Here is a 115,343-nt window from a genome sequence, read left to right as displayed (position 1 = left end):
GCCAATTTCCGGCTTTGTACTCGCCTTTCCTAAATGGCATCCACCAGTTCCATTTGCCGAACAATTTCATTAAACTCGGGACAAGAAGCAAGCGGATGATTGTCGCGTCGATGGCGACTGCAATCGCGATACCGACGCCGATCTGCTTCACCGGCATGACGTCTGTGAACGCAAAAGCACCGGTCAATACGATCATAATCAAAGCAGCAGATGTAATGATTTTGCTCGTCGTCGCAAGCCCTTCGACTGTCGAATGGTCATTATCGAATGTGTTCGCATATTCCTCCTGCATGCGCGAAATGAGGAACACTTCATAGTCCATGCTCAAGCCGAAGACGAGACTGAAGACGAGAATCGGAATGATAAGAGCAATCGTTCCAGGATGCATCCCGAAGTGGCCGTATTGGAAAATGTAGACGAGAATCCCGAACGTTGCGGACAATCCGACGATGTTCATGAGTATCGCCTTCAACGGTATGAGCACCGATCGGAATGCAATCATGAGAATGATGAACGTCGACACGAGAATGATCGTCAGCACAGCGGCGATATTGCCGAAAATTTCATCGAAGATCTCTTGGTTGAACTTCGGTTGACCACCGACTAACAGATTCCATTCTGTTTGCTCAGACCAATCCCGCGCCCACTGCTGCGCTTCGTCAGACGTTCCTCTAGCTTGAAGCGTCACAGGAATCAATAACTGCTCATCTTTCACGAATGAGTCAAGAAGCGGTTCAAGCTGTGCTTTCATTTCCGGGACTTGCGTTGCCTGCTCCCATTCTTCAGGTGACGTGATTCCGCTAGTAGTGAAAATCGTCGTTAGCTTATCAACTAGAGGATCATCAGACAAATCCTCTTCCAAAGCCTTCAAAGCTTTTAATCCTTCCACATCAGACCATCCGCCGTTTCGTTCCGCAATTAAATATACATTCGACTGATCGCCGAGCCCGAAAGTGTCATCCATCAATTCATACGAAGCGCGTGTATCATACGACGCAGGCAGCGAGTCGATCTGCGGAATCGTCAAATCCATATTTTTCACTGGAATTAAAGCGATGCCCAATAGCACGAGTGCTGTAATTGTAATAAGGATCGGTCTTTTGATCACCGCATTGGCGAACTGTCTCCATCTATCGGAGCCGTTTTCCTTCACCTTCAGTATGCGGCCTTTATTCAAACGGTCGCCGAGCATAATCAAAATCGATGGGAGCAATGTAACTGAACTAAGGACCGCCATGCCGACGACAATCATGCCGCCGAGTGCAATGTTTTGGAAAATCTCAACTTTGATGATGAACATCGCGCCAAGCCCAATGAATACACAAAATGCAGAAAAAATGACGGATCGGCCTGCCGTTCGGATCGTCGTTGCAACAGCTTCAAGAACGTCACTTTTCAATCGCTCTTCCCGATAGCGGCTAATGAAAAGCAAGGAGAAATCAATGCTCAAAGCAAGCCCGAGCATCGGGACAATATTCAAGACGAAAATCGCCAAGTCTGTCTGCCCGCCAACCAAAGCCAATATGCCGAATGTGGATATAACTGTTGCGACCCCGACGATCAAAGGAACCATCGACGCCATGAGCGATCCGAATGCAAATAGAAGTACGATGATCGCAATCGGTAAGCCGATCGCTTCCGCCTTCATCAAATCCCGTTGGCTCGCGGTGTTGATATCTTTTGTAATGGCGGATTGGCCTGTTAAGACAATGCCTTCCTTATCCCCAATCGCATCCCGGATATCGGTAACGACAGTAGACATGTCCTTGCCATTCTTTTCAAAGTGTAGCAGCGCGTAGGAGACATCCTTCGTATACTGTTCTTCGTTTTCCAGTGGGGAAACGATTTCAGAAGCAAGATTCAGTTTTTCAATATTCGTCAAGGTGGAAGCGATCGTTTCATCGTTCACGTTATCAAAGACGACGAACATCGTTTCCGCCGGCAAATCGAATTTCTCCGAAGCGATCTTCATCACCTGTTCATGCTCCGCATCCATCCTGAACCCGTCGCCCGCAAGCAACCCAGGCAAACGGATCGCCAACATGGCCATTGCAATGAAAAGCACAACCCAGGCAATCATGATTGTCTTATAAAATTTTGTAACTAAACGCGCTAACGTGCGCATACCATCGTCCTCCCAGCATGAATCATTTCTATCTATTCCCTAATCATAGCGAAGATGTATGGAATTGTCTTTTCTGAAGGAGTAGATTGTAAGAATCATGCTCAAAGCAAGAAACTGCGCGCTCGAAAAGTATGGTGTCACGCGTCCAAAGCCGCTGCTGGTGCGTCCAAAGTAAGCTGTCACACGTCCAAAGCTCATGCAGGCGCATCCAAAGCACGTCAGCCTACGTCCCAAAGGAGTTCGTGCTGTTTTTGGAATACGAAAAAAACCACTCCCTGAAGGAAGTGGTTTTGAAATGGTTAATTCAAATTAGTTTTTTTCAACGTTTGTAGCTTGAAGTCCACGTTGACCTTGTTCGATTTCGAAAGTCACGTCTTGGCCTTCTTCAAGAGTCTTGAAGCCTTCGCCTTGGATAGCGGAGAAGTGTACGAATACATCGTCGCCATCTTCACGTTCGATGAAGCCATAACCTTTTTCTGCGTTGAACCATTTTACTTTACCTTGTTCCATGTTTGTTTCCTCCTCGTGTGCTGAGCACACATTGTGTTACTATCCTTGCTCAAGTCTTGAAGCGGTCAAGCATTACACCGTGACCATCACGATGAACAAAAATAATTCTCTTTTATCATAGCAGAGCTTTTTTGGCAATGCAAGTGAAAAAGTTTTTTTATTAGAAAAATAAGTTCAAAATTTGGTACACAATTGCGGCAAGTGCAGCTGAAATCGGCATGGTGATTACCCACGTGATGACGATCTTCTTCGCGACTCCCCATTTAACGCCTCTCACACGTTGCGCAGAGCCGACACCCATGATAGCGGATGAGATGACATGCGTTGTGCTGACAGGCAAATGAATAAGCGTTGCCCCAAAAATAATCATGGCGGAGCTCAAATCGGCTGCGGCACCGTTGACCGGCCTGATTTTCATAATCTTACCGCCAACCGTCTTGATAATCTTATAACCACCGATTGATGTCCCGAGTCCCATCGCAGTGGCAGCAGCAATCCGGACCCAAAGTTGGATGTCATCGCCTGTCTGCAATTGCGCGGCGATCAATGCCATCGTAATGATACCCATCGCTTTTTGGGCATCATTCGTCCCGTGCGTGAATGATTGCAGGGCCGCTGTTCCTATTTGCAAATAACGGATACGCTTATTCGCCTTGAATAAATTACGATTCTTCAATAATACCTTGAACAGCGACATCATGAGGAATCCGCCCACGATTGCGATGAAAGGGGATAGTAGAAGAGCCTCCATGATTTTGATAAAACCGCCATAATTCAAAATGCCGAACCCTGCCGCAGAAATGGCAGCGCCGGCAATCGAACCGATCAACGCATGCGATGAACTTGACGGAATTCCGTAATACCAGGTGATCAAGTTCCAGGCAATCGCTGCAGTGAGGGCTGCCAAAATGACGAGCGATCCATTATCTAATGCAAACGGATCAACAATGTCTTTGGAAATGGTCTTTGCAACCCCGGTAAATGTCAAAGCACCGATAAAATTCATAATTGCGGCCATATAGATGGCTGTCCGCGGCTTCAATGCACGTGTCGATACCGATGTCGCGATGGCATTCGCAGTGTCATGAAAGCCGTTGATGAAATCGAATGCAAGCGCAAAAACAACGATTGCTATCGTGAGAAACAATATCATATCCATAACTACTTACTCCTTACGCGTTTCGCATGATGATTGTTTCAAGTGTGTTTGCCACGTCCTGGCAATGGTCCGCAATCTCTTCGAGAAGTTCATAAATATCCTTGAACTGGATAATGCGAATCGGATCCTTTTCGCGGATGAACAGCTGCTTGATTGACGTACGGAGAACTTCATCACAAATGCGCTCATATTCTTTAATTAAAACAGCATGATCCCGCATTTGGACTAACTTCTTCTTCGCCAGCAACTCCATTGCCTTGACGATTTCATCGGAACTTTTCACGATGTTATCCATGAATTTCTGCACATACTCATCAATTTCCGTAAGTGAGAACATTTCCAGATTTGCCGCGAAATGCTCGATACCGTCTAGGATATCGTCCATTTTAATGGCCAATTGCAAAATATCTTCCCGCTCAATCGGCGTCATGAAGGAAATGTTAAGCTTAGAGATAAGATCATGAATCAAATCATCGCCTGCAGTCTCATACTCCTTTAATTTGATGCTTACTTCCTTCAAGTCTGCTACTGATGTCACTTTATAGTCATTCGCATAGTGCATCGCTTCCTTAACATGCTCTGCAATCTCCAAAAGAGCTGCGAAAAAAGGGTCGGTTTTACGTGGACTGAACATTTTAAAGCCTCCATCCGTTTCCGGAATCAATTTTTAGTAGTCCTATCATAGCAAAAAAAAATAAAAATAAGTACTGAAACAGATTAAAATTTCTTTGTGAAAGTTACAATTTAGTTGAATTTTTATGTCGGAAATATTTTAAAAATATTTCCAAGAATATTGAAACTTTATTACTCATTGACCGTATGTATAATAGAATTCAAATAGGAGAAGGCGAGGTGAGAAGATGGAAGTGTTCGGAATGCCGGTTATCAATGTCTATTTGACCGTTCTTATCATCGCGGGATTAGCAACCGTGCTGTACATTTTCTTCAGTGATATTGCAGAAGGAGTAGGCGATGCGAGCCCGCTTTTGGACCCAGCGGTCATTCTTGCATTCATTTCATTTACATCTGCAGTCGGTTATATTTTGGAGTTAACGACAGAATGGAATCATTTGCTGATCTTCATCATTGCACTTGGAGCGGCAACCGCATTGGACTTCCTTCTATATTTCTTCGTACTCCTTCCATTGAAATCTGCGGAAGTATCGCTTGCCTACACGGATGACTCACTCACGGGCCAAGTCGGAAAAGTTATCGTTCCGGTACCGGTCGACGGTTTCGGTGAAATCATAATCGAAACGGTGAATGGCGTCATTTCGAAAAGGGCCGCAGGGTATGAAAACAAAGCGATCGACTACGGAAAAGAAGTACTGATCATCGAAGTAAGGGAAGGGACGTTCATTGTGAAGGAATATGAGCCTTTCCGTTTCAAGTGATCAAAGGAAAATCATTTATTTAAGGGGGAATCAGAATGGCAGGATTATCAGGTATGCTAATTGTCATCGGGATTGTCGTGTTTATTTTGCTCGCTGTCATACTCGTCTACATTTCGAAGTATAAGACAGTCGGACCAGATGAAGCGTTAATCGTTACAGGAAGTTATTTAGGGTCGAAAAATGTACATACGGATGACTCGGGCAACCGGATTAAAATCATCCGTGGCGGAGGAACATTCGTCTTCCCGGTGTTCCAACAATCGGAACCGCTCAGCTTACTTTCAAGCAAATTAGAAGTAACGACGCCAGAAGTGTACACGGAACAAGGTGTTCCAGTTATGGCCGACGGAACTGCCATCATTAAGATCGGTGGATCGATTTCTGAAATCGCGACGGCAGCGGAGCAGTTTTTAGGAAAATCGAAAGCCGACCGCGAAAATGAAGCGAAAGAAGTGCTGGAAGGACATTTGCGTTCTATTCTAGGATCTATGACGGTCGAAGAGATTTATAAAAACCGTGATAAGTTCTCTCAGGAAGTGCAACGTGTCGCATCGCAAGACTTGGCTAAAATGGGGCTTGTCATCGTTTCATTCACAATTAAAGATGTTCGCGATAAAAATGGCTACCTGGATTCACTCGGTAAACCGCGTATCGCTCAAGTGAAACGCGACGCCGACATTGCAACAGTTGAAGCTGAAAAAGAGACGCGCATTAAAAATGCGGAAGCGTCGAAGGAAGCGCAGAAAGCTGAAATCGAACGTGCTACAGAAATCGCGGAAGCGGAGAAGGAAAATCAGTTGAAAGTCGCTGACTACCGCCGTGAGCAAGATATCGCAAAAGCGCGTGCCGACCAAGCGTATGAACTTGAATCCGCTCGTGCGAAGCAGGAAGTTACAGAGCAAGAGATGCAAGTTCGCATCATCGAGCGTCAAAAGCAAATCGAGTTGGAAGAAAAAGAGATTTTGCGTCGTGAGAAGCAATACGATTCCGAAGTTAAGAAGAAAGCGGACGCGGACCGTTACGCAATCGAGCAAAACGCAGCTGCGGATAAGTCCCGTCAAATGGCAGAAGCAGAAGCAGAGAAGTACCGTATCGAAGCGCGTGCAGCTGCTGAAGCTGAAAAAATCCGCCTTGACGGTTTAGCAAAAGCCGACGCACAACGCGCACAAGGTGAATCGGAAGCAGACGTCATTCGCCTGAAAGGTCTTGCAGAAGCTGAAGCGAAACGCAAGATTGCAGAAGCATTCGAGCAATACGGCCAGGCAGCTGTGCTTGATATGATCGTCAAAATGATCCCTGAATACGCGAAACAGATCGCTAGCCCACTTTCGAACATCGATAAAATTACTGTTGTCGATACGGGTGGCGGCGAAGGCAGCGGTGGTGCCAATAAAGTGACATCGTATGCTACGAATTTAATGTCAACACTACAAGAATCATTGAAAGCCTCCTCAGGCATCGACGTAAAAGAAATGATGGAAAGCTACGTCGGTAAAAACAATCTTCGCCCAAGTATCGACAACTTAACAGATGAGCTTCGTTCAACGAAGCCAACCGCTGTAAAGCCGAAATCGGTAGAAGAGGAATAAGAAGTCGGCACCCCAACCCCGCTCAGGAGGTTGGGGTGTATTTATTTGTCAAAGGCGTTTAGCAGAACAAGGAAATTGTTCCGGAAGTATGGCCCCACGTCCAAAGAGAATCCTCCCGCGTCCAAAGAGAATCCTCCCGCGTCCAAAGCAAGCCGTCCCGCGTCCAAAGAGAATCCTCCCGCGTCCAAAGCAAGCCGTCACGCGTCCAAAGTCTACCACTATCTTAAGAATATCTTCATTTTTCTCCTCACTCCCCCTTAAGAATCTCTCCGTACAATGGGAAACAGTTATTACGTTGGAGGAGGAAATCATGATACAAGTTCAGGAATTGACGCATTCATTCAAAATTGGCAAGAAAGGCAAGGAGAGGCAGGTGCCGGTATTAAAGGGGCTGTCCTTTGCAATCAATGAAGGAGAAATCGTTTCGATTGTTGGCCGAAGTGGGTCCGGGAAATCGACGTTGCTTCATATTTTAGCAGGATTCCTTAAACCGGATGCTGGCATCATTCAAATCGGCGATGCCCGGACATCCGCGTTTAATGAGGCGGAAAGTGCGAAGTTCCGTCTCGGCCATTTCGGCTTCATCTTTCAAAACTTCCAGCTTATGCCGGGCCTCACGGCATTTGAAAATGTGGAGCTGCCATTGAAACTAGCTGGTGCAACTAAAAAGGAACGCAAGCAAAAAGTCCGCCAGCTTCTTCAGCTTGTCGGCCTTACAGACGTTCAAGATCATTATCCGAATGAATTATCAGGTGGGCAGCAACAGCGGGTGAGCATTGCGCGTGCTCTCATCACGGATCCACCAATCATCTTTGCAGACGAGCCGACGGGGAGCCTCGACTCGGAGACGGAGCAGGACATCTTGCTGCTCATCCAATCGCTGAATAAATCACGTGGCATTACGTTCATCATCATTACGCATGATGACACGGTGGCGGAAACAGCGGACCGTATTTACCGCATGCATGACGGTGAATTGACAGAAGGGGGTGTCGGACATGCAATTTAACGATCAAATCGATTTCGTAAGGCAGCATATCAAAAAAAATAAACTGCGCGTCTTCATGACAATTCTTGCCGCAACGATGGGAACAGCATTTCTGATCGTCCTTGCATCCGTCGGGTTCGGCATCCATGACACGATGCGAAAAGAAATACTCGATAACCGATTGGTGAACCAAGTTGAAGTGTACTCAAGCGAGATGGATCAATCGAAAGTGGAAGAACTGAAACAACGTGACCATGTGAAAGCGGTCGTTTTCCGCCAGTCTGTAAGCATCAATCAGCAAACTGAGCTAGATGGGTTCATCGGCAGTCATAGCATGACGGTTACGGAATTTCAGGAGGAAGCAAAAGTGGGCTTCGCTTTACAAGAAGGGCGCTTGCCGGAGAATAAAAATGAAGTTGTTGTCGGCAGTCATTTCGCAGAAAACCTGATCGAACCAGAAGCAGGTGACGGTGATCAAGAAGCGGAACCGACAACTTATAAAGAGTCGCTTATTGGTAAGCAACTCACATACAAAATGGGATTGTATGAAGAAAAAGAGCTGTTCCCAGAAGAAACAACATTGACGATCGTCGGCATCGCGAAAGAACCGGCGAAAGATTGGGTCATGGATACAAACATTTATGCGGACGCGGCAATCATGCCGGAGTTGAATCAAATTTACATTAGCCACGTTGAAGATACGGACAGCCAGTTATTCTATGGAAATGTCAATGTCTATGCTGAAAATCTAGAGAACGTGACAGCTGTCAGTAAAGCGCTTAAAGACGAAGGATATTCTGTCTACTCCATAGCCGATCAGCTCGAACAACTCGATGTCTTCTTTCTTGCATTCAAAGCAGGCCTCGTCTTTGTCGGCACGATCGCAATCTTAATTGCATCGATCGGAATCTTCAACACGATGACGATGGCTGTAACGGAGCGGACGCGTGAAATCGGTGTTATGAAAGCGATCGGAGCAAGTCCGAAACTGATTCAAAGACTGTTCCTCATGGAGAGTGCCTGGATTGGCATAGTAGGAACAATCATTGCAGTCGCAATTTCTTACGGTGTCAGTTTCATCGCCAATTTAGTTTTGCCGATCATCGTTTCTGCCGCACTCGGAGAAGAGGAATTTACTAACCTGGATATTACTTTTTCCATTATTCCATGGCAACTTGTCATTATCGCATCTGCCATCAGCATTACTGTCGCTATGGTTTCCGGTTGGCGTCCAGCTCGCAAAGCGACAAAAATTGATGTCATTCAGGCGCTTAGACAGGAATTGTAAAAGAAAGTATATTCTATTTATTAAAAAAAGGATTGTAGAAGTTCCCTGCATTCTCCGTTATAATGAGAAAAACACGCGAAAAAAGTCGAAACCTGTAAAACGGAGGATGCTATGGGAACAACTCGAAACCCTTCACAGCGACAAGCAGATGGCCAATACCCCGTTCTTCGGATGACATCAGGACAGATTATGCTTATCGGACGATGGGATAACGTTGCGGAAGCCCTCTTTTCATTGAATGAAGGGGGATCTTTCTGTGCCCAATACAACCCTGATAACACGATTGTCGAAACGTATACATTATTGGATGGAGAAGTGGATATCGAATACCGCGATACTCGTATAAAAATGAAAGTCGGGGAGACGCTTGACGCTTCCTGCTACGACAAGATCGTCACATTTTACGGAACATCTGACGCAGAAATACTTATGAAGATGGATGCTGACTTCTATGAACAATTATTCTTTGAAACGTTGACATTGCAAAACGAAATGGATGCCGTTTCGAGTGTTGACGGCTATACGTATCATCATTGCGACCGTATCAGACAATATGCCATCGAAGTGTGGAAACGAATGGAACTCCCGAAAAGCAGACTCAAATTGCTGCGGTGGGGTTCTTACTTCCATGACATTGGCAAGCTCGCGATTCCACTTGAGATTTTAAATAAACCCGGAAAGCTTACGCCGGAGGAATGGGAAACGATGAAATCCCACTCCTTGATAGGTGCGGACATGATGCGTGCCCATCCAGTAGAGTGGCTGAAAGAAGCCGCATTCATCGTTGAGCAGCATCACGAACGTTATGACGGCAAAGGCTATCCTTATGGATTAAAAGGAGACGAAATCTCCATCGAGGCCGCCATCGTCTCAGTCGTAGACGCCTTTGATGCGATGACAACAGAACGCGTCTACAAACAAGCGTTAACAGCGGAGGAAGCACTTGCTGAACTGAAAAAGGGCAAAGGGACACAGTTTCATCCGGTAGTTGTGGATAGATTTATAGAAATAATTCAAGAAATGAAATTACCTGGTGCTTAAAGACTTGGATTCAACTCCGAAAAGGTGCATGATAGTAGAGGAAGTATTTAATTATTCATATGTGAAAGGCGGAGGGAACATGGAATACCGTATCGAGCATGACACATTTGGAGAAATCAAAGTACCAGCGGATAAGTTATGGGGTGCGCAGACACAGCGGAGCAAGCAGAACTTTAAAATCGGTGGAGAACGCATTCCCCTTGGCGTCATTCGTGCATTCGCCCATTTAAAAAAATCGGCAGCGATTGCGAGCAACTCATTTGGCAATCTATCTGATGCGAAAATGAAAGCAATCGTCGCAGCTGCAGAAGAAGTAATTGAAGGCAAATGGGATGACCATTTCCCGCTCGTCGTCTGGCAAACTGGCAGCGGCACACAATCGAACATGAATATGAACGAAGTGCTTGCGAACCGAGGCAATCAGCTGTTAGAGGAATGGGGCGAGGAAGAGCGCCTTCATCCGAATGACGATGTGAATAAATCACAAAGCTCTAACGACACATTCCCGACAGCATTGCATGTCGCGGGTGTCATTGCGGTAGAGCGTGAATTGCTGCCATCCTTGCAAGTGTTGAAAGAAACACTCGGCAAAAAATCCGATGAGTTCATGGACATCATCAAAATCGGTCGTACGCATTTGCAAGACGCGACGCCGCTCACATTAGGCCAAGAAATTAGCGGCTGGCATCGCATGCTTGAGAAAACGGAAAAGATGTTGAATGAAAGCGTCCAATCGATGAAAGAACTTGCTATCGGCGGAACTGCAGTCGGAACAGGGTTGAATGCACCGAAAGGATTTGGAGAGAAAGTCGCTGAAGAAATTTCGAAATCAGTAGGCATCCAATTCACATCGGCGGCAAATAAATTCCATGCCCTTACTAGCTATGACGAAGTCGTCTATACGCATGGTGCAATGAAGGCACTTGCGGCAGATTTGATGAAAATCGCGAACGATGTAAGATGGTTAGCGAGCGGCCCACGTTCAGGGATCGGCGAAATTACGATTCCTGAAAATGAACCAGGCAGCTCCATTATGCCAGGCAAGGTGAATCCGACACAAAGTGAGGCACTCACAATGGTCGTTGCACAAGTGATGGGGAATGATGCGGCAATCGGATTTTCCGCTAGCCAAGGAAACTTCGAATTGAATGTATTCAAGCCGGTCATCATTTACAACTTCTTGCAATCTGCAAAGCTGCTTGCAGACGGTATGCGCAGCTTCAATGATAATTGCGCGGTCGGAATCGAACCGAACCGGGAAGAGATTGATAGCAAAGTGAAAAACTCGCTTATGCTCGTAACGGCTCTAAATCCGTATATCGGCTATGAAAATGCGGCGAAAATCGCAAAGACGGCACATAAAGAAGGCACTACGTTGAAGGAAGCAGCATTGAAAACTGGATTATTAACGGAGGAACAATTTGACGAGTATGTCGATCCTTCGAAAATGATCGGACGGTAATATGTACGAAGAAAATTGTCCATACTGCCATTTGACCGCGGATCCTGAGCAGCAAATCATTTTTGAGACAGAAACATGCGCTTATATTCAGAAGCCTTCCGAGCAAAAAGTGTTGGAAGGCAGCGGCTTAATTGTGCCGAAACGGCATGCGGTCGACGTATTTTCATTGACGCCAGAAGAATGGCGTGATACGCAGAAGTTGCTACTGAAGGCTAAAGCTTATTTGGAAGAGCGTTATGACCATGAGGGCTATACAGTCGGCTGGAATACAGGCGAAGTGGGCGGGCAATCGATTCCGCACGCCCATCTGCATGTCATTCCACGGTTTTCGGATGAGCCGTTAGCCGGCAAAGGCATCCGTTATTGGATCAAACAGAAAGAAAATAAACGCGATGTAATGTCCACAAAGTTGTAACCTACTCCGCGCCATTTTTCGCTATGATGGAAGGACAAGTAATCCTAAAAGGAGCCGACATGAATGAAGAAACTTATGCCACTCATGCTAATCTTGATTCTTATTCTTTCCGCTTGCGGAGATAAGGCGCAGCAACATTCTGAAGAGGAACATATGGAAGTGGGCCATGAAAAACATTTGCCGAATGGGGATTTGCAGGAAGTGACCGAATCAGCAGCAGTGCTGCCGAAGTTTTTGGATGACAAGTCTGAGGATATGCGCCTCGTCTACCAAGTGGCGGCTTCAGCATCGGATGTTCTTTCCTATATGCCTTGCTACTGTGGATGTGGCGAAAGTGCGGGGCATGGCAACAACTTGAATTGCTTCGTCGATGAAATCCGCGAAGACGGATCCGTTGTCTGGGACGACCACGGAACGCGCTGTCTCGTCTGCCTAGAAATTGCCGTAAAATCAGTGCAAATGAAACAAGACGGTAAAACGATGAAGGAAATCCGTGAATTCATCGATGAAACATACAAAGAAGGCTACGCAGAACCGACAGATACGCCAATGCCTGCATGAAGAAAAATGTTCCATCCTTTCCGGATGGAGCATTTTTTCATTTTCACGCATAAACTCAAGAAAAGACGCATAAATCATTATAGATGATCATAAATCTTAAAAATAGCTCATAAATGCTCTTATGAACGCATAAATCTTTTTATTACAAATATAACCAACAACTTATTTTTCTGAATATGTTTTTACCACTTTAATTTTTCTTCAAAACATCGTATGCTGTGGGAGAGAATTGAATGCTCCTATTTCGTTCTACATGAGGAGAGATATAATGGTCTTTGAAGGGAATAATAAAATCAGAAGAAAGATCTATCAGACCATCGATGGGATGACTGATGACGAATTCAATAGAACTCCATCAACTGGAGGTTGGTCTCCGAAGCAAATCCTAGAGCATCTTGCATTGATGGAAACATATATAGCTTCAAAAATATCAGGAGAATTAAAGAATCCGAATAGCCAAAAAGCCTCCAAGAAAATCATCGTCCTATCTGGAAGCTTGCTCGTTAAAGAAAATCTCCCTTTGCAAACGCAACCGACCGATACGTACAAATCGATTGCAGAAATCAAAGAAGAGCTTCATAATTCAAGAATTTATTTGCTCGATGTCTATGATGGCAGCTGCAAGGAGCATTTACGCGAAAAGTCCTTTAAGCATCCGAATCTAGGTTTGATTCCTTTAGAACAATGGTTTCCGGTCGTTGGATTGTACGAAAAATGCCATTTGAAGCAATTGAAAAGAACGATTGATGAATTGCGAATAAACGGCTACTCAATAGAGGCGGCTGAATAAGGAAAGTCCCCAAAACGCTATTACGCTTGGGGACTTTTTTTATCGAATATACACATCACTCACCAACAAATCCTTTACAACATCAGTCGGGATTTCAAATGTAACAACACCCATATACCCAGGGGCAACTTCATATTTATCGAACGAAATGACAAGCTTTTGATCATCCGTAATATAGAAGTTCTGATCAGGCTTAATCGTTGTAAATCCTTCTGTGTACTCATCGTCAATGAAATAAGATATCATCTCATCTTCAGCCATTTGCCTTTCCATCTCGTCTGCGATATAAGCATTAATCGCTTCGATATACGTATCATCTTTGAACAGACTCGGCAACGTAATCAAAACTTGATCGACTTTATCGATTGTGTCGTATCTCATCGTTGTTGATGACGATGCAACTGTGTTCACTTGATAGCGCATGATCGAAAGGATCCGGTCATTATCCGTCAATACTTCATAACCAGCATCAACGCCAAGATGACCGCCGCCAAGTTCGTCCATCTCAGCCATCTCCTTCTCGAATTGCTCGAAAAGCTCCTTGTTCTCTTTCGCATACTTTTCATTCAACGCTGCTTGCAATTCTTCGTCCTCTAATCCGGTAATGATAGGAGTCGCTACGTCTGCTTGATAACTACCTTCATCGACAGTATATTGTTGTACAGTGAACACTTCTACGATTGATCCTAGAATAGGTATGTCTGCCATTGACTTAGCGAATGCTGGACTGACATTGACGCTGCCTATGAAAAGAGCCGCCGCTGCAGCAACTCCGATCAAGCTATTCCTAAAAACCGGACGTTTCTTTTTGCGTTTCATTTTCGCTTCATGTATAGAAGCCCTCACAACTCGATCCAACTCTTCGGGAATCTCAATATTCTCATAATTGTTCTTCAATTTATCCATCTTACTCATACGCTTGCTCCTCTCCCATTTCAACACGCAATTTCCGCAAAGCTGCATACAGCCTCGTCTTCACCGTATTAAGATTATCTCCAGTAATCTCGGCAATTTCCTCGAGTTTCAAATCCTCAAAAAAACGCAGAATAATAATTGTTTTATACAGTGGTGGAAGTTGTTCGACCGCTTCTTGCAAATCTAAATCGCTCAATTCATTTTTCGAAGCAGGTAAATGGCTTTCCAAAATTTCGTCTTCCATAATGGACACCCGCTCATGTTTCCGGATGAAATCAATGGCGGTGTTGACGATGATCCGGTACAGCCATGTCTTCAAATAATTCACTTCATCCAGTTTATCGATGGAACGAAGAGCTTTGAAAACCGCTTCCTGCACAATATCAAGCGCATTCTCTTTGTTTTTTACATAACTATAGGCTAATCGATAATAGGCTTGTTGATTTTCGATAATATATCTTTCTACCAGTTCGAACTTTTCATCTTTTGTCATGACAATCGGTCACCTTCTCTATAAATAACGTATCGCGATCACGTCTCAATAGTATGGACGGATATGGAGGTAAAAAAGTTTGGTATGATCTATTTTGGATGCAAAAGCAAGCAGCAAAAGGCGACATTTCATTCAAAATCGAACGAAATGTCGCCTTTAATTATTAATTATGGCCCTTTTCAAGAACTAGTTTTAGACCAAAGCCAATTAGTAGGGTTCCTGTAATTCCTTCAATACTATTTTGTATTTTAGGCTTTTTCATAAACGTACTAATATGATTAATTAAATAGACGTAAAGTATAGACCAGACCGCAGTCAATACAGTATAAATGATACCCATTATGAGAAAAGGAAACAAAGTATTGCTATCTGAGTTAACGAATTGAGGGAAGAGGGTTAGGAAAAGAATAGCGATCTTGGGATTTAGGATATTTGTAAGGAACCCTTGCTTCAAACAAGATGAGCTTACAATTTTGCTATTTGTATTCATCTCGACGCTTGTGGCTTCTTTCTTTTTCTTTAGAGACCATAATGTTTTAACGCCCATATAAAGTAAGTACACAGCACCGATATATTTGAAGACAGAAAAGAATAAGGCTGATTTCATAATGATGGCTGAAAGTCCAAGTACTGCAGCAGAAGTATGAATAAGAAGGGCGCTACAAATACCTAAAACTGTTGTAAGTCCACCGACTTTCCCAGCAGTAATTGTGTTTTTTGTAGTAATTGCAATATCAGGGCCAGGTAAGATGATAAAAAATATGCACATAAGGATAAACAGATATAAGTTTTCCATTCTATTATCTCCTTCCTGCTTATAAGATCTATGAATCTTACACTGCATTATATATGAATAGGGATATTAATTACATACATTTTAATCTTGTTGAACAAACAAGTTTTATCTTGAAGAGCAAAAGCTAAGATCCGCTGGTATCTTTTTGAATCCAAAATTTACACAGTAGTCAGTATGGTATAATTTTTGCAGTGAAATTAATGGAACAGTGGGGAGAGGGCTAATGGGGCTAGTTATTAATTGAACAAGATGGCCATAAAAAAGAGTGAGTAATGTTTATGAAGTGAAAGGTTAAGGCTTAGCAGCATAGTAAAAACCAAAATGAAAAATAGGGAGAGTAAGAAATGAGGGGACGAAATTGAAAAACCATCCATTTGTAGCCTCGTGGAGTGGTGGGAAAGATTCGGCGATGGCGTATTATAGGGCACTTCAAGCTGGCGGAGTCGCAAAACGGGTTTGGACAATGTTCGAAATAGATAAAGAACGATCAAAATCGCATGCGTTGCCTTTGGAAATTATCCAGGCGCAGGCGGACAGTCTCGGTGTTCCTTTGATGATCCGCGGTGCGGACTGGAATGGGTACGAGGAGCAATTTTTAGATGCAATGAAGGAATGTGTAGATGCAGGCATTCCGAACGGCGTTTTCGGAGATATCGACCTAGAGGACCATTTGACCTGGGTAAAAACGGCATGCGCCAAAGTCGGTATGAAAGCAATCCACCCACTTTGGATGGAACCGCGCCGGAAGCTGTTGGAGGAATTCGTAAACGCAGGCTTTGAAGCGTATATTGTTGTCGTGAATACGAAAATGATGCCTTCGAATTTCATCGGGCGTAAATTCACGATCGAATTGATGAATGAGTTGGAGTCGCTTGGCATCGATTCATGCGGGGAATCGGGGGAATTTCATACCGTTGTCGTCGATGGGCCGATTTTTAAGAACCGTGTTCCAATCGTGTTTAAGGAGCAGCATGCACGTGACGGATATGTATTTTTGTCCGTCGGGTTGGAATGAAATAATCAATAAACTGAACCTGCCAACTTAGACAGTTAGCAGGTTTTTGACAATTTGGTGTAAGTTGGTATTTTTCTATTGAAAAACTGCTGTTATGTATTTATAATGAAAAAGTCGCTTATTTGTAAAACTGTATGTGACGAGGATCAACTGAGTTGTATCGCGAAAAGCGCATAAATCGATATTGCCACGCAAAAATCTCTCCAAAAACGCATAAAGCACTTCACTTACGCATAAATCCACTTGTTCACTCATAAACACGTTGAAAAACGAATAAATATCACGATGGCTATGCCTACAAAATAGAAATAGTAAAGGATGTTAGGGGAAGAGAATGAAAGAACGAATGACGGAAACGGAAATCGTCGCTATGATCGAGTCGACCATCCATGCAGTAAACATGGATGTGGAGCTGAAGCAGGAAAGCACAGGCGTCAATATGATGTATGATTTCATAAAAGACAAAGTCATTGTCGATATTGCCCGTGTACAAAAGGCCTGCCGAGAACTCCCCGAACCGATGCCACTGGAAACATATCTTCGCGTGCTGACCATCCATGAGTTGGGGCATGCAATGGACCGCAAAGCCTTGCTCTGCTCGCTTGACCGAACAAAAGAAATCATCTTTATGAAAAAACAAGCCGCTGCAGAAAGACGGCCGACGGATCTACCGTTTATGACGATGGTAATTGAAGAGCATGAAACGGACATCGCCTTCGAAGAAACTGCGTGGGCCAATGCCGAAATATTGAATAGCTTTTTCGAAATCGTCGATGGGGACAGTTTTGAAAAAGTGAAAGAGCACAGCCTATCAACATATCGTGCGGTGTATGAAGCTGATTTAGAAATTTATTATGGATTTATTCGCAAACAAGAGGAATTATTATCTATATAACATCAAAAAAACGCCTGCCTGGTGAATTCAGGGGCGGTTTTTTGGAATGAAAAAGGAGACAGTTCGAATCCATTTCCTTCTACTCATTCATCTTCTACATCAATTAAGAAGATTCTCTCATCAAATCCTCCACGCTTTTCCGCTTTTTGTAGACGGACTTTCTCCAACTCATCAAAGCTAGATCCATGGGCAACAGCAGCTGCGTGGAACAACTCTAATAAATCGGCCAATTCCTCTAACGCATCCTCCGCTGTTTCTGCTGCTTCATACTCAGCGAGTTCCTCATGCATTTTCCTGTTAATTTCAATTGTGAACTCATCATCGTTCATAATGCGAGTCGTGCAAGTTTTCCCTGAAGTTTCTATGATTTGAGGAATCAAGTCACGGACGAGTTTGTTATAGATTGGCATTTACTATACGCCCCCCTGGTGTCAAATTCCATAATGTATCATGTATTTCTTCTTTTCGTTTGCCTGTGAAATTATGAATGCCAGTTCAGCAAGCTCATCGGATTCCTTGAAGAATTTAGAAGTCGTAACTATATCATAAAATAAAGATAATGATTCTGGTGGAATAATTGTTATTCCGCAATAGGCTAAACCGTTTTCTGGACGGTTCAATGAATGATGGAAGGTTTTCATTACCGATAAATGTACATATATACTATTGATCGTATCATCATCCACTGAAATGCAATTAAACTTCTGTGGATTATATTGTTCATAGTTGTAAGTAGCATCCAGATTATCAATTATACCGAATTCATGCACACAAGGCATAGACATTTCCCTTTCTATAAGCGCACTTTGACTATTTCAGCCTAAGAGGCCAGCCAGCTCCTTTTCCAAAAATGGCTTGACGTTCAGCAAATCCCGAAATGCTTCGTACTTGGCGAATCCTTCAGCAGTCGGTTTTTTTCCTGTTTTATAAGCACGGATCAAAATATTCTTCGGCGTATGCTCCATATCGATGAATTCGAGCAGTTGTGCATCATATCCGACGAGCGTCAAGAGTTCAGCGCGGATGGAGTCTGTTGCAAGAGCCGAGAAGCGTTCTTTAATAAGCCCGTGCTGCAACATGACTTCGAGAGCAGGGGATTGAATTTGTGAGAACAGTTCGTGCTGGCAACAAGGGACGCTTAAAATTACTTCGGCTCCCCATTTGACAGCACGGGCAAGTGCCATATCTGTTGCAACGTCGCATGCATGCAATGTGACGACCATATCGACAGACGTTTCTTCGTTATAGTCATTAATATCACCGACGAGGAATTCAAGTTGTTCGTATCCCAGATCTTTTGCAATTAGGTTGCATTCTTCTATAACTTCCTTTTTCAGATCAAGCCCGGTTACACGAATGTCTAATCCTTTTTCGATATGTAAATAATGATAGAGGGCAAACGTCAAATACGATTTGCCGGAGCCGAAGTCCAAAATACGGACGGGACGGTCTTTCGGCAAGTGAACGAGCGCGTCATCAATAAATTCAACGAAGCGATTGATTTGACGGAACTTATCGTATTTCTGCTTCTTCACCTTTCCTTCAGGAGATTGCACGCCGAGACGCATAAGGAAAGGATAGGGAGTTTCGTCGTCCAATAAATAATTCTTTTTCCGATTATGCGACAAATCAACTGTTTTCGTCGTAGCCGTTTTCTCACCTTTCCAGGAAACTTTGAACTTTTTCGTTAACTGGATATGGACTTTTTCATCCGCAAATTCCGCATGCATTTGTTTAAATTGCTCCAATAATTGTTTGAGAACTGGCTGAATATCTGGAATTTTTATATTTTCATGTTTCAAAATGCGTTCGTAGTGATATTCAAATTGAATATGGACTTCTTTTTTAATTTCCACAGGCTTCAGTTTCACTTTTTGCAAGCCAGTCGATTTATAACGGGGCTGACTAATTGTCCCTTGGATGAACGTCCCTTCCTGGATACGGCGGACGATTTCTTCTACTAGTTCTTCAAATTGCATAATGATGGACCTCTTTTCGTACAAATATGTACATATAACAATACAACAAGGGATTAGCATTTGGCTAATCCCTTGCAGTAAGACACGTTTATGCGTGATTTATCCGATTTATGATCTTTTCTACGGACTTATGCGCCGTTAATCTCGTTTTTGCGCATATAGAACGGTTTATGCGTGAATAAATGGGTTTATGTGCTTTTGGAACAGTTTATGCGTGATTTGCCCGTTTAGTTCTTTATTTAAGCGTAAATCCTTTCTTCGCCAAGAAGTCTTTCATAAATGCTCGTCTTGGTGCGGAAAGGAAGTCGGCCATCTGCACGGACCAAGCTGTATCTTTCTGGTTCGAGCCGCGGTTTAAGTAATAGTCGTGCATTGTTTGATTATAGGCTGGCAGGAGCTCATCGTATTTGGCAGCATTGTAGCTGTTCTCATGGATAATCGCTTCGATCGGCAATCGCGGTTTCACTTCGTTCGCTTCGTCAGGAACGCCGATCGACATGGCGAACATCGGCGCGACGCCGTTCGGGAGTTCTAATAGGTCGCTAATTTCTGCCGGGGCGTTGCGGATGCCTCCGATATAACAGATGCCGTATCCTTTCGATTCTGCTGCGATGGCGACGTTTTGGGCGAAAAGCGCTACATCGATGGCGCCGACAAGCATGTTTTCTGCATGTGTATAATCGATTCCCTTGCCGTGAAGTGCAGCCGCTTTTTCCAAACGGCAATAATCTGCACAAAATATTAGAACGGCTCCCGCGGTTAGAAATTGCCTTTTATTACTGGCCAGTTCCGCAAGTTGTTCACGTTTCCCCTGATCCGTTACATGAATGACGGAATAGGCTTGGACGAAATGGGAGCTTGCCGCGTGCTGGCCTGCATGGACCAGTTCTTGGACGTCTTCCTTTGAAAGGGGAATGTCCTTGTATTTTCTAACGGATGCGTGTGATGTCAATAATTCGATGACCATATGTATCCCTCCAAAAACATGTTATTCAAATTATGCGAATATATTCATGTTACACTACTCGAAACGCATAGAAAAGGGGTGTGCTCATGGGGTGGTTTGAAGGTATATCATTAACGACGACATTGCTCGTTCTGATTTTAGTCGTCATTCCAATATCCTTTGCCATTTATCTTTATTTTTACGACAAACGGCAGAAGCAACATGCTATTCTGCGGAATTACCCGGTCCTCGGACGGATGCGGTATATGCTTGAGAAGACGGGACCTGAGCTGCGTCAATATTTATTCAATGCTGACCATGAAGGAAAGCCATTCAATCGGGAAGAATATTTGCATATGGTGTTGCCTGGGAAGTATTTGAATAGCATTATCGGTTTTGGATCAAAACGTAATTTCGAAGAAGCTGGCTACTACATCCGCAATGCACTGTTCACGAAGCAGAATGAGGAAATGCGTGTCGATAATGATGGGCTGATTAATACGATACGCTACCGTATCGATGAAGACAATTTGTTCTCTCGAAAAGAGCATCGGGAGGAAATACCAGCACTGCCCTGGCTGTTGCCCGAAGAGGATGCGATTGTCATCGGGCCGAACTGTGAGCATCCTTTCCACGTCCGGAGCTTGCTCGGTCAATCTGGCATGAGCTATGGGGCGCTCGGTGAAAATGCCATCTCTGCTTTGTCGAAAGGGATCGGGATGGCGAAAGAAGCTTGGATGAATACTGGAGAAGGTGGACTTTCCCCTTATCATTTGGCCGGTGATGCTCATATCATTGCGCAAATCGGATCGGGACTATTCGGATTCCGCACGGAGGAAGGGGAATTCAGCTGGGAGCGCCTCCGTGAAAAGGCGGAAATCCCTCAAGTGAAAGCATTTGAAATTAAAATGGCACAAGGCGCGAAAATGCGGGGAGGTCATGTTGAAGGGGAAAAAGTGACGGAAGAGATTGCAAAGATCCGAAATGTCGTCCCTTATACAACAATCAACAGTCCGAACCGCTTCAAGCAGTTCTCTGATTACCCGACCTTATTTGATTTTATCGAACAAATTAGAGACCGTGGCGGCAAGCCTGTCGGGATCAAGATAGTCATCGGCGGGAAAGAGGACGCGGAGGAGCTTGCATCGTTCATGCACGAGACGGGCAAAGGTCCGGACTTCATTTCCTTGGATGGAGCGGAAGGAGGATCCGGTGCGACGTATCAGGATTTGGCGGACAGTGTCGGATTGCCGCTCAAATCGGCACTCGTCATATTGGATGATGCACTGCGAAAATATGAAGTGCGGGACCAAGTGAAAATCATCGCTTCCGGGAAAATAACGACGCCGGATAAAGCTGCAATCGCTTTGGCGATGGGAGCCGATCTTGTCCAAATTGCTCGGGGTTTCATGATTTCAGTCGGGTGTATTATGGCTGAGCGATGCCATACGAATGAATGTCCAGCGGGAGTGGCGACGACAGATAAAAATTTGCAAAGAGGACTTGTCGTAGAGGAGAAGAAATTCCGCGTCACAAATTATATTTTGACGATGCGTGAAGGGTTATTTAGAATCGCGGCTGCAGCCGGACTCGATTCTCCGACAAAATTCGATCGCCATCATGTCGTTTACAAAGATGAAAGGGGACGTGTTTTCCCCGTTGAATAAACTGTTTGAGTCGTTTCGCCTAATTGGTGGAACGGCTTATTTTGATGTAAAATACCTAAGACACCTTCTGAATTTTGTGATAATATGTAAATAACTATAGATTTATAGAAAGGGGTTAGATGGATGTCTTTGTTGAGTAAAACGGTTGGCGAGGTCGTAAGGGATTGGGCAAAAGCATTGCCAAAACAAGAGGCCTATGTGTATCCGGAGCATGGAATTAGAAGTACTTATGAAGAGTTTGATCGAGAGACAGATGAGCTGGCGAAGGCATTCATCGGGATGGGGATCAAGCGCGGGGAGCATATCGCCATTTGGTCCGATAACAAACCGCAATGGTTGTTGAGTCAGTTTGCAACAGGGAAAATGGGGGCTGTCCTCGTTACGGTGAATACGAATTACCAAGCGAAAGAACTCGAATATTTGTTGAAGCAATCAGATGCGACGACGTTAATACTAGACGAAGGATTTAAAGGGACGAGTTATATCGACATTATCCGTTCGATCTGTCCAGAATTGCTAGATAGTAAAGATGGTGTCGTTTCCAGTGAAAAGCTGCCTAAATTGAAAAGAATCATTCTTATGTCGGATCGTGAAGAATCCGGGATTTATAAATGGTCGGAATTTCTTGCCCATGCAGAAGGCATTTCAGACGAAGAATTGGCTGAGCGGGAAAAAAGCATGTCGCCTGATGATGTCATTAACATCCAATACACGTCAGGGACAACAGGATTTCCGAAAGGTGTCATGTTGACGCACCATAATATTGTGAATAACGGTAAGATCATCGGAGATTTTATGAAATTGACGGAGAAGGACCGTCTATGCATACCTGTACCGTTCTTTCATTGTTTCGGAGCCGTTTTGAGCAATTTGGCTGCAGTAACACATGGTTCGACAATGGTCATCCTTGAGCAGTTCCATCCCCTTCGTGTATTGGAAGCGGTCCAAGAGGAGAAATGTACAGCTCTTAATGGCGTGCCGACAATGTTTATTGCCGAATTGAATCATCCGGATTTCAAGAAATTCGATACATCGACATTACGGACTGGGATTATGGCGGGCTCCACTTGCCCGATTGAAGTAATGAAACAAGTGATTCACGATATGGGTGCAGAGGAAATTACGATTTGCTATGGACAGACGGAAGCGTCACCGGTCATTACACAGACGCAAACTGATGATCCGATTGAAAAGCGCGTATCCACTGTCGGAAAGCCGCATCCATTTGTCGAAGTGAAAATTATCGATCCAGTGACGGGAGACGAGATGCCTGTCGGTAGTCCTGGCGAGCTATGTACACGCGGATATCATGTGATGAAAGGGTATTATAACAATGAGGAAGCGACGCGTGAGGCGGTCGATGAGGATGGTTGGCTCCGCACCGGAGATATCGCCATCATGGACGAGGATGGCTATATCGATATTACAGGCCGAATAAAAGACGTGATTATCCGCGGGGGTGAAAACATCTATCCACGTGAAGTGGAAGAATTTCTTTACACCCATCCAGGAGTATCAGACGTTCAAGTTGTCGGAGTGCCGGATCCGAAATACGGAGAGGAATTGATGGCATGGATTATCCCGAAAAAGGGGTCTTCCATTGACGAGGAAGCTGTACGTTCATTTTGCCAAGGAAGTATTTCATACCATAAAATTCCGAAATATATTAAGTTCATTGACGAATATCCGATGACTGCGTCAGGGAAAATCCAGAAGTTCAAACTTCGTGATATGTCGATTGACGAATCATTGAGTCATCAATTGTAAGATTCTCCACAGAGCAACAGGTGAAGGAATGCGAACTTCCTCCACCTGTTTTTTTAATAGGGGATTGGAGTTCTTTGTATGAAATCGGTAAGTAAGCACATTCTAAAGGGAGTTACGGAATCAGTCATAAAGAGTTGATTCGAGTGATCCGTCTGCGTGGTAGATAGCCAAGATTCCATTATGTTCATTGACGTACGGCTTCGCTTTTTCAAGCAGGTCATCTTTTGTGTCCTCTTTGAAGATTGCGCGTTCGCCATTTTCTTTTATAAGAATCCAATCTTCGTCACGTGCTTTCGCTTCATATTTTGCGCGACCGGAGTTATCGCCATGTACGTACTCCCTTGCTTTAGCTGTCGCAATGGAAATCGCTCGGCCCTCTTCATTCCCTTCTCGCAATAATGCATTCGCTATTTCGATTGCCTTATTACGTACTTCAGGCTCAAAGTTTTTAAAGGAATCGGGATAATCGTTTTTATTCCAAGGCATCAGGAATCGCCTCCTTACGCAGATATTCCCGTTTTTTAGCAAGAGTAAACTTCTTACATTCGAAATTATTTCAACTATGTTGTCGAAATATGTGCATTTCCCGGGAAATGTGTAGGAAATGAGATGAACTTTGCTGAAATTCAATATTATAGGAAAAATGAATGGATTTTTAAAAAGGTGATTTTTAATTGACGAAAAGGTGTTATTATATAAAAAAATGAAGCGGGAGGGGAAAGTATGTCTAATGATTTTTATCAATTGATTGCCATTATTGTATATATGGTGGCGATGCTCTTCATCGGATGGTACGCATATAAGAAAACAACGAACTTGAACGATTACATGCTAGGCGGTCGTTCACTCGGACCTGCTGTCACTGCACTGAGCGCCGGCGCCGCAGATATGTCCGGCTGGTTGCTTATGGGACTCCCAGGAGCCATTTACGCTGTTGGACTAACAGAAGCTTGGATTGCAATCGGTTTAACATTAGGCGCATATTTAAACTGGCTTCTCGTAGCGCCAAGACTTCGCGTGTATACGCAAGTGTCGAGCGACTCTATTACGATTCCAAGTTATTTGGAAAGTCGGTTGAAAGATAAGTCAAGACTGCTGCGGATTGCTTCAGGTATTATTATTCTTGTATTCTTTACGTTTTATGTCTCTTCGGGTATGGTTGCTGGCGGTAAGTTTTTCATGAGTTCGTTCGGACTGAATTATCATTCCGGAATGCTGATCGTTTCGGCTGTCGTTATTGCGTATACGCTTTTCGGAGGTTTTTTGGCCGTGAGCTATACCGATTTTGTACAAGGTCTTACAATGTTCTTTGCACTATTATTAGTTCCGATTATCGGTTTGACTTTGACAGGAGGATTTGCGGAAACGGCTGCAAGCATCAGAGAAGTGAATCCGGACATGCTCAGTCTTGTGAAGGGGGCCACAGTAGCTGGTGTTATTTCATCCATTGCATGGGGGCTCGGCTATTTTGGACAACCACATATTATCGTCCGTTTCATGGCGATCAAGTCGGTAAAGGAAACAAAAAGTGCACGCCGAATCGGAATTGGCTGGATGGCTCTGAGCTTATTCGGTGCTATCGCAACCGCGCTCGTTGGGATTGCTTATTACCAACAAAATGCAGGTGCTGAATTGGTCGATGAGGAAACTGTATTTATTGCATTAGGACAAATCATTTTCCACCCATTCATTGCAGGAATCATGCTTGCGGCAGTACTTGCGGCTGTTATGAGTACGATTTCTTCGCAGTTGATCGTCACATCATCGGCCCTTATTGAGGATTTGTATAAGGCAATCATCAAGTCGGATGCGACAGATAAGCGATATGTGTTCTTGGGCAGGATGGCAGTGCTTGTCGTTTCCTTAATCGCTATGGCGCTTGCATGGCCAAACAATGAATCAATCCTGAAGCTCGTTTCATTTGCATGGGCTGGCTTTGGAGGAGCGTTTGGACCGATCATCTTACTGTCTTTATATTGGCGTAAGCTGACAGCGACGGGCGCATTATGGGGAATGGTGGCAGGTGCAATCACTGTCGGTATTTGGGGCACCGTCGACGCGCTGTCAGATAGTCTATATGAAATCGTCCCTGGATTCCTAATCTGTCTAGTCGTAACATATTTCGTCAGCTTGATGACGTATCGTCCGAACGCGGAAATCGACAAGGAATTCTATGACGCAATGGTTTTATTGAAAAAAGAAAGATAATGGAAACGGCCTCCTGCGTATGTAGCGGAGGTCGTATTTTTTTGGATATGGTAATCTATTCTTAAAAGGGGGAACTCGTAGATGAAACTTGATCATGTTGTTTATTTCACATCGAAAAGTCCTAATGAAATTGTTGAAGAGCAAAAGAAGGAAGGGAAACATGCTGTCATCGGCGGCAGGCATGAAAAGTGGGGGACCCATAATGCATTACTATATGTGAAAAATGCTTATGTGGAATGGCTATCCGTAGAGCGCGCCGAATTTGCGGCGCAAGTGGACCATCCGTTGACCCGCTTGCTGCTTCATGATTTGAAGGACAAGGATGGATGGGGCACAATATGTTTATCCGTAACAGATATTGAGCAATTTAATGAGGACATTACAAACAAAGGTTTTGCGACTTCCGGCGTGTTGAATGCAGAGCGCCGGACAGCCGTTGGAGAGTTGAAAAAATGGAAAATGCTATTTGTCGACCAACCGATTTCCGGTGAACTGCCATATCCTTTTTTCATCGAGTGGGAAACGCCTGAAGAGATTCGTTTCGAGCAGTTGCGCGCTGAAGGTGTATTGACTGCTGAAAATGAGGAGATGGAGATTCGGGAGTGCATTTTTGGTGTTGAAGATCCATTGCGGGACACTGGAGAATGGGCAGTGTTACTTTCGCAGAAGGTCGGAGATTCAAATGACATTTCGATTGGGAATGTCCGGTTGCGGTTCGTCGAACAAGAAGGCGGGAAAGACCGGTTGCAGGAAGTCGTCATTCGTTAATTGAAGAAAGGGGTTTTTTAGTGGATATATTGGTAGAATATGCGGTTCTTGTCGGAGTGCAGGAACAGAATGATGAGCATTTTGAATACGAAATGGAAGAGCTTCGAAATTTGGCGGAGGCAATCGATGTGAAAGTAGTTGGTAGCGTAACGCAAAACTTGGAGCGCAGACATTCGACAACTTATGTCGGAAAAGGGAAGATCGCAGAAATTAAGCGTTTTTATGAAGAGACAGATGCAAATCTGATCATTTTCAATGATGAGCTTTCACCGTCCCAAATTCGAAATTTAGAACAAGAGCTTGAAGTGAAGGTTATTGACCGGACAATGCTCATCCTCGATATATTTGCGAGACGGGCTCGTACGCATGAAGCAAGGATGCAAGTTGAATTGGCGCAGCTACAGTATACATTGCCGCGTCTCGTCGGATTGCGCGCTTCCTTGGGAAGGCAAGGCGGAGGAACCGGTGGAGGTTTCCAAAACAAGGGGGCTGGGGAGACGAAGCTCGAGCTCGATCGTCGGAAAATCGAAGACCAAATTTCGAAGCTGCGCAAGGATCTCGACCATGTACGCGATCGGCGTGATACACAGCGGAAACAACGGAAGAAAAGCGGCATACCGGTCGTATCAATTGTCGGTTATACGAATGCGGGCAAATCAACGTTAATGAACGCGTTGCTGCGAAAAATGGATGATGAAAATACGAAGCAAGTGTATGAAGAGAATATGCTTTTCGCAACGCTTGACACTTCTGTGCGGCGTTTAGTGTTTGCCGACAATAAGGAATTCCTCTTGACAGATACGGTAGGCTTCGTTTCAAAGCTGCCCCATCACTTGGTCAAAGCATTCCGCTCCACTTTAGAAGAAGCGCGCGGAGCAGATCTTCTTCTGCATGTCGTCGACGTTTCGAATCCTGAATACCGTTATATGATGGAAGTGACGAATGAGACGTTGCATGACGTCGGCGTTGAGAATATTACAACTATCAATGTATACAATAAAGCAGACTTAGCAGGAGTTCCGTATCCACGCGAAACCTCGGATAGCGTTTGGATTTCGGCTAAAGAGGCAGCAGGCTTGGATGAACTGCTTGATTTAATCAAGAAAAAAGTCTTTGAACAATACATCACTTGCAAGCTGCTCGTTCCGTTTGATCGTGGAGATGTCGTTTCGTATTTGAATGACAAAGCGAATGTAAAGAAGACGGAGTACGAAGAAGAGGGCACATTGATGACCGTCGAGATGGATGGATCTGAAAGAGTGAAATTCGAGGAGTTTATTGTTAGTCATTAACGAAAAGCGGAAGGCGCCTGCATAGCAAAGGTTCGCAGTCTAAGAACGCCGCGTCCTGATAGTGCCTTAATTTCTGCAAAGCACACAGAAATACGGCAAATCGAACCCTTCGTAGTTCGATTGGCAACGACTGCATTACCGGCATCCTGCCGGCCTCAAGCATAAGGTGAAGATACGGCGTGGCGTTCTTTGCCACAGAGTATCGTCGACTTATGACCTCGAGCCCCTGGCGCCTGTAGCTGGACAAACGAAAAAACTGCACCGTGTGACTTAAAAGTCGACGGTGCAGTTTTTATCTATAAAGAGAAAGGGGGTGGGATGGTAGTAGTATCCCCTGGTTCTCGAAATGTTAAACCTCTTGGAATTGAATATTGTGCAGACGGGCAAAAATGCCGCCTTTTCTTACTAACTCATCGTATTTTCCGTCTTCCGCAATTCCTTCTTCCGTCACGACGACAACTCGATCTGCATCTCGGATTGTTGCCAATCGGTGGGCGATGACGAGTGTCGTCCGATTTTCGGCAAGCTCGTTCAGCGATTGTTGAATAATGCGCTCCGTTTCCGTATCAAGTGCGGACGTCGCTTCATCCAAAATGAGGATCGGAGGATTTTTCAAGAACATTCTCGCGATCGCAAGCCGCTGCTTCTGCCCGCCGGATAATTTCAATCCGCGTTCACCGATTTGCGTTTCATAGCCGTCAGGAAGCGACGCGATGAAATCCTCCAAATGCGCTTTTTTCGCAGCCGCTATCACTTCTTCATCTGTTGCATCCAAATTTCCGTACGCAATGTTTTCTTTAATCGTCCCTGTGAATAAAAAGACGTCCTGTTGCACGATTCCGATTTGTGAACGCAATGAATGCTGCGTCATGTTGCGGATGTCGATGCCGTCAATTGAAATCGCTCCGGAATCGACGTCGTAAAATCGCGGAATCAGGGAGCAGATTGTTGTCTTTCCAGCTCCTGATGGACCGACGAAGGCAATCGTTTCACCAGATTTGATTGATAAATCGATGCCGTTCAATACGTTTTTATTGTCATCGTATTGGAAATGGACATCATCGAAATAAATATCCCCATGCAAATGGCTGACAGTTTTCGCGCTTGGTCGATCTTTAATTTCCGGCTCCTGTTCAATCAAATCGAGAAATCTTCTGAAACCTGCCATCCCTTTCGGATACAGTTCAAGCAATGCACTGATTTTATCGACAGGCTTGATGAGAATATTGACGAAAAGGATGAATGCAACTAGATCCCCTATTAACAATCTTTCGTTGACTGTGAAATACGCTCCGACAACGAGGACGACCAATGTCACGAGCCTTGTCATCATATACATGCTCGAATGCGTCCACGCCATGACGTTATAGGCGACAAGCTTAGCGAGTCTGAAGTTGCCATTGTCTTTTTTGAATCGCGCAATTTCGAAGTCTTCATTCGTGAACGATTTGACAACCCGCGCACCAGACACCGAATCCTCGACTCGCGCATTGACATCTGCGATTTTCCCGTACATATTCTGCCACGCTTTATTCATTTTCATATTACAGAATGTCACAAGAACTACGAGGAGAGGCACCATGCAGATTGCGATGAGAGCCAGTTCAGGATTAATCCCGTACATAAGAATGAAAGCGCCGATAATTGTCATGACTGCAATGAAAGCATCCTCAGGCCCGTGGTGGGCGAGCTCACCGATATCGAATAGGTCATTCGTGATCCGGCTCATCACATGTCCGGTCTTCGTATTGTCAAAGAAACGGAATGATTGGCGGTGAACATGATTGAACAGCTGCTGTCTCATATCCGTCTCGATATTAATGCCAAGCTTATGCCCCAAGTAACTGACGATATATTGAAGGAATGTGCTTAACAAGTAAATTAGCAGCAATAAAACGCTCGTCGTGACGATTTTCCCCCAATCCCCGGTTGGCAATAGAGTGTTAATGAACCATTGGACTGCCATCGGAAACGCGAGTTCGAGCAAAGCGACAAACACGGCGCTTGAAAAGTCGATGATGAAAAGCCGTTTATGCGGCTTATAATAAGAAAAGAATTTTTTAAGCATAATTTTGACCCCCTTTCTGTAGTCCAAGCTATTATAGCGAAATTTTTTCAAAAGTGGTATGAAAAATTTCAGAAGTCGAAATAGTTGAATGGGTGAGAAAAGACATATGGTTATTAACTGGTAAAAAAGATTCAAATTATAGGAATTCCGAAAAATGGTGGAACCCTTTTCCTTTTATACCGTATCATTAGATGTGACATAAAGAGAAATACAGAAGGGAAGCGAATCAGATGAAAAAGTGGTTAAAGGGTCTTGGTGTTGGTGTTCTGGCGCTTGGGTTAGCGGCTTGTGGATCTGCAGCGGAACCGAAAAAGGATGCAGAAACTGGTAAAGAGGTAGAGTTGGAAAACAAAAGTGAGATGACGGCGCAGGAAGTATATAGTAAAGCGATGGAAGTGTCAGCAGAGCAAAAGAGCATGCATGCAGTCATGGATATCGACCAAAAAATTTCCATGCCAAGTCAAGAACTTGAATTGGATTCAAAAATCAAAATGGACATGGATGCCATTGTCGAGCCGATGGCAATGCACCAGAACATGAAAATGGACATGGGCGATCTAGGCAAGATGGATATGGAACTGTACATGACTGAAGCAGGTTTCTTCATGAACGACCCTGAGTCTGGTCAATGGATTAAGATGCCTAAGGACATGTACGACGAAATGATGGCGGAAATGGGCGGCGAAACAGATCCGACATTGGATATGAAAATGTTCAATGAGTTCAAAGATGATTTCAAGTTCGAACAGACGGACGACGAATACATCTTGACGCTTTCTGCTTCTGGGGATAAATTCAGCGGACTAATGAAAGAATTGATGGGATCTGCACTTCCTACGGATATGGAAATGACTGAGGAAGATGCGGATCTGTTGAACAACATGGATGTGAAAAGCCTTGAAGTGGTTATGTACATCGACAAAGAGACGTTTTACACGAATGCATTTGATTTAGACATGGATATGACGATGAAAATTGAAGACGAAGAAATGCACATCGTTCAAAAAATGAAATCTGTCATTTCGAAAATCAACGAAATCGATGAAATCGTCGTTCCTCAAGAGATTCTCGACGAAGCAGTTGACCTTGAAGAATTGATGAACCAAAGCCAAGAGTGAGAATGAGAAAGTGGTCATGGATAGCCAAAACCGGCTGTCTATGGCTGCTTTTTTTTTCGTCTAGACTCCGGATACCAAAAGCTCGGGTCATAAGTCAAAGCTAAAGCCGTGTCGAAGAACGGCTTTTGCGAGTAAAAGCGTAGCGTTAGGAACAGCGCAAAGAACGCCACGCCGCATCTTCGCCTTATGCCTAAGGCGGGCAGGATGCCGGTCATGCAGTCGTTGCCAATCGAACTACGAAGGGTTCGATTTGCCTTAATTTCTGTGTGCTTTGCAGAAATTTGGACGCGGCGTTCTTAGACTGCGATCCTTTGCTAGGCAGGCACCCTGCGCTTTTGTTATATGGACGAAAAGCGTTACATTCCCGTCACAATTGCTGAAACTGCATGAAGTGGGCATTTTATCAATCAATTCTCAACTAACAAACTCGTAACTGATAATCATTTTCAATTATCGGTTGACACTGAATCCATAACTGCTATAATTGGATTTGCAGCTAACTGATAATCGTTTTCACTTAAAAGATTCTCAGTTAGAGCAAATATTCGATATCGGAGTTCTTTCTTCATGAAGAAACGTTATTTGTTTATTGCACTACTAGCACTCTCATTTCTCTCATTATTCGTTGGAGTGAGTTCCATTAAACCGACGGATCTCCTCGATTTCGGATCTGAGGAGACAGAGATTTTTCTGATTAGCCGTGTGCCAAGACTTGTGGCGATTCTACTCGCTGGGGCAGGCATGAGCATCGCGGGCCTGATTATGCAGCAACTAAGCCGAAACAAATTCGTTTCGCCAACAACCGCAGGAACGTTGGATGCTACACGGTTAGGTATTTTAGTATCGATGTTATTGTTTACCAATGCATCGACGATCGAGAAGATGGTTGTGGCATTTGTATTCGCACTTGCAGGGACGTTGCTGTTCATGCAAATCCTCGACCGAATCAAGTTCAAGGATGCGATATTCATTCCGCTCGTCGGACTCATGTTTGGGAATATCTTGTCCTCGATCACGACGTTCTTCGCTTATAAGTCGAATGTCATCCAAAACATGTCCGCATGGCTGCAAGGTGACTTTTCGATGATTATGAAAGGGCGATATGAACTCCTATACATAAGCATCCCGGTGCTGATTATCACTTATTTGTACGCGAATCGCTTCACGGTCGCGGGAATGGGTGAGGATTTTTCAAAAAACCTGGGTCTTGCGTATAAGCGGATTGTCAATATCGGCCTCATCCTAGTGGCACTTGTTACGACGACTGTCATTTTGACGGTCGGGATGATTCCGTTTCTCGGTTTGATCATCCCAAACATCGTCTCGATTTTCCATGGCGATCATTTGAAGAAAACATTGCCGCACACCGCTTTGTTAGGTGCGATCTTCCTCCTGATCTGTGATATTTTAGGAAGGATTCTCATCTATCCCTATGAGATTTCCATCAGTCTGATGGTCGGTGTCATCGGAAGCGGTATATTCCTCTACTTGCTGTTTAGGAGGAAGGCATATGCGTAATTCTACTAAATTGATCATCTTATCTGTGTTGGCTGCCGTATTTTGTGCTTTATATTTATTCCACGATTTGAATGGCAGTTTTGACTATGCGCTTCCTCGCCGGGGCATTAAAGTGATCGCGATGGTGTTGACTGGGGTAGCAATTGCATATTCAACGGTCATATTCCAGACGATTACGCATAACCGGATCTTGACGCCAAGTATAATGGGATTAGATTCTTTGTATTTATTGCTTCAGACGGTCGTTATTTTCTTCCTTGGTTCAAACCATATTACAATCGTCAACAAGCATGTCAATTTCATTTTATCCGTTTCGACAATGATTGTTTTTGCGCTCATTTTATATCGTTTCCTTTTCAAAAGGGGCGGTCAGCCGATTTACTTCTTATTGCTCGTCGGGATAATTGTCGGGACATTTTTCGGAAGCATATCGACATTCCTGCAAGTTCTCATCGACCCGAATGAATTTATGCGGGTGCAGGATAAAATGTTTGCAAGCTTCAATAATGTAAGCGGCGAATTGGTTTGGTGGGCGCTTGGAATTGTCATCATCACATTCATCATCGGTTGGAAATCATTCAATGATCTCGATGTCCTGTCACTCGGAAGGGACACGGCAATCAATCTTGGTGTTTCGTATGATAAAGTCGTCAAGATGATGCTAGTCATATCTGCGGTTTTGATTTCCGTATCGACAGCGCTTGTCGGACCGATTACATTCTTTGGATTGATTGTGGCGAATTTATCTTATCAATTTTTAAAAACATATAAGCATACTGTTCTTATTGCAGGTGCTTCTGTCATGAGCATCATCGCGCTCGTCGGAGGACAGTGGGTCGTTGAAAGGATCTTCACGTTCTCGACGACGCTAAGTGTTATCATCAATTTTGCCGGCGGTATTTATTTCATCTATCTACTATTAAAGGAGAGTCGATCCTCATGATCCAAGTCCGAGAGTTGTCAAAGTTCTATGGAAAAAAAGCGGTCGTTGAAAAGGTGAGTGTCAATATCCATCGAGGAAAGATCACTTCTTTCATCGGGCCTAATGGAGCCGGGAAATCGACGTTGCTTTCAATGGTAAGCCGTCTGATTGATGCTGATACGGGTGAAGTGCTCGTAGATGATGATCGCGTTCAAAAAATGAAATCCAACGAATTTTCCAAGCGGGTTTCAATTTTGAAGCAGTCCAATTTCATGAATGTAAAATTGACGATCCGGGAATTGGTTTCGTTTGGACGTTTCCCTTATTCGCGAGGGAAGTTGAATGCTGAAGACATCCGGATTGTAGAACAGGCAATGGATTATATGGGATTGATGGATATGCAGCATAGCTATATGGATGAATTATCCGGCGGTCAACGTCAACGTGCTTTTATCGCAATGGTTATCGCCCAGGATACCGATTATATCCTATTGGATGAACCGTTGAATAACTTGGATATGAAACATTCCGTCCAAATTATGAAAATCCTGCGCAGATTGGTTGACGATCTTGGGAAGACTGTTGTCATCGTACTACATGACATTAACTTCGCATCTGTCTATTCCGATCGGATCGTCGCATTGAAAGATGGGCGGGTCGTCAGAGATGGTCTGACAGAAGAAATCATCAACTCGGATGCGTTGAAGGAAATTTATGATATGGATATTCCTATTAAAAGAATGAACAACTGTAATATTTGCGTCTATTTTAATTCTTAAAAAAGAAAAGGATGGTATCGATGAAAAAGCTTTCAATAACTCTTTTGCTGGCGGCTCTTATGATTGTACTTGCTGCATGCGGCACGAAGGACAAAGATAGTGAAAAAGCAACAGGTTCCGATGCAGAAAATAATAATGCAGCTGAAACGATTTCAGTTGAACATGAACTTAGCGACAAGCCAGTTGAAGTACCGAAAAACCCTGAAAAAGTAGTTGTTTTCGACTTCGGAACACTTGATACGTTGGATGAACTTGGTGTTGAAGTGGCAGGTTTGCCAAGAGCGAACGTTCCAGGATACCTTTCAAAGTATGACGACGATAAATATGAAAATCTCGGAAGCTTGAAAGAGCCTGATTTTGAAGCAATTCATGCAATGAAGCCAGACCTTATCATCATTTCAGGTCGCCAATCTGATTTATATGATCAACTATCTGAAATTGCTCCAACGATTTACGTTGGCATCGATACTGCGCATTATATCGATTCCTTCAAACATAATGCAGAATTGATGGGACAAATCTTTGGCAAGGAAGACGAAGTGAAAGCTGAGCTTGCGGATATTGATGAAAGAATCGCTGCAATTCAAGAAAAAACTTCTTCTGCTAATGAAAAGGCACTTATCGTTCTTGCAAATGAAGGCAAAGTGAGCGCATATGGACCAAATTCACGTTTCGGTCTCATCCACGACGTAATGGGCTATAAAGCAGCTGACGAAAAAATCGAAGTTTCTACACACGGACAAAGTGTCACATTTGAATACATCGTTGAGAAAAACCCAGACGTTCTATTCGTCATCGATCGTGATGCTGCAATCGGCAACGGTGCAAGCGCAAAAGATTCTATTGAAAATGATCTCGTGAAAAAGACCGATGCTTATAATAACAATAAGATCATCTACTTGAACGGGGAATATTGGTACCTTTCTGGCGGCGGTTTAATGTCCATGAAGGAAATGATTAAAGAAGTAGAAGCAGCACTATAACGCTCTCTCGTTTTGGGGAAACCGCAATTCATTGGGGTTTCCTCAGCCTGATTGAAAACGCTTGTCAGCCTAGGCGCGAAGTCGAGCGAAGACGCGAATAGAACTGAGGTTCATGAGCGGACGAGCGAGACGAGCAACAACGGATGCGAGCGTTTCTCAACAGGCTGAAAGGTTTGTTCACTAATTAGGTGAACAGACCTTTTTTTGTTATTATAAAAAATAAAATGGTGATTCGAGGTGAAAGTATGGGGAAGTCTGAACATGACGAAATTGTCCCAGCACAATTTAGCATCCGGCTCATCGAGCAAAATATCATCGCCATGCTTACCGTAACGCCTGGTAAACGAATCAGGCGACGGCTGCCCAATACTATCTTTCAGGAGGCTTACTCACTTGAATTGGAGGAGAGAATCGAGCCTTATAATGATTTAGATCCAGAAGAAGTCATGAAGAAGCTTGAAGAAATGGGCATTACAGAAAGGATCGACTACGCAGTCATACTAAAAGGATGCCGCACATTATTCCCCTATGAAGCGATCATCGCAAAAGGGCATCTGCCTGTTGAAGGGTTCGATGGAGACCTTTATTTGCCTAGGCGAAGCGAGCGCCGTTTTTATAGCGAAAGTGGAAAAGTAGATTTCAGGGAAATGAACCCGATAGAGTCCATCAAAGAAAACGAACTTGTTGCCACTTATTTGCCCGCTGTCCCTGGTGTGTACGGCATGGATGTATTTGGAAACACTGTTCCAACGAAAGAAGTTTGTGACTTGAACTTGAAGCTTGGCGACCAGTTGGAAATGTGCGGAAATGATCTATACGCCCGCTCACCTGGTCGGCTGCTAATGGAAAGGCACGGCCTATCCGTAAAAATTGACGTGACAAATGAATTCATTGTTGATGGAAATGTCGATTTAAGCAGTGGCAATATTCGTTTCAACGGTGATGTCCGTATTGGAAAAGACGTGGAAAACTCAATGTTCGTCGGCGCTACAGGAAAAGTCTTCATTCACGGGGTAGTCCGGAAAGCAACCGTCGAGGCGGGCGTATCCGCCGTCATAGAAGGTAACGTCTTTTCATCCACTGTAACCGTCGGAATGAAGGAAGTGTTGGAAGAAGTACTTGCTGAACAATTGAATAGCCTCCTTTGTTATTTGGACAGGATTAAGGACACCATCTTTCAAATCATCCATATCCGGGGCGTCCAGCCAGAAGAAGTCGACGCTAGTGAACTGAAAGATCTCGTGCGGGTCATTTTGAAGGAAAAGTATTTGGATTTTCAACAAGACAAACTTGAATTCATTCAAAAGGCGAAGAATCATTCCACCCAACTGTCGCCGGAATGGGAGCCGGTCATAGAGAAATTATATAACGTCTTTACGGACACGTCGTTGACAGTCGTCAGGAACGCGGAAGAATTTTCAAAGCTTTTGAAGGAAGCCTATGCGCTTGTAGAGCAATTCTCGGCAAAGGGAGGCAGTAATTCTTTTCTAAAGCTCCCGTACGCTATTAATAGCGTCTTGTCGTGCAACGGATCTATCGAGGTGACGGATACAGGACTTTATAATTGCTCAGTCACTGCGAAGAAGCGAGTTTCTGTTGAAGGCTGCTGTCGTGGTGGGTGCATCGAAGCAGGTGAAAAGGTGTCCATTAAGGAAACTGGCTCCACGAAGGGTGTGAAAACGGTCATCAAGACGGATAGTGGCGGGACGATTACGATTGGCCTCGCCCGTTGCGGCACGGAAATTTGGATTGGAGATACCGTCCATCATATTGATGTGGATAAACTAGGGGTTCATGCGCGAATGTTAGATGGGCGATTAAGCATCGTTTAAAAAACTGCTTGTGATTACTAGTAGTCTGATAGTATAATGACAAGTGTCAAGACACTAAACTATACAACGAAGGGCAGACTGATTTTGAATACAAAAAATAGCAGCATCTCCCGCAATAAATTACTCGCGATTTCTGGGACAGGTTGGATGTTCGACGCGATGGATGTCGGCATCCTATCGTTCGTCATTGCAGCCATTTCGGTCGAATGGCATCTGACGACAAGTGAAATGGGTTGGATCGGAAGCATGAACTCGATCGGCATGGCAATCGGGGCATTCGGCTTTGGATTGCTTGCCGACCGGATCGGAAGAAAAAATGTTTTTATGATGACGCTCGTACTCTTTTCATTGGCGAGTGGATTATCGGCACTGACGACGACGTTGACCGTCTTCCTCATTTTGCGCTTTTTCGTAGGGGCAGGTCTCGGAGGGGAGCTTCCAGTCGCCTCGACGCTCGTCTCAGAGAGTGTATCCGCGAAAGAGCGCGGACGAGTCGTCGTCTTGTTGGAAAGCTTCTGGGCGGCAGGCTGGCTCATCGCCGCGTTGCTTGCGTACTTCATCATCCCTGAATTCGGATGGCGGATAGCGCTCATTCTGACCGCACTCCCAGCATTTTACGCTATCTATTTACGGCGCAACTTGCCCGACTCCCCGAAATTTGAAAGGGAGGGAGAACCGAAACAGACAATCGGCGACAAGTTGAAGCTAATTTGGTCCAAGCCATACGCGCGGAGGACGACGATGCTTTGGATCGTCTGGTTCACCGTCGTGTTTTCCTATTACGGCATGTTCCTCTGGCTGCCGAGCGTCATGGTCATGAAAGGATTCGATATGATCCATAGCTTCAAGTATGTGCTCATCATGACACTCGCACAATTGCCGGGCTATTTCACAGCTGCCTGGCTTATTGAAAGGGCAGGTCGAAAATTTGTCCTTGCGACATACTTGATCGGAACAGCAGTGAGCGCGCTTCTTTTCGGAAATGCTGAGTCGCTTACGATGCTGCTCATTTCAGGCGCTTTCCTTTCATTCTTCAACTTAGGGGCGTGGGGGGCATTATACGCCTATTCACCGGAACAATATCCAACCGCCGTCCGTGCGACCGGATCGGGAATGGCGGCCGCAGTCGGCAGAATCGGCGGCATCTTCGGCCCATTGCTTGTCGGCTCGATGTTAACTGCTGGCTACAGCTTCGGATTCATTTTCACGATCTTCTGCGGTGCCATCATACTCGGCGTCATCGCGGTTCTGCTGCTAGGGACCGAAACAAAACAATTGGAATTAGAATAAACGACAGGGACTGCTATTTGGCAATCCTTCAGGCTGTAGACAAACACCATGAATTTTGGTGTTTGCCTATGGTCTTTTTTCTTTTAAAATAGTAGAGATAAAGCTAACAGTGTTGATTTCTGCTGCGAGCGGACGCTTTCCGCGGGCACGGCTTCAGCCGCTTCCCTCGCTGCGCTCAGTCCAGGGTCTTCAGCTCGCGCTGTTCCCGCAGGAGTCGCCGCTCTCCGCTCCAATCAACGGAGTTCGCTACTAACCGAATGAGGTGATGGATATGATGACGAAGAATCAAATTAATGAACGTGAACAGTTAGAAATGCTAACCATAGAGCAGTTGGTTCCTCAAGACCATCTGGTGCGCAAACTGGATGCGGCCCTTGATTTTTCCTTCATCTATCCATTAGTTGAAGATCTGTATTCAACCATTGGGCGGCCTAGCATAGATCCTGTCGTACTCATCAAGATGACATTCATTCAGTATACCTTCGGCATCCGCTCTATGCGCCAGACAATCAAGGAAATTGAAGCGAACGTGGCATATCGCTGGTTCCTTGGCTTCGGCTTTCATACAGAGGTTCCTCACTTCTCCACGTTCGGGAAGAACTATGTCCGTCGATTTGCAGATACGGGTCTGTTCGAGCAGATCAGGGAATATCCACGACAGCAACATGCTTGAACCATTAGTCCGGAAGATCATCGACCAAGTAGGACGTCCAGTCGTCGTTGCCGCCGATGCAGCTTACAAAACACCAGCCATTGCCAACTTCCTTTTAGAGAATCAGGTTCTTCCTGCACTTCCGTACAAACGACGAATGACAAAAGAAGGCTTTTTCAGAAAACACGAGTATGTCTATGACGAGCATTACGACTGCTATCTCTGTCCCGAAGGACAGGTGCTAACCTACCGAACAACAACGAAGGAAGGATACCGCCAATATGCATCGACGCCTTCTATTTGTGCCGCATGTCCAGTGATTGGCCAATGCACGCAAAGTAAGAATCAACAAAAGATGATTCAGAGGCATGTCTGGCAGGACTATTTGGATGTAGCTGAGGACTTGCAACATAATCATGAAATCAAGGAAATATCCGGAAAGCGCAAAGAGACGATTGAGCGCGTCTTTGCTGCTATAAATTTGAAGAAGCTGGCAAGTTGGACGTGGTGAGCGCCAGCTGTGAAGGCTGAAATGATGACCCTGTCTTAAGGGATTTCCAGTTGATTGGAGTGTAGGGCGGCGACTCCTGGGCGATCAGCGCAGCGTGAAGACCCCGCAGGAAAAGCCGTAACGAAGAACGGCTTTTGCGACCAAAAGCGAAGCGTTGGGAGCAGCACCTCCGAGGAGGCTGAGGGCAAGCCCCCGGAAAGCGTCCGCCCGAAACGGAAATCAACGTTATTTCAGTCTACTAACAGTTAAAATTCACATGTTTTTTAAGCAAAAGGGTTGGGAATCTACGATTTCCAACCCTTTTGTCTACAGTCTGAAGGACTGCTTATTTGGCAGTCCTTTTTCAATGTTTGGATGCCATTTGTGAAGGCTATAGAAGAAGAGTGTGAAGATACATAGAATATGGATTTGATAGAAGAGGAGAGATGGAAACGTGAAGAACAGACTGCAACTATTCTTCTTTGCACTTGTGCTCGTTTTGGGCCTTGCTGCATGTGGAAATGACAAGGACGACGGCTCAACTGATGCAACGACAGGCAAAGATACGGAGACGACAACAGGTGATACGGAAGGTGCTGACTCGAATGCTGAAGAGGATGAAGCAGAAGACGATGCGGAAGCAGGGAATGAACAGCAAAACGACCAAACAATCGGCTTGACGATGGACGAATTCAAGGAACGATTCAATGAGCATGCTGCTGCGCAAGGTTTGGACTACAAAATTGAAAATTTCGAGTGGCTTGACCAAGCTGACGGCACGCAAACGGTGACCATTGAATTGCATGATGACCTCAGAATCAGCGGTTTATCAACAGGTGAAAAGGACGAGATGAAAGCGATTCTGCTGGAAGTTGAAGGGTTTGAACCCCGTCAAACCGCATTCGATATTGTCGATGTCATTATCAAATCAGTTGGCAACGTTGCTGACGATGATGCAACAAAAATTATGGATGGACTCGGATTGGAAGAACCGAATGAGGAGGGGAATTATATAGAAACGGATGTCGAGCATGATGGCTTGAAATAATTATTGCTTAGTGAAAGGTCGGATTACTTCGAGTTTGGCATCGCAAACCAAAACGACCCCGATCTCATTGCCGAATAAAAATCTCACTGACGACCCTGTTTGAGGATCGTCAGTTTTTTATTAGCTTCGCGAAGTTCATGCCCGTAGTGAGGCGTTCGGCGTCCAAAGCAAGGCATTCCGCGCCCAAAGCGAGACAATTCGCGTCCAAAGAACGTCCCCTCACGTTAATACTCTCTCTCCTCTATCGGAAACTTCAACAAAATGAAACTTCCAATAGGTTCCATACGTAGTTAGCCATATAGAGAGGGGATGTTGATATGTCAATCAAGAACTTCAACGTGTCGATTTCGCCAGGGGAAGCAGTGGACACCATTCAGTCTGAAATCCTCCGTGGAAGCATTAGCGGTACGTTAGTAGATCATTATATGAGGACAGCCGGTTCAACGGAAGTCCATGTATTAATTATGGAAAAATACTATATGCGCTCGAATAACAGGGCATCCGTAACGACGACTATTGATAACTTTGACGGGTCGACACGTGTCCATGTCGTTGCGGCAGGCAGCTCGGAAGGTGTATTTTTCCGCTTCGATTGGGGAGCGGGCAATAGCTTTGCGACAAGTGTAGAGCGTGCATTGGAACAATATATCGTTGGGGGTGAATGAATTGATTCATAAGGTAATGCAGCAATATTTTTCAAAGCCGGTAACACGCCATGAAATTTTGCGAGACAAGGATCGGCTTGTTGCAGAGGTGGAAGTGGATGGGGAAACGTATTTTCTAAAAGGAGAGAAGCTGACGACTCAATTCGTAGAAACGATGATTGCATTTACAGAGCAAATGAGCGACGTTGGACTTCCTTTCATCGTGCCGGAAAGAGCGATGGATGGGGAACGTTACGTCATACACAGCGACTTGTTTTTTATTTTGGAACGAAAAGGGATTGGAGAAGAGATTAACAGTCTCCGGTTGGAACATATTGTAGAGCTGGGCATTATGCTTGGTAAAGAGCACGCCGTTTCTGCTACCACTAACTTGCAATTCGGCAGGGGAACGAGCTGGGGCATGTTTGGCGGGAATGAAACAGATGACCTAGGTGACTATGACGAAAACGAATTATGCTACTTGGACTTGGTTCGTTCTGTTAAGGAGAGTGGGCAGTTTGAAAAGGAGTTGTCCGCGATTCAAGAATTATATTTGACGAGAAGAGCCATTCTACAAGCGGAGTGGCATGAGGTGCCTATAGGTCCTGTACAAGGGGACCTAGCACCGTATAATCTGTTATTCCAAGACGACAAGATTTCCGCCATATTTGACTTTGATGTAGGCGGTGAAGAAGTTCTTGTGAATGAATGCGTCGCTCAAGCAATTTTCTTGGCATGGCATCATGACTTCGAAGGAAAAGAAACTCATAAGGAACGATACGAAGCATACATAGACGCTTATGAAACTGAAAGACCTTTATCTGATCGCGAAAAGGAGATGATCCCTCATCTATTCGCAATTATCCGCGCATTTCGATATGATCGGATAGGAGAAGGAATCGAGAAGATCAAACAAGGTGAAGGGAAAGCATTTATAGATGAAACAATCATGCTGTTGCAAGGCTGAAAGGGAGTGTGTCGATGTTTCGCATACCTGAATCGATTGCTGAACTTGGCAGAGAGCGGATCAAAGGGTTTCCCGTGGAAGGTTTTGTCTATGGGGAAGGACCCCAGAAGCCTGAGCTAATGTTGATCGGCGAAGCGCCGGGGGAATTCGAGGCTGTGGATGGAATTCCTTTCATCGGCAGGGCCGGCAAGGAATTGATGAAGTCGCTTGATTCGATCGGACTTACTCGTGACGATGTGTATATTACGAGTACAGTGCGCAGCCGTCCATACAAATGGGGAGAAAAGCGAGAGAGGGACGGCACGATGACGGAGCGGAAGTACAATCGGCCGCCGACGAAGAAAGAGATATTGGCGCATGCCCCAGTGCTTGATTATGAGTTGGCGAATATCCAGCCGAAGCTCATTGTAGCGCTAGGCAATGTCGGATTGCAAAGGCTGCTCGGGAAAGAGGCGAAAGTGACGGAGCTGCATGGCCAATTGTTGGAGCGGCCAGTTCGGTTTCTCCCTGATCTCGATGCAACTGCATTTGAGTGGACCGACCGATTGTATCGAATAGTCCCGACTTTCCATCCGGCAGCTGTCTTTTATCGACCGTCCCACCGTCCCGACTTAGATGCGGATTGGTTGGCGATTGGCAAGATGCTGGAGGAATTGTAAGATGAATGAAAAGTCATATAACCGGATTCTAATTATAGGCTGTAGCGGGGCGGGAAAGTCAACGCTATCCGTTGAGCTTGCAGAACGTCTCGGATTGCCGGTTCTTCATTTGGATGCCCTTTTCTGGAATGAAGGATGGGTGCCGACGCCGAAGCCCGAATTTCGGAAAAAACTTCAGAACGAATTAGAAAAGCCCGCATGGATCATCGATGGAAATTTCAACTCCACGATTGAGATGCGGGCTCAATATGCTGATTTGATTATCTTCCTCGACTTTCCGAACTGGCTATGCCTGTCGAGGGTTTTCAAAAGAAGATGGATGTATCGCGGGAAAACGCGTCCGGATATGGCGGAAGGTTGTCAAGAAAAGGTCGATTGGGAGTTTGTGAAGTTCATATGGACGTATCCGAAGAAGAAGCGGCCAGGCGTTTTGCAAATGCTTGAGCGTGCCAATGCGGAAGTGTTGATTTTGAAATCGCCGAGGAAAATGGAGAGATGGTTTACAACGTTGAGTGTGGGGGGACGTTAATTGAAAAAGGTAGTTTGGATCGGCGTCATCATTGGTTTTGTGGTGGTATTTGTAACAACAATATTTTTTCCGTATTCGTTTTTCAGCGTCTACAAGTCTGTTTCAGTTAAAACGGAGCTTCCTATTTTACAAGATTACAAAATGAAATTATACGAATTTAAGAAGGCGGATGAAGAGAATGAAGGTTGGAATCTGCTAAAGGACTATAGACTGGATCATGTAAAGAGCGCTACTGAATACGTTCTCAAAACGTACGAATTGGATTTGATGACGACTTCCAGATCGAAAATAAGTAAAAGAGAATTGGATGAGATGTTGGAGAGCGTTAGAAGCTTGCGGAACAACCTATTGCATATCACTTTTGAAGAAGAACACTCATCCGAATCCAGGAAGTATTTATATGCAACTTTGCGGTGGAGCCAAGCAGCTGAGGAAGACATTGTGAGGATTAAGAGTTCCCCTTATACGAGATTCCAATTAATCGATCTAATTGAAGAAATTCAAAATGACATTAGGATGAGCTTTGATATGTATATACAGTTTTATAATGCTTATTATTGGTATGAGGGAGAATAGAGCGTCTGCAAATGTTTATGCGCGATTGTACACAGTTATGAGCGTTTAGAAGGGTTTATGCGTGGACTTTTGCATTTATGCGTACTTTCGTGGTTTTATGCGTTTATGGGACGGGTTATGCGCGTCTGGATGAATTTATGCGTATTTGGGGAATAGAGAGGGTTGATTGGATGGAAAATGAGTTGAAAACGAAGGGATCGATGAAGGAGTTCATTGCTTTATTGCGTCAGCTGAAATGGCCGAAGGGGAAGACGGCGATTGCGCTTGTTCTTGCTCTGTTTTCGACTGCGGCGAGTTTGGCGGTTCCGTTAGTGACAAGGGAGCTTGTTGATTCGTTGACGGCGGCATCGTTTAATTGGAAAACAGCCGTGTTCCTTTTTACGGTTTTTATTCTACAAGCTGTTTTAGGTGGGGTTTCGTATTATTTGCTTGCGTATATCGGCGAAACGATAGTTGCTGATTTGCGGGGCAAGCTATGGGGGAAAGTGCTTCGGCTTCCGGTTCCCTATTATGATGAAAATGAAACCGGTGAAACGATGAGCCGCATTACGCAAGATACGACGATGCTGAAGCAATTAGTGTCGGATCATCTCGTGTCGTTCATAACGGGTATCATTTCAATCATAGGAGCGGTTGCGATTCTGTTGTATTTGGATTGGAAAATGACGTTGATCATGTTGATTAGCATTCCGGTCAGCATGGCGATCATTTTTCCGCTTGGCCGGATCATGCACAAGATTGCGAAGGCGACACAAGGGGAGATGGCGAAGTTTTCGGGGCATCTCAGCCGTGTGCTTGGCGATATTCGTTTAGTGAAGGCGTACCGGGCGGAGCCGAATGAAGGGGTGAAAGGCGAGAAGGCGATTCAGTCCTTGTTTTCATTCGGATTGAAGGAAGCGAGGATCCAAGCGATTATATCACCGGTCATGACGCTTGTGATGATGAGCATTTTAGTCGTCATTTTAGGGTATGGCGGTGCGCAAGTTTCAAAAGGTGTTTTATCCGCGGGAACGCTCGTCGCCATTATTTTTCTCATGTTCCAAATCATTATGCCGTTTGCCCAAATGGCGCAAGTGTTTACAATTTTCCAGAAGGCAGTCGGCGCAACGGAGCGGATTCAGCAGATTTTAGGAATGGACAGCGAGAAGTCGGAAGGTACTACTATGGTGCCGGACGGAAGTATTCGTTTCGAATCGGTTAGCTTTTCGTACGAAAGTGGAAAGGAAGTTTTAGAGGGGATTTCATTCCAAGCAAAACCCGGGACGGTCACCGCATTTGTCGGACCGAGCGGCGGCGGGAAAACGACGATTTTTTCTTTGATTGAACGATTTTATTTGCCAACGGAAGGTGAGATTACCATCGGAGATGTACTGATCTCGGATATCTCATTGTCCGATTGGAGGAAGCGGATCGGCTATGTGTCCCAGGAAAGCCCGTTGTTGAGCGGAACGATTATGGACAATATTGCGTACGGCTTAGAAGTGCGTCCGACACTTGAGGAAGTGCGGAAGGCTGCTGAGGCGGCGAATGCTCTGCAATTTATTGAAGCGATGTCAGACGGCTTTGAAACCCTCGTAGGGGAAAGGGGAATGAAGCTTTCGGGTGGGCAACGGCAGCGGATTGCAATTGCGAGGGCGTTATTGCATGATCCGGAAATTTTGCTGCTGGACGAAGCGACCTCGAACTTGGACAGCGGATCCGAAGCGCATGTCCAAGAGGCGTTGCAGAGATTGATGGAAGGAAGAACGACGCTCATTATAGCGCATCGTTTATCGACTGTCATTGATGCGGACCAGCTCATTTTCCTTGAAGCGGGGCGTATTACGGGGATTGGCACGCATAATGAATTAATTGAATCACATCCTCTTTATAAAGAGTTTGCGGAAGGGCAAGGATTGTCGTAACCTATTTGAATAAAACATTAGAAGAATATTATCGGAGGAAATATGTAATGGCAACAAAGAAATCGCTTGCGGATTATCAAACAGAATATGAGGAAATAATTCATTCAGACCAACCGAAAAGAGATATGCTTCTCGTCGGTTTAATGAATGAGTTGGAGAAGCAATACAAGATTCCCATGCCAAGAAATAAAGAGTGGGAAAGAGAGAACCCGAAAATCGCAGCGATGTACAGAAAATTAATGATAACAAGATCACTGTAAAATAATGAAGAGAAAAATTTGCACGGATGGAGGATATGGATGTACGAGCCGATTGATAAATCATTTTTTGAACCGCATGTGCTGGAGCTTGCTCGCAATCTTATCGGACAATATATTGTGCATGAGCGGCCGGATGGGGTCATTGCCGCAAGGATTGTTGAGACGGAAGCGTATCACGGACCTGAAGATCGTGCGGCACACAGTTTCGGGAACCGGCGTACGAAGCGGACGGAGATCATGTTCGGCGCTCCCGGGCTTGTGTATACGTATCAAATGCATACCCATACGCTGATGAATGTCGTGAGTGGACCGATTGGGACGCCGCATGCTGTTCTGATCCGTGCGGCGGAACCTGTCGATGGACTAGAGCTGATGAGGAATAATCGCGGTTCACATTTAAAAATGAAAGATTGGACGAATGGGCCAGGCAAGCTATCAAAAGCGCTCGGTGTGACGATGCAGTATTATGGGCATCATTGGGCGGACGAGCCGCTGTTCGTTGCCGAAGGTCCAGGTGGAACTGAGATTGAAACGGGCCCTCGTGTAGGGATTGGCAATTCCGGAGAAGCCGTCCATTATCCATGGAGATTTTTTGAAAAAGATAATCCTTTTGTCTCAAAGTATCGCCCTTAAGTTTAGTAGCGCAACAGTGTGGAATAGTAGTAAGGTGAAAATAAACGAAAGGGTGAGTGCTTGAATGGCAAAAATTGCTACAGTAATTACGAATCTATTCGAAGACTCGGAGTATACGGAGCCAGCTAAAGCTTTTGAGGAAGCGGGACATGAAGTCGTCACGATCGAGAAAGAAGCTGGCAAGGAAGTGAAAGGTAAGCAAGGTGAGTCGACGGTCAAGATTGATGTTGGAATTGACGATGCTTCGCCTGAAGACTTCGATGCTCTGTTCATTCCAGGCGGCTTTTCGCCAGATCAGCTACGGGCGGACGATCGATTCGTTCAATTTGCGAAAAAGTTCATGGATGATAAGAAGCCTGTATTCGCCATTTGCCATGGACCTCAATTGCTGCTTACGGCAAAGACATTGGATGGCAGAGATGCAACGGGATATAAGTCCATCAAAGTCGATATGGAATATGCAGGTGCAAAATATGCGGATAAAGAAGTTGTCGTTTGTCAAAACCAATTGGTGACGAGCCGGACGCCAGATGACTTGCCGGCATTCATCGAAGAATCTAAGAAATTACTTGCAAAATAATAAAGTGGAGCCGTCCTCGACAAGGGCGGTTCTTTTTTTGTAAGATTTAGGAATAAAAAAATAAAGAAAAAATATTGTGTTGAAAAGAAGTGAATAGCATGGTAAATTGAAACGGGACAACTCAATCCGCGTTGAAAATTCGGATTATTTGGTACATATTCGTTTTTTTACGGGGACACCAAGGGGGAAAACACCATGATAAAAATAATGAAAATGGGAAGCGCTTTCATCGGAATCATCGTTGGTGCCGGTTTTGCGTCTGGCCAAGAGATTTTGCAGTACTTTACAAGTTTCGGAATGATGGGGATTGCCGCTGCAATTGTTTCTACGGCTTTATTCGCCTATATAGGGATGTCATTGACAAGGCTCGGAAGCCGGTTGCAGACAACATCCCATAAGGAAGTCATCTATAAGATTAGCGGGCGTTTTTTAGGCACGATCATTGACTACATCATTATTTTCACGTTGTTTGGTGTAGGTGTTGTCATGGTAGCGGGTGCTGGATCGAATCTTGAACAGCAATTTGGTATCCCTTCTTTTGTCGGAAGTTTGTTGATGGTTGTGCTTGTCTTTATCACGATTCTATTAAATGTTGACAAAGTTGTTGCGGTTATTGGAAGTATTACTCCATTCCTTATTATTGCGGTCGTCGGTGTTTCGGTCTATTGCTTAATGACGATGGATACATCGTTTGCAGTGCTTGATCCGATTGCCCAAGGTGTAGATACTACATTACCGAACTGGTTTATTTCTGCAGTGAACTACGTGTCGTTCAATATTGCGGTAGGAGCTTCCATGTCGTTAGTTATGGGTGGAGCAGAAAAGGATGAAAAGACTGCTGCGCTTGGAGGTTTAGTAGGCGGTTTAGGTTTAGGTATTCTCATTTTGCTAAGCCATTTGGCGATCTTCTCTAGAGTGGATGTAGTCGGTGATGCACAATTGCCAATGCTAGCAATCATTAACGATATTTCCCCAGTTCTTGCAACATTTATGGCATTTGTTCTATACGGAATGATTTTCAACACGGCTGTCAGCATGTTTTATGCTTTCGGAGCACGTTTTGTGAAAATCGGTACGAAGAATTTTAAGCTATTTGTGTTAATAACTTTAGTAATTGGCTTCGCGCTGAGCTTCTTAGGTTTCAAAAACCTTGTTGCAAATTTCTATCCGTTGATCGGTTATTTAGGATTATTGCTTTCAGGAATTTTGATCGTTGCTTCAGTTAAATTACCTGAGAAGGTAAGAAGATAATAAAGAAAAGAGAAAACGCGGCTCCCTTCGTTAGGGGGCCGCGTTTTTAGTACCTAATTATGCAGTGACCATTTCCAATTCTTCTTTCGGTCCGAAGAATTCGAAGTGGATGTTTTCTTCTTTAACTCCGATGTTGCGCAATGCAGAGACGACTGCTTGCATGAATGGCGTAGGTCCGCAGACGTACACGTCGCTGCCCTCAATTACATGCTTCGCAAGGAATTCCCTGTTGATGAAGCCATCGCCTTCTTCAGAGTAAAGTACTTCACATTTTGAATTTGGAAGTGATTCGTTTATGTTGCTTACTACTTCATCGAATGCTTGGTGCTTGCGTGTACGTGCTGAATGAAGGAATGCAACTGGACGTTCAGGTGTAGCATTCGCAATCGTTTCGTACATCGCCATCATCGGTGTGATGCCGACGCCACCGCTGATTAATGTCACAGGTGATGTGCTTTCTGTATCCAAGAAGAAATCTCCCGCAGGAGCGCTCACTTCGATTTTGTCGCCGATGTTCATATTTCGGTGAAGATGGACAGACGCTTTTCCGTTCGGCATGCATTCATCTTCACGTTTTACTGAGATGCGGAATATGTCTTTTCCTGGTGCTTGGGACAAGCTATATTGACGGTTCAATGTGAATTCATCCCCAGGAACCCGGAAACGGACTGTAATGTATTGACCTGGTTTGTACGTAGGCAGTTGTTTGCCATCTGCAGGTTTCAAATAGAATGATGTAATGACGTCGCTTTCTGGAACTTTGTCGACGATGACGAATTCCTTGAACGTTCTCCAGCCGCCTTCAGCTTCTTCAGTTGCATCATACATGTCTTTCTCAATGCCGATGAATGCATCTGCAATGACTCCGTATGCTTCTCCCCATGCTTCGATGATTTCAGGAGTTGCTGCTTCGCCAAGCACTTCCTTGATAGCGCCGAGAAGATGGTAGCCGACGATTGGATAATGTTCTTTTTCGATGCCTAATGAACGGTGCTTATGCGCGATCTGGACGACCGCTGGAATGATGGCACCTAGATTGTCGATGTTCGCAGCTGCTGCGTACACAGCATTAGCGAGTGCTGTTTGCTGACGTCCTTTCGATTGGTTTGCATGGTTGAAAATATTCAATAGCTCAGGATGAGCGGCGAACATATTTTTATAAAAGACTGTCGTAATTGTTTTGCCGTGTTGTTCAAGAACTGGAACTGTAGATTTTACAATATCAATTGTTTTTTGGGATAACATAAGGTGCACAACCTTTCGTGTTTTGTTAATTCCACTATAAACGATTATTTTTCTAAAAGGTATATTTAAAATGCATCTTTATATTGATGTTAAATTTTAGACACATTTCTTTCACGATACCGACATAATCGCTTATAATAGATTGGTGAATGGCGGTGAAAATATGCGGTTAACTTTATATACAGATTTTTCTTTGCGGGTACTAATGTATTTGGCGACGAAGGAAGCAGAAGAGTTATCGACGATCCAGGAAATTTCGGATCGCTACCAAATATCCAAAAACCATTTGACAAAGGTCGTCCATGAGTTAGGAAGGATGGGACTTATCGAAACGGTGCGCGGCAGAGGTGGAGGAATCCGGTTGAACGTGAAGCCTGAAGATATAAATGTAGGCGCACTCGTGCGGAAAACAGAAGATGATTTCTATTTAGTCGAATGTTTCCGTCCGGATGGCAATCATTGCATCCTATCGTCTGCATGCAGGTTGAAAGGCGCTTTGCATGAAGCACTTTCCGCTTATTTGGCCGTGTTGGACAAGTACACGATTGCCGATTTTCTTGTAAATAAAGAAGAGCTGGCAGCAATTTTGTTCAGCAAACCTTTATGATAGAATAAAAAGGAATATACCAGTAGGAGGATTATGATGGGGAAAGTATTAGTATTTGGACATAAAAACCCTGACACCGATTCCATTACGTCGGCGATCAGCTATGCTTATTTGAAACAACAGCTTGGAATGGATGCAGAAGCGGTGCGTCTCGGTTCCATTTCAGGTGAAACTGCTTACGCGCTAAGTCAATTCGGCTTTGAAGCTCCACGATTGATTGAAAAAGCAGCGCCGGAAGCAAAGCAAGTCATCCTTGTCGATCATAATGAAAAACAGCAAAGTGTCGATGATCTGGATGATGTACAAGTCATCGAAGTTGTCGATCACCATCGAATCGCGAATTTCCAAACAGCGGACCCGCTCTATTACCGTGCTGAACCGGTTGGCTGCACTGCGACGATCTTGAAAAAGCTTTATAAGGAACATGACGTAGAAATTCCAAAGGATATTGCGGGACTTATGCTTTCTGCAATCATTTCCGATTCACTGCTTTTCAAATCACCGACATTTATGGAAGAGGATCGTGCAGCGGCTGATGAATTGGCTGCGATTGCGGATGTGGATGCACAGTCGTATGGCCTTGAAATGTTGAAGGCTGGGGCAGATTTGAGCGGAAAATCACTCGAAGAGCTTGTATCGCTTGATGCGAAGGAGTTCACAATCGGGGATTCGAAAATTGAAATCGCACAAGTGAACGCGATTGAAGTCAATGATGTCATGAGCCGCCAGTCTGAGCTAGAAGTTCTATTGAACAGTATCATCGAAGAAAAAGGATTGGATCTGTTCTTATTCGTCGTAACGGACATCTTGAACAATGATTCGTCCGTCATTGCGCTCGGCAACGCTGCTGAACGCGCTTGTGCTGCATTCAACGTTCCTTTGAAAAACAATACGACTTTGTTCAAAGGCGTCGTTTCAAGGAAAAAACAAATCGTACCTGTTTTGACAGAAGCGCTAAAATAATAAATTGAAATAATAAAAAGAATCGGATGGGAATACCCTCCGCTTCTTTTTCATTCGAATAAATGCCGTAAATATCGGTCAGGCGCATTTAGGAAATCACGCGTCAATTGAACGTGGGACATTTCCTCGAAAGTGGCCCGAATAAGCTCGCCATCTTGAATTTCATATAGATCCGCTCCAGGGTATGCCATGAAGATCGGGGAATGCGTGGAGATGAGAAACTTGGCACCTTCCTTCGTCATGTCATGGATCATCGCAAGGAGCGACAATTGGTTTTGCGGAGATAAAGGCGCCTCGGGTTCATCGAGTATGTAAAAACCGCCGGGGCGGAATCTTGCTTGAAATAAATCGAAAAAACTTTCACCGTGGGACCTTTTCTCAAGCCCCTCCCCGTATAAATTACGCAGTTCATGATACGTCTTGGCATAAGGAAGGACTTCAAGGCTATATGGATCGCGTCGTTTGATTTCCTCCACTTTCGCCTTCGCCTCTTCACGGATCATCGCAAGGCTCCGCGTATACGTAATGAAATCGGATGCCCTGAAGAAGAATCCGTTCTTTGTCTTTACATCCCATACAAGTTTTAAATCATCTGCCAGGTCGAAAGCAGGGGAGAGCGCACGGTCCCGTTCCATATGCTCGCCGCTGATTAGGATGCTGCCTGCAGCCGCTGCGATCCCTTCTAACAGTGTCGTCTTTCCGCTGCCATTGTCGCCTGCGATGATTGTAACGGGCGAATCGAGGGAGAGGGAATCGAAATTCTGTATAAGATCTAGATTGAACGGGTAGCTGTCTTCCATCGTTTCCTGTTTCCGTATGATTTTCCGCAAGGACATGCGCATCACCCCTTTTGGTCAGTATACTGGAAAACAGAGGGAGTGCCTATCCTAAATCTAATGGCTTCGTTGCAGGTCCTTCGAGGACAGAGCCATCCTTTCGGAAACGAGATCCGTGGCACGGGCAGTCCCACGTCTGGTCGGCTTCATTCCAACGAGTCCTGCATCCCATATGAGTGCATATAGGGGAGTCTGTCCTTGAAATGTGACCGCCGGTAAATTCTTTCAGCACAAGCCCCGTGTTCTTCAACGCTTGGACGAGGAATGAACCAAAACCTGTGCGATCAGGAGCATAAAGTGAAGCCGCCTTGTTTTGACGTCCGACAATTTGGTCGCTGATGATTCGTGCACTGACGAGTGAGTTGGTGAGCCCCCATTTTCTGAAACCCGTATTCAAATAAACGTACGGCATGCTAGTTGAAATGCAGCCAGCGTATGGGATAAGGTCTGGTGTCTGCGGATCTTGTGCCGACCAGCCGTATTTCATCTCGTCTAGCTGATAGACATTTCTCAATTCAGAGGACAAAGTTTCATAATGTACTTGGGTCTCTTTCTCCATCCCTGCCTGATGCCCTTCGCCGGATAAAAGAAAATGTGTTTTTCCGTCGATATAAGCTGTTCGAACCGAACGTTTCGGATTATCGACCGAAATATATTGACCGGTCAACGGCATATTCGCCTGTGCGGAGACGATATAAGATCTGCTAACGGACAACTTCAGTATTTGCAATCCTCTCAGCGCTTCTATTGGATAATGTGTGCAAAGAATAAGTTCATTGAATTGGATTTCATGTTCAGCATTCGTATAGAGCAAGCGTTTTTTCAAGTCCATCAATCGCACATCCGATTTCTCGAAAATGCGTGCGCCCGCTTGTACGGCTAGCTTCGCCAAATGCTGGCCGAAGCGGACAGGATGGATTTGTGTTTCATCTCTCAATGTCAACGTAGCTTCCGTTTTCAATGGAAGTTCGCTATTCTTGCCAAACTCTCCTACTATACCTATATCATCGTACGCCTTTTTTTCATCTTGAAGCAGCTCAGTCCCATACTTGGATTGAGAAAAAAGGATGGAATCTGCATTCCGCAGTTCATCCCCTTTAGAAAAAGACCTTCCAAACAGGACGGCTTGTCGGTTTACATCATAATAAATCCTTGCGTTTTCTCGTCCAAACTGTTTAATCAAATTTGCGTAGACGATATCATGCTGTGCCGTCAATTTTCCTGTTGAATTGCCTGTTGCACCACACAGGATTTCATCTTTCTCAAGCAGGATGACGTCTTTTCCTTCTTTTGCGAGAAAATAAGCGTTGGCAATTCCGCTTAAGCCTCCTCCGATAATGCAAACATCGCACTTGATGTCTTTGTCTAAAGCGGGATAGGAATCCCGCGGATAAGCGGTTTGCAGCCATAGTGAATTGTACATGTTCAGCCCTCCAATTAATCTTCGATTACGATAGCAGCAGGCATATTCATTGTTGCCATTTTGAATGAAATCTAAAATGGAAGATGAAAGGTGGTTACGTATGATGAAAATTGAAGTGTGGTCAGACTATGTTTGCCCTTTTTGTTACATTGGGAAAAGAAGATTGGAAGAAGCGTTAAAAGAAACGGGCTTAGAAGGCAAGACGGAAGTCGTGTTCAAGGCGTACCAATTGGATCCGAATACACCAGTAGGAGCAGGAGGCTCGGTGCCTGAAGATTTGGCGAAGAAATATGGCATCAGCTTGGATGAAGCGAATGGGATGCTCCAGAACGTCGCAATGCAGGCGAAAACAGTCAATCTCGACTATGATGTCGACGGCATGAAAGGCGCAAACACTTTCAGCGCACATCGCCTTGCAAAGCTTGCCGAAACGGAAGGGAAGGGCGCAGCTGCTTCTGAACGTCTATTGAAAGGTCATTTCGTGGATGGAGAAGTAATCGATAACGAGGAAACATTGCTCGCAATAGCTGAAGAAGTTGGACTATCGAAGGAACGTGCTCAGCAAACGCTTCAATCTGACGAATTTGCCGATGACGTGAAAAAAGATATAGCAGAAGCAGGACAACTCGGAGTACGAGGTGTGCCATTCTTCGTCATCAACCGCAAATACGCCATTTCAGGAGCACAGCCCGTCGAAGCATTCTCAGAAGCATTGAAAAAAGTGGCTGCTGAAGAAAGAATCTAAAAGTAATAAAAAATGACGGTCTAGCTTTTTTCGCTAGAACCGTCATCTTTGTTTTCATTCCCATATAACACATCGTACAACTCATCTTCCGTCGAAATATCCGCCAATTTCACTTTGGACCGGTACGCAGCCCGGACAATCAAATGCCCGGCAACCGGTGCTGTGAGAAAGACGAAAACGATACCGAGAAGTACCCGCACACTAACAAACTGCTCCCGGAACAAGAAATATAGAAAAGTACCTGAAAGCGTCAGCAGCACTGCCAATGTCGAGCTTTTCGTTGCAGCATGTGATCTTGTATAGATATCCGGCAATCGGATAAGCCCGAAGGCACTAATGACGCTCGCAATTCCACCTGTCAAAATAAGCAATGCCCCTATAAATTCACCTGTCTCGTTTACGCTCAACGATGATCCCCCTCTCAATGGACTTCGAAAAGGCGATCGTTCCGATGAAAGATAAAATTCCTAATATCAAAATGACCTCCAAAAAGGCTTTTGTCTTCAAGATGATCGACACAACAGCAATCATTGCAATCAAATTGACTCCAATCATATCAAGTGCAATCACACGGTCCGGCATGGAAGGACCGAGAATGATCCGAATGACGGCAATGGAGATGGTGATGGAAAAGAGGACAAGTGCAATTGTAATCATTGTTTCGATCATCGTGTCACCTCCATGATGGCTCTTTCGAAATTCTTCAGTTGTTTAATTAAACCTGCCCGTGACTGCTCGACGTCCATCGCATGGATATAAAGTGTGTTGCCTTCAGGGGACACTTCCATTACGACAGATCCCGGCGTCAAGGTAAGGAGAAGCGACAGCATAGTCACTTCCACATCACTAATCAAAATGGTCTCATATTTAAAAATGCCTGGCTTGATTTTCAATTTTGGACTTAGTATTTGCCGCAAAACGACGATGCTAGACTGGGTCAATTCCGAAATGAAAATCAAGAGCAATTTAAATGAAGAAAATAACCGGCGTAAATAAAATTGAGTGCCGAAAAAGCGGTGCATGAAAAAGATGATTCCAATCCCGACTAGGAAACCGGCAAAGAAAGTCGTGAATTTCAATTCATCTTCATCCATTAATGTCATCCATAAAAACGCGATGAACAGATTCAGTAATAACTGGGCTGGCATTAATCTCCACCTCTACTTTCCGCTTAACGATTTCCTTGTAAAACAGCTTCAATATAGATATTAGGGTTCATAAGCGTCCTCGCAGCATCGCTGACATAAGGAGCGAGGCCTTCAATGCCGATCCCGATTGCAATTGTCATAATCCCAAATAGGATACTTGGAATGAGCATTCCTTTCTTCAAAGGCACGTCGTCGTCCTCGTTAATGATCGTCTCACCCCAAAAACAATTCAGGAAGATGCGCAGCAACGAATACAAGACGAATATCCCAGATAAAAAGGCAGCTGCCAACAATATGAATGAGCCGGCTTCAATTGCTCCCTGGCCTATGTACACCTTGCCGATGAACCCGCTTAACGGCGGAATGCCCGCCAAAGATAGCATTGTGATGAAAAACAGCCATCCGAGCGTAGGATAGTTCCGGATCAAACCGCTCATCTCTTCGATCTTTGATTTCCCCGTCAAATAAATCATCGTTCCTGCAAGTAGGAACAGTAAAGCTTTGACGATTATGTCATGAATCAAATAATAGATAGCTCCTTGGAAAGCAACTTCCGATTGGACCGCAAGCCCTGCTAAAATAAATCCAACTGCAATGATAACATTATATGAAACAATTTTTCGGATATCGTTGTATGCTATGGCTCCGATACTTCCGCCGATCATCGTAAGAATCGCCATGATACCAATTACGGTATGAGTAATGGTCGTTTCATGATAAAAGATGAGCGTGAAAATGCGGAACATCGCGTAAATCCCCACCTTCGTAAGCAAGGCGCCGAAAAGGGCGGCAATTACAGTTGGTGGTGCGCTGTAAGATCCAGGCAGCCAGAAATAAAGGAGCAAGCCTGCCTTCAAACTAAATACGATTAAAAATAGAAGGCTGATCACTGTCAGCAACGGACCTTGTCCTACTTCTGCGACTCTGACTGACAAATGGGCCATATTTAATGTGCCAAGCGTTCCATATAAGTACGCAATCCCGATTAAGAAGAACCAGGAGGACAAGACGTTGATCGTAACATATTTGATTGACTCGACTAGCTGAATCTTCCTGCCTCCCATTGTAATGAGTACGTAAGAGGATAGAAGCATCACTTCAAAACAGACGAATAAGTTGAATAGGTCACCTGTTAGGAATGAGCCGTTAACGCCCGCGACAAGGAAGAAGACGAATGGATAGAAAAACATATTCTCGTGCTGCTTGCCGATGGATGAAAAAGCGTATAAAAGAAGAATTCCTGTTACGATCGAAGACGTCACAACGAGGAGCATGGAAAATGAATCCGCCACGAATAAGATGCCATATGGCGGCATCCAGCCTCCAAAATCGAGTCTCAAGATTCCTTCCTGCTGAATCTTGTCTAAAATAATGAAACTGGCAGCAACTGTCGCAATGCTCGACGCAATGGCGACAACGCGCTGAGTGATTACAGCAGAACGTAAAAAAACTAGGATGATTCCGGTTAGTAACGGAATGATCATTGGCATAACTATAATATTATTCATCTTCAAACCCTCTCAATGCTTGGAGGTTGTCCGTTCCCGTCTTCTTGTACGTGCGATAGGCAAGCACGAGTAAAAAAGCGGTAACGGCGAAGCTGATGACAATCGCTGTAAGAATAAGCGCTTGTGGCAATGCATCCGTATAGCTTTCCGCCTCTTCGCCGAGCAACGGTGCGCTGCCTTTCTTCAACCCTCCCATAGTCATCAATAGCAGATGCGCTGCGTGTGACAGGACGGCAGTCCCTAAAATCACACGAATCAAATTGCGGGACAGAAGCAAATAGACAGCGATCGTTACAAGAATGCCGACAAGTACCGTTATTAATGTTTCCATCTGCTACACATCCTCACTAATCGTTGAAATAATTGTCACGACAACGCCGACAACCGTCAATGCAACCCCCGCTTCAAATACGATGACTGTCGACAGTTCGGTGTTGCCGAAAACAGGCAAGTGTAAATGTCCGGCTGCCTGCGTAAGGAATTGGTTGCCGAACAGAGCGGAGCCAATGCCTGTACCGACGGCAAGAAACGCGCCGAGCGCCGCTACTTTTTTGAAATCGAAAGGAATGCCTTTATGCACAGTTTCAATATCATTGACTAGATAAAGTAGTACGAATGCGGAGGAGAGGACGAGACCGCCGATAAAACCGCCTCCGGGATTATTATGCCCCGAAAGAAACAGCTCCACGCCGAACGTCAATATGATGAATACGATAATTCTTGTCACTGTTTTTAATATGACATCATTAATCTTCAAAATCTCGTCCCTCCTTTCGTGTTTTCAATTTAATAAGTGTAAACACGCCGATTCCAGCTATGAAAAGTACAACAACTTCGAGCATCGTATCGAAAGCTCGGAAATCTCCTAAAATTGTATTGACGATATTTTTACCGCCGGCAAGGTTGTAGGAGTCTTCGAAGTAGACAGAAATCGATTCGAACATTTTATTTCCTTGCACGGTTAGAGCGAGAATTGTCACAATCGTACCGACAGAGATGGCAATCAATCCATTCAAAAGTTTCGTACGAGGTGCTGAACTTTCCTTCTTCCATTCGGGAAGAAAGTGGAAGCACAGAAGAAACAGGGCAGTTGTCACCGTTTCAACGATTACTTGAGTGAGTGCCAAATCAGGTGCGCGGAATATGACGAAGAAAAAGGCAATTGAATATCCGAGCACGCCGTTTAAAATAATCGCTGTCTTCCTGGATTTAGCAAAGAGTATTGCAATGCCCGCCACGGTCATAGCAATTACGATTAAAAATTCATTTGCCGTAACCGGCCCGTCATTTGAAAAGTCGAATGAATAAGCACCTGTCAGCAAAAGTGCTCCCCCGACCGCCACAATAAAGAACGAGAATATATAGACGAGATAGTCTTTCAAATACCCATTCATATAAAGGCGGGTAAAGTAATTAGATCCCTTTTCCAACAATGCTAAATTGGCAGTGAAGGCGGCATCTAAATTCCATTTCATAGGGGCGATCGTATAAACGCCTCTCCAATAATGGAAGAACTTATAAAGGATGCTTCCAAGAATAACGACGCCGACTGTCATCCATAATGCAGGGTTAGTAAAACCATGCCATGCGACAATATGCGGAATGAGACCTTCCGCGTTTTCAAATGAAGGGTATACTGCAGCCATAGCAGGACGCAGCAAGTAATTACCGATAATATTCGGGAAGAAAAAGATTCCGACGACAAGAGCGGCCAAAATGGAAGGCGCAAGGAGCATGCCGAAAGGAGCTTCCCTGGACGGCTTCTCGATTCGATCCGGTTGGAATTCCCCGAAAAACGTTTGGAAGACGATAATCATGCTGTAAACGAATGTCAGTACACTCGCAAGCCATGCGACAACGAGGAAGAGTGTCCCCAAGGTGCTCGCGTCAAATAGATCAAGATTGCGCGCATTGACAAGCGACTCAAAAAACATTTCCTTACTTAGGAAGCCATTAAAAGGAGGTAGTCCTGCCATTGAAAAGCTGCCGATCAAAGCGATAGTGAAAGTAACCGGCATGAATGCCATAAGTCCGCCTAATCTACGGACGTCCCGTGTACCGAGTTCATGGTCGACAATACCGACAACCATGAAAAGCGCTCCTTTAAAAGTGGAATGGTTAATGAGATGGAATAATGCTGCAAAAGTGGCTTGCGCATAGATGATCGAATTGGCGCTGTGCCCTTCATTGAGCGCAGCGGATCCGAGACCGAAGAGGCTCATGACTAATCCGAGCTGGCTGATCGTGGAATAAGCGAGCAACGCCTTTAGATCAGTCTGCTTCACTGCATTGAACGAACCCCAGAACAAAGTGAAAATCCCAACACTGCTAACGATATAAAACCAAGTCATTTCACCGCCGAAAATGGGAGTGAAGCGTGCGACTAAATAGATGCCCGCTTTAACCATCGTTGCAGAATGCAAATAGGCACTAACTGGGGTTGGTGCTTCCATTGCATCCGGAAGCCAAATATGAAACGGAAATTGTGCGGATTTCGTAAATGCACCTACTAACACAAGCAACATAGCGAACAAAAAGAGAGGCTTTTCCGTATGCTGGCCAATCGTGTCGACTATCTCACGCACACTATACGATCCTGTCATAGTATGTAGCATAATGAAACCAGCAAGCATCGCAATTCCGCCTGATACTGTAATGAGCATCGATTTCTGCGCCCCGTACCTCGACTTTTTCCGATAGTACCAGAAGGCGATCAGTAGGAAAGAGGAAATGCTCGTCAGTTCCCAAAAGACGTACAGCACCATGAGGTTATCGGAAAACACAACGCCGAGCATCGCGCCCATAAACATTAAAAGATAAACGTAAAAGCGTCCTAATGATTCCCGTTCTGATAAATAATAGATGGAATACAGAATGACCAAGGTGCCGACACCCGTAATAAGAAGACCGAAAATTAAACTGAGACCATCAAGATACGTCGTGAAATTAATGCCAGCGGAGTCGATCCACCGGATTGTATGGATATACGTTTCCCCTTTCGCGATGGAAGGGATGAAGCTCGCAAGCATTGCAAATAACATGAGTGGAACAAGTAAGACAAACCAACCGATTTTCCGGCTATGTATCCTCTTATATAGTAAGGGAACGAAGATGGCTGCCACAAAGGGGATGAATATGGATAATGTAATCGTCAACAACAGCGAACCTCCTGTTAATGCGGATTTTCAAATTCTTATGTAAATTTATTCTTAAATATTGGGGATTGACTTGACTCACGACAGAACTGGGGACATAATAGGTAGCTACAGATAGCTTGTGGAAAAGTGCACATTTGAATTATACACTAAACAAATTTCTATCGCACATTGTTACATTTACATCTTGTCAATCAATCATCTTTTGTGTATAATACTATGGTTTTCAATTGTAGATGATGAAATGAAGCTGAACGAAAAAAACTGTAAGAGGTGACTACGGTCATGGGCAAAGTAAAAGGACGTATGGACGAAAGCATATTAGTTTGTGTCTACTACGGTCCAAATGGTGAACGTCTCATCAGACGTGGGCATAAAATGGCAACTATCGCGGATTGTCCACTATATATATTAACGATCGACCCATTGCCATTCGATGAATTTGACGCCGAAAAATCCGAGTATATCGAAAGATGGCAGGAGCTTGCCAAAGAGCTCGATGTTGAAGATTTCATCATTATGGATAACGAAAAACGGCCAGTTGCAAAAGTAATTAAAGAAGTAGCCCACAAACATAATATTACGCAGATTATTATCGGTCAAACTGCTCAAAGCAGATGGGAAGAGATTACAAAAGGTTCATTCATGAACGTGTTGTTGCGGGAAATAACGTTTGTCGATTTCCACGTCGTTTCCGTCGACCGAGCTATTAAAGACGAAATAGAAGGCATGTTCGAAAAAGGCGTACGGGCTTATTTAGTAGAAGATGGGGACGGATTTCAAATCCAGTTCACCCTTTCAAAAGAAGCGCGTTTCGAAGGCATTTTCTTCAAGGAAATCGGAACGGATTTCAATAACGGGATTTTCAAATTCATGAACAATAATAAAATGTGCCAAGTGCATATCACGGATGATAGAGTCACTGAAGCGACTCAATTTGTCTGCAAAACGGAACAATAAAAAATATCGCTTCTAAATACAAGCGGATGGCCGGTTTATGGTCATCCGCTTTTTGTTTTTTTTGTTCTACTTTCGTTCCGTCTACACTCTTGGCGCCAGAGGCTGCATGGTAATTGTGCTTTCAACGCTTACTCTTCCCCTACAATCTTGACTTCCAGTTCCAAGTCGACTCCAAATTTCTTCTTCACTTCTGTCTTTACCATGTTGATCGTGTTGATATAATCGGATGCGGTTGCTCCATTTTTATTAATAATGAAACCAGCATGCTTCGTTGACACTTCCGCACCGCCGTGACCTTTCCCTTGCAGGCCGCAATCTTGGATCAATTTCCCGGCAAAGTAACCTGGTGGCCGTTTAAATACACTTCCTGCCGAAGGGTACTCCAAAGGCTGCTTGGATTCCCGCTGGAACGTCAAATCTGCCACTTTCGCATTAATTGCTTCAGGATCTCCTTCCGCTAGCTCGAAATCGGCGGACAAAACGAAATACCCTTCAGACGCAATGATGCTTTTCCGATAGCCCAGCTCGAGTTCATCTTTTGATAGAACGAGGCGTTCTCCTGATTTTGTAAGGACAGTGCATTGACGAATGATATCTTTAATTTCCCCGCCATATGCGCCCGCGTTCATAGCCATCGCGCCCCCGATTGAACCAGGGATTCCGCAAGCAAATTCGAGGCCGGTCAACGATTCCTCCGCTGCCCGTCTGGAAACGTCGATAATAAGCGCTCCTGCTTCCGCATGGACATTAGTGCCATCCACTTGGATTGCATCCAACTTCGAAAGATGAAGGACGATTCCGCGTACCCCGCCATCTCTAACGACCATATTCGATCCGTTTCCTAGTAATAAAAGCGGAATATCATTTTCATATGCATAGCGTACTGTCGCTTCCGTTTCCTCGATCGTCCCCGGAATGACTAATAAATCAGCAGCTCCGCCAAGTTTTGTCATCGTATATTTGTTTAATGGTTCATCTAACCGTAATATGCCTTCTGTAATAATTCCGCGTAGTTCCTCTAACCACTGATGTTTCGACATCAACATCCAGTCCCTTCAATTCTTATGCGATGAAAACCTTCGTTTCTCGATGAACAACAAAGAAGGCTTCACTTGTATAAGTATGCTGGCTATCAAGTGATTTGACAAGAAAATATAACCGGGTTTCAAGATGTTGAAAAATTCCATTCGGAAATAGAGGGGATGAATAGCCATTCATAGAATTGAATAGCAGGGGGGCTGCACATTGGGAAAAAGGAAAATGGGGAAGTGGACAAAGGTATTGCTATCCGTCTTCGGCGGATTGATTGCAATACTCGTTGTCGGGTTAATTGTCGTCAATGGGTACATAGGTAAATCGAAGCCGTTTATCGAAGGGGAGGTGAGCGTGGATTTCTTGGATGATGACGTGGACGTCACGCGGGATGTGAACGGTGTGCCGCATATTACTGCCAGTTCCGATGCCGACTTGTATCGGGCGCAAGGCTTTGTGCAGGCGCAGGATCGTTTATTTCAAATGGATTTGGCAAGAAGGCAGGCGAGTGGTCGGCTAGCTGAAGTCGTCGGTGCCGCAGCTGTCGATACAGATAAGACGTTCCGTACGTTCAGCTTGCGCAATGCGGCGGAAGCTTCTTATGACGGCTACGGCGAAGAGGCGAAGATGGTGCTTGACTGGTTCGCGGAAGGTGTCAATGCTTTCATGCAGCAGGCGAAGGACGAAGGGAAATTACCTTATGAATTCAAGCTCCTCGGATATGAGCCTGAGCCTTGGACGCCAATCGATTCCCTTACAATCGGAAAATATATGGCCTACGACTTAGGGGGCAACTGGGACAGCCTCGCTGTTAGGCATTGGGCGCTGAACAATTTCCCTGAAGAGCAAGCACGCGAATTATTCGTCAGCTATCCGGACAACGCACCTTCAATCATTGAGGCGAATTTGAAAACGCCGGTTGAAGTGGCAGGCCGATTCAATGCGGATTTAGTGCCGCATGAGTTCAATGGCAGCAATAACTGGGTCGTGTCTGGTGATAAAACTGCCTCCGGCAAGCCGCTTCTCGCGGATGATCCGCATCTCGGGTTGAATACACCTTCGATTTGGTATCAAATGCATTTGCAGTCGCCTGAACAAAATGTCGGCGGCGTCATTTTCGCGGGAGTTCCGGGCATCATTTTAGGCCATAACGAGAACATTGCATGGGGCGTGACGAATGTTGGGCCGGATGTACAGGATTTATATATTGAAATCCCAAATCCGGAAAATCCGACGCAATTCCGCTATGACGGAAAGTGGGAGCAGGCAGAAGTGCGCGACGAGACGATAGGAGTTAAAGGCGGGGAAGATGTCCCGTTTGAAGTGATTGTTACGAGGCATGGGCCAATCATGTCGGACATTTTATATAAGTCAGAGGATCCGGGAGCATTATTCTCCATGCAATGGACCGCGCTAGAACTGACGAAAGAGCTTGAAGCGATTATGAGAATGAATAAAGCAACGGATTGGGAAACATTCGAATCTGCATTGGAAGATTTCCATGCACCTGCACAAAACTTTGTATTTGCTAGCAATGATGGCACGATCGCCTATAAAGCGAATGGCCGGATTCCAATTCGTAAACAAGGTGATGCGCAATTGCCCGTGCCCGGAGATTCTTCCGAATACGGTTGGACGGGATACGTCCCTTACGATGAATTGCCGACAGTCATCAATCCGCCAGAAGGGTTCATCGCGACTGCAAACAATGAAGTCGTAGACGATTCGTACCCGTATCATATAACGAAATTTTGGGCGCAGCCTTATCGGTATATGCGAATTGCTGAAGTGTTGCAGGATGGTGACAATTTCACTGCGGAAGACATGATGGACTTGCAGAAGGATCAAACGAACCTGTATGCACGGGAGTTTTTACAAGATCTCATTGGCTCTGTGAAAGCAGTAGACAAGGATGGGAAATATGCGACGGCTGTCCAAATGTTGGAGGAATGGGATCAGGTTGATTCCGCGGATGCGGGTGCTCCTTTGATTTTCCACAAATTAATGAAGCAATTGCCGAAAACGATGTTCAGCAATGAAATGCCGGACGATGTCTACAACCTCATGCCGGGCAAAGGGCAGATCATTGATCAGATGATGAGGGACGCATATAGCGGCAATCCTGGTGTCTGGGTGGCGCAATATGGCGGCGTCGATAAATGGGTTTATGATTCATTTGAAACTTCGATAGGTGAAATTGAAGAGCAGTTCGGAAGTGACGCGGAAAATTGGAAGTGGGGAGAGTTTCACCAATTGGCCTTCCCGCATTCATTGGCTGCAGCTTCACCGATATTTGCTTATTTCCTCAATCCGGAAAAACAGGAGATCGGCGGCTCAAATGTTACTGTCCAGGCGGCTGCATTTAAGGATGATGGAACCGTCAATCACGGCGCGTCTTGGCGTTTCGTTGCGGATCTGTCCGACTTGTCAGCGACGCACCACATCGTCGGACCTGGTCAAAGTGGGCATATGAAATCAAAATGGTTCCACGATCAAGCCGAAGATTGGGCGAATGGCATCTACCATGAAACTGTTCTCGACGGTGAAGTGAAAGATGGGTATACGTTGAAATTAAAAGCGAAATGAAAGGGAGCACACTCGTTTTAATTGGGTGATGGAGCAGCAAATTAAATCTTGTATTATTATCTTGACTTCAAGACATATCCAGGTTATCATATGGAATATATCTTGGAGTGGAGATATTTTTGCTGAGCGATCATATCTCTTAGAAATACGGGTATATAGAAAAGGGTTATGAAAAATGAAGAACAAAAATGGAAGGGTGGATGTTAAAATGACGACATGGAAAGTAGACGCGTCACACACGAGTGTAGGTTTCACAGTAAAGCATATGATGGTTTCGAAAGTTAAAGGAAGTTTTGCAGGGGTAGAAGGGACGATTGAGGGGAATCCCGAAGACTTAACAGGTGCAAAAATCAATTTCACAATTGATGCAAACTCTATTAATACAAATAGCGAAGATCGCGACAATCACCTTCGTTCAGGCGATTTCTTCGATACTGAAAAATTCCCTCAACTGTCATTCGTATCTACGGGCATCGTAAAAAAAGGCGATGAAGAGTACGATGTTACAGGTGATTTGACAATTAAAGACGTAACAAAGCAAGTTACATTTGAAGCAGAATTCGAAGGCACAGGAACAAACCCATGGGGCGTTCAAGTTGCTGCATTCGAAGTAGAAGGGAAAATCTCCCGTAAAGAGTTCGGCCTAACGTGGAACCAAGCACTAGAAGCAGGCGGCGTTCTCGTAGGCGACGATATCAAGATTTCGATCGACCTACAAGCAAACCCAGCACAATAATTGTATAGAACACGGCACGCATGAGAGGAAATTTCATGCGTGCCGTTTTTAATTGCAGAGAATCAATGACTCTGCGCTCATAAATCGCGTTTCACGCTCATAATCGCCGTCTCCGCGCTCAAAAACCTTCTTCCTCAACAAACGGCCATCGTTCGACCGTCCGTCCATGCCTTCCCGTTGTCGTTTTTGCATGTATCAATGATTGGTAAACCGCTTCTTCCGTCGCCTCGATGACTGCTTGGAAAAGTTTGTTCATCACCTTGGCGTCGTCACGCAGCAGTGTGTAAGTTACTGTATCTCCGCCTGCACTCGCATGTGGAATCGTATAGGCGTTGGAGAAAGCGATGATGATGTCTCCGCTGCCGTTATGGATATGGGAGCCGGTTCTGCCGAGGCCAATGGAAGCGCGTTTCGCGAGCCGTTTCAATTGCCTGCTGTCAAGCGGTGCATCCGTCGCAACGATGATCATGACGGAGCCGTCAGGTTTTTCGCTTTTCATCTCGTCGGAAGGCTTCACCTTGTCAGCTGCCGTTTTCAATTGCATTTCATTTCGGGTAAGCCATTCATCAATCAGGCATTCTTCAGGACTGCCGAAGTTCGTCAACGTCAGGACACCGACTGTGTACGCATCCTCTCCATGCGAAACGACTCTTGAAGAGGAACCGATTCCACCTTTCCGGCCGAAGCAGATCATCCCTTTCCCCGCGCCGACATCGCCTTGCTCAAACTCGCCTCTACCTGCATTGCGAATCGCTTCGATGGCGTGTTCTGGTCGGATTTTCAACGACCGCATTGCATTCAAATAACTGTCATTGCATTCACCGACTACGATATTTAATGAACTGGTGGAATCACCGATTGCGGTATTTTCCTCAAGCATATGCCGCATCGTCCCTTCGAGCACCGCCCCGACGCTGAATGTATTCGTAAGCATGATGGGGGATTCGATGACACCGAGCTCCTCTACTTGAATGAGTCCCGCTGATTTGCCGAAGCCATTTAATACGAAGCTCGCTGCTGGCAATTTTTGCTCAAAGCAGTTTCCGCCGTGTGGCAAAATGGCTGTAACACCTGTGCAGGCGCTCTCTGTATCAGGCTTCTCATGCAAAGTCACATGGCCTACCCCTACACCCGGCACGTCTGTAATCGCATTCCACTTTCCTTTTTGCATCGTTCCACACTCCTGTTTCACATAATGATCAATACTCTGTTCCGCAATATTATAGGAATGACTATCAAATTCCATACTGATGATAAAAACCCTTTATTTTGGAATGAAATAAACAATCAAATGATTGTTTGATTATCCTTGCATTCAGAAAAGAGGAAACATATACTAGATTATAATCAAACAATCATTTGAATGAGGTGTCGAAATGAATGTGAAAGATACATGTGATGTGACAATTGTCCATGAAGATATAGTCGAGAGTGTTCAAAAGGGCCTGCCGGACGTTGGCGGCATGGTGCAAATTTTCAAAGCACTTGCAGACGAAACAAGATTGAAAATCGCCTATTCACTTACATTGGAAGAGCAAATGTGCGTCTGCGACGTGGCGGCGGTCATCGGCGCGTCGAACGCGACGGCTTCCCATCATTTGCGCTATTTGCGGGAGCATAGTCTTGCGAAGTCAGAACGTAAAGGGAAGATGGTCTATTACTCCCTTGCGGATGCCCATGTATTTGATCTTGTGAAAATTGCCCACGACCATGCAGCGGAAAGAGAGGATGATTCGGATGGCCGCTAAGACAGAGTACAGACTTGAGAATTTATCTTGTGCAAACTGTGCGATGAAATTCGAAAACAATGTGAAAAGCATTCCATCTGTAACGGAAGCGACCGTCAATTTCGGTGCGGCGAAGCTCTCTTTTGCAGGTGATGCGACGGTGGAGGAGCTTCAGGCGGCAGGCGCATTCGATGGCATTCGAGTCGTGCCGTTGACGAAGAGAGAACCTGATCCGAAAATCCCATTTTTCCGAAGGAAGGAAAATATCGTCACGATGCTGTCCCTTATTTTCGTTATAGCGGGAATGTATTTCACCTATCGAAACGTCCCTTATCCAGCCATCGCGACCGGCTTTTTTGCAGCTGCTATCCTGATCGGCGGAACGGGCATGTTTATTACAGGAATTAAAAACCTCGTAAGACTCGATTTTGACATGAAGACGTTAATGACGATTGCGATTATCGGGGCGGCTATCATCGGAGAGTGGCAGGAAGCAGCGGTCGTCGTCTTTTTATTCGCAGTGAGTGAAGCGTTAGAAGCGTACTCTATGAATAAAGCGCGGCAATCGATCCGCCAACTTATGGATATCGCGCCAGCATCCGCGCTAGTGAAACGAAATGGAAGCGTTATGGAGCTGCCGACGGAAGATATCCGAGTCGGGGACATCCTTCTCGTAAAGCCGGGACAGAAAATTGCAATGGATGGTATCGTTCTGAGCGGGAAATCGACTGTCAATCAGGCGGCGATTACGGGAGAATCGGTTCCTGTATTGAAGGAGGCGAAGGACGAAGTATTTGCAGGAACGTTGAATGAAGAAGGCGCGCTCGAAGTGACCGTGACGAAACTCGTCGGGGATACGACCATTGCGAAAATCATCCATCTTGTCGAGGATGCGCAAGCGGAGAAAGCGCCGTCCCAAAAGTTCGTCGATCGGTTTGCGAAATATTATACGCCGATCATTATTGGCATTGCGATACTAGTTGCGATTGTACCGCCTCTTTTCGGAGGAGATTGGCATACATGGATTTACCAAGGACTCGCAGTTCTTGTCGTCGGTTGTCCTTGTGCACTCGTTGTATCCACCCCTGTCGCCATCGTAACGGCGATTGGGAATGCTGCCCGCCAAGGTGTCCTTATTAAAGGCGGCGTCTTTTTGGAGGAGATGGGTCGCATTCATGCAGTTGCATTCGATAAGACAGGCACATTGACGAAAGGATATCCTGAAGTGACGGATTTTATTGCAGGAGATGGAGAGAAGAAATCCATCCTGCAAGCGGTCGCTGCAGTTGAATCGATGTCCCAGCATCCTTTGGCAAGAGCGATTGTCGACTTTGCGAAAGAACAAGGAACAGGCGCAGCAGAAATCCAGAACTTCCAGTCGGTCACCGGGAAAGGGGCTTACGGTGAAGTGAACGGAACGATCGTCCACGTCGGGAGTATGAAGTGGGCGTCCGAGCTTGCGGAACTCCCTGCTGAAATGAAAAAACGTGCGGAAGACTTGCAGCAGGCCGGGAAATCAGTCATGGCGGTTGTTGTTGATCAATCATTCAAAGCGTTAATTGCGGTGACAGATCCGTTGAGGGAGGAAAGCGCTGCTGTATTACGACAATTAAAGGACGTAGGTATCCGGCATACAGTAATGTTGACGGGAGATGACATACGGACGGCCGAAGCGATTGCGAAACAAGCAGGCGTGACAGATGTGCGTGCAGGACTCATGCCTGAAGACAAGTTGACGGCAATTAAAGGATTGATTGGTCAATACGACAGAGTAGCGATGGTCGGTGACGGTATTAACGACGCGCCAGCACTTGCCGCGTCTTCAATCGGAATTGCGATGGGTGGTGCAGGGACGGACGCTGCTCTCGAAACGGCGGATGTCGCTTTAATGGCGGATGATCTTCGTCAGTTGCCATATACAATGAAATTAAGCCGAAAAACGTTGCAGATTATTAAAGAAAATATTATGTTTGCATTAGGCTTAAAAATTGTAGCGCTGCTTTTGATCATCCCAGGATGGTTGACCTTATGGATTGCGATTTTCGCAGATATGGGTGCGACATTGCTTGTCGTGTTGAATTCATTGAGATTGATGCGGATCCATAAGTAATGTACGCAGCCCGAACGGGGGAATGAAAATGAAATTGCGAGAATGGACGATGGAAGAACAGGAACAGCTCATCCATTTTTTGACGACGAATACGTGGCCGTTTCATGGAAATGCACATCCGGAACGTGAATTGATCGAAAAAACGATTGAAGATGGCGGATATGAATCGGATGAAGTGAAGACGTTTTGGGTGCAAAACGATGAAGACATCATCGTAGGCATCGTGAAAATCCATGATTTACAGGATGAAATTCCGTTATTCGATTTGCGGATTGCGGATCGCTATAGAGGATTCGGGTATGGACCGAAAGCGCTCCGTCTCATTACGGAATTCGTCTTCGGAATGCCGGAGGAGAAAATCCGCTTGGAGGGTCATACGCGCCAAGACAATTTAGCGATGCGAAAAACGTTTGAGCGCGCAGGGTTTGTGAAGGAAGCTCATTTGCGCAAAGCGTGGTTTTCACCGAAAGAGAATTCGTATTATGACGCTGTTACGTACGGGATGACTAGGGAAGACTTTTTAGCAGGTACGACGACGCCTGTCATGTGGGAAGATGCCAGCTATAGAGAAAAACCGAAAAAGCGAATTCCGAATGTCCCGACTGAAATCGAGTCGGAACGGCTCATCATTCGCATGCCTGAAGTGGAGGATGCTCTTGACGTGTGGAATGCGATCCGTAATTCACAGCCTGCCTTAAAGGAATGGATGCCTTTTGCGCAAAAAGCACCGGAACTTCATACGACGGAAGAGAATTTACGACAGGCGATTGCGGATTTCATTACGCGGAAAGACTTGAGGCTTCATATGTTTTCGAAAGAAACCGGCGAGTTTGTCGGTTCGACTGGACTTCACCGCATTGACTGGGCAGTTCCGAAGTTTGAAATCGGTTATTGGCTCGACACAAAATTTGAAGGGCGAGGGCTTATGACGGAAGCTGTTGAGCGTTTGACTGATTTTGCGTTTGACGAGCTGAGTGCCCGAAGAGTCGAAATAAGATGTGATGAGGAAAATGTAAAAAGCCGTTCTGTCGCTGAACGGGCAGGGTTTGAGCTTGAAGGGACGTTGAAATGCGATTCCCTTTCAGTGGATGGCAAGCAATTACGTAATACGTGCATATATGCAAAAGTAAAATAAGAAAGGGTGCCAACTGGTGGCACCCTTTCTTTAGACTGATCGCCTTCCTGTGAGCAATTGGATGACGAATATAATTCCTGCGATGACTAACAGTAGGTGGATAAGTCCGCCTCCAACCTTCATGACAAATCCGAGCAGCCAGAAGGCAATTAATGCTACGATAATGATCCAAAGTATTTTACCCATTATTTTCACTCCTTCGAAGTGGTATAGTGAATTTACCCGTAAGATAGAAATTGTAAACTGCCTTGCATGCATGATTCATGATCGAATGGGCAGGGAATGTACATACTGGAGGTGGAACGATTGGCAACGCCAAGTATGGAAGATTATATCGAACAAATTTACTTGCAGCTCGAGGCGAGGGGAGAAGCCCGCGTCTCCGATGTGGCAGAAGCGCTTTCGGTATTACCCTCCTCTGTTACGAAAATGGCGCAGCGGCTTGACCGTGAAGGGTATGTCGTTTATGAGCGATATAGAGGGCTGGAGCTGACGGAAAAAGGATTGGCGTTCGGAAAGAAGCTCGTCAGAAGACATGACCTTCTCGAACAGTTTCTCAGGATCATCGGCGTCGAAGAGAGGAACATCTATCAAGATGTTGAAGGGATTGAGCACCACTTAAGCTGGAATGCGATGGACCGAATTACGGATCTTGTGGAAGCGATGAAAGAGGACGAAGACTTCGTACAAAAATTGAAAGAACGACAAAGCTTCTAAATGGAAGAGGGATTAGATGAAATGACAGAACACAAACCAGGGTTTATTGCCCAACTGACCGTAATTGGCCAAGAAGGATCAAGATGGATTTTGGATGGCGGCGAACAAGAACAAGGAATCATGATCAATGCATCGGAATTCGATTCCCCGATCAAAGAGGGAGACGACGTCGAAGTCTTCCTTTACATGAACAGGCGAGGTGAACTGACAGCGACTGCGCACATCCCGAAGATGACGTGCGAATCATTCGGCTGGGGCAGAGTCATCCGGATCGATGAGAAGGAAGGCGCTTATGTGGATATCGGCTCCTCATTTGAAGTGCTTGTGAATAAAGCAGACTTGCCAAGGGTGAAAGCTTTATGGCCGAAGACAGACGACGAGCTGTTCATGACGTTGCGCACCGATCTTGGCGGCAATATTTTCGGACGTCTTGCGACAGAGGAGAGAGTGTTGGAATTGATAGCGGATGCACCTGAAACGACTTTCAATAAAAATTTGAAAGCGCGGGCATACCGTCTTTTGCCGGTAGGTTCCTTCTTTTTGAGCATTCCAGAATCGTACCGTATTTTTGTCCATCATACAGAGCGGGAGCAGGAGCCGCGTTTAGGAGAAGAAGTGGACGTCCGGATTATCGATGTGCGTGATGATGGCACGTTGAACGGCTCTTTGTTGCCGAGGAAGGAAGAGCGACTCGGTGATGATGCAGAAACTGTATATCATTACCTTACGGAGGTCGGTGGTAAAATGCCGTTTTCGGATAAGTCGACTCCGGATGAAATAAGTGAAATGTTTGGCATGAGCAAAGGCGCGTTCAAACGGGCGCTCGGCAAGCTGATGAAGGAAGGGAAAATCACGCAAAGTGAAGGTTGGACAACCTTGAAATAATAGCTGGAACCTTTTTCAATTGCACATCGTACTACTTCATAGTACTGGAGGGGAATACTTATGAAGAAATTATTGATGGCAGCGAGCGCATTGCTGCTTGTCGTCGGTGGAATGCTGCCGATGAATGCGAAAGCCGATACGGCCATTGATGAAAAATTAGGTGTGCCCATTGTCGTGTTAGGGGCAAACTTAACGGACGCGGAAAAAGAAAGTGTTAAAAAGAGCTTGAATGTCGAAGAGAATGCGGAAGTCGATGAAATTTCGGTCGACGGAAATGATCTTGTGAAATATATTAAAGACGGAAATAGCCAGGCGAGAATGTATTCATCGGCCAAAATTACGAGGCAGGATGAAGGAAAAGGCCTCGTCATTAAAATCGTAACGCCAGATAATATTACGCAAGTGACGAACGAAATGTATGCAACAGCAATGCTCACTGCGGGTATTGAGGATGCGATTGTTGAAGTTGCTGCACCGAAGCCGGTTACAGGACATTCCGCATTAGTAGGAATTTATAAGGCGTATGAAGTATCCGGTGAAACACTCGATACCGAGCGGACGGATGTCGCGAATGACGAATTGAATTTGGCAACGAAGTTTGCGAAGGATTCCGGCATTGATCAAGACAAAGTGGCAGAGCTTCTGACGGAAATTAAAAAGGCGATCGCCGATAACAAGCCTGCGACGAAGGAAGAAGTCGAGAAAATTGTAAATGATCAATTGTCGAAGCTGAATATCGAGCTGAACGAGGCCGACAGGCAATTATTGATTGACCTAATGGATCGGATCCGCAATTTGGATATCGACTTCGGCAAGCTGTCGGAGCAATTATCCGATATGGCGACAACGATAAAAGAGAAGTTCGGCGAAATCGATCCCGGCTTTTGGGATAAGGTAAAACAGTTCTTTGAAGATCTTTTTGAATCGATCAAGTCTTGGTTCAAGTGATACATGCATGCAATATGATAGAATATTGTAAAAGGAGAGGATCACATGGAATTTGAATTTGTCGAGCTTGGCGGAGATGCCTTCGCATTCCGTAACGAAAAGGACGGGAAGATGCAAGCTGAAATCACATGGACGCTTCTCGGGGATGTCATGGTCATGGATCACACATATGTGTCTGAAGAATTGCGCGGCGGAGGCGTAGCGAAGCAATTACTTGACCGTGCTGCGGATTACGCCCGTGAAAAAGGCTATAAAATGGAAGCTGTCTGCTCCTTTGTAGTCTCGGCATTCGAGCGATTAAAGGATTATGACGATGTGAAAGCGTAATCCAAAAGCGGATGGCGCCAGGAATCTAGACGATGAAACCAAAAAAGGCAATCCTTCAATAAACAAAGGATTGCCTTTTTATTTATGATTCCAATGAATTAAAGTCCCCATGCCATTGTAACGAAATAGACGATGCCAGTTAATACAGATGCGCCTGCGACGGTGTAAAGCATGTCCGTCGAGGTGAACATTAGTTTTTTCCCCATATTTCATGCTCTCCTTTCGCTTCCTGTTGTAAATCCTTCATAGGAATATAGTACCCGGATTTGATAATTCCAAAACTTCCCTTATGAAAAAGAATAAAAGTGAAATGAAACTTATTGTTTTATCTCTCGTATACTTGTTATGATTAAAAAAATAGTAGAAGGAAAGGGTGCTTTATTTGAATCGCACAGCAGAAAAGGTATTATCGATTATTGCAGTAGTGCTGACTACACTTGGAGTGATATTTGGATTTTTATTTATGGCGTTAATTAACTTAATGAAAAATGATCCGACATTCAAGCAGGACTTTGAAATGGAAATGATGACTGACCCAGCAATGACACAAGCGGATCTGGACGCTATGTATACGGTGTTTAATGTTATGGGTGGATTCATCTGGCTGATCATTATCGGAATGATTATTAGTGTAGTATTGAATATTGTTGGTATTGTAAACATCTGGAAAAATAAAAATGCCAAGCTTGCAGGGATCATGTTCATTATCGCAGGTGTTGTAGGAGGACTTCTTTCATTACCTTCCATCCTGCTATATGTCGCAGCAATTCTTTGCTTTACGAAAAAACCTCCTTTGCAGGATGATCTGGAATTTTCGAATCAACAATATGACGGGGATGGGATGAGACCGTTGTAAAAATAAAAAGACGCTTTTCCACATCGGGAAAGCGTCTTTCGATTATTATACGAGCACGGGCTCATGGATATAGTAAACGTATTGAGCAGTCTCAACGGGATAACCTTCGAAATACTCCTCGAATACTTCCAGCAATTCAAACCCTTGTTTTTCATAAAATGCCCGGCCGGCCGTATTTCGGCTATCTACGTAAACGAAAAGCTGTTTGGCGTTGCCAAGCATGTTTAGTGTAAAATCGAAAAGTTTTTTGCCATAGCCAGTATGTTGATAGGCTGGCAGGATATACATGGCTGTCAATTCTGAATCGCCATCTTCATCTTCCCTCGTAAAATTAAGAAAACCTATCGGAGTCCCTTTTTCACATTCAGCGACAAGCACATGTGTTTTTTCCATCCGTTTCATCATCATGGCATCGGAATAGGTGCTGTTAATAAATGCCGTCTGAATGTTTTCAGGAATGATCCCCGCATATGTATCATTCCACGTAATGTGGGCGATTTGTTGTATAAAACTAATATCTTCGGTAGTCATCGGTCTGATCATGACGAATCACCTCCGCAATCCTTTTTGTCCATCTAGCTCCGGGCGCCAGAGACTCGGGGTCATAAGTCGAAACTGCTATGTGGCAAAAAGCGCCACTTCGCATCTTCGTCTTATGCCTGTCGTCTCTAGGCAGGCGCCCTTCGCTTTTGTTTATCATAACAAAAAAAGGATGAATAAACTATGCTTGTAATCATAATGAAATATAAAAAAGTAAATTATCAAAAAATGAATAGAGTTCATGGGGAATCAACTGAATTATTTGAAATACGGCAAGCGATATGAGATGCTACTATCGAGGAAGATGCCCTGAATAACGAAATTGATTTTAGCTGCATGAGAGTTTTCAAAATCGAGATAAGGGTATACTGCAAGTATAATACGATTTTTTATAATAATGGAGGAATGATAATATGGCACGTAAAGGCGGAAATGGATTGCTTCTTGCTACGTTGGCTGCAGGTGCATACGCATATTTCAGCAAAAAGGAAAACCGAGACAAAGCTATGGTCGCGGTAAATAATATGAAAACAAAAGTTGATTCCTTTATACAATCGCAAAAATTGAACCGTTCCGATGATACGAAAGCCGGTCATTCGGATCCATATGATTTGCAAGATAATAAAATGGTGAGTGAAGGTGCACAAACAAGTGTCCATTACTATAACCAAGAGGTGGAAGATAAGTCCAAGGAATCAGAAGTGGACGGTCTTTACCATAAAAAAGAAAACCCAAGCCAAGCTCCACAAAACCAATAACAAACTCGCTTCCTCCATGGAGGCGTTTTTTTGTGTCCATTTTCCGATAAATATGCGTAAATAACGAACATTGATTGTAATTGCACAGTGAATTGATGTATACTTTTCAGTAGTTTGAAATAGTGAAGGTGAATTTATTGAAAAAGAAAATTGGTTTATTCACGATATTGATAACCGCTGCCGTTTTCTTGAGTGGTTGTTCCGGAGTCCAGAATAAAGAAGGAACGTTCTATAATATTTTCGTAAAGCCGATGGAATGGCTTCTTCATTATCTTGGTGAGACATTCAATGGGAGCTATGGGTTGGCGATCATCGTCATTACCGTTGCGATCCGTCTTGTGCTTATGCCGCTTATGTTGAAAAACTATAAGTCGCAGCAAGAAATGAAAATTAAAATGGATGCTCTCCGTCCAGAAATGGAAGATATCCAAAAACGGCTGAAAGCAGCAAAAGAAAAGGAAGATAAAGAAGAGCAGATGAAGCTTCAACAGGAAATGATGGGCTTGTATTCCAAGCACGGCGTCAATCCTTTGAACATGGGCTGTCTACCATTGATCATCCAAATGCCGATCATCATGGGTCTTTACTTTGCAATTCTTTACGCGCCGCCAGAAGTAAAGGAACACCAATTCCTTTGGTTCAATTTGGGCGAGCCGGATAAAATTATGATGCTAGTTGCGGGTGCGGTTTATTTCGTCCAAGCACGAGTATCATTGTGGACGATGCCAGAGCAGCAAAAGCAGCAGATGAAGTTGTTCATTTATATGTCGCCGATTATGATCATGTTCATTTCATTCACAGTGATGGCAGCACTTCCGCTCTATTGGGCGGTCGGTGGGCTATTGCTCATATTCCAAACGTATTTGGGCCGGAAGTTTTATTATAAGGAAGTGCAACCGGCTCCTGCTACGGATACGGAGAAAAAGAAAGATTGAACAAAGGCATACGAGAGGCTGGAGAGCAATCTCCGGCCTTTTTTGGAGGGATTTAACGTGACGCAGAAGAAAGTAGGCATTGTTGCAATTGTTTTGTTAGGAATTGTGACGTTGATTTTCGTCGTCAGAGGGAAATTGGATTTTGCGATTCTTACGATGATGGCGCTTTTTACATTGACGAACGCATCGAGAGCAAAGTCGTTTAAGGAACAAGGATATGAAAGAGAGTCCAAGTGGATGCGCTACCTATCCATCCTCTTTGCCATTTCATTCGTCGTCGTGTTATTGCTTATTATTTTGTAATAAAAAAGTTCCCCTTATGAAGGAGAACGCAGCCTGTTGACAAACGCTCGCATCCGTTGTTGCTCGTCTCGCTCGTCCGCTCATGAACTATAGTTCTATTCGCGTCTTCGCTCGACTTCGCGCCTAGGCTGGCAAGCGTTTTCAATCAGGCTGAGGAAATTCCTGTCCATTGCTTCTTGCCAAAAAATTAATAAGCTAGCCGTTTGCGAGTTGCAAGTACGATAATGATAGCGGGGATTGAGCAGACGGTCATTCCTAAAAAAGCGGTTCCCGGTGAGATCTCATAAAGATAACCGGCTGGGAACGTTAGGATTGCTGTGCTCAAACTCATTGCGATTGCGGCGTAGAACCCTTGGGCCGCAGCAATCTGCGAATTTGGAAGCTTTTTCGAAATATATTGGATGAATGCGTAATGGGCAATGCCGAAAGATGCGGCATGCAAAACTTGCGTCGCGATAAAAACGAAAGCGGTCGGGAAAAGAAAGACGAGCACCCATCGCAAGGTAGATCCGATTGCTGCAATTAGGAACATCGTCGAGATTCGAACGTCAGATAAAAAGCGATCCGCTTTAGCGAAAAAAAGAATTTCAAATAAAATGGCGACATTCAAAATGATTCCGATATAAAACCCGTTTACATCTAAGTCATCGAGGAACAGGAAGCCATAGTTATAATAGGAAGCATGTGCGCCCTGTAATAGGATAGCTAGCACCATGACGACTTGAAAGCCTTTTGTTGCAAATAACGTCTTCAATCCTATTTTTTGATTGCGAGAATCCTTTCGATCCTGCATGCTCTGCAAAACAGCAGGCGCAGGACGGGAGTAGAAGATGGCAGCAATTGCGAGTCCGGCAATCATCATATAGAGAATTGCTTGCTCAGTCCACAACGCTGTTGCGGCGCCGACGAGCAACAGTGCAATTGTATAACCGATCGAGCCGAACGAACGGCTTTTGCCATAATGGACATGCTCCTTTTGCATAAGGACGGACGCACCGCTTTCGACAGCCGGCAAAATAATCGGATAAACTGCGCTGAACAAAACTGTAATGATGAATAACGCTATGAACGGCGAATTAGGAATGTAGAGGATTGCAAGAAGCAATGACAATACAGTCATCCACTTCATGACGCGTACATACGACATCCTTTCCGTCAAATACGGAAAGACGAGGAACGTTGAAAACGAACGGGCAATCATCCCTGCACCCATGATGATGCTTGCGTCCTTTACGGTCAATCCTTTTTCGATCGTCAACCAGCCTGTCCAATAGGGAAGAAAAATGCCCCATGTGAAGAAAAACGTTAAAAAGCTTATCGAAAGCCACCGTTGATTATTCATAGATTACTCCTCGCAATCATTCATTTACACTTTTGCAAATAAATGATAGCATACACGGATTGGAAAGAACATCGTCATTTGGCGATTTATTCATATTTTGAAATGAGAGATACCTAGAATAGAAGGAAGGCCAACTAAGATGAATCGGAAACGAAAGTATAAAAGTCGGAAGAAATCCAACAAGACATTGACAATAACACTGCTTCTGACAAGTTTGATCATGACGGCGATTGTTGTGTGGATCGGTATGAACGGCTGGGATGTAAATAAGACATTGAGACAAGCTGGCATCGGTGAAACGCAAGCGCCACCTGTTGAAGAGCAAGAAGTAGAAGAGGACGCAAGCGAACCGGAAACGAATGAGGAAGAGCTTGAAGTACCAGAAGAGGAAACACCGGAGGTCGAGGAGAAGCCTGTTGAAGAAGAGCCGCCTGTAGAAACGAAAGAGCCGGAAACAAAGGAGCCAGAGAAAAATGTCACTCCTACAAAACCGACACCGAAACAAGAAGAGAAGCCGAACGTGACGAATAAACCGGCAAGCCCGAACAAAAGCGGCTATATCGAAGGCCAAAAGCTGCCTGCTGAACCGACAGTCATTAATGGAATTCTCATCGCGAATAAAAAACATCCTTTGCCAAGCACGTATGCACCTGGTGAAAGCAAAGAAGCTCGGGCGGCATTCGACGAGATGGCGGCTGAGGCTAAATTGTCAGGCATCAACTTGACGGCGTTCAGTACATATCGCTCGTTCGAGTACCAAACGTCGCTATACGACCGGTACGTAAGCAAGGATGGCGTGGAAAAAGCGGACCGCTATAGTGCGCGCCCGGGCTATTCTGAGCACCAAACCGGTCTCGCGTTCGATATCGGAGAAGTGAACTACGAAAAGTATTGGGCTTCCAATAAATTTGCAGATACGGAGGCGGGGAAATGGGTAGCGGCAAACGCGTACCGCTACGGTTTCATCCTCCGTTACCCGGAAGGCAAGGAACATATTACGGGGTACATGCATGAATCGTGGCATTTCCGTTATGTCGGCAAAGGTCTCGCCGAAGAAATCTTTAAACGCAACATTACGTTAGAAGAATATCTTGGTTTGAAATGAAAAAATCCTCCTCCATCTATTACGAGATGGGGGAGGATTTTTGTTTGTTTTATAGGATTGGTGATAGCAATCTCGAAACGGACTCTTTGATCTTGATCCAACGCGTCCGATTCATATACATTTCATACGTCAGCTCTGTTGATAATTGCATATCCTGCTCGAACAGCTCAGCGAGTTCGTGGGATTTTTCGCGGTCATAAATAAATGCATTGATTTCAAAATTGAGCTTGAAGCTCCGTACGTCGATATTTGCTGTTCCGACGGTGGACAATTCATCATCGACAACAATCTGTTTTGAATGAATGAATCCATTTTCGTAAATATACACTTTCGCGCCAGCCCTTAACAGCTTTCCGACGTTGGAATACGTCGCCCAGTAGACAAACATATGGTCAGGCTTATTCGGGATCATGATGCGTACGTCGACTCCCGATAGGCACGCAATCCGCAAGGCGTCAAGGAAGCTGACATCAGGAATGAAGTACGGCGTCTGGATATAAATATATTCTTTCGCTAGGAAAATCATTTTCAAATAGCCATCTTTAATCTGCTCCCACTCTGCATCGGGGCCGCTCGATACGATTTGCAGCCCGACCGACCCTTTCCGCGGAATTGCGGGGAAGTAGCGCTCGGCGTATTCGATATCTTCCATCTCGGTCGCTTGGTTCCAGTCAAGGATGAATCTTGTTTGAAGCGGGTGGATCGCGCTCCCTTCAAGGCGGAGATGTGTGTCGCGCCAATAGCCAAATCGTTTATTCAACCCTAAATACTCATCACCGACATTGAAGCCGCCGACATACCCGACGCGCCCGTCAATGACAACGATTTTCCGGTGGTTCCGGTAGTTAAGCCGAGGATTGATGAGTGGAAGGAGGGCAGGAAAGAACGCGGCCACTTCGCCTCCGCAGTTGATCAATTCCTTTAAATGTTTGACGCGGAGTCCACGTGAGCCGATATCATCGAATAAGACGCGCACTTTGACGCCTTGCTTCGCCTTTTTGATCAATACTTCCAATATCCGTTTCCCTAATGAGTCCAACCGTAAAATGTAATATTGAAAATGGATATGGTCTTTGGCATTTTCAAGATCCTTCAGCAGGGCATCGAATTTTGCAACACCGTCATTAAAAACTCGAACGTCATTATCTTGTGTTAAAACGGCGTGGTTATTGCGAAGATGTAGGTAAATCATATCTTTATAATGTGCGGTGTCATCCAGTCTGAAATCGAATGTTCCTTCTTCGATCGATTCGATTTGGTAATCGATCAATGTTTCAATTCCGATTCGGTTTTTTCCTTCCCATCTGAATAAATGCTTTTTCCGTAACTTTCTGCCGAATAATAAATAAATGAAAAAGCCGAATAAAGGTACGAAGAAGAGGACGAGAATCCACGCCCACGTTGCGGTAGGATCTCTTCGTTCAAGGAAAATCAGCGCAATCGCAAGGAAAATGTTCAATATGAAAATGGATGTTACCGTAATCGTGATTAAACTGGCCATATAAGCCCTCCTTTAGTGACTGCTCATTATTAGTATACCGAAAACCAACCGAAAAAGAAGGGAATATCAACCACAAGTGGAGACTCTTGTAGTTTACACTTTGCTTGTTGGGGAAGATTATAAGAAAATGAGTTAATCCAACTTGACTGATATGATTTAAGGGTATATAGTCTATTATAGTTTTTTATTTATTCCTGAAGGGGGAAAAGAAGTGAATACAGTTTTATTACTTATAAATATAGTAGCGCTCTTGCTTTTAATAGGTCTTCTATATACTATGCATCGTAAAAACGTTTCGTTTTCCAAAAGGGTTTTTACTGGGTTAGGACTTGGAATTCTTTTTGGGTTCATCCTGAATATTGCTTACGGCGCTGACTCGGAAATATTGGCGCAATCGGTAAGTTGGTTTAACATCGTAGGGACAGGCTACGTTAAGCTTCTTCAAATGATTGTCGTTCCGCTCGTGTTCATATCGATTCTTGGCGCTTTCACGAAAGTGACAATCGGCAAGAACTTCGGAAAGATGGCGGGAATGATTTTAGGGATCCTCGTTGGGACAACTGCAATTGCTGCAGCGATCGGTATTTCGGCTTCCCTGCTGTTCGGCTTGGACGCTTCTGAAATTGTCCATGGTGATGCGGAAACTGAACGCGGCGTCTCCATGGAGGAGCGTTCTGCGGAAATGGCTGGAAAAGCATTGCCGGATCAAATTCTCGACCTATTGCCTGCAAATCCGTTTCTTGACTTTACAGGCGCACGTCCGACATCAACGATTGGTGTCGTTATCTTCGCAGCGTTTCTTGGATTTGCCTATTTGGCACTAACGAGACGGGATGAAGAAAATGCAAACCTAGTGAAGAGAGGGATTGATGCCCTTTATTCATTGATCATGGGTGTCGTACGGATTGTGTTGCGTTTGACGCCTTACGGAATTTTGGCGATCATCGCAAGGACTGTTGCAACGTCTGATTTTGCAGCAATTTATAGCTTAGGGAAATTCGTCCTTGCTTCGTACGTCGCATTAATTGTCATGTATCTCATCCATTTGATCATCATTACGATTTCCGGACTCAATCCGGTCACGTATGTTAAGAAGACAGCAGAAGCTTTGCTGTTCGCTTTCTCATCAAGATCCAGTGCTGGTGCTTTACCACTAAATATTAAAACACAAACCGATCGGCTTGGAGTTCCGGATGGGGTTGCAAACTTTGCAGGCTCTTTCGGATTGTCGATTGGACAAAACGGTTGTGCAGGCGTGTACCCAGCGATGCTCGCTGTTATGATTGCGCCTACTGTCGGGCAAAATCCATTAGAACCGACATTCCTGCTAACGTTGATAGCGATCGTGGCGATTAGTTCGTTCGGGGTTGCCGGAGTCGGCGGCGGAGCTACATTCGCGGCAATCCTTGTACTATCAGCCTTGAATCTCCCGGTTGCTTTGGCAGGTTTGTTGATTTCGGTTGAACCTCTTATCGATATGGGGCGGACTGCATTGAACGTGAGCGGTTCTATGACTGCTGGTGTAGCCACTGCGCGTATTAATGGAGAGTTGGATAAGGAAGTCTTTAACGGTCCAATTGAGCAACAATCAATTGAAGCATAATAGAAAAAATGCCGAGGAAGCAATGTGCTTCTTCGGCATTTTTTATTTACTTCGAATCAATTCATAAGTCTCCATGATGAAATCTTTATAAGGCGTGCGGGGCATGGAAAAAATATTGCTCACGGCAATGTCGATTGAACGTATTGCTGCCGCTTCATCTCCTAAAGCCCGATGGCAAAGTGCCGCGTACGCATCTTTTTCATAGAAGATGGATAAATCGAATGGATGGTGGATATAGTCTGCAATTGTCACTTCTGTAAAACAAGTAAGCGCCTCCTTGTGTCTTCCAATACCATAAAGTGCCTTGCCTTTTTCCATTAAGGTATAAGAGCTATGCGAATTGATTGTATCGTGTTCTTGAAGGTATGCATTGAGAAGATCCAATGCCTCCTTGTACGAACGTTTATAGGAGGTCAAATAATGTACTTTTGCATATTCAGTAAATAGAATCGCTTCTTCGTCATCGGCAAATTCCCCGTAGAGTAACATTTTTTGTACGTAATAATCCATCGATTTAACATCCTGATTCATCATCGCATTGAATGTCGCCAGCCTGTACAAATGATCGATGCGATAAAAAACCTGCTTCTCCTTTGAGAATTCAATCCCTTCATTCATGACACGAATTGCCTCATCTGAATCGCCTACCGCATAGTGAAGAATTGCTTCAAAATAATCGAAATCGAGCCGGGTGAGAGGGTCGATAAATCCATTCCGTACTTCTATTTCAGAACGCTCCTTCAATAGAATTGCAAGGGACTCGTCATATTTATGTTCGGAGAATTTCACCATTGACCGGAAAAGACCAACTGATGCAAAGCGGCGGGTACTGTTCATTTGATCATAAATGTCTGCTGCCCTATCTAAGAGTTCTTGCCATCCATCCTTCTTTTCATAGTAGAGAGTACGGCTATATATATCCAAAAGCCTTGCCGCTTCATAGCCCTGTGTCAATTTCTCCACATATGGCTCGACTAACGAGATGATTTGATCATGTTCATCCGTCAATTTATCAAGACCAATACTGAACAGTTGCTCCGCAGTTTTCAACACTTCCTGTAATTCCTGCCGATTCGTCTCCTCCAATAGTTCTGCTGATTCTACACCAAGCTGTTTTGCAATATACGCTAAACTATCCATGGAAGGATTCGCTTTATTGTTCTCGATTAAACTGAGCATCCCTTTAGTTAGCTGATCTCCCGCCAATGCTTCCAATGTAAGTTTTTGCTGTTTCCTCAGCTTCCTGATTCGTTCACCTAATGTTTGCAGGGGGAACACCTCCGATTATGTTGGTTATTTATGTGGATCATGCATATCTGTAATCGAAATAAAAACTCATATAGTAATGAATCAATTGTACCTGTTTCACTTCGCCGACAATCATCATACACTACATCTGTGAGCTTTGTTTAATTATATTAAACTTTTGCTTGCAATGGAAGAGGTAACATGCTATTCTTTGTTTAATAAAATTAAACTTCCTGAATGGAGTGACTATTTTGAGTGAAGCAATGAAGTTAAAAAGGGCGACGTACCATCTGTGGACGTTTACAATCAGCAAACTTATTTCATCGTTCGGCGCCCAAGTATATGCGTTTGCTGTCAGTTTTTACATTTTACAATTAACGGGGTCTGCAACGAGCTTTGCAACAAACTTGATTTGTAGCATTTTGCCACGGACGCTTGTTGCACCGTTTGCCGGTTATGTTGCTGATCGATACTCAAGAAAGGCCATTATCATATGTGCACAAATTGCTTCTACTTTAGCGATCGGCAGTCTTCTTGCAGTCAGCTTGACTTCGGGAATTTCACTTTTAGCAATTTATATGACGACGGTAGTTTTGTCGATCGCTTCAACTTTTTCTGGAGTGACATTCAGTTCATCTATAACAGGACTTGTCGATGAAGCAAGAATTCAAAAAGCAATGTCCTTGAACCAGATGTCGATTTCTTTCGCAGCAATCGGAAGCCCAGCAACCGCTGGCGTGTTATACGGTACCGTTCCCATGCCGGTATTCCTTATGATATATATGACAGCTTCAATCGTTGCAGTAATTCTTGAATCGACGATGAATTTCAAGCTGTTCGCAAAAAGGAAAGAGGTTGTTGAAGGGGAGCCGAAAGAGCCGATGCTGCAAAGTATGAAAGCAGGACTTTCTTATTTGAAACTGCAGCCGGTTATCATGGCGATCATTTGGATTTCACTATTTATCAACTTCCTATTCGGTGCGTTCATGGTCGGCCACTCTTTCATCCTGATCGAAAAGTTGAAAATGGCGCCGGAGCATTTTGGCTTAATTGATGGAGCATTAGCTGTAGGGATGTTGCTCATGTCACTTTATTTATCAATGCGGAAAGAAGTGAAATTCCCTCTTTTAGTTGGAAAACGAGGCATCATCGGTATGGCTTTACTTATGAGTGGAGTAGCATTACCGCTTATCATTTCCATGCCATATTCATTGATGTTCGCCTACTATGCAACGCTTTTGTTCGGCTTCGGTTTGACTCAAATCATTGTCAATACACCATTGATGGTTATGATGCAAAAGATGATCGACGACGATTACAAAGGACGCGTCTTTTCCATTCTCGAAACAATGGCAATGGCGCTTATGCCGCTAGGAACGGTTATATACGGATTCTTGTATGATATTTTACCTGCACAGTGGATCCTGATTACTTCCAGTTTGTTACTCATTGGAGTTGTCCTCGTGTTAGCAAGGCCGTCTGTTATCAGGATGGCACATCCAGAGCTTGATAAGTCATCATCAGTGAAGGCGGAACCTGTTCAAGAATGATGGAAAAGGGGTGTAGCATTGGAAGCGATCTTTAAAGAAATTGTGGACATTATGCATAACGATTACGCAGGATGCGAGGATAAGCAAGGATGTGACAGACCGGAGCATTTCCTTGAAATGATAAGGAATGAGCAGCTGTCAAATACGGAATTCAAGGGAATTGTTGAAGAGTACTTGTTAGATTTCAACGATCAACATATTCATTTCATTATGGAAAATGCGGAAAATGAAAAGCCTGAAAATCGCGGTTTTAAAGTACGGCGTTACGAAGATCGGCTGTATGTCACGGAAGTAGATTCGGAGGATCGGCTTAAACCTGGGATGAGCATCGTTTCGTTAGGCGGAAAAAGCATAGGTGAATTGAAAGAGTTGCATCATAGACGGTTGAATGAAAATCATTCTGAACGGGAAAATTGGGGACCGGTATTGATGCTTTATCCGGAAGGTGAAGTGGAAGACGAGAATGGAACGCGGACATTTACATTCGGCTTGTTTGATAAAAAGCCTTATGTCCCTACGTACTCCGTGGAAAAAAGGCAAGACGTAGTATTCATTACAATGACTGATTTTGCAAACCCGGATGCCATCGTGAAAATGGTCGAGGAGAATAAAGAGCTGCTTGGAACGACGGATAAGTGGATTATTGATGTGCGTGTAAATTATGGCGGTTCTGATTCTAGTTTCTATCCATTGCTGCCTTATATCATGCCTGAAGAGGGTGTGGAGCTAGCGGACAACGATTCGGAGGATAGGATGCTGTTCAATTGCACGGAAGCAAGTGCTGATCGTATTTTGCCTGAACTGGAGGAGGCGCTAGCGGGTACTGATGATGAGCAAGCAAGATGGTTTTTGTCTGTCTTTAAACGTGAATGGGAGCGCAACCGCGGGAAAGGATTCATTGAATTCGATTTTGGCGATATGGTGAGCGATACGTTCGTAAAAGGGATGAAACATCCATCACAAATTATTGTTTTGACGGATGTCTTTTGCGGCAGTTCGGGAGATTCCTTTGTGGCGGTTGCCAAAAAGTCTAGCAAAGTGACCGTTATCGGAAGAGCAACGATGGGACTGAACGATTACGCCAATTTGGTAAGTGCTAAATGGGAAGAAGGATTTGAGCTGATGTATCCGACATCACGAATGGGCGGCATTGATAAAGGCAAAGGGATGACAGGCATCGGCATCACACCGCATATTCATATTCCTTGGACGCCTGAGCATATTGAAGAGGATATTGACGTGAAGAAGGCTTTTGATCTTTTATCTCAAAACAATGCAGTGACAAATTGATGTTTTTGTAATGAATAGGCATTTTGTACGGTGAAATGAAACTATTTTCATAACGGCTCGTATAACTGTATGTATGATTGACAGAAAAATAGGAACAGGGGGAAGATTATGCTGAACAAAGCGCTTATTGAAGATGTGTTGCAAGCTGCTCTTGAAACCGGCGGCGATTTCTCGGAAGTATTTGTGGAAGATCGCTACACGAATCATATGGTCCTTCAAAATTCTCGTCTAGAGAAGAATTTGTCGGGACGGGATTTTGGTGTGGGAATACGAGTGTTTCATGGGTTGCAAAGCGTCTATGCTTACACGAATGATTTCTCAAGAGAAGGACTTTTGAAGGCTGCTCGTACAGCTGCGAAAGCCATTGAAGGGAAGAAGGATGGGAAAACGACGATTATCCCGCTCCTTAAGGAATCGGTTTCGATGCTCCATCCAATAAAAATCATGCCAACTGAAGCAGCTAAATCCCGAAAGCTTACTGTGATGCGCAATGCGAATGATATCATCAGAAACTACGATCCAGAAATCGTGCAGGCAATCATTAACTTGATCGACGAGGAGCAAAATGTCCTCATCGCCAATTCTGAAGGGAAGTTTGTGGAAGACAAGCGAGTAAGAAGCCGGATGTCCATGGTATCCATCGCTTCAGATGGGGCGGATATGCAGACCGGTTTTTACGGGCCTGGCGCGTACCAAGGTTTTGAGTTTATTGAAAACCTCGACCTGAATCATTATGCGAAAGAATCTGCTCGAATTGCCAAAACGATGCTTCATGCCGATCCTGCGCCAAGCGGAAAATTCCCTGTCATTATCGACAATGAATTTGGCGGAGTCATTTTCCACGAAGCTTGTGGCCACAGCCTTGAGGCGACATCGGTTGCAAAAAATGCATCAGTATTTGCGAATAAATTAGGAGAAAAAGTGGCGTCAGACCTTGTTACATATATTGACGATGGGACGCTTGAAAATGAATGGGGCTCGATTAATATCGACGATGAAGGTGAAAAGTCCCGCAAAAATGTGCTCATTGAAGACGGCATACTGAAAGGATATATGATCGATAAATTGAACGGTAGACGGATGGGAATGGAGTCTACAGGCTCAAGTCGCAGACAATCATACAGATTTGCACCGACGTCCCGGATGACAAATACGTATATTGCTCCTGGAAAATCTACGCCTGAAGAAATCATAGCGGACACGGAATTCGGCATTTACGCGAAATACATGGGTGGGGGTTCGGTCAATCCTTCAACGGGTGATTTCAACTTTGCTGTTCATGAGGCGTACTTGGTCAAAAACGGGAAAATCGATAAACCGATCCGTGGTGCGACTTTGATCGGTAACGGGGCGAAAACGATTCTGGATATCGATCGCGTCGGCAATAATTTAGGCCACGGAGCGGGAATGTGCGGCGCATCCAGTGGCAGTTTGCCGGTAAATGTCGGGCAACCGATGGTACGTGTAAGTGAAATCACAGTCGGCGGAAAGGAGGCATAATAATGAGCATTGAACAATTGAAGGAGCGGCTATTTGCTGAAGGGGAAAATATGGGCTTTACCAATCTTGAACTCTATTATGAGAAAAAAGAGAGCCTTACGATCGGGTTATACGAAGGGGAAGTGGATAAATACGACTTTTCCGATGTTCAAGGAGCATCTGTTAGAGGGCTGTATAATGGAAAAACAGTTTACGCCTATACAGAAAAATTCGATGAGGATTCGGTTGCATTCTTGCTGAAAAATGCAGTGGAAAATGCGGAGCTGATTGAAAATGAACCGGAAGAGTTATTCACGGAAAGAGCGGGGTATGAAGAAATCCAGTTCTATAGTCCGGAATTGGATACGGTTAAGCCGGAAAATATGATTCAATTCTTGCAGGAAGTGGAGAAGAAAATCCTATCATATGATCCACGAGTTAAGAAAGTTACAACATCCCAAATGCAAAATCAGAAATCTGAAAAAGGCCTTTTCCATGATAAAGGGTTGGAGCTTAAAGAAGCGAATAACTTTTTACTATTTTACGTATCGATCCTCGTCCAGGAAAATGACGAATTGAAATCCGGATTTGTATTTAGAATCACTAAGGATTTCAATGATCTTGATGCGGATGCAATCGTAAAAGAGGTCGTAGAACAGGGCGTAAGCAGGTTGGGTGAAAAGAATTATCCAAATAAAAATTACCCAGTCGTATTGAAAAATGAAGCGGCGGCTTCTCTATTGTCAACTTTCACATCCTCTTTCTCGGCTCAGGCTGTACAGGATAACCGATCCCGCCTTAAAGGGAAGTTAAGTGAGAAGATCGCGGCAGATCATGTAAATTTGATTGATAACCCGTTTCTTCCAGCAGGAATCCAAAGTGCGACATTCGATTCGGAAGGAGTTCCGACGCGAAAACTTAACATTGTAGAGGAGGGGAACTTACAAACCTACTTCCACAACTTGAAAACGGCGAAAAAAGATGGCGTGGAGACGACAGGTCATGCACATCGCAGTTCCTATAAGGGTTCTGTCGAAGTGAGCCCGACCAATTTCTATATTGAGCCTGCCCATCAAACGTATGAGCAGCTTTACGAGGGGTTTGAGGAAGGTGTTATTATTACCGATTTAGCTGGGTTGCATTCTGGGGCAGACCCGATTTCAGGCGACTTTTCATTGGCAGCTGACGGATATTACGTTAAGGACGGCAAAATTGTCGGGCCGACGAAGCAAATGACCGTCGCAGGGAACTTCTTTGAAGTGCTCCAGGATATTGAGGGGATTGGCAGCGATCTAATCTTCTCTCCGATGAGCTTTAGCGGGTACATCGGTTCTCCATCGTTGAAAATTAAGGGCTTGGCGGTTACAGTGGATTAACAAATGATTGGAAGTAAATAAGACAGGGCACGACATATTGCACGATGAATATGTTGTGTCTCTTTTTTTATGCTACCGAGTTTTATACGCCTTAAGACTTAGCTTAAATTATATCTCAGGTCCATTACTGTGAATTCGCCTGTACTGTACGATGGATTCAGTAATTATGTGAATTGTTAGGATGTGAGAATATGAAAAAAAGATGGCTTTTTTGGTGGATTGCTAACGCTTTTTGGATTGTCGTTTTAGCAGTAGGTTCAGCTTTCGTTTGGCTGAGGGAAGTTGATGGTGCAGGTGTTATTCAAACGCCTGAAGCAAAATTAGTAGCATTTATAATTTTATTGATCGCATTTATATTTCCGGTATTAATTCAAGTTGTATGGCTAATTGTTAATCTTGTAATTGGTAGTAACAAAAAAATGGAATATCGTAATGAATTATCGACTTAAAGTATCATGCGTATTCTGAGAGAGATTCGACTTTCACAAGTGGGGAAGCGAAAAAGTGAATAATCAAGGGCATACTATATTGTTTGTAACCAACAAGGTATGCCCTTAACTTTTTTGCCTATTTACGTCGAACGCAATGTCTTCGATGACTTGCGATACATGAATATAAAGACGATCGAAATGACAGCAAGTGCTGCGGAGATATAGTAAATCTCACCTGTCATTCTTGTGAACAGCCATGTGAATAACAGCGGCCCGATGATTCGTCCCATATTGTCCATCGAATACGTCATGCCGGCAGCTGTTCCATACTTACCGCCAGATTCTTTCGACGTCAATGAAACGAGCACTGTCCGAGCGAGCGCGTTCCCTGCCGTAAAGACGCTGAGTGCAACACCCGCCCAGAAAAGGCTGCCTGTGAACGGAATCAAAATGAGTCCTATAGCGGTGATGATTTGCGCACCTAAAATCCACTTCGTCTCTGAACCGTTTTTCACGCGGCGGACGACACCGCCTTGAATGGCCGCATCGACAAAACCGCTTGCCATGAACAAATAGCCGACTTGCTGCGGTGTAATTTCAATCGCAGATATTTGGAACAATTGGAATGTCGATTCGATTCCTGCCAAGATCAACGTCACCATGAAGGAGAGCAAGAACAGATTGCGAATCCGGTATTGCCAGAGCATCGCACCGCCTTTCGGTAACAGTACGCGTTTATTCGCCTCGCCTAGTCGTTCAGGTTCTTTTAATATCACACTCGCATAGATGACCAATAACAATGTCAAAATGCCTGATGCGAAAAATGGCAAATGTAAGCTGTAATGCCCGAGCACGCCTCCGATTGCAGGTCCGAAAATAAATCCGAGCCCGATCGACATACCGAGCAAGCCCATATACTTATTCCGATTTTCCTCCGTCGTCATATCCCCGACAAATCCGGTAACTGCCGTATACAATGCCCCAGAGAAAATCCCTCCGACAACACGTGAAAGATACATCATCGTAAGATTCTCAGTGAAGAACGCGAATAGGAAGAAGCTTAAGCTAAAGCCGATAAGTCCGACGATGATCAGTTTTTTACGGCCTGTCCGATCGGATAATGAACCCCAAAGCGGGGCGGTGAAGAAGGATGCAAGTGAATAAACCGTCAACAATCCTCCGACATGAATTTCAGACAGATTCTGTTGCACGATCACTTCCGGCAAAATGGGAATGATAATGCCGAATCCAAGATATACAAAAAATTGTACAGACATAAGTAGTAGAATTGATTTCTTCATAAATGAACCCGCTTTCAATTGACATCAATACGACCATTTTACTCCGCCTTTCACATAGTGACAAAGGAAAAGGCGTTTCGTGCGAATAAATCATCTCCTGCTCACTCATATTGGTCTCGCCTGTTGCATAAAAGAGAAAGTCGGCCGGAAAGCAACGAAGAGACGTTAATCATTTCAATATGCAAGCTTTTATTTTCCGTCTTTGTATAAAGCATTTACAAAAGGCGAACAATTTGTAACATAATTGAAAGATTTAAAAGTGGACAGGAGTGGTATGATGTGTATAGATGAAAATTGGTATGAATTTCATATCGATGATGAAACTTTCCAATGTGAAGATGCGTCAACAACATATAGAAAGGTCGAGGTGGAAAAGATGGCGAAAGAAAAAGTTGATTTGAAAAAAATCATCACCAACTTGGCGAAGTTGGGTGTTTCGGCAACAGCAACGAAATCCCGTATGGAAATGCTGAAAGCCCTCGCGCCACCTTCAAATGACCCGCAAATACAGTCATAACAAAAACCTCCCGCATGCGGGAGGTTTTTTGCGTCCTCTATAATGATTTATGAGCGTTTGCAACGGTTTGTGCGTGAATAAACCAATATATGCGCATATAAGTCGCATTATGAGTGAATTAAATGATTTATGCGTTATTCTAGGCGTTTATGCGTGAATAAAGCATTTTATGCGTTTTTGATCTGATCACTTTATTCATCATCGTCAGAACTGAACATATACGTTCGATGATGGAACTTCATACTGAAGACGAGGCCGATTGCGAGCATGTTGCCCATTAATGAACTGCCCCCGTAACTGATGAATGGCAATGGGATACCTGTTATTGGCAACAATTGGATCGTCATGCCGATGTTTTCGAATACGTGGAATGTGATCATTGCAATGATGCCTGCGCAAATGTATGTGCTGAATGGATCTTTAAGTTCAAGCGTGATTTTCGTCATATGATAGATCAGGAAGAAGTAAAGGCAAATGACGAGACTCGCTCCGATGAATCCCCAATCTTCCCCGATGGTGCTGAAAATGAAATCGGTATGGCTCTCGGCCACATATACTTCACGTCCTTGAAACCCTTTCCCGAATATTTCACCCGATCCGATGGCATTCAATGATGTGATGAGATGCCGCCCTTCATTCGACGCATACGAATAAGGATCGAGCCATGAGTAAATTCGTTCAAGCTGATACGGTTTGACGCCGAGTTTCGCCAAGAAATCTTGAGCGTACAAGGCCATCCAAAGAAGTGTTCCTCCCAAGGCGGCAGTACCGACGAAAATCGGTAGGATGATCCGCCAAGTGATGCCCGCCACGATGATTAGAGCAGTAGTAATGGCGATGAAGACGAGACCAGTCCCTAAGTCAGGCTGCAGCATGATGAATAGGAATGGAATGCTGAAAACTGCAAAGATTTTACCGAGCAGGAGAAAGTCTGTCTGTAACGTCTTTTCCATATAGCGTTCATGGTGCTTCGTAATTGTGCGTGCCATCCCTATGATAAAGAACGTTTTCATAAATTCGGCTGGCTGGATGCTGCCGATGCCGAATGGAAGGTGAAACCAGCTTTTTGCCCCGTTTCTGCGGGCAACAAGTTCCAAACTATCAGGCAAGATGTAAAGTGCTGCCAAGAGGAATACCCCGCCGCCATAAATGATCCAGGCGGCTTTCTTATACTGTTCCGGCTCCAAATACATTGTGATGGCAATAATAATAGAGCCGATGACATACCATTGGATTTGAGACGGTATGAAGTTTATCGGGACGGAGTTTATCCTATATTGTCCTGTCGTCTGGGCGGATGCGATGGCGATGATGCTGATCGTGAAGAATAAAAGCATGATGAACGCAAGCGGCCAGTCGAACCGATCTACGGGTTTTTTATCTATATTCATATATTTCACCTTATCAGTTAATTGGTTTCACATGGAAACCTCATATTATTATAACGGAAAACAGATTGTTTGTACGGATTTTTCTATAAGTCAATTATCAAACTACTCAACGCCCGAGCATACATATACAGTGAAAGAAACTTTCAATCTATAGTATAACGCATACCATGCCTATATTCATGTCCTTCAAAGTGACGTCCCGCCAGGCAGGAAGTTGCCTAAAAGTAAAAAGGTCCTTCTGTATCATGATATTTTACGAACGGGCAAGTCGTTTCGTGGTAAACTAAAGGAACGAAATCTAACGGTAAGTGAGGGAAATCGATGAAAAAGAAACTGGGTTTAGTGTATGGCGGGAAGTCCGCAGAGCACGAAGTATCCCTATCAACTGCCACGGCGGTAACGAATGCAATTGACTTTGACAAATATGAAGTGATTCCTGTCTATATAACGTACGAAGGTGAATGGAGGAAAGGGGAGCCGCTCGTTGCCCCTGCGGAATCGATTGAGCAGCTGCGCTTAAAGCGTGCTGACGGGAAGCCCGACAGCATCCAAGATTTTCTGAATGGCAACGGAACGCCGGATATCATTCTGCCTCTATTGCACGGAACGAATGGAGAAGACGGAACGGTCCAAGGGCTGTTCGAAGTCATGAACATTCCGTATGCAGGAAATGGAGTGCTATCTTCTTCAGCAGGTATGGATAAAGTAATTATGAAGCAGCTTTTCAATCAAGTTGGGCTGAAGCAAGTTCCTTACGTCTATTTCATCCGCACTCAATGGAAAAAGGACCAAGAGCATTTGGTGGAGAAAATGGAGAAGGAATTGACGTTCCCGATGTTCGTAAAGCCTGCAAACTTAGGTTCAAGCGTCGGCATCAGCAAGGCGACAGATCGTGAAAGCTTAATAGCAGCAGTTGAATTCGCACTGAAATTCGACCGGAAAATTATCGTCGAGCAAGGTGTCACTGCGCGTGAAATCGAGGTTGCCATCCTAGGCAATGATGATCCGAAGTGCTCCGTCCTCGGAGAAATCAAACCAGTAGCGGCTTTTTATGATTACGAAGCGAAATACCAAGACGGCAATACGGAGTTGCTCATCCCTGCTCCGGTAACTGACGAAGTGGAAACGACGTTGAAGGATATGGCGATCCGGGCATTCAAAGTGCTTGATTGCGCTGGATTAGTGCGCGCGGACTTCTTCGTGACAGACCAGGATGAAGTGCTTATCAATGAAATCAATACGATGCCCGGCTTCACACCGACAAGCATGTTCCCGTTGCTCTGGCAAAACACAGGAACGTCTTACCCGGAATTGATTGACAAGCTGATTGAACTTGCACTTGAACGGCATGAAGAAAAGCAACAGATACAATATACAATGGATTGAGTGTGATAAAGAATGAGACGTTTATTGACTGAATTGGCAGGTTGGCTGCAGGCAGAAGGCCAACAGATGGACGAAGTCGTTGTAACTGGGGTGTCGTTCGATACACGGACATTGAAGGAAGGCGACCTGTTCATCCCGTTCCGCGGCGAACAGGTGAATGGCCACCAATTCGTCCGACAAGCGATTGAAAAAGGGGCAGCGGCGTCCCTTTGGATGAAAGATGAGCCGGATGCGCCTGCAGATATCCCTCTAATTTTTATCGATGACCCGGAACTCGCGATGCAGCAACTTGCACGCGCCTATCGGGATCAACTCGCATGCAAATTCATCGGCATTACCGGCTCGAACGGCAAGACGTCGACGAAGGATTTAGTAGCTAGCGTCCTATCGCCTTATTTCAACGTGCGAAAGACAGAAGGCAATTTTAATAATGAATTAGGGTTGCCGTTTACGATTCTTTCATTGGAGGAAAATACGGAAGTTGCTGTCCTTGAAATGGGGATGAGCGGCTTTAATGAAATTTCTTTCCTCTCTCATTTGGCGAAGCCGCATTACGCTGTCATTACAAATATCGGTGAAGCGCATATGCAGGATCTCGGTTCCCGTGAAGGAATTGCAAAAGCGAAATTCGAAATCATTGATGGGCTTCAAGAAGTCGGCACTCTTTTCTATGATGGCGACGAGCCGCTATTAAATACGCTAGTGGCAGAACATCCAGAGCTGAGCGCAATTTCTTTCGGATATGGAGAAAACACGCGTCTTTCTCTCGTCTCAACGGAATCGGGGGATGAAGGAAGCCGTTTTGAGGTCAAAGGAATGATCGATGGCCAATTCACAATACCGGTTTTCGGTTCCCATCAAGTGAAAAATTCGCTCGCTGCGATTTTGATTGCGCATGAGCTCGGCCTTAGCAATGAACAGATTGACGCGGCACTTCGTCAGTCAAAACTTACGGATATGAGAATGCAGCCAGTCGTTACACAGAATGGAGCGCTTTTCATCAATGACGCGTACAATGCGGCGCCGACATCCATGCAGGCGGCACTTTCTTTTTTGAAGGAAACGAAGCTCCGTTCTAAAAAATGGGCTGTTTTGGGAGATATGCTCGAACTTGGCGAAAATGAACGGCATTACCACGAATCGATTGCCGAACAACTAGGCACAATACATGCAAACGGAATTCTTTTATATGGCCCGCGAATGAAGTGGCTTTATGAAGAGCTGATGAAAAATGGGAATGAAACAAAAGTCATCTGGTCAGAGAACGACTACAAGCCATTGATTGCGGAGCTCCTTACTTCCATTGACAAGGACACAATCGTCTTGTTGAAAGGGTCAAGGGGAATGGAGCTGGAAACAATTATGGATGGCGTGCTGCAAGCATGAAAACAGGCGTGCTGTTCCTCCATGGCTTTACAGGAGGAACGTTTGAAGTCCGCCCTTTCATTCAATATGTGGAGGAAAGGACGGACTGGATCACTTCTGTCCCGATCTTGCCGGGACATGATTTTCCTATCGATTTAAGCAAAGTATCGGCGGAATCATGGATGATGGAAGCGGAGCTCGCCCTCAACCGGTTGCGGAAGGAAGTTGACCGCATCATCATTGTCGGCTTTTCGATGGGCGGCATCATCGCCCTCTACTTGGCTTTACGGTACAAAGTCGATAAGCTCGTCCTGCTCAGTGCGGCGGCGAAGTATATTAGTCCGCGCATACTGTTGGAGGATGCAGCCATTATGCTTGCCGAATCCGTAACAAAAAAGTATCCGCCGAACACGTTTTATCATTTGTATGACTACAAATTTCGGAATACGCCGCTTCATGCTGCGAAGGAATTTGTGCGAGTCGTCAAAATGGTGGAGCCGTATTACGGAAAGATCACAACGCCGGTTTGCGTTGTGCAAGGGAAGAAGGACGGTATCGTTCCTTTTTCTACAGCGGAGCATCTATTGCGTTCGCTCGGTTCCGAGCAAAAGCAGCTCATCGTATCCGAAAACGGGAAACATCATATTTGCTACAGTGATGACTGCCATGAATGGTACTCAAAAGTGTATGAATTCATGAAGAAAGACTTATGCGAATTCTGATTATTACTTTTAAGGCGGATTGATTGCGGATGACCGTCAAGCGTGATAAACTACTATGAGTATTGGATACATTTACACGAGACTCTTCCGGTGGCGAAGAGTACTTTTTTTTGAATAAAACGGTTTATAGTCTCTCGGAGCACTACGCTGGAGACTAACCCGATCGGCAAAGACCAGCTTTCCTTTCACAATTGCCTCTGAAATTTATGAAGTTCAGCCATTTGAACTTTTGCCCACTCCAGAGAAAACAAAATATCGGAAACGTTCCCATAGAAGTTTAAGGCTCGAATTTGCCGTGCTTTCATTTGCAAATGTAACCAATTGCTAAATGAAGAAACTAAAGGAGATTGAGAAGTTTGACGAAATTTTCAGAACTAAATATTAGCGAATCCACACAAAACGCTCTTCAGCGTATGGGATTCGAAGAAGCGACACCGATCCAGGAAGGCACAATCACATTCGGCATGGAAGGCCGCGATGTAATCGGCCAGGCACAGACAGGTACAGGTAAGACTGCAGCATTCGGGATTCCGATCATTGAGAAAATTGATGTGAACAATCCTTCAGTACAAGCTTTAGTCATTGCACCGACACGTGAATTGGCGATCCAAGTGTCTGAAGAAATCTATAAAATTGGATACGGCAAACGCGCGCGTGTGTTAACTGTATACGGCGGCCAGGAAATCGGTCGGCAAATTCGAGCATTGCGCAACAATCCACAAATTGTTGTCGGAACTCCGGGACGTATTCTTGACCATATCAACCGTAAAACATTGAAATTGAACAATGTAAATACGCTTGTCCTTGACGAAGCGGATGAAATGCTCAACATGGGCTTCATCGAAGATATCAATACAATTTTGGCAAGTGTACCAGATACTCGCCAAACACTTCTTTTCTCAGCAACAATGCCTCCAGCAATCCGTAAAATTGCAGAGACATTCATGAAAGAGCCGGAAATCGTAAAAATCAAGTCGAAAGAAATGACTGTTGAAAATATCGACCAATACTTCGTGAAAGCACAGGAAAGAGAAAAGTTCGATGTACTATCACGTTTGTTGAACGTACACCAGCCTGAGCTTGCGATCGTTTTCGGACGTACGAAGCGTCGTGTCGATGAGTTGGCACACGCATTGAGCATCCGCGGCTACTTGGCAGAAGGAATTCACGGCGACTTGACGCAAGCGAAACGGATGTCCGTTCTTCGCCAGTTCAAGGATAATAAAATTGATGTTCTTGTCGCAACAGACGTAGCGGCGCGTGGATTGGACATTTCAGGTGTCACTCACGTTTACAACTTCGATATTCCACAAGATCCAGAAAGCTATGTACACCGTATTGGTCGTACTGGTCGTGCAGGAAAAAGCGGTATGGCGGTCACATTCGTCACTCCGCGTGAAATGGGTTACCTCCGCGTCGTTGAAGAAACGACGAAAAAGCGGATGACTCCACTTCAGCCGCCGACTGAAGACGAAGCATTGATCGGTCAGCAACGCCTTGCGATGGAACAGCTATCGGAAATCGTTGAGAAAAACGAATTGAACGATTATAAAGAGCTTGCTACTGAGCTTCTTGAAAAATATGATGTGAAGGACATCGTTGCGGCTGCAATCAGATCGTTGACGAAAGAGCCTGATGACACACCAGTTAAAATCACGGAAGAGCGCCCATTGCCTACTCGCAAAACGTCTTCCCGTGATCGTGGCGGCTTCAAAGGAAGCCGTGGCGGCGGACGTTCTTATGGCGGCGGACGCGGTTATGGCGGAGGCGGCGGTTCACGTCGTGGAAACCGTGACGGCGGCGGACGCAGAGACCGTTCAAGAGGCAGATCGGAAAGATAATACACACCCCGGAGAGATGAAACTTCATCCTCCGGGGTTTTTCTTTTTCGAAATGAAACATTTTTAGCATCGCTACGTATACAATGGAAGAATAGAAAGAGGTGTTGTGGAAATGAGAGCTCAACCAGCAAACAGGATTTCTCCGAAAGGCTTGAAAGTTTGGCGATTATACGGCTTAATTCAAACAATTATTCTCGCATTGGTAGCCATTGGCGGCGGCGTGCTCGTATACATATTCGAATGGCCATGGTGGATCTATCCGATCGAAGCTATCGTTCTCGTACTATTCGCTTACTTCATCATCATTTTATTTCCAAAGGTGAGATGGATGCGGTGGCGCTACGAGGTGAGAGAATCTGAAATCGAATTGCAACACGGCCTTTTCATCGTAAAACGGACGCTCATTCCGATGGTTCGTGTCCAGCACGTCGACACATCACAAGGTCCGATTTTGCGAAAATATGGATTGGCTGAAATCTCGATTTCAACAGCTGCCACAGTCCATACGATCCCTGCGTTGATCATGGAGGAAGCTGATGAACTGCGCGGCAGGATTTCCGTGCTTGCAAGGGTGGCGGAAGATGATGTCTGAACAGCAACGTTATAAACTCCATTGGATTACTGCAATTATCGAAGTGCTGAAAACGATGAAAGAAGCGATCTTGCCGCTTGTTGTTTTAATATTTGCGAATGGATGGAAACGTGGAGGGACAGGGCTTTGGTACATCGATTATTTGTCCTACATCATTTTCAGCGTCTTAATCATCGCGTTGGCCGTTGCAGGAATCGTGAAATGGAAACGGTTTGAATATTGGTTCGAGGATGATGAGCTTCGAATCGAGTCAGGTTTATTTGTGAAAAAGAAACGGTATATCCCGTTCGACCGGATCCAAAGCTTGGATTACACAGAAGGGATTTTCCATCGGCCGTTCGGGCTTGTGAAAGTAAAAGTGGAAACAGCGGGCAGTTCCTCGGCAAAGCAAGCGGAAGGGGAATTGACAGCGATTACGAAAGAAGCCGCAAAACGTGTCGAACAGGAAATGGCCGAAGCGAAGAAACGGCAAAGGGAAATGCCGGTCACAGAAGGCGAAATGGTGAATCTTATTGAAGAAGAGGTACCTATCGAAGAGGTATCGAATTTACGGAAGATCTTCACGATGACGACAAAGGATCTATTAGTGCTCGCCACGACTTCTGGAGGTGTTGGAGTAATCTTGTCAGGGGTGGCAATTTTCCTTTCACAGTTCAGTGATCTCATTCCGTTCGAGTGGATGTTCGAGGAAATTTCCGCGTTCATCAAATTCGGTGTGTTAATTGTAGCGATTGCTGTGTTCCTCGGATTGCTCGGTGTATGGATATTATCTGTCGCGATGACATTCCTTTCCCATTTTAATTTTACGATTGAATTGGATAAGGAAGATATTATCATTACGAGAGGTTTGCTGGAGAAGAAGAAAGTGACCGTTCCTTTGAAGAGGATCCAAAGTGTTGTAGTCGTTGAAAATCCTTTCAGGAAGCTATTCGGCTATGCTTCTGTAGCGATCCATAGTGCAGGGGGAAGCATTGGCCAAAGCTCGAAGATTAATTTATTCCCGATTGTGAAAAGGAACAAGGTAGAAGCTTATTTGGCGGAAGTTTTTCCAGATTTATGTTTGGAGGAGCCTACGAAAAAGCTGACAGCAAAAGGGAGACCGTTTTATTATCGCATTGACTTTGTCTGGATGCTGCCGGTCATCGGGGCCCTCATATACTTCTTTTTCCCGTACGGTCTGTTTTCGCTCGCAATCATTCCTGTCATCATTGCATACGGCATGTGGCAGCACCGCTCAGCTGCGTATGATATGACCGGGAACCAATTGACGATGCGATTCAGGGCATTCAGCTTGCAGACGGCGTACATGATGAAAAAACGGGTTCAGTCGATGGAAATGAAACAAAGCTACTTCCATAAACGGAAAGGGGTCGCGACGGTCATCGCCAATATTAAATCGGGCATGGGTAGCTATCATGCAACCGTTCAACATATGGAAGTGGAAGAGGCAGAAGAGATTTTAAGTTGGTACGAAAAAGGCAAATCGGCAAGTGAATGAAAAAAGCCTGCGAGCGCTCGCAGGCTTTTCATCTTTTGTTATCGTCTAGACTCCGGGTGCGGCAGAACTGCCTTAATTTCTGCAAAAACCGCAGAAATACGGCAAATCGCACCCTGCGCTGTTCGATTCGCTCGGGTCATAAGTCAGCTCTGCTGTACGGCAAAGAGCGCCGTTTCGTGCCCGCATGGATGCGGGTATGCAGTCGTTGCCACAGGAAGTGGCGATCTTAGACTGCCTTCCCCTGAATGTCTTATGCCTGTCGCGGTTAACCGCCACCCTCCGCTTTTGTTTATCTCCAGCTAATGATCCTCTTCGGATGGAAATAGCTTAATCCGATGATGAAGCCGACGATCAGGCCTGCGATATGTCCGATGACATTGACGCCTGGCTGAAGGAAGGTCATAATCACGCTAATGACGATGATTGGCAGCATAATTTGACGCAGCTGAGGAAATGCGTTTTTCGTATAGTAGACGAGTGCTCCGAATGCGCCGAAAATACCGAATATCGCACCGCTCGCCCCGACATGCGAGAACTCCGGACCGCCAAGGAAGAAGGAGGCGATGTTGGCGAAAATGCCTGACAGCAAGTAGATCGTCAGGAAGCGCGCTTTGCCGGCAACTCGTTCAAGCTCGGGGCCGAAGATGAACAACGAAAACATATTGAACAATAGATGCATGAGGCCTGCGTGTAAAAACATCGGCGTGACGAGTCGCCACCATTCACCTTCGGAAATCAATGGATTGTATCCGACGCCCATATAATACAAATACCGGCTCCCTTGAATCGGTAATCCCGTAACAATGTAAACGAGGATGTTGATTGCAAGCAATGCGGTTACGAACGGATATAAACGGATATATTGGGAGAAGTTCTCTCTTCGAATAAACATTTATTTCACCTGACCTTTGGTTTTATTATACATAGTTTATGTTCGGATAAGAAGTATGAACTACTAGCAGAAATAGTACATGAAAGGGACGAAGATAATGATAAAAGGCATCGGATTGGATATTGTGGAATTGGATAGGATTGCAATGTTAGATGAAAGATCGGATAAATTCAGGCTGCGCATCCTGACTTCAAAAGAGCTGGAGCTATACGAATCACTGCAGCCGCATCGGAAGGTTGAATTTCTCGCCGGACGGTTTGCTGCGAAAGAGGCATTCGCGAAAGCGAGAGGAACGGGAATCGGCAATAGTTGTCGATTCGAGCAAATTGAAATTCTCCCGGAGCCGTCCGGGAAGCCGGTGTTGTCCTTCAATGGCAAGGCAGTGGTGGGGTTTGTCTCCATTACCCATACGAATACAGTTGCTGCCGCACAAGTCATTTTGATGAAATAATGTTTTTGAAATTGAACAAGCTCGCATAAATGACTGTCCACTCTCATAAGATGACCTACCCGATTGAAATGAGAAAGGATGAACTGTATGCGCAGCCGAATTTTTGTTTTATTGCTAGTTGCAATCATGACACTGCTAGCAGCTTGTGGATCACCGTCTAAAGAGGATGTCATGAAGAAGCTCAGTGGGAAGTGGAACGAGACGAAAGGGTATGAATTGCAGGCGACAATGGAAATTAAGACGGGGTCTGAACCGAGAGTGTATGACGTAACAGTATGGCACACGAAGCCTGATTTTTACAAAGTCAACGTTTCACAAGCGGGTAGCCAAGATTCACAAATGATCGTCAGAAATGAAGAAGGTGTTTTTGTCATCACACCGTCACTCGGAAAAACGTATAAGTTCCAAAGTGATTGGCCGACGCAAAACAGCATGCCGTACTTGATTGGAACATTATCGGACGATATCAAGGCGGATAAGAATTCTACGATGCAAGAAAAGGATAAGACGTATATATTCGAAACGGCATCAAGGAATAACCATAAGAAAGTCCTTCCGACTCAGCAAATCCATATCGATAAGAAAACATTGCTGCCGAAGTACGTATCGGTCATGGATGAAAACAAGGAAGAAAAGATTCGTGTGACGTTCAATAAAATCACACTTGGCGTAGAGCATAAGGCTTCTGACTATGCAGTCGATATGGAAGGGCAACCTGTGAAAAAACCGCAATCGACTGAAGATGGCCAAACAGGAATGATGAAGTACTATCCAAACTTGGATTGGGAAGGTACAGTCGTTGAAGAAGAAATGGTTGTAACAGAAAACGGGGTTCGATCATTCATGACATTCGGCGGCGCAGACAAGGAATTCGTAGTCGTACAAGAGCCGGCGGAAACTCCTGACAATGAATTGCCAGTCTCTCTCGAAGGGGATCCGGTCGACCTGGGCTTCGCAGTGGCGGCATTGACGGCTAACTCGATCCGTTGGGAGCAAGATGGAGTAGCTTTCTTTGTAGCATCCTCCACATTGACGCCTGACGAATTAATAGAAGTGGCGTCTTCCATGCATCCCGAAGATTCAAAATAAGATGTAATTAATTTGACGTAGAAAGTGTAGAGGATTGATAATAGAGGCATCAAGAGAAAAACGAGGGATACAAATGGAACATTATCGTCCTACAAAAGCGATCGTCAATTTACACGCGATACAAGAGAATATTAAGAGTTTGAAGCTATATTTGCCTAGCCATACATCCGTCATAGCCGTCGTGAAAGCAGACGGCTATGGGCATGGGGAGGTCGAAGTGGCACGTGCTGCAATCGAAGCAGGGGCCCGGATGGTGTCGGTAGCGACTCCTGACGAGGCCTTGCATTTGCGTAATGGGGGTATTACTGCTGATATCCTCGTGATGGGCCCGTCTCCAGTGACGTTTGCCGAAACGGCCGCTGAACTGGGAATCCATGTTACCGTTTCGGATGCCGGATGGCTCCGTGAAGCTGGAGGAATCGTGGAGGGGGAAGGTCGTCCGTTGAACGTCCATGTGAAAATTGACACCGGCATGGGGCGCATCGGTCTTCGGGATGAAAACGCCCTTCGGGAAATTGTTGAAGTGATCGAAGGGACGACTGCTATCCGACTTGAAGGAGCATTCACCCATTTCGCCTGTGCGGATGAGGAAGACCCCGCAAAAACGGAGGAGCAGTTCAACCGTTTCATGGAATTGGTGGAGAAATTCCCGCAAAGGCCCCCGCTCGTTCATGCTTCGAATAGTGCAGCCACTTTGCTCTATCCGGAATACGCACTCGATGCCGTCCGTTTTGGCATCAGCCTTTACGGCATCGCCCCTTCATCCTACGTTGGGACGAAATTGCCGTTTGAATTGAAGAAAGCTTTTACGCTCGAAACTGAATTGGCTTATGTGAAAAAGCTTGAAAAGGGCAGCAGCATCAGCTATGGGGCAACATACGTAACAGAGCGGGATGAATGGATCGGCACGTTGCCGATCGGTTACGCGGACGGCTTGAAACGCGGGCTTCGCGACCAGGAAGTGCTGATTGCCGGCGAACGGATGCCAATCGTCGGAACAATTTGCATGGACCAATGCATGGTGAAGTTGCCTCGTGAATTGCCTGTCGGGGAGAAAGTGACATTGATCGGGCGACAAGGCGAGGAAGAAATCACGATGGAGGAATGGGCGGACCGGCTCGGAACAATCCCGTACGAAATTGCGGTTACAATTGGAAAACGTGTTCCGAGAATATATTGAACCTCACATGGATAAGATGTATACTGTTCCAACTTTCGACAAAAGACCACTTTATTTGAAGATTCTTGTCAATAAAAATCCTTCTTTGTCTTCTCATTGTCGAAGTTCAATGGTAAGATAGATTTTGAATAGAATCGATCGAGGGAACGGGGTCTGTCGGAGGTGCTAGAATTGCGAGAAAAAAACATAAAAATCGTAAAAGTATCTAAAGGGAATGAAATTGAACATACGGCCGTCCATCAGGAGCCGGAGCGTGGAGAATTCGTTTACGTTTCAACGAAGCGGAATATGACTGATCATGAAGCGGATACGATCCGTGAAGCGATGATGATCGGTTACGTTGAAATGTCGCAAATCAACTTACGAATTGCAAAGGAATGCTTGCATGCGGAACTCGAAGCCCAGCATACGGTGGAACGTCTCGTAAGCGGAGGATGAAAAGTTGGCAATAAAACGTGGGGACGTCTTTTTTGCAGACCTGTCACCCGTCGTTGGTTCCGAACAGGGAGGGACAAGACCGGTACTGGTCATCCAGAACGACATAGGCAACCGGTTCAGCCCAACAGTGATCGTTGCAGCGATCACTGCGCAAATCCAAAAGGCTAAATTGCCGACACATGTTGAAATTGATGCGGAACGATATGGGTTCGAGCGGGATTCCGTAATCCTGCTCGAGCAAGTTCGCACGATCGACAAGTCAAGACTGACGGATAAAATTACCCATTTGGATGAACCATTGATGGAAAAAGTAGACGAAGCGTTAGAAATCAGCTTTGGGTTAGTTAAATTTTGAATACATATGTAAAAGCACTGCGGACCTCGACTTCCGGAGTGTTTTTTGTTTTGCAGGTAATTTTGAGTATGCCGCTTTCAGGGTTATACGTAAATTACGCGCTTTATGCGTCGTTTTGGCGAATTATGCGCTAGTTTTTGCGTTTATGCGTCGTTTTATCCATTTATGCTTCGAATTCAGGACTTATGCACTTATGCGACGTTTTATGAGCTTTTACGCCATGTTATGCGTTTTTCCAACCGTAGTTGAAATAGATGTCCAATTCAACTTTTTTCTGTACAATGGAAATATGGGATTTTCATTTTGGCGAGGAGGCAATTGGACGTAATGAATAAAATTATGATAGAAGGCATCAATCAGAATATGGATGAAATCATCGACCGTTGGGTAAGTAGGATGAAGGAAGAAAAGGGAGAACGTTTCTTCCACTTTATGCCTGACCATCTTGTCGAAAAAACGAGCCGAGAATTCGCAGAGCTCATGACTTCCAACATTACTGATTCACCCGCTGCAAATACCGAAAGGATCAGCGACTTCACCGAGAAAGTTGTACGGTTCGGCTGGGCGATCAAGTTTGTGAATAAGGCGATCGACAATTTTTCAGATGTTGTATTTGATTTTCTTGAAGAAAAAGGAATTATCAACGATAGCAATCTGAAGCCTTTCAACATCCTGTTCAGAAATTGGATCAATCCATTGCGGGAAAGCATTATTGATGCATATTCAACTGAATGGGAAAGAACGGTCAGCTTGCAAAAAATCGCTTTGCAGGAGCTGTCGGCGTCTTTGATTCCAGTATTCGACAAAATTTCAGTCATGCCTTTAGTCGGAACGATCGACACAGAACGCGCGAAGTTGATTATGGAAAACCTTTTGGAAGGCGTAGTGAGCCAGCGGGCTGAAGTAGTGCTGCTCGATATTACTGGAGTCCCGGTCGTGGATACAATGGTTGCGCATCATATCATCCAGGCGGCGGAAGCGGTGCGTTTAGTCGGAGCGAAATGCATGCTTGTCGGCATACGACCTGAAATCGCACAGACAATTGTAGCCCTTGGTATTGATTTACATGAATTCACGACGAAAAGCACACTGCAAAGGGGAATGCAAGCTGCTTTGGGAATGACGAATCGAGCAATCGTGGAGGTGGAAGCTAATTGAATGCACGTATACCAATTTTGAAATTGAATGAAGTCCTCATCGTCTCAATCCAATGGGAATTGGATGACCAGACGGCCATTCAATTTCAGGAAGATCTATTAAATAAAATGCATGAGACTGCGGCTCTCGGAGTAGTAATCGACTTGACACCGATTGATTTCATTGATTCCTTCATCGCAAAAGTATTGGGGGATGTGATCAATATGACAGGATTGATGGGCGCAAAAGTTGTAATTACCGGCATTCAGCCAGCAGTCGCCATTACATTGATTGAGCTCGGGATTCGATTGAATAATGTAATGACAGCACTAGACTTGGAAAACGGTTTGGATAAACTTTATAAAGAATTGGAGGCCTGACAATGAACTTTAGGTCTTCTGTAGAGATAATCACGGAATGGGATATAGTTGCTGCAAGGCAATTAGGGCGTAACGAAGCAAAGAAGGCCGGTTTCGGGACCGTCGACCAAGCTCGTATCACGACCGCAATCAGTGAATTGGCGAGGAATATTTATTTGTATGCGGGAAAAGGGAAGATCGAGATTGAAAGAGTAACGGAGGGCGGGTTATTCGGCATCAAGATCATCGCCTCCGATGAAGGACCAGGAATTCCTGATTTGCGTAAAGTGATGGAAGACGGCTTTTCAACTTCGGGCGGTCTCGGAGCAGGAATGCCGGGAGTAAAGCGGCTTATGGACGAGTTCAAGGTTGTTTCGGAACCTGGAGCGGGAACGATTATTACGACAACAAAATGGCTTCATTGAGGAGGTGATAGTGGATGCCACAAGAAGTCGGAAGGCAGTATAAAGAAATAATGAAGAAATATTTGGAGAGCCATAGCGAAGAGGATCTCTATGTAGGGCAACAATTTAGCAGGCGGTTCATTGAAAAAGAGATTGCGCCTGAAGATGTTATAAGCATACACAAAAATGCATTACTCGAGCTTCATCCTCAATTGCGAAACGAAGTGTGGGATTCACTGGACTTCCTGATCGAAATGATGATCCACTACGGGCTTACATTGCGTGAGCATCAAAGCCTCATTCGTAAACAGGAAGCGATCCAAATGGAGATGAACGTCGCGACGAAAGTGCAAGACACTTTGTTAAAAACGAAGATGCCAAGCGTCAACGGGCTGGACGTCGGGTATGTTTCGCAGCCAGCGAAACAGATGAATGGGGACTATGTTTATTTCCTTAATAAGGAGCATGAATCTGGCGTTGCCGTAGCAGATGTGATCGGTAAAGGGATTCCTGCTGCATTATGCATGTCTATGATTAAATTCGGCATGGACGGCTTACCTGATGAAAATACGAGTCCCCGAAATGTGCTGGGCATCATTAATCGAATTGTCGAGAAAAGTGTTGACGACTCGATGTTCATTTCCATGTTTTACGGCAAATATAATTCCGAGGATACGACGTTCTCGTATGCTTCTGCTGGACATGAACCGGCATTGCATTTCGATTCCAGAACAGATGTGTTTTCGGAATTAGATGCAAAAGGTCTTCTTCTCGGCGTCAAACCGGATGCTCGATATGAAGAGCATTCGGTAGTGCTTAACGACGGGGACTTCATTGCAATGATGACGGACGGCGTTACAGAAACAAGAACTGAAGAAGGTTTCATTGACATAAATACAATTCAAGATCTTCTTCATGAAGTGAAAGATCAATCGGCCCAGAAAATTGCGGAGCATGTCTATCACACTCTTTCTGACTTACAAAACTATCTACTTAGCGACGACTTCACGATTGTTATTTTTAAAAAAGAGCCAGAACAGGTTTAATTTTTGCGGTGGCGGGTATGAAAGGATGTAGTGTATTATCCAACACAAAAATCGAGAGTCGGGGTGCAGAAATGAATTTACAAGTTGAGTTACTAGAAGAAAATAGTGTTCAATACTTCAAGGTTGTCGGAGAAATAGATGCATTCACGGCACCTGTGCTGAGAGAACGTCTGGCTGCCGTGGAAAATGTTCAAGGATTGCAGGCTGAGCTGGATCTATCCGAAGTGGACTATATGGACAGTACAGGCCTTGGTGTTTTCGTCGGTTTTTATAAGGCCGTTTCCGCAAATGGCGGACATGTAAAGATAACGGGCTTAAACAAACGTTTGAACCGCCTATTTGAAATTACCGGTCTGAATGAAATTATCGATATTGAACAGAAGGAAAGTGAGGACAATAATGCAACATTATGATTATATAGAAATCAAAATACCTGCAAAGGCCCAATACGTTGGTGTTGCAAGATTGATGATTTCAGGGATCGCAAGCCGGCTCGGGTTTACATACGATGACATCGAAGACTTGAAGATCGCTTCAAGTGAAGCAATCACGAACGCTGTCCAGCATGCTTACGGCGAGGATGAAGAGGGAGAAGTCGTTGTCGGATGCGCCTTGTATGAAGAACGGTTGGAAATCATGATTGCAGATCACGGAGCGAGTTTCGACTTTGAAGAAACAAAAAAACATATCGGACCATATAGCGACACATCAGATGCTCGTTTCCTCCGCGAAGGGGGACTTGGGCTTTATTTGATGGAGACGCTCATGGATGAAGTGAAATTTCATCATGAGGAGGGCGTGACGGTCTTTATGACCAAATATCTCGGCAGAGAGCGGGGCGAAGAAGATGTCAAACGAACAGCCAACTCATAAGCCAGATACGAAAGAACAGGTGTTGGAATGGATCAGGCAATACCAAGAGACGAATGATGATGAAGCGCAGACGAATCTCGTCCTTCATTATGAACGGCTCGTCCATTCCATCGCCAGGAAATATTCAAACGGGAAACCGTATCATGAAGATATCGTCCAAGTCGGCATGCTCGGGCTTCTCGGAGCGATCCGCCGATATGATCCGGAACTCGGACGCAGCTTTGAAGCTTTTGCCGTACCGACGATTGTCGGGGAGATCAAACGATTCTTGCGCGATAAAACATGGGCAGTACATGTGCCTAGGCGCATTAAGGAGCTCGGCCCGAAAATCAAGGCCGCGGTCGAAGCGTTGACGATTGAAATGCAACGTTCGCCCCTCGTAAGTGAAATAGCGGAATACTTGGGTACTGATGAAGAATTGGTCCTTGAAGCGATGGAAATGGGTAGGAGCTACCAAGCTCTTTCGATGGACCATACGCTGGAAGCCGATTCGGAAGGCGGCACAGTCACCTTGTTCGATATTATTGGTGAATCGGATGACGGATTTGAGCGAACTGACCATCGACTCGTAGTGGCTAATGCGCTCAATGTGTTGTCGGAACGCGAAAAGCAGATCATCCAATATACATATATCGAGCAGCTGAGCCAAAAAGAAGCGGGAGAACGTCTCGGTATTTCGCAAATGCATGTTTCAAGACTGCAACGGAAAGCGATTAAGAAACTTCAAGAAGCTATAGTGGCTGCCGGTGGTGCATCGTAGTGGAGATGTTCAAAAATGATCATGTAGAGGCGTATGTCTATAATGCAGCGAAGCATGGCAATATTGAATCGGGGGATACGTATTACATCCATTCCGAAAAAGAGTACTTCATTTGCGCCATTGCTGATGGTTTGGGGAACGGTGTAGTCGCAAGACAATCCGCGGAAGTCATCCCTCATGTCCTCGAGCGTTATCATCATGAATCTCTCGATGAACTGCTGAGCCGCTGCAATGAATATATGGTGCAGAAGCGTGGTGCTGCCGTAGCAATCGTGCGCGTGAATTATAAGGAAGGCACGATTGAATACAGCTGTGTCGGAAACGTCAGGCTGTATATTCTACACGGCTGCGACAAGATGATATATCCTCTGCCTGTCATGGGGTATCTTTCAGGAAGACCGCAAAAAATGAACACGCAAAAATATAAGTACGACATAGGCGATTTATTTTTCCTTCATTCGGATGGAGTTACGCTGAATAGCCCGAAAGCAAGCATGAAGCAAAGCTCCAACGCCTATGACTTGTACAACATCGTAAAAGAATCCGCACAATCCGGCGACGACGCCACATTTATCGCCGGCAGCCTGCTTCAGTAAGTTGAAGCAGGTTTTTTCATGGGCAGGAATGGAGTAAGTACAACAATCAATTACGCCTTGGCGTAATTGCGTCCGGATTTTTATCGAGCTTGAGGCCTACAGGAAGTAGGTCATGCGACCGTTGCGACACGATGTCGCGCACTTAGGTCGCCTTCCAAATTCCTCTAAAAATCCGTGACATCCGCCGGAGGCATTTAACTTTATTCAGCTGGAACTTCAGCTGAATAAAGTTAAATGGTAAACTTAAAGTAAGAAAGAAAGGGTGGGAATGAATGACGGATAAACTAATAGCAGCAACAGCGAAAAGAGCATCGATCAGTACGAAGCAAACTGCGAATGTCATCTCTCTTCTTGACGAAGGCAATACAGTCCCTTTCATCGCGCGGTACCGGAAAGAAGCGACCGGATCCCTCGACGAAGTAGAAATCAAAGCGATCGAGGACGCGTACCATTATGAAAAAGGGCTGGAGCAGCGGAAAGAGGAGGTCATTCGGCTAATCGAAGAGCAAGGTAAATTAACGGATGAGCTGAAGAAGGACATCGAATCTGCCACAGTTTTGCAGCGGATTGAAGACTTGTACAGGCCGTACAAGCAGAAAAGACGCACCCGTGCGATGATTGCGATTGAAAGCGGGCTTGAACCGCTGGCGGACAAATTGATGGCGTTCAGTCCGGAAAATCCGGAAGACTTTGCTGCTTCGTTTGTGAATGAAGAAAAGAATATTACGTCCGTAGAAGAGGCACTTGCGGGAGCGCGCGATATTATCGCAGAACGAATCGCAGATGATGCGGCACTCCGGGAAATCGTGCGGAAACTTGCATGGTCGGACGGACAAATGGCTTCCGTGTTCCGTAAAGGCGCCGAGGATGAACGCGGCGTATATGAAATGTACTACGAATATGAGGAGCCGTTGAAAAAAATCGTTCCACACCGTGTGCTTGCTTTGAATCGCGGTGAAAAAGAAGAAGTTTTACGTGTAGGCGTAGCATTTCCGACGGAGCGGATTGTCGGCATCCTCGAACGTGAATTAATTAAAAAACAACAATCTCCATCCGCTGTCCATGTGAAAGAAGCGACGGAAGATGCGTTTAAACGGCTGATTGCACCATCTGTCGAGCGTGAGATCAGGACAGCTCTGACAGAAAAGGCGGAAGCTCAAGCAATCCACGTCTTCTCGGAAAACTTGAAGAGCCTTCTATTACAGCCACCGTTAAAAGGCAGAATGGTGTTAGGCGTCGACCCGGCTTTTAGGACAGGCTGTAAATTAGCGGTCATTGACGAAACAGGGAAAATGCTCGAAGTGTCGGTTATTTATCCTCATCCTCCAAAGGCGGACAAGGAATCTTCTAAGAAAACGATTCTTTCGCTACTAGCGAAATATAATATTCCGATCATCGCGATCGGTAACGGAACCGCATCGAGGGAAACAGAGAAATTCATTGCGGATTGCATTAAGGAGTCGAAGGATTCGGTTGCATACGTCATCGTCAATGAAGCAGGGGCGAGTGTCTACTCGGCATCCGCTCAAGCGCGAGAAGAGTTCCCTGATCTGCAGGTAGAACAGCGGAGCGCCGTTTCCATTGCGAGGCGATTGCAGGATCCATTATCCGAACTCGTGAAAATCGATCCGGAATCGATTGGTGTTGGGCAATACCAGCATGACGTCGCCCGGAAGAAATTGTCCGAGTCTTTGTCGTTCGTCGTTGAAACTGCAGTGAACCGGGTAGGCGTGAACGTGAATACCGCTTCCTCATCATTGCTGCAATACGTGGCAGGCCTTTCAAAGACGGTTGCAGAAAACATCGTCAAGGCGCGTGAGGAAGAAGGGCTCTTCCAAAAACGGACCCAACTGAAAAAAGTTCCGCGTCTTGGTGCGAAGACATATGAACAAGCGATCGGCTTCCTTCGTATACCGGAAGCGAAAGACCGTTTCGATTCAACGGGTCTCCATCCTGAAAGCTACGCTATCGCGGAACAAGTATTGTCGGAAGCTGGAGTGGACAAAAGCTTATTAGGGAAAGATGAGGCGGTCGATGCTTTATCCGCATTGGATATCAAGTCACTTGCAGAGAAGCTGGATATCGGCGAAGTGACATTGCGCGATATTATCGACACATTGAAGCGGCCGAACCGAGATCCGCGGGACGACTATCCTCAACCGATTTTAAAGGCAGACGTACTCGACATGAAAGATCTATATGAAGGACTCGAAATGCAAGGAACCGTACGGAATGTTGTCGACTTCGGCGCATTCGTCGATATCGGCGTTCACGAAGACGGCCTCGTCCATATTTCGAAACTGAAAAAAGGCTTCGTGAAACATCCACTAGACGTCGTCGCTTCCGGTGACATCGTAACTGTCTGGGTGGAAGCTGTAGATAAAAACAAAGGCAGAATCTCGTTGACAATGATTCCGCCTAAAGGGAATTGATTCGCAAACGTGGAAACGTGCATGACTCAAAGTGAATTGCAGCAACTCGTCCAACAACTATCTATAGAAGCATTCGGAAAACCATTCAAACACGAAGCCCGATTCAACGCCCGTCTTCGAACGACGGGCGGGCGCTATAAATTGCTCGACGGCTCCATCGAAATCAACCCTGCTGTTCTTGCACTTTACGATAGGGAAGAGCTCGTCGGCATTATTAAACATGAGCTATGTCATTACCATCTGCACCAAGAAGGAAAAGGATATCGCCATGGAGACGCGGACTTTAAAAGACTATTAAAGGAAACCGGCTCGCCAAGATATTGCAAGCCACTAGGGAAGGCTGCCAGCAAATCTAAAAAGATCTATCTATATGAATGCAAATCTTGCCGTCTTGAATACAGACGTAGAAAAAGAATCGACGTACGGAAATATCGTTGCGGTAAATGTGCCAGCGAGATTGTACTCGTTCAAAATTGAAAGGCAGCTGTCGGCGTGAATGATCGACAGCTGCCTTTTCCATATTGATGTTGCCGCCCACGCGCATAAATTGAGGGAACGTCGCATAAGTTCATTTAACCACGCATAAAACAGGCGAGTGACGCATAACTTTACTTTCATGCGCATAAAACTAGTGAAACACGCATAAATCGGTATACATACGCATAACGTCTGCGAGTTGCGCATAAATGTTTTCAAACACGCAAAAACCTTTTATGCGTATTTGTATGAGATTATGCGCTCTTTTTTGCCTATATGCGTTTTTCCGTAGATTTATGCTTCTTCGGAGAACTTATGCGCTTATTTATGGATTTATGCGTCGTTTACATCATTTATGCGTTTTTGCTGTCCAATCAAGACGATAGTGACTAAGAAGAAGAGTATTTCGTCTCGGGAAAAATGTTAATACGCTTACAATAGACCATTAAAGCATACTGAGAGGTGAAGAAAACATAGTAGGCAAGCGCTTTTTCTCGACTTTTAAAAAAAAATTCATTAAAACTGTTGACGAATGGATAATGAGTGTCTATAATAGGAAAAGTCGATTAGGGAATGGCATTAAAACAAATTGAACTTCCTACTCGAATTAATATAGGGGCCCCTTGGTCAAGCGGTTAAGACACCGCCCTTTCACGGCGGTAACACGGGTTCGAATCCCGTAGGGGTCACCAACTTTTTTATGTATAACTTCCATGTTTATGTTCATAGTAAAAAGGGTAAACGAAATAAGCGCCTCGATTTACAATGCGAAGATCATGGAGATTAATTAAATCGTTGGGGTATAGCCAAGCGGTAAGGCAACGGACTTTGACTCCGTCATTCGTTGGTTCGAATCCAGCTACCCCAGCCAAACTTTTTAAGCGCTTCGCGATTAAAAAGTTTTGCGAGAAACGCCTTTGGCATTTGGAGCAAATCGGTTTTAATACCCAAAGCAATCCATCTTAATCACATTGCGGATTGACGGTTTTAACGCTAAAGCAATTCAAGTCTTCATATAAAAGGATCTCATTCCTTAACAACAAGACATTACAACAAGCACGAGCCATTAGCTCAGTTGGTAGAGCATCTGACTTTTAATCAGAGGGTCGCAGGTTCGAATCCTGCATGGCTCACCATTTTCTTTTAAAAAACTATTGACATTCTCACTGAGAGTTGTATAATAGAGTGTGTCGCAAATAATGCGGTAGTGGCGGAATGGCAGACGCGCTAGGTTGAGGGCCTAGTGGGGGTTAACCCCGTGGAGGTTCAAGTCCTCTTTACCGCACCAAATTCCATATTTAAAAAACCGAGCGCCCGTAGCTCAATTGGATAGAGCGTCTGACTACGGATCAGAAGGTTATGGGTTCGACTCCTGTCGGGCGCGCCAAATTTTATACGCGGGTGTAGTTTAGTGGTAAAACCTCAGCCTTCCAAGCTGATGATGAGGGTTCGATTCCCTTCACCCGCTCCAATTATTCTTTTAAAAAACGCTTGACGCGTTTGAGAGAATGTGTTATATTAGGAAAGTCGCTAAAAGATGGCGACAAAATGAACCTTGAAAACTGAACAGCAAAACGTCAACAAATAAAGTCTCATAGCCGACCCCGTCGGCGAAGAGACAAAACGAATCTTCGGATTCAAAATTGACATCTTAAATGATGCCAGCAAGAAACTCGAGCTACTCGAATTTCTCTATTATGGAGAGTTTGATCCTGGCTCAGGACGAACGCTGGCGGCGTGCCTAATACATGCAAGTCGAGCGGATTGAAGGGAGCTTGCTCCCTGATATTAGCGGCGGACGGGTGAGTAACACGTGGGCAACCTGCCCTGCAGATGGGGATAACTCCGGGAAACCGGGGCTAATACCGAATAATCGGTTCTTCCGCATGGAAGAACTCTGAAAGACGGTTTCGGCTGTCACTGCAGGATGGGCCCGCGGCGCATTAGCTAGTTGGTGGGGTAACGGCCTACCAAGGCGACGATGCGTAGCCGACCTGAGAGGGTGATCGGCCACACTGGGACTGAGACACGGCCCAGACTCCTACGGGAGGCAGCAGTAGGGAATCTTCCACAATGGACGAAAGTCTGATGGAGCAACGCCGCGTGAGCGAAGAAGGTTTTCGGATCGTAAAGCTCTGTTGCGAGGGAAGAACAAGTACGGGAGTAACTGCCCGTACCTTGACGGTACCTCGTCAGAAAGCCACGGCTAACTACGTGCCAGCAGCCGCGGTAATACGTAGGTGGCAAGCGTTGTCCGGAATTATTGGGCGTAAAGCGCGCGCAGGCGGTCCTTTAAGTCTGATGTGAAAGCCCACGGCTCAACCGTGGAGGGTCATTGGAAACTGGAGGACTTGAGTACAGAAGA

114 protein-coding genes, 6 tRNA genes, 1 rRNA gene and 1 pseudogene (2 of these 122 only partly in view) are annotated in these 115,343 nt (G+C 44.9%); 88 read left to right on the top strand and 34 right to left on the bottom strand.

The annotated features are described in order from the left end of the window. The 4 genes from AC0L13_RS17850 to AC0L13_RS17835 all read right to left on the bottom strand — a co-directional run. A protein-coding gene (locus tag AC0L13_RS17850; protein WP_473641985.1) for an MMPL family transporter crosses the window boundary here: on the bottom strand, positions 1–2,125 show its 5' portion. 5 nt of this gene lie to the left of the window's left edge; 2,125 of the gene's 2,130 nt are visible here — the first part of the coding sequence; its start codon is at positions 2,123–2,125; its stop codon lies beyond the left edge, outside the window. A 309-nt stretch (positions 2,126–2,434) separates the two neighbouring features. Further along, complete coding sequence (locus tag AC0L13_RS17845; protein ID WP_191693533.1) at positions 2,435–2,635, bottom strand: cold-shock protein; 201 nt, start codon at positions 2,633–2,635, stop codon at positions 2,435–2,437. A gap of 160 nt (positions 2,636–2,795) precedes the next feature. Further along, complete coding sequence (locus AC0L13_RS17840; RefSeq protein ID WP_473641982.1) at positions 2,796–3,794, bottom strand: anion permease; 999 nt, start codon at positions 3,792–3,794, stop codon at positions 2,796–2,798. A gap of 13 nt (positions 3,795–3,807) precedes the next feature. Further along, a complete protein-coding gene (locus AC0L13_RS17835; RefSeq protein ID WP_473641980.1) occupies positions 3,808–4,428 on the bottom strand; it encodes a DUF47 domain-containing protein in 621 nt (206 codons plus the stop codon). Positions 4,429–4,654: 226 nt separating this feature from the next. On the opposite strand from AC0L13_RS17835, the gene AC0L13_RS17830 reads away from it, so the two are divergent. Then, positions 4,655–5,188: an NfeD family membrane protein gene (locus AC0L13_RS17830; protein ID WP_440499100.1), complete on the top strand. Its 534-nt coding sequence runs from the start codon at positions 4,655–4,657 to the stop codon at positions 5,186–5,188. 35 nt (positions 5,189–5,223) lie between these two features. Further along, entirely contained in the window at positions 5,224–6,777 is a 1,554-nt protein-coding gene (locus tag AC0L13_RS17825; protein ID WP_473641977.1) for a flotillin family protein, read from the top strand. A gap of 41 nt (positions 6,778–6,818) precedes the next feature. On the opposite strand, the gene AC0L13_RS17820 is transcribed toward AC0L13_RS17825, so the two are convergent. Then, positions 6,819–6,944: a hypothetical protein gene (locus AC0L13_RS17820; protein ID WP_473641975.1), complete on the bottom strand. Its 126-nt coding sequence runs from the start codon at positions 6,942–6,944 to the stop codon at positions 6,819–6,821. 143 nt (positions 6,945–7,087) lie between these two features. Here AC0L13_RS17820 and AC0L13_RS17815 point away from each other — a divergent pair, with 143 nt between their 5' ends. The 7 genes from AC0L13_RS17815 to AC0L13_RS17785 all read left to right on the top strand — a co-directional run bounded on the left by AC0L13_RS17815 (position 7,088) and on the right by AC0L13_RS17785 (position 13,322). Beyond that, entirely contained in the window at positions 7,088–7,786 is a 699-nt protein-coding gene (locus tag AC0L13_RS17815) for an ABC transporter ATP-binding protein (protein WP_473641973.1), read from the top strand. Next, on the top strand, positions 7,776–9,053 hold the full coding sequence (locus AC0L13_RS17810; RefSeq protein WP_473641971.1) for an ABC transporter permease: 1,278 nt from the start codon (positions 7,776–7,778) through the stop codon (positions 9,051–9,053). The genes AC0L13_RS17815 and AC0L13_RS17810 overlap by 11 nt, the downstream gene beginning before the upstream one ends. Before the next feature lie 111 nt (positions 9,054–9,164). Continuing rightward, positions 9,165–10,094: an HD-GYP domain-containing protein gene (locus AC0L13_RS17805; protein ID WP_473641969.1), complete on the top strand. Its 930-nt coding sequence runs from the start codon at positions 9,165–9,167 to the stop codon at positions 10,092–10,094. Positions 10,095–10,173: 79 nt separating this feature from the next. Next, positions 10,174–11,556: a class II fumarate hydratase gene (gene fumC, locus AC0L13_RS17800; RefSeq protein ID WP_473641967.1), complete on the top strand. Its 1,383-nt coding sequence runs from the start codon at positions 10,174–10,176 to the stop codon at positions 11,554–11,556. Position 11,557: 1 nt separating this feature from the next. Next, positions 11,558–11,971 carry an HIT family protein gene (locus tag AC0L13_RS17795; RefSeq protein ID WP_473641965.1) on the top strand — a complete coding sequence of 138 codons (414 nt, stop codon included), beginning with the start codon at positions 11,558–11,560 and terminating at the stop codon, positions 11,969–11,971. Positions 11,972–12,034: 63 nt separating this feature from the next. Then, on the top strand, positions 12,035–12,532 hold the full coding sequence (locus tag AC0L13_RS17790) for a PCYCGC motif-containing (lipo)protein (protein WP_473641963.1): 498 nt from the start codon (positions 12,035–12,037) through the stop codon (positions 12,530–12,532). Between the two features lie 268 nt (positions 12,533–12,800). Then, complete coding sequence (locus tag AC0L13_RS17785) at positions 12,801–13,322, top strand: DinB family protein (protein ID WP_473641961.1); 522 nt, start codon at positions 12,801–12,803, stop codon at positions 13,320–13,322. Positions 13,323–13,361: 39 nt separating this feature from the next. Here AC0L13_RS17785 and rsiV read toward each other — a convergent pair whose 3' ends face one another. The 3 genes from rsiV to AC0L13_RS17770 all read right to left on the bottom strand — a co-directional run bounded on the left by rsiV (position 13,362) and on the right by AC0L13_RS17770 (position 15,526). Next, on the bottom strand, positions 13,362–14,237 hold the full coding sequence (rsiV, locus tag AC0L13_RS17780; RefSeq protein ID WP_473641959.1) for an anti-sigma-V factor RsiV: 876 nt from the start codon (positions 14,235–14,237) through the stop codon (positions 13,362–13,364). Next, positions 14,230–14,730 carry an RNA polymerase sigma factor gene (locus AC0L13_RS17775; RefSeq protein WP_473641957.1) on the bottom strand — a complete coding sequence of 167 codons (501 nt, stop codon included), beginning with the start codon at positions 14,728–14,730 and terminating at the stop codon, positions 14,230–14,232. Before AC0L13_RS17775 ends, rsiV begins: the two co-directional genes overlap by 8 nt. A gap of 163 nt (positions 14,731–14,893) precedes the next feature. Further along, positions 14,894–15,526, bottom strand: coding sequence for a LysE family translocator (locus AC0L13_RS17770; protein WP_473641955.1), 633 nt, complete (start codon positions 15,524–15,526; stop codon positions 14,894–14,896). Between the two features lie 358 nt (positions 15,527–15,884). Here AC0L13_RS17770 and AC0L13_RS17765 point away from each other — a divergent pair, with 358 nt between their 5' ends. Continuing rightward, positions 15,885–16,541 (top strand): Dph6-related ATP pyrophosphatase, encoded by a 657-nt coding sequence (locus tag AC0L13_RS17765; RefSeq protein WP_473641953.1) that lies wholly within the window; start codon positions 15,885–15,887, stop codon positions 16,539–16,541. 334 nt (positions 16,542–16,875) lie between these two features. Continuing rightward, entirely contained in the window at positions 16,876–17,436 is a 561-nt protein-coding gene (locus AC0L13_RS17760) for an integrase (protein ID WP_473641951.1), read from the top strand. 83 nt (positions 17,437–17,519) lie between these two features. On the opposite strand, the gene AC0L13_RS17755 is transcribed toward AC0L13_RS17760, so the two are convergent. The 4 genes from AC0L13_RS17755 to nfsA form a co-directional block, all read right to left on the bottom strand. Next, the gene (locus tag AC0L13_RS17755; RefSeq protein WP_473641948.1) at positions 17,520–17,846 is read right to left on the bottom strand and encodes a nucleoside triphosphate pyrophosphohydrolase; all 327 of its coding nucleotides are present in this window, start codon (positions 17,844–17,846) and stop codon (positions 17,520–17,522) included. A 21-nt stretch (positions 17,847–17,867) separates the two neighbouring features. After that, the gene (locus AC0L13_RS17750; protein WP_473641946.1) at positions 17,868–18,215 is read right to left on the bottom strand and encodes a short-chain dehydrogenase; all 348 of its coding nucleotides are present in this window, start codon (positions 18,213–18,215) and stop codon (positions 17,868–17,870) included. A gap of 36 nt (positions 18,216–18,251) precedes the next feature. Next, positions 18,252–19,415: a class I SAM-dependent methyltransferase gene (locus AC0L13_RS17745; RefSeq protein WP_473641944.1), complete on the bottom strand. Its 1,164-nt coding sequence runs from the start codon at positions 19,413–19,415 to the stop codon at positions 18,252–18,254. Positions 19,416–19,650: 235 nt separating this feature from the next. Then, the gene (gene nfsA / locus AC0L13_RS17740) at positions 19,651–20,382 is read right to left on the bottom strand and encodes an oxygen-insensitive NADPH nitroreductase (protein WP_473641942.1); all 732 of its coding nucleotides are present in this window, start codon (positions 20,380–20,382) and stop codon (positions 19,651–19,653) included. Positions 20,383–20,468: 86 nt separating this feature from the next. On the opposite strand from nfsA, the gene AC0L13_RS17735 reads away from it, so the two are divergent. Together AC0L13_RS17735 and AC0L13_RS17730 are read left to right on the top strand one after the other, a co-directional pair. Continuing rightward, positions 20,469–22,028 (top strand): FMN-binding glutamate synthase family protein, encoded by a 1,560-nt coding sequence (locus AC0L13_RS17735; RefSeq protein ID WP_473641940.1) that lies wholly within the window; start codon positions 20,469–20,471, stop codon positions 22,026–22,028. Positions 22,029–22,151: 123 nt separating this feature from the next. After that, positions 22,152–23,795, top strand: a complete 1,644-nt coding sequence (locus tag AC0L13_RS17730; RefSeq protein ID WP_473641938.1) for an AMP-binding protein — start codon at positions 22,152–22,154, stop codon at positions 23,793–23,795. Positions 23,796–23,915: 120 nt separating this feature from the next. Here the strand turns inward: AC0L13_RS17730 and AC0L13_RS17725 are convergent, their stop codons facing one another. Next, positions 23,916–24,281, bottom strand: a complete 366-nt coding sequence (locus tag AC0L13_RS17725; protein ID WP_473641935.1) for a DUF2188 domain-containing protein — start codon at positions 24,279–24,281, stop codon at positions 23,916–23,918. Positions 24,282–24,518: 237 nt separating this feature from the next. On the opposite strand from AC0L13_RS17725, the gene putP reads away from it, so the two are divergent. The 3 genes from putP (at position 24,519) to hflX (ending at position 28,063) form a co-directional block, all read left to right on the top strand. Then, positions 24,519–26,003 carry a sodium/proline symporter PutP gene (gene putP, locus AC0L13_RS17720; RefSeq protein WP_473641933.1) on the top strand — a complete coding sequence of 495 codons (1,485 nt, stop codon included), beginning with the start codon at positions 24,519–24,521 and terminating at the stop codon, positions 26,001–26,003. An 81-nt stretch (positions 26,004–26,084) separates the two neighbouring features. Next, a complete protein-coding gene (locus AC0L13_RS17715) occupies positions 26,085–26,771 on the top strand; it encodes a VOC family protein (protein WP_473641931.1) in 687 nt (228 codons plus the stop codon). A 20-nt stretch (positions 26,772–26,791) separates the two neighbouring features. Beyond that, complete coding sequence (hflX, locus tag AC0L13_RS17710; protein WP_473641929.1) at positions 26,792–28,063, top strand: GTPase HflX; 1,272 nt, start codon at positions 26,792–26,794, stop codon at positions 28,061–28,063. Positions 28,064–28,412: 349 nt separating this feature from the next. Here hflX and AC0L13_RS17705 read toward each other — a convergent pair whose 3' ends face one another. Continuing rightward, the gene (locus tag AC0L13_RS17705) at positions 28,413–30,131 is read right to left on the bottom strand and encodes an ABC transporter ATP-binding protein (protein WP_473641927.1); all 1,719 of its coding nucleotides are present in this window, start codon (positions 30,129–30,131) and stop codon (positions 28,413–28,415) included. 230 nt (positions 30,132–30,361) lie between these two features. On the opposite strand from AC0L13_RS17705, the gene AC0L13_RS17700 reads away from it, so the two are divergent. The 19 genes and pseudogenes from AC0L13_RS17700 (at position 30,362) to AC0L13_RS17610 (ending at position 48,766) form a co-directional block, all read left to right on the top strand. Continuing rightward, a complete protein-coding gene (locus AC0L13_RS17700) occupies positions 30,362–31,249 on the top strand; it encodes a DUF6612 family protein (RefSeq protein WP_473641925.1) in 888 nt (295 codons plus the stop codon). Positions 31,250–31,816: 567 nt separating this feature from the next. After that, positions 31,817–32,767 (top strand): ABC transporter permease, encoded by a 951-nt coding sequence (locus AC0L13_RS17695; RefSeq protein WP_473641923.1) that lies wholly within the window; start codon positions 31,817–31,819, stop codon positions 32,765–32,767. After that, positions 32,760–33,710 carry an iron chelate uptake ABC transporter family permease subunit gene (locus AC0L13_RS17690; protein ID WP_473641921.1) on the top strand — a complete coding sequence of 317 codons (951 nt, stop codon included), beginning with the start codon at positions 32,760–32,762 and terminating at the stop codon, positions 33,708–33,710. Before AC0L13_RS17695 ends, AC0L13_RS17690 begins: the two co-directional genes overlap by 8 nt. Then, complete coding sequence (locus tag AC0L13_RS17685; RefSeq protein WP_440499126.1) at positions 33,707–34,468, top strand: iron ABC transporter ATP-binding protein; 762 nt, start codon at positions 33,707–33,709, stop codon at positions 34,466–34,468. The genes AC0L13_RS17690 and AC0L13_RS17685 overlap by 4 nt, the downstream gene beginning before the upstream one ends. 20 nt (positions 34,469–34,488) lie before the next feature. After that, positions 34,489–35,451 carry a siderophore ABC transporter substrate-binding protein gene (locus tag AC0L13_RS17680; protein ID WP_473641918.1) on the top strand — a complete coding sequence of 321 codons (963 nt, stop codon included), beginning with the start codon at positions 34,489–34,491 and terminating at the stop codon, positions 35,449–35,451. Between the two features lie 245 nt (positions 35,452–35,696). After that, positions 35,697–37,283 (top strand): flagellar assembly protein A, encoded by a 1,587-nt coding sequence (locus AC0L13_RS17675; RefSeq protein WP_473641916.1) that lies wholly within the window; start codon positions 35,697–35,699, stop codon positions 37,281–37,283. 147 nt (positions 37,284–37,430) lie between these two features. Beyond that, a complete protein-coding gene (locus AC0L13_RS17670; RefSeq protein ID WP_473647108.1) occupies positions 37,431–38,573 on the top strand; it encodes an MFS transporter in 1,143 nt (380 codons plus the stop codon). A gap of 271 nt (positions 38,574–38,844) precedes the next feature. Continuing rightward, positions 38,845–39,688 (top strand): annotated as a pseudogene (locus AC0L13_RS17665) (transposase); the annotation flags it as partial. Between the two features lie 481 nt (positions 39,689–40,169). Continuing rightward, complete coding sequence (locus AC0L13_RS17660; protein ID WP_473641914.1) at positions 40,170–40,763, top strand: hypothetical protein; 594 nt, start codon at positions 40,170–40,172, stop codon at positions 40,761–40,763. A gap of 317 nt (positions 40,764–41,080) precedes the next feature. Beyond that, positions 41,081–41,428, top strand: a complete 348-nt coding sequence (locus tag AC0L13_RS17655; protein ID WP_473641912.1) for a DUF6054 family protein — start codon at positions 41,081–41,083, stop codon at positions 41,426–41,428. Between the two features lies 1 nt (position 41,429). Then, the gene (locus AC0L13_RS17650) at positions 41,430–42,374 is read left to right on the top strand and encodes a phosphotransferase enzyme family protein (RefSeq protein WP_473641910.1); all 945 of its coding nucleotides are present in this window, start codon (positions 41,430–41,432) and stop codon (positions 42,372–42,374) included. A gap of 14 nt (positions 42,375–42,388) precedes the next feature. Then, the gene (locus tag AC0L13_RS17645; protein WP_473641908.1) at positions 42,389–43,033 is read left to right on the top strand and encodes a uracil-DNA glycosylase; all 645 of its coding nucleotides are present in this window, start codon (positions 42,389–42,391) and stop codon (positions 43,031–43,033) included. 1 nt (position 43,034) lies between these two features. After that, positions 43,035–43,562, top strand: coding sequence for an AAA family ATPase (locus tag AC0L13_RS17640; RefSeq protein WP_473641906.1), 528 nt, complete (start codon positions 43,035–43,037; stop codon positions 43,560–43,562). Then, positions 43,563–44,138, top strand: a complete 576-nt coding sequence (locus tag AC0L13_RS17635; RefSeq protein ID WP_473641904.1) for a hypothetical protein — start codon at positions 43,563–43,565, stop codon at positions 44,136–44,138. Positions 44,139–44,308: 170 nt separating this feature from the next. Further along, on the top strand, positions 44,309–46,042 hold the full coding sequence (locus AC0L13_RS17630) for an ABC transporter ATP-binding protein (RefSeq protein WP_473641902.1): 1,734 nt from the start codon (positions 44,309–44,311) through the stop codon (positions 46,040–46,042). 47 nt (positions 46,043–46,089) lie between these two features. After that, a complete protein-coding gene (locus tag AC0L13_RS17625) occupies positions 46,090–46,302 on the top strand; it encodes a hypothetical protein (protein ID WP_473641900.1) in 213 nt (70 codons plus the stop codon). A gap of 39 nt (positions 46,303–46,341) precedes the next feature. Next, positions 46,342–46,935, top strand: coding sequence for a DNA-3-methyladenine glycosylase (locus AC0L13_RS17620; protein WP_473641898.1), 594 nt, complete (start codon positions 46,342–46,344; stop codon positions 46,933–46,935). A 64-nt stretch (positions 46,936–46,999) separates the two neighbouring features. Next, on the top strand, positions 47,000–47,515 hold the full coding sequence (locus AC0L13_RS17615) for a type 1 glutamine amidotransferase domain-containing protein (RefSeq protein ID WP_473641896.1): 516 nt from the start codon (positions 47,000–47,002) through the stop codon (positions 47,513–47,515). Positions 47,516–47,710: 195 nt separating this feature from the next. After that, entirely contained in the window at positions 47,711–48,766 is a 1,056-nt protein-coding gene (locus AC0L13_RS17610) for a YkvI family membrane protein (RefSeq protein WP_473641894.1), read from the top strand. 57 nt (positions 48,767–48,823) lie between these two features. Here the strand turns inward: AC0L13_RS17610 and hmpA are convergent, their stop codons facing one another. Next, positions 48,824–50,011 (bottom strand): NO-inducible flavohemoprotein, encoded by a 1,188-nt coding sequence (gene hmpA / locus AC0L13_RS17605; RefSeq protein WP_473641892.1) that lies wholly within the window; start codon positions 50,009–50,011, stop codon positions 48,824–48,826. Positions 50,012–50,174: 163 nt separating this feature from the next. On the opposite strand from hmpA, the gene AC0L13_RS17600 reads away from it, so the two are divergent. After that, positions 50,175–50,618 (top strand): RrF2 family transcriptional regulator, encoded by a 444-nt coding sequence (locus AC0L13_RS17600; RefSeq protein ID WP_473641890.1) that lies wholly within the window; start codon positions 50,175–50,177, stop codon positions 50,616–50,618. A 36-nt stretch (positions 50,619–50,654) separates the two neighbouring features. After that, positions 50,655–51,581 carry a manganese-dependent inorganic pyrophosphatase gene (locus tag AC0L13_RS17595; protein WP_473641888.1) on the top strand — a complete coding sequence of 309 codons (927 nt, stop codon included), beginning with the start codon at positions 50,655–50,657 and terminating at the stop codon, positions 51,579–51,581. A gap of 50 nt (positions 51,582–51,631) precedes the next feature. Here AC0L13_RS17595 and AC0L13_RS17590 read toward each other — a convergent pair whose 3' ends face one another. Together AC0L13_RS17590 and AC0L13_RS17585 are read right to left on the bottom strand one after the other, a co-directional pair. After that, on the bottom strand, positions 51,632–52,417 hold the full coding sequence (locus tag AC0L13_RS17590) for an AAA family ATPase (protein ID WP_473641886.1): 786 nt from the start codon (positions 52,415–52,417) through the stop codon (positions 51,632–51,634). A gap of 46 nt (positions 52,418–52,463) precedes the next feature. Then, positions 52,464–53,840: an FAD-dependent oxidoreductase gene (locus tag AC0L13_RS17585; RefSeq protein WP_473641884.1), complete on the bottom strand. Its 1,377-nt coding sequence runs from the start codon at positions 53,838–53,840 to the stop codon at positions 52,464–52,466. Positions 53,841–53,943: 103 nt separating this feature from the next. On the opposite strand from AC0L13_RS17585, the gene AC0L13_RS17580 reads away from it, so the two are divergent. After that, entirely contained in the window at positions 53,944–54,585 is a 642-nt protein-coding gene (locus AC0L13_RS17580; protein WP_473641882.1) for a DsbA family oxidoreductase, read from the top strand. Positions 54,586–54,605: 20 nt separating this feature from the next. Here AC0L13_RS17580 and AC0L13_RS17575 read toward each other — a convergent pair whose 3' ends face one another. The 7 genes from AC0L13_RS17575 to AC0L13_RS17545 are packed head-to-tail and all read right to left on the bottom strand — an operon-like array spanning position 54,606 to position 60,399. After that, on the bottom strand, positions 54,606–54,992 hold the full coding sequence (locus AC0L13_RS17575; protein WP_473641880.1) for a Na+/H+ antiporter subunit G: 387 nt from the start codon (positions 54,990–54,992) through the stop codon (positions 54,606–54,608). Further along, positions 54,970–55,254 carry a Na(+)/H(+) antiporter subunit F1 gene (locus AC0L13_RS17570; RefSeq protein ID WP_473641878.1) on the bottom strand — a complete coding sequence of 95 codons (285 nt, stop codon included), beginning with the start codon at positions 55,252–55,254 and terminating at the stop codon, positions 54,970–54,972. The genes AC0L13_RS17575 and AC0L13_RS17570 overlap by 23 nt, the downstream gene beginning before the upstream one ends. Beyond that, on the bottom strand, positions 55,251–55,733 hold the full coding sequence (locus AC0L13_RS17565; RefSeq protein ID WP_473641876.1) for a Na+/H+ antiporter subunit E: 483 nt from the start codon (positions 55,731–55,733) through the stop codon (positions 55,251–55,253). Before AC0L13_RS17565 ends, AC0L13_RS17570 begins: the two co-directional genes overlap by 4 nt. Before the next feature lie 23 nt (positions 55,734–55,756). Next, the gene (locus AC0L13_RS17560) at positions 55,757–57,241 is read right to left on the bottom strand and encodes a Na+/H+ antiporter subunit D (protein ID WP_473641874.1); all 1,485 of its coding nucleotides are present in this window, start codon (positions 57,239–57,241) and stop codon (positions 55,757–55,759) included. Then, on the bottom strand, positions 57,234–57,572 hold the full coding sequence (locus AC0L13_RS17555; RefSeq protein WP_440499149.1) for a Na(+)/H(+) antiporter subunit C: 339 nt from the start codon (positions 57,570–57,572) through the stop codon (positions 57,234–57,236). The genes AC0L13_RS17560 and AC0L13_RS17555 overlap by 8 nt, the downstream gene beginning before the upstream one ends. A 3-nt stretch (positions 57,573–57,575) precedes the next feature. Next, positions 57,576–57,998: a Na(+)/H(+) antiporter subunit B gene (locus AC0L13_RS17550; protein ID WP_473641871.1), complete on the bottom strand. Its 423-nt coding sequence runs from the start codon at positions 57,996–57,998 to the stop codon at positions 57,576–57,578. Beyond that, a complete protein-coding gene (locus tag AC0L13_RS17545) occupies positions 57,988–60,399 on the bottom strand; it encodes a Na+/H+ antiporter subunit A (RefSeq protein ID WP_473641869.1) in 2,412 nt (803 codons plus the stop codon). The genes AC0L13_RS17550 and AC0L13_RS17545 overlap by 11 nt, the downstream gene beginning before the upstream one ends. A 282-nt stretch (positions 60,400–60,681) precedes the next feature. On the opposite strand from AC0L13_RS17545, the gene AC0L13_RS17540 reads away from it, so the two are divergent. Continuing rightward, complete coding sequence (locus AC0L13_RS17540; protein WP_473641867.1) at positions 60,682–61,356, top strand: histidine kinase; 675 nt, start codon at positions 60,682–60,684, stop codon at positions 61,354–61,356. 128 nt (positions 61,357–61,484) lie between these two features. On the opposite strand, the gene murB is transcribed toward AC0L13_RS17540, so the two are convergent. Continuing rightward, on the bottom strand, positions 61,485–62,396 hold the full coding sequence (gene murB / locus AC0L13_RS17535; RefSeq protein ID WP_473641865.1) for a UDP-N-acetylmuramate dehydrogenase: 912 nt from the start codon (positions 62,394–62,396) through the stop codon (positions 61,485–61,487). A gap of 220 nt (positions 62,397–62,616) precedes the next feature. On the opposite strand from murB, the gene AC0L13_RS17530 reads away from it, so the two are divergent. Continuing rightward, positions 62,617–64,974, top strand: coding sequence for a penicillin acylase family protein (locus AC0L13_RS17530; RefSeq protein ID WP_473647106.1), 2,358 nt, complete (start codon positions 62,617–62,619; stop codon positions 64,972–64,974). A gap of 208 nt (positions 64,975–65,182) precedes the next feature. Next, complete coding sequence (locus tag AC0L13_RS17525) at positions 65,183–65,710, top strand: YceI family protein (RefSeq protein ID WP_473641863.1); 528 nt, start codon at positions 65,183–65,185, stop codon at positions 65,708–65,710. 118 nt (positions 65,711–65,828) lie between these two features. On the opposite strand, the gene AC0L13_RS17520 is transcribed toward AC0L13_RS17525, so the two are convergent. Then, complete coding sequence (locus tag AC0L13_RS17520) at positions 65,829–66,881, bottom strand: P1 family peptidase (RefSeq protein WP_473641861.1); 1,053 nt, start codon at positions 66,879–66,881, stop codon at positions 65,829–65,831. Between the two features lie 205 nt (positions 66,882–67,086). On the opposite strand from AC0L13_RS17520, the gene AC0L13_RS17515 reads away from it, so the two are divergent. The 3 genes from AC0L13_RS17515 to AC0L13_RS17505 are packed head-to-tail and all read left to right on the top strand — an operon-like array spanning position 67,087 to position 70,682. Continuing rightward, positions 67,087–67,458, top strand: coding sequence for an ArsR/SmtB family transcription factor (locus tag AC0L13_RS17515; protein ID WP_473641859.1), 372 nt, complete (start codon positions 67,087–67,089; stop codon positions 67,456–67,458). Next, on the top strand, positions 67,439–69,547 hold the full coding sequence (locus tag AC0L13_RS17510; RefSeq protein WP_473641857.1) for a heavy metal translocating P-type ATPase: 2,109 nt from the start codon (positions 67,439–67,441) through the stop codon (positions 69,545–69,547). The genes AC0L13_RS17515 and AC0L13_RS17510 overlap by 20 nt, the downstream gene beginning before the upstream one ends. A 28-nt stretch (positions 69,548–69,575) precedes the next feature. Then, positions 69,576–70,682, top strand: coding sequence for a GNAT family N-acetyltransferase (locus AC0L13_RS17505; RefSeq protein WP_473641855.1), 1,107 nt, complete (start codon positions 69,576–69,578; stop codon positions 70,680–70,682). A gap of 30 nt (positions 70,683–70,712) precedes the next feature. Here AC0L13_RS17505 and AC0L13_RS17500 read toward each other — a convergent pair whose 3' ends face one another. Then, entirely contained in the window at positions 70,713–70,868 is a 156-nt protein-coding gene (locus tag AC0L13_RS17500) for a lmo0937 family membrane protein (protein WP_153009923.1), read from the bottom strand. A gap of 120 nt (positions 70,869–70,988) precedes the next feature. Between AC0L13_RS17500 and mntR the strand changes: the two genes are divergently transcribed. From mntR to AC0L13_RS17475, 5 genes are all read left to right on the top strand, one after another. Next, a complete protein-coding gene (gene mntR / locus AC0L13_RS17495) occupies positions 70,989–71,399 on the top strand; it encodes a transcriptional regulator MntR (protein ID WP_473641852.1) in 411 nt (136 codons plus the stop codon). A gap of 21 nt (positions 71,400–71,420) precedes the next feature. Further along, on the top strand, positions 71,421–72,284 hold the full coding sequence (locus AC0L13_RS17490) for a CvfB family protein (protein ID WP_473641849.1): 864 nt from the start codon (positions 71,421–71,423) through the stop codon (positions 72,282–72,284). Between the two features lie 60 nt (positions 72,285–72,344). Next, positions 72,345–73,232 carry a DUF1002 domain-containing protein gene (locus AC0L13_RS17485; protein WP_473641847.1) on the top strand — a complete coding sequence of 296 codons (888 nt, stop codon included), beginning with the start codon at positions 72,345–72,347 and terminating at the stop codon, positions 73,230–73,232. Positions 73,233–73,277: 45 nt separating this feature from the next. Further along, positions 73,278–73,559: a GNAT family N-acetyltransferase gene (locus AC0L13_RS17480; RefSeq protein ID WP_440499162.1), complete on the top strand. Its 282-nt coding sequence runs from the start codon at positions 73,278–73,280 to the stop codon at positions 73,557–73,559. Between the two features lie 382 nt (positions 73,560–73,941). After that, positions 73,942–74,415, top strand: coding sequence for a DUF4064 domain-containing protein (locus AC0L13_RS17475; RefSeq protein WP_473641845.1), 474 nt, complete (start codon positions 73,942–73,944; stop codon positions 74,413–74,415). Positions 74,416–74,460: 45 nt separating this feature from the next. On the opposite strand, the gene AC0L13_RS17470 is transcribed toward AC0L13_RS17475, so the two are convergent. After that, complete coding sequence (locus AC0L13_RS17470; RefSeq protein ID WP_473641843.1) at positions 74,461–74,958, bottom strand: GNAT family N-acetyltransferase; 498 nt, start codon at positions 74,956–74,958, stop codon at positions 74,461–74,463. 410 nt (positions 74,959–75,368) lie between these two features. Here AC0L13_RS17470 and AC0L13_RS17465 point away from each other — a divergent pair, with 410 nt between their 5' ends. The 3 genes from AC0L13_RS17465 to AC0L13_RS17455 all read left to right on the top strand — a co-directional run bounded on the left by AC0L13_RS17465 (position 75,369) and on the right by AC0L13_RS17455 (position 76,951). Then, positions 75,369–75,713 carry a hypothetical protein gene (locus AC0L13_RS17465; protein ID WP_473641841.1) on the top strand — a complete coding sequence of 115 codons (345 nt, stop codon included), beginning with the start codon at positions 75,369–75,371 and terminating at the stop codon, positions 75,711–75,713. Between the two features lie 137 nt (positions 75,714–75,850). Next, positions 75,851–76,648: a membrane protein insertase YidC gene (gene yidC, locus AC0L13_RS17460; protein ID WP_473641839.1), complete on the top strand. Its 798-nt coding sequence runs from the start codon at positions 75,851–75,853 to the stop codon at positions 76,646–76,648. A gap of 57 nt (positions 76,649–76,705) precedes the next feature. Further along, a complete protein-coding gene (locus tag AC0L13_RS17455; protein ID WP_473641837.1) occupies positions 76,706–76,951 on the top strand; it encodes a hypothetical protein in 246 nt (81 codons plus the stop codon). A 187-nt stretch (positions 76,952–77,138) separates the two neighbouring features. On the opposite strand, the gene AC0L13_RS17450 is transcribed toward AC0L13_RS17455, so the two are convergent. Further along, positions 77,139–78,293: an MFS transporter gene (locus tag AC0L13_RS17450; protein ID WP_473641835.1), complete on the bottom strand. Its 1,155-nt coding sequence runs from the start codon at positions 78,291–78,293 to the stop codon at positions 77,139–77,141. Between the two features lie 139 nt (positions 78,294–78,432). On the opposite strand from AC0L13_RS17450, the gene AC0L13_RS17445 reads away from it, so the two are divergent. Continuing rightward, entirely contained in the window at positions 78,433–79,398 is a 966-nt protein-coding gene (locus AC0L13_RS17445) for a M15 family metallopeptidase (RefSeq protein ID WP_473641832.1), read from the top strand. 49 nt (positions 79,399–79,447) lie between these two features. Here AC0L13_RS17445 and cls read toward each other — a convergent pair whose 3' ends face one another. Then, the gene (gene cls / locus AC0L13_RS17440) at positions 79,448–80,899 is read right to left on the bottom strand and encodes a cardiolipin synthase (RefSeq protein ID WP_473641830.1); all 1,452 of its coding nucleotides are present in this window, start codon (positions 80,897–80,899) and stop codon (positions 79,448–79,450) included. A 277-nt stretch (positions 80,900–81,176) separates the two neighbouring features. Between cls and AC0L13_RS17435 the strand changes: the two genes are divergently transcribed. Next, a complete protein-coding gene (locus AC0L13_RS17435) occupies positions 81,177–82,502 on the top strand; it encodes an L-cystine transporter (RefSeq protein ID WP_473647103.1) in 1,326 nt (441 codons plus the stop codon). A gap of 42 nt (positions 82,503–82,544) precedes the next feature. Here AC0L13_RS17435 and AC0L13_RS17430 read toward each other — a convergent pair whose 3' ends face one another. Next, positions 82,545–83,717 (bottom strand): XRE family transcriptional regulator, encoded by a 1,173-nt coding sequence (locus AC0L13_RS17430; protein ID WP_473641828.1) that lies wholly within the window; start codon positions 83,715–83,717, stop codon positions 82,545–82,547. Between the two features lie 284 nt (positions 83,718–84,001). Here AC0L13_RS17430 and AC0L13_RS17425 point away from each other — a divergent pair, with 284 nt between their 5' ends. The 5 genes from AC0L13_RS17425 to AC0L13_RS17405 all read left to right on the top strand — a co-directional run bounded on the left by AC0L13_RS17425 (position 84,002) and on the right by AC0L13_RS17405 (position 89,894). Further along, positions 84,002–85,300, top strand: a complete 1,299-nt coding sequence (locus tag AC0L13_RS17425; RefSeq protein WP_473641826.1) for an MFS transporter — start codon at positions 84,002–84,004, stop codon at positions 85,298–85,300. 18 nt (positions 85,301–85,318) lie between these two features. Continuing rightward, entirely contained in the window at positions 85,319–86,590 is a 1,272-nt protein-coding gene (locus tag AC0L13_RS17420) for a S41 family peptidase (RefSeq protein WP_473641824.1), read from the top strand. A gap of 108 nt (positions 86,591–86,698) precedes the next feature. Further along, positions 86,699–88,090, top strand: coding sequence for a TldD/PmbA family protein (locus AC0L13_RS17415; protein ID WP_473641822.1), 1,392 nt, complete (start codon positions 86,699–86,701; stop codon positions 88,088–88,090). Between the two features lie 2 nt (positions 88,091–88,092). Beyond that, positions 88,093–89,445, top strand: coding sequence for a TldD/PmbA family protein (locus tag AC0L13_RS17410; protein ID WP_473641820.1), 1,353 nt, complete (start codon positions 88,093–88,095; stop codon positions 89,443–89,445). 191 nt (positions 89,446–89,636) lie between these two features. Beyond that, positions 89,637–89,894 (top strand): DUF3923 family protein, encoded by a 258-nt coding sequence (locus AC0L13_RS17405; RefSeq protein ID WP_473641817.1) that lies wholly within the window; start codon positions 89,637–89,639, stop codon positions 89,892–89,894. 122 nt (positions 89,895–90,016) lie between these two features. Here AC0L13_RS17405 and AC0L13_RS17400 read toward each other — a convergent pair whose 3' ends face one another. After that, a complete protein-coding gene (locus AC0L13_RS17400; protein ID WP_473641815.1) occupies positions 90,017–91,177 on the bottom strand; it encodes an MFS transporter in 1,161 nt (386 codons plus the stop codon). Positions 91,178–91,553: 376 nt separating this feature from the next. Between AC0L13_RS17400 and AC0L13_RS17395 the strand changes: the two genes are divergently transcribed. Continuing rightward, positions 91,554–91,694, top strand: a complete 141-nt coding sequence (locus tag AC0L13_RS17395; RefSeq protein WP_440499220.1) for an Lmo0850 family protein — start codon at positions 91,554–91,556, stop codon at positions 91,692–91,694. A 191-nt stretch (positions 91,695–91,885) separates the two neighbouring features. Here AC0L13_RS17395 and AC0L13_RS17390 read toward each other — a convergent pair whose 3' ends face one another. Next, on the bottom strand, positions 91,886–93,085 hold the full coding sequence (locus tag AC0L13_RS17390; protein ID WP_473641813.1) for an FtsW/RodA/SpoVE family cell cycle protein: 1,200 nt from the start codon (positions 93,083–93,085) through the stop codon (positions 91,886–91,888). A 321-nt stretch (positions 93,086–93,406) separates the two neighbouring features. Here AC0L13_RS17390 and AC0L13_RS17385 point away from each other — a divergent pair, with 321 nt between their 5' ends. The 6 genes from AC0L13_RS17385 to AC0L13_RS17360 all read left to right on the top strand — a co-directional run bounded on the left by AC0L13_RS17385 (position 93,407) and on the right by AC0L13_RS17360 (position 100,489). After that, positions 93,407–94,471, top strand: coding sequence for a D-alanine--D-alanine ligase (locus AC0L13_RS17385; protein ID WP_473641810.1), 1,065 nt, complete (start codon positions 93,407–93,409; stop codon positions 94,469–94,471). 12 nt (positions 94,472–94,483) lie between these two features. Beyond that, the gene (locus tag AC0L13_RS17380) at positions 94,484–95,857 is read left to right on the top strand and encodes a UDP-N-acetylmuramoyl-tripeptide--D-alanyl-D-alanine ligase (protein WP_473641808.1); all 1,374 of its coding nucleotides are present in this window, start codon (positions 94,484–94,486) and stop codon (positions 95,855–95,857) included. After that, positions 95,854–96,558, top strand: a complete 705-nt coding sequence (locus AC0L13_RS17375; RefSeq protein WP_473641806.1) for an alpha/beta hydrolase — start codon at positions 95,854–95,856, stop codon at positions 96,556–96,558. Before AC0L13_RS17380 ends, AC0L13_RS17375 begins: the two co-directional genes overlap by 4 nt. A gap of 356 nt (positions 96,559–96,914) precedes the next feature. Next, the gene (gene cshA, locus AC0L13_RS17370) at positions 96,915–98,399 is read left to right on the top strand and encodes a degradosome RNA helicase CshA (protein ID WP_473641804.1); all 1,485 of its coding nucleotides are present in this window, start codon (positions 96,915–96,917) and stop codon (positions 98,397–98,399) included. A gap of 112 nt (positions 98,400–98,511) precedes the next feature. Then, positions 98,512–98,991 (top strand): PH domain-containing protein, encoded by a 480-nt coding sequence (locus tag AC0L13_RS17365; protein WP_473641802.1) that lies wholly within the window; start codon positions 98,512–98,514, stop codon positions 98,989–98,991. After that, the gene (locus AC0L13_RS17360; protein ID WP_473641799.1) at positions 98,981–100,489 is read left to right on the top strand and encodes a PH domain-containing protein; all 1,509 of its coding nucleotides are present in this window, start codon (positions 98,981–98,983) and stop codon (positions 100,487–100,489) included. The genes AC0L13_RS17365 and AC0L13_RS17360 overlap by 11 nt, the downstream gene beginning before the upstream one ends. Positions 100,490–100,778: 289 nt before the next feature. Here the strand turns inward: AC0L13_RS17360 and AC0L13_RS17355 are convergent, their stop codons facing one another. After that, positions 100,779–101,381, bottom strand: a complete 603-nt coding sequence (locus tag AC0L13_RS17355) for a rhomboid family intramembrane serine protease (RefSeq protein WP_473641797.1) — start codon at positions 101,379–101,381, stop codon at positions 100,779–100,781. 97 nt (positions 101,382–101,478) lie between these two features. Between AC0L13_RS17355 and acpS the strand changes: the two genes are divergently transcribed. The 22 genes from acpS to AC0L13_RS17245 all read left to right on the top strand — a co-directional run. Next, positions 101,479–101,832 (top strand): holo-ACP synthase, encoded by a 354-nt coding sequence (acpS, locus tag AC0L13_RS17350; protein ID WP_473647101.1) that lies wholly within the window; start codon positions 101,479–101,481, stop codon positions 101,830–101,832. A gap of 87 nt (positions 101,833–101,919) precedes the next feature. After that, on the top strand, positions 101,920–102,921 hold the full coding sequence (locus AC0L13_RS17345) for a LolA family protein (protein ID WP_473641795.1): 1,002 nt from the start codon (positions 101,920–101,922) through the stop codon (positions 102,919–102,921). Positions 102,922–102,994: 73 nt separating this feature from the next. Continuing rightward, positions 102,995–104,101 (top strand): alanine racemase, encoded by a 1,107-nt coding sequence (gene alr, locus AC0L13_RS17340; RefSeq protein ID WP_473641793.1) that lies wholly within the window; start codon positions 102,995–102,997, stop codon positions 104,099–104,101. A 171-nt stretch (positions 104,102–104,272) separates the two neighbouring features. Continuing rightward, the gene (locus AC0L13_RS17335) at positions 104,273–104,539 is read left to right on the top strand and encodes a transcriptional regulator (protein ID WP_473641791.1); all 267 of its coding nucleotides are present in this window, start codon (positions 104,273–104,275) and stop codon (positions 104,537–104,539) included. Between the two features lie 4 nt (positions 104,540–104,543). Further along, positions 104,544–104,894: a type II toxin-antitoxin system PemK/MazF family toxin gene (locus tag AC0L13_RS17330; protein WP_060205884.1), complete on the top strand. Its 351-nt coding sequence runs from the start codon at positions 104,544–104,546 to the stop codon at positions 104,892–104,894. 327 nt (positions 104,895–105,221) lie between these two features. Further along, positions 105,222–106,052: an RsbT co-antagonist protein RsbRA gene (locus tag AC0L13_RS17325; protein WP_473641789.1), complete on the top strand. Its 831-nt coding sequence runs from the start codon at positions 105,222–105,224 to the stop codon at positions 106,050–106,052. Then, on the top strand, positions 106,049–106,411 hold the full coding sequence (locus AC0L13_RS17320) for an STAS domain-containing protein (RefSeq protein ID WP_060205888.1): 363 nt from the start codon (positions 106,049–106,051) through the stop codon (positions 106,409–106,411). Before AC0L13_RS17325 ends, AC0L13_RS17320 begins: the two co-directional genes overlap by 4 nt. A 2-nt stretch (positions 106,412–106,413) precedes the next feature. Then, positions 106,414–106,815 (top strand): anti-sigma regulatory factor, encoded by a 402-nt coding sequence (locus AC0L13_RS17315; RefSeq protein ID WP_473641786.1) that lies wholly within the window; start codon positions 106,414–106,416, stop codon positions 106,813–106,815. 14 nt (positions 106,816–106,829) lie between these two features. Further along, on the top strand, positions 106,830–107,840 hold the full coding sequence (locus tag AC0L13_RS17310) for a SpoIIE family protein phosphatase (RefSeq protein ID WP_473641783.1): 1,011 nt from the start codon (positions 106,830–106,832) through the stop codon (positions 107,838–107,840). 71 nt (positions 107,841–107,911) lie between these two features. After that, complete coding sequence (locus tag AC0L13_RS17305; protein ID WP_473641781.1) at positions 107,912–108,253, top strand: anti-sigma factor antagonist; 342 nt, start codon at positions 107,912–107,914, stop codon at positions 108,251–108,253. Next, positions 108,240–108,713 (top strand): anti-sigma B factor RsbW, encoded by a 474-nt coding sequence (rsbW, locus tag AC0L13_RS17300; RefSeq protein WP_440499193.1) that lies wholly within the window; start codon positions 108,240–108,242, stop codon positions 108,711–108,713. Before AC0L13_RS17305 ends, rsbW begins: the two co-directional genes overlap by 14 nt. After that, complete coding sequence (sigB, locus tag AC0L13_RS17295; RefSeq protein ID WP_473641779.1) at positions 108,688–109,473, top strand: RNA polymerase sigma factor SigB; 786 nt, start codon at positions 108,688–108,690, stop codon at positions 109,471–109,473. Before rsbW ends, sigB begins: the two co-directional genes overlap by 26 nt. 5 nt (positions 109,474–109,478) lie before the next feature. Beyond that, entirely contained in the window at positions 109,479–110,069 is a 591-nt protein-coding gene (locus tag AC0L13_RS17290; RefSeq protein WP_473647098.1) for a PP2C family serine/threonine-protein phosphatase, read from the top strand. A 272-nt stretch (positions 110,070–110,341) separates the two neighbouring features. Then, the gene (locus AC0L13_RS17285; protein ID WP_473641777.1) at positions 110,342–112,501 is read left to right on the top strand and encodes a Tex family protein; all 2,160 of its coding nucleotides are present in this window, start codon (positions 110,342–110,344) and stop codon (positions 112,499–112,501) included. A 21-nt stretch (positions 112,502–112,522) separates the two neighbouring features. Continuing rightward, the gene (locus AC0L13_RS17280; protein WP_473641775.1) at positions 112,523–112,978 is read left to right on the top strand and encodes a SprT family protein; all 456 of its coding nucleotides are present in this window, start codon (positions 112,523–112,525) and stop codon (positions 112,976–112,978) included. A 617-nt stretch (positions 112,979–113,595) separates the two neighbouring features. After that, a tRNA-Glu gene (locus AC0L13_RS17275) sits at positions 113,596–113,670 on the top strand. A 104-nt stretch (positions 113,671–113,774) separates the two neighbouring features. After that, a tRNA-Gln gene (locus AC0L13_RS17270) sits at positions 113,775–113,849 on the top strand. Positions 113,850–114,038: 189 nt separating this feature from the next. After that, positions 114,039–114,114: transfer RNA gene (locus AC0L13_RS17265), tRNA-Lys, on the top strand. 65 nt (positions 114,115–114,179) lie between these two features. Further along, positions 114,180–114,266, top strand: a tRNA-Leu gene (locus AC0L13_RS17260). A 22-nt stretch (positions 114,267–114,288) separates the two neighbouring features. Beyond that, positions 114,289–114,365 (top strand) — tRNA-Arg (locus tag AC0L13_RS17255). 10 nt (positions 114,366–114,375) lie between these two features. Continuing rightward, a tRNA-Gly gene (locus AC0L13_RS17250) sits at positions 114,376–114,449 on the top strand. 223 nt (positions 114,450–114,672) lie between these two features. Next, positions 114,673–115,343 (top strand): 16S ribosomal RNA (locus AC0L13_RS17245) (it continues 881 nt past the right edge of the window).

This window comes from Sporosarcina sp. QA0331, assembly GCF_055808055.1.
Note: the sequence above shows the minus strand (reverse complement) of the source record. Positions and strands in the feature narration are given on the sequence as shown.

What these genes read in the sequence shown, in the direction of transcription:
- AC0L13_RS17680 (WP_473641918.1), top strand. Translation starts at nt 34,489, where the DNA reads ATGAAAAAGCTTTCAATAACTCTTTTGCTGGCGGCTCTTATGATTGTA.
- AC0L13_RS17465 (WP_473641841.1), top strand. Translation starts at nt 75,369, where the DNA reads ATGGCACGTAAAGGCGGAAATGGATTGCTTCTTGCTACGTTGGCTGCA.
- AC0L13_RS17485 (WP_473641847.1), top strand. Translation starts at nt 72,345, where the DNA reads ATGAAGAAATTATTGATGGCAGCGAGCGCATTGCTGCTTGTCGTCGGT.
- AC0L13_RS17840 (WP_473641982.1), bottom strand. Translation starts at nt 3,794, where the DNA reads ATGGATATGATATTGTTTCTCACGATAGCAATCGTTGTTTTTGCGCTT.
- AC0L13_RS17585 (WP_473641884.1), bottom strand. Translation starts at nt 53,840, where the DNA reads ATGTACAATTCACTATGGCTGCAAACCGCTTATCCGCGGGATTCCTAT.
- AC0L13_RS17830 (WP_440499100.1), top strand. Translation starts at nt 4,655, where the DNA reads ATGGAAGTGTTCGGAATGCCGGTTATCAATGTCTATTTGACCGTTCTT.
- AC0L13_RS17600 (WP_473641890.1), top strand. Translation starts at nt 50,175, where the DNA reads ATGCGGTTAACTTTATATACAGATTTTTCTTTGCGGGTACTAATGTAT.
- AC0L13_RS17305 (WP_473641781.1), top strand. Translation starts at nt 107,912, where the DNA reads ATGAATTTACAAGTTGAGTTACTAGAAGAAAATAGTGTTCAATACTTC.
- acpS (WP_473647101.1), top strand. Translation starts at nt 101,479, where the DNA reads ATGATAAAAGGCATCGGATTGGATATTGTGGAATTGGATAGGATTGCA.
- AC0L13_RS17715 (WP_473641931.1), top strand. Translation starts at nt 26,085, where the DNA reads ATGAAACTTGATCATGTTGTTTATTTCACATCGAAAAGTCCTAATGAA.
- AC0L13_RS17685 (WP_440499126.1), top strand. Translation starts at nt 33,707, where the DNA reads ATGATCCAAGTCCGAGAGTTGTCAAAGTTCTATGGAAAAAAAGCGGTC.
- AC0L13_RS17480 (WP_440499162.1), top strand. Translation starts at nt 73,278, where the DNA reads ATGGAATTTGAATTTGTCGAGCTTGGCGGAGATGCCTTCGCATTCCGT.
- AC0L13_RS17815 (WP_473641973.1), top strand. Translation starts at nt 7,088, where the DNA reads ATGATACAAGTTCAGGAATTGACGCATTCATTCAAAATTGGCAAGAAA.
- AC0L13_RS17630 (WP_473641902.1), top strand. Translation starts at nt 44,309, where the DNA reads ATGGAAAATGAGTTGAAAACGAAGGGATCGATGAAGGAGTTCATTGCT.
- AC0L13_RS17380 (WP_473641808.1), top strand. Translation starts at nt 94,484, where the DNA reads ATGAGACGTTTATTGACTGAATTGGCAGGTTGGCTGCAGGCAGAAGGC.
- AC0L13_RS17410 (WP_473641820.1), top strand. Translation starts at nt 88,093, where the DNA reads ATGAGCATTGAACAATTGAAGGAGCGGCTATTTGCTGAAGGGGAAAAT.
- AC0L13_RS17470 (WP_473641843.1), bottom strand. Translation starts at nt 74,958, where the DNA reads ATGATCAGACCGATGACTACCGAAGATATTAGTTTTATACAACAAATC.
- AC0L13_RS17395 (WP_440499220.1), top strand. Translation starts at nt 91,554, where the DNA reads ATGGCGAAAGAAAAAGTTGATTTGAAAAAAATCATCACCAACTTGGCG.
- AC0L13_RS17785 (WP_473641961.1), top strand. Translation starts at nt 12,801, where the DNA reads ATGGTCTTTGAAGGGAATAATAAAATCAGAAGAAAGATCTATCAGACC.
- rsbW (WP_440499193.1), top strand. Translation starts at nt 108,240, where the DNA reads ATGCAACATTATGATTATATAGAAATCAAAATACCTGCAAAGGCCCAA.
- AC0L13_RS17530 (WP_473647106.1), top strand. Translation starts at nt 62,617, where the DNA reads ATGGGGAAGTGGACAAAGGTATTGCTATCCGTCTTCGGCGGATTGATT.
- AC0L13_RS17400 (WP_473641815.1), bottom strand. Translation starts at nt 91,177, where the DNA reads ATGAAGAAATCAATTCTACTACTTATGTCTGTACAATTTTTTGTATAT.
- AC0L13_RS17805 (WP_473641969.1), top strand. Translation starts at nt 9,165, where the DNA reads ATGGGAACAACTCGAAACCCTTCACAGCGACAAGCAGATGGCCAATAC.
- AC0L13_RS17700 (WP_473641925.1), top strand. Translation starts at nt 30,362, where the DNA reads ATGAAAAAGTGGTTAAAGGGTCTTGGTGTTGGTGTTCTGGCGCTTGGG.
- AC0L13_RS17520 (WP_473641861.1), bottom strand. Translation starts at nt 66,881, where the DNA reads ATGCAAAAAGGAAAGTGGAATGCGATTACAGACGTGCCGGGTGTAGGG.
- AC0L13_RS17610 (WP_473641894.1), top strand. Translation starts at nt 47,711, where the DNA reads ATGATAAAAATAATGAAAATGGGAAGCGCTTTCATCGGAATCATCGTT.
- cls (WP_473641830.1), bottom strand. Translation starts at nt 80,899, where the DNA reads ATGGCCAGTTTAATCACGATTACGGTAACATCCATTTTCATATTGAAC.
- AC0L13_RS17640 (WP_473641906.1), top strand. Translation starts at nt 43,035, where the DNA reads ATGAATGAAAAGTCATATAACCGGATTCTAATTATAGGCTGTAGCGGG.
- AC0L13_RS17360 (WP_473641799.1), top strand. Translation starts at nt 98,981, where the DNA reads ATGATGTCTGAACAGCAACGTTATAAACTCCATTGGATTACTGCAATT.
- AC0L13_RS17390 (WP_473641813.1), bottom strand. Translation starts at nt 93,085, where the DNA reads ATGAATATAGATAAAAAACCCGTAGATCGGTTCGACTGGCCGCTTGCG.
- AC0L13_RS17835 (WP_473641980.1), bottom strand. Translation starts at nt 4,428, where the DNA reads ATGTTCAGTCCACGTAAAACCGACCCTTTTTTCGCAGCTCTTTTGGAG.
- AC0L13_RS17375 (WP_473641806.1), top strand. Translation starts at nt 95,854, where the DNA reads ATGAAAACAGGCGTGCTGTTCCTCCATGGCTTTACAGGAGGAACGTTT.
- nfsA (WP_473641942.1), bottom strand. Translation starts at nt 20,382, where the DNA reads ATGGTCATCGAATTATTGACATCACACGCATCCGTTAGAAAATACAAG.
- AC0L13_RS17415 (WP_473641822.1), top strand. Translation starts at nt 86,699, where the DNA reads ATGCTGAACAAAGCGCTTATTGAAGATGTGTTGCAAGCTGCTCTTGAA.
- AC0L13_RS17810 (WP_473641971.1), top strand. Translation starts at nt 7,776, where the DNA reads ATGCAATTTAACGATCAAATCGATTTCGTAAGGCAGCATATCAAAAAA.
- AC0L13_RS17580 (WP_473641882.1), top strand. Translation starts at nt 53,944, where the DNA reads ATGAAAATTGAAGTGTGGTCAGACTATGTTTGCCCTTTTTGTTACATT.
- putP (WP_473641933.1), top strand. Translation starts at nt 24,519, where the DNA reads ATGTCTAATGATTTTTATCAATTGATTGCCATTATTGTATATATGGTG.
- alr (WP_473641793.1), top strand. Translation starts at nt 102,995, where the DNA reads ATGGAACATTATCGTCCTACAAAAGCGATCGTCAATTTACACGCGATA.
- AC0L13_RS17790 (WP_473641963.1), top strand. Translation starts at nt 12,035, where the DNA reads ATGAAGAAACTTATGCCACTCATGCTAATCTTGATTCTTATTCTTTCC.
- AC0L13_RS17735 (WP_473641940.1), top strand. Translation starts at nt 20,469, where the DNA reads ATGGGGTGGTTTGAAGGTATATCATTAACGACGACATTGCTCGTTCTG.
- AC0L13_RS17500 (WP_153009923.1), bottom strand. Translation starts at nt 70,868, where the DNA reads ATGGGTAAAATACTTTGGATCATTATCGTAGCATTAATTGCCTTCTGG.
- AC0L13_RS17570 (WP_473641878.1), bottom strand. Translation starts at nt 55,254, where the DNA reads ATGATCGAAACAATGATTACAATTGCACTTGTCCTCTTTTCCATCACC.
- AC0L13_RS17845 (WP_191693533.1), bottom strand. Translation starts at nt 2,635, where the DNA reads ATGGAACAAGGTAAAGTAAAATGGTTCAACGCAGAAAAAGGTTATGGC.
- AC0L13_RS17290 (WP_473647098.1), top strand. Translation starts at nt 109,479, where the DNA reads ATGTTCAAAAATGATCATGTAGAGGCGTATGTCTATAATGCAGCGAAG.
- AC0L13_RS17775 (WP_473641957.1), bottom strand. Translation starts at nt 14,730, where the DNA reads ATGACAAAAGATGAAAAGTTCGAACTGGTAGAAAGATATATTATCGAA.
- AC0L13_RS17345 (WP_473641795.1), top strand. Translation starts at nt 101,920, where the DNA reads ATGCGCAGCCGAATTTTTGTTTTATTGCTAGTTGCAATCATGACACTG.
- AC0L13_RS17540 (WP_473641867.1), top strand. Translation starts at nt 60,682, where the DNA reads ATGGGCAAAGTAAAAGGACGTATGGACGAAAGCATATTAGTTTGTGTC.
- AC0L13_RS17655 (WP_473641912.1), top strand. Translation starts at nt 41,081, where the DNA reads ATGTCAATCAAGAACTTCAACGTGTCGATTTCGCCAGGGGAAGCAGTG.
- AC0L13_RS17490 (WP_473641849.1), top strand. Translation starts at nt 71,421, where the DNA reads ATGACAGAACACAAACCAGGGTTTATTGCCCAACTGACCGTAATTGGC.
- AC0L13_RS17755 (WP_473641948.1), bottom strand. Translation starts at nt 17,846, where the DNA reads ATGCCAATCTATAACAAACTCGTCCGTGACTTGATTCCTCAAATCATA.
- AC0L13_RS17280 (WP_473641775.1), top strand. Translation starts at nt 112,523, where the DNA reads ATGACTCAAAGTGAATTGCAGCAACTCGTCCAACAACTATCTATAGAA.
- rsiV (WP_473641959.1), bottom strand. Translation starts at nt 14,237, where the DNA reads ATGAGTAAGATGGATAAATTGAAGAACAATTATGAGAATATTGAGATT.
- murB (WP_473641865.1), bottom strand. Translation starts at nt 62,396, where the DNA reads ATGTCGAAACATCAGTGGTTAGAGGAACTACGCGGAATTATTACAGAA.
- AC0L13_RS17670 (WP_473647108.1), top strand. Translation starts at nt 37,431, where the DNA reads ATGTTCGACGCGATGGATGTCGGCATCCTATCGTTCGTCATTGCAGCC.
- AC0L13_RS17385 (WP_473641810.1), top strand. Translation starts at nt 93,407, where the DNA reads ATGAAAAAGAAACTGGGTTTAGTGTATGGCGGGAAGTCCGCAGAGCAC.
- AC0L13_RS17515 (WP_473641859.1), top strand. Translation starts at nt 67,087, where the DNA reads ATGAATGTGAAAGATACATGTGATGTGACAATTGTCCATGAAGATATA.
- AC0L13_RS17620 (WP_473641898.1), top strand. Translation starts at nt 46,342, where the DNA reads ATGTACGAGCCGATTGATAAATCATTTTTTGAACCGCATGTGCTGGAG.
- AC0L13_RS17315 (WP_473641786.1), top strand. Translation starts at nt 106,414, where the DNA reads ATGAACTTTAGGTCTTCTGTAGAGATAATCACGGAATGGGATATAGTT.
- AC0L13_RS17405 (WP_473641817.1), top strand. Translation starts at nt 89,637, where the DNA reads ATGAAAAAAAGATGGCTTTTTTGGTGGATTGCTAACGCTTTTTGGATT.
- AC0L13_RS17690 (WP_473641921.1), top strand. Translation starts at nt 32,760, where the DNA reads ATGCGTAATTCTACTAAATTGATCATCTTATCTGTGTTGGCTGCCGTA.
- AC0L13_RS17310 (WP_473641783.1), top strand. Translation starts at nt 106,830, where the DNA reads ATGCCACAAGAAGTCGGAAGGCAGTATAAAGAAATAATGAAGAAATAT.
- AC0L13_RS17745 (WP_473641944.1), bottom strand. Translation starts at nt 19,415, where the DNA reads ATGCAATTTGAAGAACTAGTAGAAGAAATCGTCCGCCGTATCCAGGAA.
- AC0L13_RS17615 (WP_473641896.1), top strand. Translation starts at nt 47,000, where the DNA reads ATGGCAAAAATTGCTACAGTAATTACGAATCTATTCGAAGACTCGGAG.
- AC0L13_RS17565 (WP_473641876.1), bottom strand. Translation starts at nt 55,733, where the DNA reads ATGCCAGCCCAGTTATTACTGAATCTGTTCATCGCGTTTTTATGGATG.
- AC0L13_RS17595 (WP_473641888.1), top strand. Translation starts at nt 50,655, where the DNA reads ATGGGGAAAGTATTAGTATTTGGACATAAAAACCCTGACACCGATTCC.
- AC0L13_RS17285 (WP_473641777.1), top strand. Translation starts at nt 110,342, where the DNA reads ATGACGGATAAACTAATAGCAGCAACAGCGAAAAGAGCATCGATCAGT.
- AC0L13_RS17825 (WP_473641977.1), top strand. Translation starts at nt 5,224, where the DNA reads ATGGCAGGATTATCAGGTATGCTAATTGTCATCGGGATTGTCGTGTTT.
- AC0L13_RS17450 (WP_473641835.1), bottom strand. Translation starts at nt 78,293, where the DNA reads ATGAATAATCAACGGTGGCTTTCGATAAGCTTTTTAACGTTTTTCTTC.
- AC0L13_RS17675 (WP_473641916.1), top strand. Translation starts at nt 35,697, where the DNA reads ATGGGGAAGTCTGAACATGACGAAATTGTCCCAGCACAATTTAGCATC.
- sigB (WP_473641779.1), top strand. Translation starts at nt 108,688, where the DNA reads ATGTCAAACGAACAGCCAACTCATAAGCCAGATACGAAAGAACAGGTG.
- AC0L13_RS17770 (WP_473641955.1), bottom strand. Translation starts at nt 15,526, where the DNA reads ATGGAAAACTTATATCTGTTTATCCTTATGTGCATATTTTTTATCATC.
- AC0L13_RS17725 (WP_473641935.1), bottom strand. Translation starts at nt 24,281, where the DNA reads ATGCCTTGGAATAAAAACGATTATCCCGATTCCTTTAAAAACTTTGAG.
- AC0L13_RS17505 (WP_473641855.1), top strand. Translation starts at nt 69,576, where the DNA reads ATGAAATTGCGAGAATGGACGATGGAAGAACAGGAACAGCTCATCCAT.
- AC0L13_RS17695 (WP_473641923.1), top strand. Translation starts at nt 31,817, where the DNA reads ATGAAGAAACGTTATTTGTTTATTGCACTACTAGCACTCTCATTTCTC.
- AC0L13_RS17705 (WP_473641927.1), bottom strand. Translation starts at nt 30,131, where the DNA reads ATGCTTAAAAAATTCTTTTCTTATTATAAGCCGCATAAACGGCTTTTC.
- AC0L13_RS17760 (WP_473641951.1), top strand. Translation starts at nt 16,876, where the DNA reads ATGAAAGAACGAATGACGGAAACGGAAATCGTCGCTATGATCGAGTCG.
- hmpA (WP_473641892.1), bottom strand. Translation starts at nt 50,011, where the DNA reads ATGTTATCCCAAAAAACAATTGATATTGTAAAATCTACAGTTCCAGTT.
- AC0L13_RS17355 (WP_473641797.1), bottom strand. Translation starts at nt 101,381, where the DNA reads ATGTTTATTCGAAGAGAGAACTTCTCCCAATATATCCGTTTATATCCG.
- AC0L13_RS17625 (WP_473641900.1), top strand. Translation starts at nt 46,090, where the DNA reads ATGGCAACAAAGAAATCGCTTGCGGATTATCAAACAGAATATGAGGAA.
- AC0L13_RS17560 (WP_473641874.1), bottom strand. Translation starts at nt 57,241, where the DNA reads ATGAATAATATTATAGTTATGCCAATGATCATTCCGTTACTAACCGGA.
- AC0L13_RS17435 (WP_473647103.1), top strand. Translation starts at nt 81,177, where the DNA reads ATGCATCGTAAAAACGTTTCGTTTTCCAAAAGGGTTTTTACTGGGTTA.
- AC0L13_RS17525 (WP_473641863.1), top strand. Translation starts at nt 65,183, where the DNA reads ATGACGACATGGAAAGTAGACGCGTCACACACGAGTGTAGGTTTCACA.
- AC0L13_RS17645 (WP_473641908.1), top strand. Translation starts at nt 42,389, where the DNA reads ATGTTTCGCATACCTGAATCGATTGCTGAACTTGGCAGAGAGCGGATC.
- AC0L13_RS17795 (WP_473641965.1), top strand. Translation starts at nt 11,558, where the DNA reads ATGTACGAAGAAAATTGTCCATACTGCCATTTGACCGCGGATCCTGAG.
- AC0L13_RS17365 (WP_473641802.1), top strand. Translation starts at nt 98,512, where the DNA reads ATGAGAGCTCAACCAGCAAACAGGATTTCTCCGAAAGGCTTGAAAGTT.
- AC0L13_RS17445 (WP_473641832.1), top strand. Translation starts at nt 78,433, where the DNA reads ATGAATCGGAAACGAAAGTATAAAAGTCGGAAGAAATCCAACAAGACA.
- fumC (WP_473641967.1), top strand. Translation starts at nt 10,174, where the DNA reads ATGGAATACCGTATCGAGCATGACACATTTGGAGAAATCAAAGTACCA.
- AC0L13_RS17510 (WP_473641857.1), top strand. Translation starts at nt 67,439, where the DNA reads ATGATTCGGATGGCCGCTAAGACAGAGTACAGACTTGAGAATTTATCT.
- AC0L13_RS17730 (WP_473641938.1), top strand. Translation starts at nt 22,152, where the DNA reads ATGTCTTTGTTGAGTAAAACGGTTGGCGAGGTCGTAAGGGATTGGGCA.
- AC0L13_RS17750 (WP_473641946.1), bottom strand. Translation starts at nt 18,215, where the DNA reads ATGCCTTGTGTGCATGAATTCGGTATAATTGATAATCTGGATGCTACT.
- AC0L13_RS17590 (WP_473641886.1), bottom strand. Translation starts at nt 52,417, where the DNA reads ATGTCCTTGCGGAAAATCATACGGAAACAGGAAACGATGGAAGACAGC.
- AC0L13_RS17555 (WP_440499149.1), bottom strand. Translation starts at nt 57,572, where the DNA reads ATGGAAACATTAATAACGGTACTTGTCGGCATTCTTGTAACGATCGCT.
- AC0L13_RS17325 (WP_473641789.1), top strand. Translation starts at nt 105,222, where the DNA reads ATGAATAAAATTATGATAGAAGGCATCAATCAGAATATGGATGAAATC.